This is a genomic window from Amycolatopsis sp. NPDC114503, from assembly GCF_055633655.1.
Genome location: NZ_JBVKDT010000016.1, coordinates 55683 through 169220, shown reverse-complemented (window position 1 = coordinate 169220; position 113538 = coordinate 55683). Strand labels below are relative to the sequence as shown.

General features: G+C 68.3%; 110 protein-coding genes and 4 tRNA genes (2 of these 114 running past the window's edge). 71 read left to right on the top strand and 43 right to left on the bottom strand.

The annotated features are described in order from the left end of the window. Both ACZ7OI_RS43250 and ACZ7OI_RS43245 read left to right on the top strand, forming a co-directional pair. Window positions 1–1003: the 3' portion of an ABC transporter permease gene (locus ACZ7OI_RS43250; protein ID WP_470269902.1), read on the top strand. The gene continues 200 nt to the left of window position 1, outside the view; only the last 1003 of its 1203 coding nucleotides appear in the window; its start codon lies off the left edge, out of view; the stop codon is at window positions 1001–1003. 7 nt (window positions 1004–1010) lie between these two features. Then, window positions 1011–1553, top strand: coding sequence for a DUF5666 domain-containing protein (locus ACZ7OI_RS43245; RefSeq protein ID WP_470269900.1), 543 nt, complete (start codon window positions 1011–1013; stop codon window positions 1551–1553). Here ACZ7OI_RS43245 and ACZ7OI_RS43240 read toward each other — a convergent pair. After that, window positions 1550–2062, bottom strand: a complete 513-nt coding sequence (locus ACZ7OI_RS43240; protein ID WP_470269899.1) for a TspO/MBR family protein — start codon at window positions 2060–2062, stop codon at window positions 1550–1552. The genes ACZ7OI_RS43245 and ACZ7OI_RS43240 overlap by 4 nt on opposite strands. Before the next feature lie 103 nt (window positions 2063–2165). Between ACZ7OI_RS43240 and hemL the strand changes: the two genes are divergently transcribed. From hemL to ACZ7OI_RS43205, 7 genes are all read left to right on the top strand, one after another. After that, window positions 2166–3470, top strand: coding sequence for a glutamate-1-semialdehyde 2,1-aminomutase (hemL, locus tag ACZ7OI_RS43235; RefSeq protein ID WP_470269898.1), 1305 nt, complete (start codon window positions 2166–2168; stop codon window positions 3468–3470). Further along, window positions 3467–4093, top strand: a complete 627-nt coding sequence (locus ACZ7OI_RS43230) for a histidine phosphatase family protein (RefSeq protein WP_470269897.1) — start codon at window positions 3467–3469, stop codon at window positions 4091–4093. The genes hemL and ACZ7OI_RS43230 overlap by 4 nt, the downstream gene beginning before the upstream one ends. Continuing rightward, a complete protein-coding gene (locus tag ACZ7OI_RS43225; protein ID WP_470269896.1) occupies window positions 4090–4671 on the top strand; it encodes a TlpA family protein disulfide reductase in 582 nt (193 codons plus the stop codon). Before ACZ7OI_RS43230 ends, ACZ7OI_RS43225 begins: the two co-directional genes overlap by 4 nt. 259 nt (window positions 4672–4930) lie before the next feature. Continuing rightward, window positions 4931–5704 carry a cytochrome c biogenesis CcdA family protein gene (locus ACZ7OI_RS43220; protein WP_470269895.1) on the top strand — a complete coding sequence of 258 codons (774 nt, stop codon included), beginning with the start codon at window positions 4931–4933 and terminating at the stop codon, window positions 5702–5704. Next, a complete protein-coding gene (gene resB / locus ACZ7OI_RS43215; protein ID WP_470269894.1) occupies window positions 5701–7308 on the top strand; it encodes a cytochrome c biogenesis protein ResB in 1608 nt (535 codons plus the stop codon). Before ACZ7OI_RS43220 ends, resB begins: the two co-directional genes overlap by 4 nt. A gap of 3 nt (window positions 7309–7311) precedes the next feature. Beyond that, the gene (gene ccsB, locus ACZ7OI_RS43210) at window positions 7312–8304 is read left to right on the top strand and encodes a c-type cytochrome biogenesis protein CcsB (RefSeq protein ID WP_470269893.1); all 993 of its coding nucleotides are present in this window, start codon (window positions 7312–7314) and stop codon (window positions 8302–8304) included. 85 nt (window positions 8305–8389) lie between these two features. After that, complete coding sequence (locus ACZ7OI_RS43205) at window positions 8390–9676, top strand: MinD/ParA family ATP-binding protein (RefSeq protein ID WP_470269891.1); 1287 nt, start codon at window positions 8390–8392, stop codon at window positions 9674–9676. A gap of 175 nt (window positions 9677–9851) precedes the next feature. Here the strand turns inward: ACZ7OI_RS43205 and ACZ7OI_RS43200 are convergent, their stop codons facing one another. Both ACZ7OI_RS43200 and ACZ7OI_RS43195 read right to left on the bottom strand, forming a co-directional pair. Continuing rightward, window positions 9852–10034, bottom strand: coding sequence for a hypothetical protein (locus tag ACZ7OI_RS43200; protein WP_470269890.1), 183 nt, complete (start codon window positions 10032–10034; stop codon window positions 9852–9854). A gap of 257 nt (window positions 10035–10291) precedes the next feature. Beyond that, window positions 10292–10504, bottom strand: coding sequence for a BldC family transcriptional regulator (locus ACZ7OI_RS43195; RefSeq protein WP_009072010.1), 213 nt, complete (start codon window positions 10502–10504; stop codon window positions 10292–10294). 362 nt (window positions 10505–10866) lie between these two features. Between ACZ7OI_RS43195 and ACZ7OI_RS43190 the strand changes: the two genes are divergently transcribed. The 3 genes from ACZ7OI_RS43190 to cds1 are packed head-to-tail and all read left to right on the top strand — an operon-like array spanning window position 10867 to window position 12715. After that, complete coding sequence (locus ACZ7OI_RS43190; protein ID WP_470269889.1) at window positions 10867–11340, top strand: Lrp/AsnC family transcriptional regulator; 474 nt, start codon at window positions 10867–10869, stop codon at window positions 11338–11340. Between the two features lie 11 nt (window positions 11341–11351). Beyond that, on the top strand, window positions 11352–11642 hold the full coding sequence (locus ACZ7OI_RS43185) for a DUF4229 domain-containing protein (RefSeq protein ID WP_275294506.1): 291 nt from the start codon (window positions 11352–11354) through the stop codon (window positions 11640–11642). After that, window positions 11639–12715 (top strand): L-cysteine desulfhydrase Cds1, encoded by a 1077-nt coding sequence (gene cds1, locus ACZ7OI_RS43180; protein ID WP_470269888.1) that lies wholly within the window; start codon window positions 11639–11641, stop codon window positions 12713–12715. Before ACZ7OI_RS43185 ends, cds1 begins: the two co-directional genes overlap by 4 nt. On the opposite strand, the gene ACZ7OI_RS43175 is transcribed toward cds1, so the two are convergent. Then, complete coding sequence (locus tag ACZ7OI_RS43175; RefSeq protein WP_470269887.1) at window positions 12693–13340, bottom strand: TetR family transcriptional regulator; 648 nt, start codon at window positions 13338–13340, stop codon at window positions 12693–12695. The genes cds1 and ACZ7OI_RS43175 overlap by 23 nt on opposite strands. 104 nt (window positions 13341–13444) lie before the next feature. Between ACZ7OI_RS43175 and ACZ7OI_RS43170 the strand changes: the two genes are divergently transcribed. Further along, on the top strand, window positions 13445–14884 hold the full coding sequence (locus tag ACZ7OI_RS43170) for an aldehyde dehydrogenase (protein WP_470269886.1): 1440 nt from the start codon (window positions 13445–13447) through the stop codon (window positions 14882–14884). Between the two features lie 88 nt (window positions 14885–14972). Here the strand turns inward: ACZ7OI_RS43170 and ACZ7OI_RS43165 are convergent, their stop codons facing one another. Together ACZ7OI_RS43165 and ACZ7OI_RS43160 are read right to left on the bottom strand one after the other, a co-directional pair. Continuing rightward, window positions 14973–15170: a hypothetical protein gene (locus tag ACZ7OI_RS43165; RefSeq protein ID WP_470269885.1), complete on the bottom strand. Its 198-nt coding sequence runs from the start codon at window positions 15168–15170 to the stop codon at window positions 14973–14975. 49 nt (window positions 15171–15219) lie between these two features. Continuing rightward, window positions 15220–15888 (bottom strand): alpha/beta fold hydrolase, encoded by a 669-nt coding sequence (locus tag ACZ7OI_RS43160; protein ID WP_470269884.1) that lies wholly within the window; start codon window positions 15886–15888, stop codon window positions 15220–15222. Between the two features lie 86 nt (window positions 15889–15974). Between ACZ7OI_RS43160 and ACZ7OI_RS43155 the strand changes: the two genes are divergently transcribed. Further along, entirely contained in the window at window positions 15975–16751 is a 777-nt protein-coding gene (locus tag ACZ7OI_RS43155; protein WP_470269883.1) for a helix-turn-helix transcriptional regulator, read from the top strand. Here ACZ7OI_RS43155 and ACZ7OI_RS43150 read toward each other — a convergent pair. From ACZ7OI_RS43150 to ACZ7OI_RS43140, 3 genes are read right to left on the bottom strand one after another with little or no spacing between them, the layout of a single operon-like run. Further along, the gene (locus ACZ7OI_RS43150) at window positions 16748–17617 is read right to left on the bottom strand and encodes a 1,4-dihydroxy-2-naphthoate polyprenyltransferase (RefSeq protein WP_470269882.1); all 870 of its coding nucleotides are present in this window, start codon (window positions 17615–17617) and stop codon (window positions 16748–16750) included. The two genes, ACZ7OI_RS43155 and ACZ7OI_RS43150, sit on opposite strands and share 4 nt — an antisense overlap. Before the next feature lie 26 nt (window positions 17618–17643). Then, on the bottom strand, window positions 17644–18804 hold the full coding sequence (gene menE / locus ACZ7OI_RS43145) for an o-succinylbenzoate--CoA ligase (protein WP_470269881.1): 1161 nt from the start codon (window positions 18802–18804) through the stop codon (window positions 17644–17646). Between the two features lie 15 nt (window positions 18805–18819). Then, the gene (locus ACZ7OI_RS43140; protein ID WP_470269880.1) at window positions 18820–19743 is read right to left on the bottom strand and encodes a 1,4-dihydroxy-2-naphthoyl-CoA synthase; all 924 of its coding nucleotides are present in this window, start codon (window positions 19741–19743) and stop codon (window positions 18820–18822) included. Window positions 19744–19836: 93 nt separating this feature from the next. Here ACZ7OI_RS43140 and menD point away from each other — a divergent pair, with 93 nt between their 5' ends. From menD to ACZ7OI_RS43115, 5 genes are all read left to right on the top strand, one after another. Then, window positions 19837–21513 (top strand): 2-succinyl-5-enolpyruvyl-6-hydroxy-3-cyclohexene-1-carboxylic-acid synthase, encoded by a 1677-nt coding sequence (gene menD, locus ACZ7OI_RS43135; RefSeq protein WP_101436139.1) that lies wholly within the window; start codon window positions 19837–19839, stop codon window positions 21511–21513. Window positions 21514–21545: 32 nt separating this feature from the next. Continuing rightward, entirely contained in the window at window positions 21546–21890 is a 345-nt protein-coding gene (locus ACZ7OI_RS43130) for a hypothetical protein (protein ID WP_470269879.1), read from the top strand. A 91-nt stretch (window positions 21891–21981) separates the two neighbouring features. Beyond that, the gene (locus ACZ7OI_RS43125) at window positions 21982–23487 is read left to right on the top strand and encodes a M1 family metallopeptidase (protein ID WP_470269878.1); all 1506 of its coding nucleotides are present in this window, start codon (window positions 21982–21984) and stop codon (window positions 23485–23487) included. Between the two features lie 57 nt (window positions 23488–23544). After that, a complete protein-coding gene (locus ACZ7OI_RS43120) occupies window positions 23545–24219 on the top strand; it encodes a hypothetical protein (protein WP_470269876.1) in 675 nt (224 codons plus the stop codon). Window positions 24220–24303: 84 nt separating this feature from the next. Further along, on the top strand, window positions 24304–24687 hold the full coding sequence (locus ACZ7OI_RS43115) for a DUF3592 domain-containing protein (RefSeq protein WP_470269936.1): 384 nt from the start codon (window positions 24304–24306) through the stop codon (window positions 24685–24687). 103 nt (window positions 24688–24790) lie between these two features. On the opposite strand, the gene ACZ7OI_RS43110 is transcribed toward ACZ7OI_RS43115, so the two are convergent. Beyond that, window positions 24791–25630, bottom strand: a complete 840-nt coding sequence (locus ACZ7OI_RS43110) for an inositol monophosphatase family protein (RefSeq protein WP_470229194.1) — start codon at window positions 25628–25630, stop codon at window positions 24791–24793. A 224-nt stretch (window positions 25631–25854) separates the two neighbouring features. Here ACZ7OI_RS43110 and ACZ7OI_RS43105 point away from each other — a divergent pair, with 224 nt between their 5' ends. Beyond that, window positions 25855–26925: a glycosyltransferase family 4 protein gene (locus ACZ7OI_RS43105; protein ID WP_470269875.1), complete on the top strand. Its 1071-nt coding sequence runs from the start codon at window positions 25855–25857 to the stop codon at window positions 26923–26925. A 3-nt stretch (window positions 26926–26928) separates the two neighbouring features. After that, window positions 26929–28032 carry a glycosyltransferase gene (locus ACZ7OI_RS43100; protein ID WP_470269874.1) on the top strand — a complete coding sequence of 368 codons (1104 nt, stop codon included), beginning with the start codon at window positions 26929–26931 and terminating at the stop codon, window positions 28030–28032. 69 nt (window positions 28033–28101) lie between these two features. Here the strand turns inward: ACZ7OI_RS43100 and ACZ7OI_RS43095 are convergent, their stop codons facing one another. Then, a complete protein-coding gene (locus ACZ7OI_RS43095; protein WP_470269873.1) occupies window positions 28102–28560 on the bottom strand; it encodes a MarR family winged helix-turn-helix transcriptional regulator in 459 nt (152 codons plus the stop codon). Window positions 28561–28650: 90 nt separating this feature from the next. On the opposite strand from ACZ7OI_RS43095, the gene ACZ7OI_RS43090 reads away from it, so the two are divergent. The 17 genes from ACZ7OI_RS43090 (at window position 28651) to nuoN (ending at window position 47771) form a co-directional block, all read left to right on the top strand. Beyond that, complete coding sequence (locus ACZ7OI_RS43090) at window positions 28651–29298, top strand: DUF4386 domain-containing protein (RefSeq protein ID WP_470269872.1); 648 nt, start codon at window positions 28651–28653, stop codon at window positions 29296–29298. A 10-nt stretch (window positions 29299–29308) separates the two neighbouring features. Then, entirely contained in the window at window positions 29309–29998 is a 690-nt protein-coding gene (locus ACZ7OI_RS43085) for a demethylmenaquinone methyltransferase (protein ID WP_470269871.1), read from the top strand. Window positions 29999–30008: 10 nt separating this feature from the next. Next, window positions 30009–31304 carry a geranylgeranyl reductase family protein gene (locus ACZ7OI_RS43080; protein WP_470269870.1) on the top strand — a complete coding sequence of 432 codons (1296 nt, stop codon included), beginning with the start codon at window positions 30009–30011 and terminating at the stop codon, window positions 31302–31304. Between the two features lie 705 nt (window positions 31305–32009). Beyond that, window positions 32010–32420 (top strand): NADH-quinone oxidoreductase subunit A, encoded by a 411-nt coding sequence (locus tag ACZ7OI_RS43075; RefSeq protein WP_037818926.1) that lies wholly within the window; start codon window positions 32010–32012, stop codon window positions 32418–32420. Window positions 32421–32424: 4 nt separating this feature from the next. Further along, window positions 32425–32973, top strand: a complete 549-nt coding sequence (locus tag ACZ7OI_RS43070; RefSeq protein WP_009072052.1) for a NuoB/complex I 20 kDa subunit family protein — start codon at window positions 32425–32427, stop codon at window positions 32971–32973. 6 nt (window positions 32974–32979) lie between these two features. Continuing rightward, window positions 32980–33741, top strand: a complete 762-nt coding sequence (locus ACZ7OI_RS43065) for an NADH-quinone oxidoreductase subunit C (protein WP_470269869.1) — start codon at window positions 32980–32982, stop codon at window positions 33739–33741. Further along, the gene (locus tag ACZ7OI_RS43060; protein WP_470269868.1) at window positions 33738–35069 is read left to right on the top strand and encodes an NADH-quinone oxidoreductase subunit D; all 1332 of its coding nucleotides are present in this window, start codon (window positions 33738–33740) and stop codon (window positions 35067–35069) included. The genes ACZ7OI_RS43065 and ACZ7OI_RS43060 overlap by 4 nt, the downstream gene beginning before the upstream one ends. Beyond that, complete coding sequence (gene nuoE / locus ACZ7OI_RS43055; RefSeq protein WP_470269867.1) at window positions 35066–35929, top strand: NADH-quinone oxidoreductase subunit NuoE; 864 nt, start codon at window positions 35066–35068, stop codon at window positions 35927–35929. The genes ACZ7OI_RS43060 and nuoE overlap by 4 nt, the downstream gene beginning before the upstream one ends. Further along, the gene (gene nuoF, locus ACZ7OI_RS43050) at window positions 35929–37209 is read left to right on the top strand and encodes an NADH-quinone oxidoreductase subunit NuoF (protein ID WP_116202057.1); all 1281 of its coding nucleotides are present in this window, start codon (window positions 35929–35931) and stop codon (window positions 37207–37209) included. Before nuoE ends, nuoF begins: the two co-directional genes overlap by 1 nt. After that, complete coding sequence (locus tag ACZ7OI_RS43045) at window positions 37206–39668, top strand: NADH-quinone oxidoreductase subunit G (RefSeq protein WP_470269866.1); 2463 nt, start codon at window positions 37206–37208, stop codon at window positions 39666–39668. The genes nuoF and ACZ7OI_RS43045 overlap by 4 nt, the downstream gene beginning before the upstream one ends. Continuing rightward, entirely contained in the window at window positions 39665–41011 is a 1347-nt protein-coding gene (gene nuoH / locus ACZ7OI_RS43040; RefSeq protein WP_470269865.1) for an NADH-quinone oxidoreductase subunit NuoH, read from the top strand. Before ACZ7OI_RS43045 ends, nuoH begins: the two co-directional genes overlap by 4 nt. Beyond that, a complete protein-coding gene (gene nuoI, locus ACZ7OI_RS43035; RefSeq protein WP_470229205.1) occupies window positions 40998–41543 on the top strand; it encodes an NADH-quinone oxidoreductase subunit NuoI in 546 nt (181 codons plus the stop codon). The genes nuoH and nuoI overlap by 14 nt, the downstream gene beginning before the upstream one ends. Then, the gene (locus ACZ7OI_RS43030; RefSeq protein ID WP_470269864.1) at window positions 41540–42421 is read left to right on the top strand and encodes an NADH-quinone oxidoreductase subunit J; all 882 of its coding nucleotides are present in this window, start codon (window positions 41540–41542) and stop codon (window positions 42419–42421) included. The genes nuoI and ACZ7OI_RS43030 overlap by 4 nt, the downstream gene beginning before the upstream one ends. After that, entirely contained in the window at window positions 42418–42717 is a 300-nt protein-coding gene (gene nuoK / locus ACZ7OI_RS43025; RefSeq protein ID WP_033291119.1) for an NADH-quinone oxidoreductase subunit NuoK, read from the top strand. Before ACZ7OI_RS43030 ends, nuoK begins: the two co-directional genes overlap by 4 nt. A gap of 13 nt (window positions 42718–42730) precedes the next feature. Then, window positions 42731–44638 (top strand): NADH-quinone oxidoreductase subunit L, encoded by a 1908-nt coding sequence (nuoL, locus tag ACZ7OI_RS43020; RefSeq protein ID WP_470269863.1) that lies wholly within the window; start codon window positions 42731–42733, stop codon window positions 44636–44638. Window position 44639: 1 nt separating this feature from the next. Beyond that, the gene (locus ACZ7OI_RS43015) at window positions 44640–46193 is read left to right on the top strand and encodes an NADH-quinone oxidoreductase subunit M (RefSeq protein WP_344288285.1); all 1554 of its coding nucleotides are present in this window, start codon (window positions 44640–44642) and stop codon (window positions 46191–46193) included. A gap of 12 nt (window positions 46194–46205) precedes the next feature. Next, entirely contained in the window at window positions 46206–47771 is a 1566-nt protein-coding gene (gene nuoN / locus ACZ7OI_RS43010) for an NADH-quinone oxidoreductase subunit NuoN (protein WP_470269935.1), read from the top strand. Window positions 47772–48178: 407 nt separating this feature from the next. Here the strand turns inward: nuoN and ACZ7OI_RS43005 are convergent, their stop codons facing one another. Next, window positions 48179–48829 (bottom strand): hypothetical protein, encoded by a 651-nt coding sequence (locus ACZ7OI_RS43005; protein WP_470269862.1) that lies wholly within the window; start codon window positions 48827–48829, stop codon window positions 48179–48181. Window positions 48830–49090: 261 nt separating this feature from the next. Here ACZ7OI_RS43005 and ACZ7OI_RS43000 point away from each other — a divergent pair, with 261 nt between their 5' ends. Together ACZ7OI_RS43000 and ACZ7OI_RS42995 are read left to right on the top strand one after the other, a co-directional pair. Further along, entirely contained in the window at window positions 49091–50128 is a 1038-nt protein-coding gene (locus ACZ7OI_RS43000; RefSeq protein ID WP_470269861.1) for a polyprenyl synthetase family protein, read from the top strand. Window positions 50129–50140: 12 nt separating this feature from the next. Then, a complete protein-coding gene (locus ACZ7OI_RS42995; protein WP_470269860.1) occupies window positions 50141–51595 on the top strand; it encodes a LapA family protein in 1455 nt (484 codons plus the stop codon). Between the two features lie 62 nt (window positions 51596–51657). On the opposite strand, the gene ACZ7OI_RS42990 is transcribed toward ACZ7OI_RS42995, so the two are convergent. The 4 genes from ACZ7OI_RS42990 to ACZ7OI_RS42975 all read right to left on the bottom strand — a co-directional run bounded on the left by ACZ7OI_RS42990 (window position 51658) and on the right by ACZ7OI_RS42975 (window position 56138). Next, on the bottom strand, window positions 51658–52722 hold the full coding sequence (locus ACZ7OI_RS42990; protein WP_470269859.1) for a 2-oxoacid:ferredoxin oxidoreductase subunit beta: 1065 nt from the start codon (window positions 52720–52722) through the stop codon (window positions 51658–51660). Continuing rightward, window positions 52719–54641 carry a 2-oxoacid:acceptor oxidoreductase subunit alpha gene (locus ACZ7OI_RS42985; protein WP_470269858.1) on the bottom strand — a complete coding sequence of 641 codons (1923 nt, stop codon included), beginning with the start codon at window positions 54639–54641 and terminating at the stop codon, window positions 52719–52721. The genes ACZ7OI_RS42990 and ACZ7OI_RS42985 overlap by 4 nt, the downstream gene beginning before the upstream one ends. Before the next feature lie 279 nt (window positions 54642–54920). After that, on the bottom strand, window positions 54921–55682 hold the full coding sequence (locus ACZ7OI_RS42980) for an enoyl-CoA hydratase (RefSeq protein ID WP_470269856.1): 762 nt from the start codon (window positions 55680–55682) through the stop codon (window positions 54921–54923). 12 nt (window positions 55683–55694) lie between these two features. Next, the gene (locus tag ACZ7OI_RS42975) at window positions 55695–56138 is read right to left on the bottom strand and encodes an Lrp/AsnC family transcriptional regulator (RefSeq protein ID WP_037712217.1); all 444 of its coding nucleotides are present in this window, start codon (window positions 56136–56138) and stop codon (window positions 55695–55697) included. A 74-nt stretch (window positions 56139–56212) separates the two neighbouring features. Between ACZ7OI_RS42975 and ddaH the strand changes: the two genes are divergently transcribed. Further along, entirely contained in the window at window positions 56213–57058 is an 846-nt protein-coding gene (ddaH, locus tag ACZ7OI_RS42970; RefSeq protein WP_470269855.1) for a dimethylargininase, read from the top strand. Window positions 57059–57085: 27 nt separating this feature from the next. On the opposite strand, the gene ACZ7OI_RS42965 is transcribed toward ddaH, so the two are convergent. After that, a complete protein-coding gene (locus ACZ7OI_RS42965) occupies window positions 57086–57946 on the bottom strand; it encodes an alpha/beta fold hydrolase (protein ID WP_470269854.1) in 861 nt (286 codons plus the stop codon). 97 nt (window positions 57947–58043) lie between these two features. On the opposite strand from ACZ7OI_RS42965, the gene ACZ7OI_RS42960 reads away from it, so the two are divergent. From ACZ7OI_RS42960 to ACZ7OI_RS42890, 15 genes are all read left to right on the top strand, one after another. Next, window positions 58044–58505 (top strand): CGNR zinc finger domain-containing protein, encoded by a 462-nt coding sequence (locus ACZ7OI_RS42960; protein ID WP_470269853.1) that lies wholly within the window; start codon window positions 58044–58046, stop codon window positions 58503–58505. Between the two features lie 177 nt (window positions 58506–58682). Beyond that, on the top strand, window positions 58683–59315 hold the full coding sequence (locus ACZ7OI_RS42955; RefSeq protein WP_470269852.1) for a polysaccharide deacetylase family protein: 633 nt from the start codon (window positions 58683–58685) through the stop codon (window positions 59313–59315). A gap of 487 nt (window positions 59316–59802) precedes the next feature. Further along, window positions 59803–60501, top strand: coding sequence for a glycoside hydrolase family 75 protein (locus ACZ7OI_RS42950; protein WP_470269850.1), 699 nt, complete (start codon window positions 59803–59805; stop codon window positions 60499–60501). Between the two features lie 220 nt (window positions 60502–60721). After that, the gene (locus tag ACZ7OI_RS42945; RefSeq protein ID WP_470269934.1) at window positions 60722–62056 is read left to right on the top strand and encodes a nucleotide sugar dehydrogenase; all 1335 of its coding nucleotides are present in this window, start codon (window positions 60722–60724) and stop codon (window positions 62054–62056) included. Continuing rightward, on the top strand, window positions 62046–63260 hold the full coding sequence (locus ACZ7OI_RS42940) for a glycosyltransferase family 4 protein (RefSeq protein WP_470269848.1): 1215 nt from the start codon (window positions 62046–62048) through the stop codon (window positions 63258–63260). The genes ACZ7OI_RS42945 and ACZ7OI_RS42940 overlap by 11 nt, the downstream gene beginning before the upstream one ends. A 107-nt stretch (window positions 63261–63367) precedes the next feature. Beyond that, window positions 63368–64711, top strand: coding sequence for a YveK family protein (locus tag ACZ7OI_RS42935; protein WP_470269847.1), 1344 nt, complete (start codon window positions 63368–63370; stop codon window positions 64709–64711). Next, on the top strand, window positions 64708–66294 hold the full coding sequence (locus ACZ7OI_RS42930; RefSeq protein ID WP_470269845.1) for a Wzz/FepE/Etk N-terminal domain-containing protein: 1587 nt from the start codon (window positions 64708–64710) through the stop codon (window positions 66292–66294). The genes ACZ7OI_RS42935 and ACZ7OI_RS42930 overlap by 4 nt, the downstream gene beginning before the upstream one ends. Window positions 66295–66307: 13 nt before the next feature. Continuing rightward, entirely contained in the window at window positions 66308–68212 is a 1905-nt protein-coding gene (gene asnB, locus ACZ7OI_RS42925) for an asparagine synthase (glutamine-hydrolyzing) (RefSeq protein ID WP_470269844.1), read from the top strand. Further along, window positions 68209–70374 (top strand): bi-domain-containing oxidoreductase, encoded by a 2166-nt coding sequence (locus ACZ7OI_RS42920; protein ID WP_470269843.1) that lies wholly within the window; start codon window positions 68209–68211, stop codon window positions 70372–70374. Before asnB ends, ACZ7OI_RS42920 begins: the two co-directional genes overlap by 4 nt. Beyond that, window positions 70374–72254, top strand: coding sequence for an alginate lyase family protein (locus tag ACZ7OI_RS42915; RefSeq protein ID WP_470269842.1), 1881 nt, complete (start codon window positions 70374–70376; stop codon window positions 72252–72254). Before ACZ7OI_RS42920 ends, ACZ7OI_RS42915 begins: the two co-directional genes overlap by 1 nt. Next, on the top strand, window positions 72254–73783 hold the full coding sequence (locus ACZ7OI_RS42910) for a right-handed parallel beta-helix repeat-containing protein (RefSeq protein ID WP_470269841.1): 1530 nt from the start codon (window positions 72254–72256) through the stop codon (window positions 73781–73783). The genes ACZ7OI_RS42915 and ACZ7OI_RS42910 overlap by 1 nt, the downstream gene beginning before the upstream one ends. Window position 73784: 1 nt before the next feature. Next, on the top strand, window positions 73785–74993 hold the full coding sequence (locus ACZ7OI_RS42905) for an O-antigen ligase family protein (protein WP_470269840.1): 1209 nt from the start codon (window positions 73785–73787) through the stop codon (window positions 74991–74993). Continuing rightward, window positions 74990–76159 carry a glycosyltransferase family 4 protein gene (locus ACZ7OI_RS42900; RefSeq protein ID WP_470269839.1) on the top strand — a complete coding sequence of 390 codons (1170 nt, stop codon included), beginning with the start codon at window positions 74990–74992 and terminating at the stop codon, window positions 76157–76159. Before ACZ7OI_RS42905 ends, ACZ7OI_RS42900 begins: the two co-directional genes overlap by 4 nt. Window positions 76160–76167: 8 nt before the next feature. Next, the gene (locus ACZ7OI_RS42895) at window positions 76168–76806 is read left to right on the top strand and encodes a phosphatase PAP2 family protein (protein ID WP_470269838.1); all 639 of its coding nucleotides are present in this window, start codon (window positions 76168–76170) and stop codon (window positions 76804–76806) included. Further along, window positions 76807–77166, top strand: coding sequence for a hypothetical protein (locus tag ACZ7OI_RS42890; protein ID WP_470269837.1), 360 nt, complete (start codon window positions 76807–76809; stop codon window positions 77164–77166). A gap of 117 nt (window positions 77167–77283) precedes the next feature. Here ACZ7OI_RS42890 and ACZ7OI_RS42885 read toward each other — a convergent pair whose 3' ends face one another. From ACZ7OI_RS42885 to ACZ7OI_RS42825, 13 genes are all read right to left on the bottom strand, one after another. Next, window positions 77284–78594 (bottom strand): glutamate-1-semialdehyde 2,1-aminomutase, encoded by a 1311-nt coding sequence (locus ACZ7OI_RS42885; protein ID WP_470269835.1) that lies wholly within the window; start codon window positions 78592–78594, stop codon window positions 77284–77286. Between the two features lie 6 nt (window positions 78595–78600). Next, a complete protein-coding gene (locus ACZ7OI_RS42880) occupies window positions 78601–79140 on the bottom strand; it encodes a dTDP-4-dehydrorhamnose 3,5-epimerase family protein (protein WP_470269834.1) in 540 nt (179 codons plus the stop codon). After that, window positions 79137–80318, bottom strand: a complete 1182-nt coding sequence (locus tag ACZ7OI_RS42875) for a polysaccharide pyruvyl transferase family protein (RefSeq protein WP_470269832.1) — start codon at window positions 80316–80318, stop codon at window positions 79137–79139. Before ACZ7OI_RS42875 ends, ACZ7OI_RS42880 begins: the two co-directional genes overlap by 4 nt. After that, a complete protein-coding gene (locus tag ACZ7OI_RS42870; protein WP_470269831.1) occupies window positions 80315–81268 on the bottom strand; it encodes a glycosyltransferase family 2 protein in 954 nt (317 codons plus the stop codon). Before ACZ7OI_RS42870 ends, ACZ7OI_RS42875 begins: the two co-directional genes overlap by 4 nt. Next, complete coding sequence (locus ACZ7OI_RS42865) at window positions 81265–82557, bottom strand: hypothetical protein (RefSeq protein ID WP_470269933.1); 1293 nt, start codon at window positions 82555–82557, stop codon at window positions 81265–81267. Before ACZ7OI_RS42865 ends, ACZ7OI_RS42870 begins: the two co-directional genes overlap by 4 nt. A 40-nt stretch (window positions 82558–82597) precedes the next feature. After that, window positions 82598–83863 (bottom strand): DUF4910 domain-containing protein, encoded by a 1266-nt coding sequence (locus ACZ7OI_RS42860; RefSeq protein ID WP_470269830.1) that lies wholly within the window; start codon window positions 83861–83863, stop codon window positions 82598–82600. Further along, on the bottom strand, window positions 83863–84885 hold the full coding sequence (locus tag ACZ7OI_RS42855) for an NAD-dependent epimerase/dehydratase family protein (protein WP_470269829.1): 1023 nt from the start codon (window positions 84883–84885) through the stop codon (window positions 83863–83865). Before ACZ7OI_RS42855 ends, ACZ7OI_RS42860 begins: the two co-directional genes overlap by 1 nt. 4 nt (window positions 84886–84889) lie before the next feature. After that, entirely contained in the window at window positions 84890–85567 is a 678-nt protein-coding gene (locus ACZ7OI_RS42850; RefSeq protein ID WP_470269828.1) for a PIG-L deacetylase family protein, read from the bottom strand. Further along, on the bottom strand, window positions 85531–86319 hold the full coding sequence (locus tag ACZ7OI_RS42845; protein WP_470269827.1) for a glycosyltransferase family protein: 789 nt from the start codon (window positions 86317–86319) through the stop codon (window positions 85531–85533). Before ACZ7OI_RS42845 ends, ACZ7OI_RS42850 begins: the two co-directional genes overlap by 37 nt. 1 nt (window position 86320) lies before the next feature. Continuing rightward, window positions 86321–87553: a methyltransferase domain-containing protein gene (locus ACZ7OI_RS42840; RefSeq protein ID WP_470269826.1), complete on the bottom strand. Its 1233-nt coding sequence runs from the start codon at window positions 87551–87553 to the stop codon at window positions 86321–86323. A gap of 266 nt (window positions 87554–87819) precedes the next feature. Continuing rightward, complete coding sequence (locus tag ACZ7OI_RS42835; RefSeq protein WP_470269825.1) at window positions 87820–88692, bottom strand: LLM class F420-dependent oxidoreductase; 873 nt, start codon at window positions 88690–88692, stop codon at window positions 87820–87822. Window positions 88693–88774: 82 nt separating this feature from the next. Then, window positions 88775–89452, bottom strand: coding sequence for an LLM class flavin-dependent oxidoreductase (locus ACZ7OI_RS42830; RefSeq protein WP_470269824.1), 678 nt, complete (start codon window positions 89450–89452; stop codon window positions 88775–88777). A gap of 93 nt (window positions 89453–89545) precedes the next feature. Then, complete coding sequence (locus ACZ7OI_RS42825; RefSeq protein ID WP_470269823.1) at window positions 89546–90508, bottom strand: YncE family protein; 963 nt, start codon at window positions 90506–90508, stop codon at window positions 89546–89548. A 147-nt stretch (window positions 90509–90655) separates the two neighbouring features. Here ACZ7OI_RS42825 and htpX point away from each other — a divergent pair, with 147 nt between their 5' ends. After that, window positions 90656–91507 (top strand): zinc metalloprotease HtpX, encoded by an 852-nt coding sequence (htpX, locus tag ACZ7OI_RS42820; protein WP_344269906.1) that lies wholly within the window; start codon window positions 90656–90658, stop codon window positions 91505–91507. A 281-nt stretch (window positions 91508–91788) separates the two neighbouring features. Here htpX and ACZ7OI_RS42815 read toward each other — a convergent pair whose 3' ends face one another. Both ACZ7OI_RS42815 and ACZ7OI_RS42810 read right to left on the bottom strand, forming a co-directional pair. After that, complete coding sequence (locus ACZ7OI_RS42815; RefSeq protein WP_470269822.1) at window positions 91789–92583, bottom strand: MerR family transcriptional regulator; 795 nt, start codon at window positions 92581–92583, stop codon at window positions 91789–91791. 17 nt (window positions 92584–92600) lie between these two features. Then, the gene (locus tag ACZ7OI_RS42810; RefSeq protein ID WP_470269821.1) at window positions 92601–93089 is read right to left on the bottom strand and encodes a VOC family protein; all 489 of its coding nucleotides are present in this window, start codon (window positions 93087–93089) and stop codon (window positions 92601–92603) included. Between the two features lie 203 nt (window positions 93090–93292). On the opposite strand from ACZ7OI_RS42810, the gene ACZ7OI_RS42805 reads away from it, so the two are divergent. Continuing rightward, the gene (locus ACZ7OI_RS42805; RefSeq protein ID WP_470269820.1) at window positions 93293–93715 is read left to right on the top strand and encodes a hypothetical protein; all 423 of its coding nucleotides are present in this window, start codon (window positions 93293–93295) and stop codon (window positions 93713–93715) included. A gap of 73 nt (window positions 93716–93788) precedes the next feature. Here ACZ7OI_RS42805 and ACZ7OI_RS42800 read toward each other — a convergent pair. Continuing rightward, a tRNA-Tyr gene (locus ACZ7OI_RS42800) sits at window positions 93789–93866 on the bottom strand. A gap of 403 nt (window positions 93867–94269) precedes the next feature. On the opposite strand from ACZ7OI_RS42800, the gene ACZ7OI_RS42795 reads away from it, so the two are divergent. Continuing rightward, window positions 94270–95070: a DNA-processing protein DprA gene (locus tag ACZ7OI_RS42795; protein WP_470269819.1), complete on the top strand. Its 801-nt coding sequence runs from the start codon at window positions 94270–94272 to the stop codon at window positions 95068–95070. After that, the gene (locus tag ACZ7OI_RS42790; protein ID WP_470269818.1) at window positions 95067–95831 is read left to right on the top strand and encodes a hypothetical protein; all 765 of its coding nucleotides are present in this window, start codon (window positions 95067–95069) and stop codon (window positions 95829–95831) included. The genes ACZ7OI_RS42795 and ACZ7OI_RS42790 overlap by 4 nt, the downstream gene beginning before the upstream one ends. A 221-nt stretch (window positions 95832–96052) precedes the next feature. Here ACZ7OI_RS42790 and ACZ7OI_RS42785 read toward each other — a convergent pair whose 3' ends face one another. Continuing rightward, window positions 96053–96391: a hypothetical protein gene (locus ACZ7OI_RS42785; RefSeq protein ID WP_470269817.1), complete on the bottom strand. Its 339-nt coding sequence runs from the start codon at window positions 96389–96391 to the stop codon at window positions 96053–96055. 152 nt (window positions 96392–96543) lie between these two features. On the opposite strand from ACZ7OI_RS42785, the gene ACZ7OI_RS42780 reads away from it, so the two are divergent. Beyond that, window positions 96544–96804 (top strand): hypothetical protein, encoded by a 261-nt coding sequence (locus tag ACZ7OI_RS42780; protein ID WP_470269816.1) that lies wholly within the window; start codon window positions 96544–96546, stop codon window positions 96802–96804. A gap of 147 nt (window positions 96805–96951) precedes the next feature. On the opposite strand, the gene ACZ7OI_RS42775 is transcribed toward ACZ7OI_RS42780, so the two are convergent. Next, a tRNA-Tyr gene (locus ACZ7OI_RS42775) sits at window positions 96952–97033 on the bottom strand. Between the two features lie 118 nt (window positions 97034–97151). Between ACZ7OI_RS42775 and ACZ7OI_RS42770 the strand changes: the two genes are divergently transcribed. Beyond that, complete coding sequence (locus tag ACZ7OI_RS42770) at window positions 97152–97643, top strand: YajQ family cyclic di-GMP-binding protein (protein WP_378301117.1); 492 nt, start codon at window positions 97152–97154, stop codon at window positions 97641–97643. A 363-nt stretch (window positions 97644–98006) separates the two neighbouring features. Here the strand turns inward: ACZ7OI_RS42770 and ACZ7OI_RS42765 are convergent, their stop codons facing one another. Continuing rightward, entirely contained in the window at window positions 98007–98705 is a 699-nt protein-coding gene (locus ACZ7OI_RS42765; RefSeq protein ID WP_470269815.1) for a hypothetical protein, read from the bottom strand. A 199-nt stretch (window positions 98706–98904) separates the two neighbouring features. Between ACZ7OI_RS42765 and ACZ7OI_RS42760 the strand changes: the two genes are divergently transcribed. The 3 genes from ACZ7OI_RS42760 to ACZ7OI_RS42750 all read left to right on the top strand — a co-directional run bounded on the left by ACZ7OI_RS42760 (window position 98905) and on the right by ACZ7OI_RS42750 (window position 101670). Then, window positions 98905–100053 carry a sialidase family protein gene (locus ACZ7OI_RS42760; protein ID WP_470269814.1) on the top strand — a complete coding sequence of 383 codons (1149 nt, stop codon included), beginning with the start codon at window positions 98905–98907 and terminating at the stop codon, window positions 100051–100053. Window positions 100054–100127: 74 nt separating this feature from the next. Next, window positions 100128–101009 (top strand): glucose-1-phosphate thymidylyltransferase RfbA, encoded by an 882-nt coding sequence (gene rfbA / locus ACZ7OI_RS42755; protein ID WP_470269812.1) that lies wholly within the window; start codon window positions 100128–100130, stop codon window positions 101007–101009. 19 nt (window positions 101010–101028) lie between these two features. Then, entirely contained in the window at window positions 101029–101670 is a 642-nt protein-coding gene (locus ACZ7OI_RS42750) for a hypothetical protein (RefSeq protein WP_470269811.1), read from the top strand. A 6-nt stretch (window positions 101671–101676) separates the two neighbouring features. Here the strand turns inward: ACZ7OI_RS42750 and ACZ7OI_RS42745 are convergent, their stop codons facing one another. The 5 genes from ACZ7OI_RS42745 to ACZ7OI_RS42725 all read right to left on the bottom strand — a co-directional run bounded on the left by ACZ7OI_RS42745 (window position 101677) and on the right by ACZ7OI_RS42725 (window position 107642). Next, window positions 101677–102414, bottom strand: coding sequence for an HNH endonuclease (locus tag ACZ7OI_RS42745; RefSeq protein WP_470269810.1), 738 nt, complete (start codon window positions 102412–102414; stop codon window positions 101677–101679). Between the two features lie 101 nt (window positions 102415–102515). Beyond that, on the bottom strand, window positions 102516–104909 hold the full coding sequence (gene lon, locus ACZ7OI_RS42740; RefSeq protein ID WP_470269809.1) for an endopeptidase La: 2394 nt from the start codon (window positions 104907–104909) through the stop codon (window positions 102516–102518). An 86-nt stretch (window positions 104910–104995) separates the two neighbouring features. Further along, window positions 104996–105820, bottom strand: a complete 825-nt coding sequence (locus ACZ7OI_RS42735) for an SAM-dependent methyltransferase (protein WP_470269807.1) — start codon at window positions 105818–105820, stop codon at window positions 104996–104998. Then, window positions 105817–106665 carry an SAM-dependent methyltransferase gene (locus ACZ7OI_RS42730; protein WP_470269806.1) on the bottom strand — a complete coding sequence of 283 codons (849 nt, stop codon included), beginning with the start codon at window positions 106663–106665 and terminating at the stop codon, window positions 105817–105819. The genes ACZ7OI_RS42735 and ACZ7OI_RS42730 overlap by 4 nt, the downstream gene beginning before the upstream one ends. Before the next feature lie 35 nt (window positions 106666–106700). Further along, complete coding sequence (locus tag ACZ7OI_RS42725; protein WP_470269804.1) at window positions 106701–107642, bottom strand: GNAT family N-acetyltransferase; 942 nt, start codon at window positions 107640–107642, stop codon at window positions 106701–106703. Window positions 107643–107891: 249 nt separating this feature from the next. Here ACZ7OI_RS42725 and ACZ7OI_RS42720 point away from each other — a divergent pair, with 249 nt between their 5' ends. From ACZ7OI_RS42720 to ACZ7OI_RS42695, 6 genes are all read left to right on the top strand, one after another. Further along, window positions 107892–110513, top strand: a complete 2622-nt coding sequence (locus ACZ7OI_RS42720; RefSeq protein ID WP_470269803.1) for a putative bifunctional diguanylate cyclase/phosphodiesterase — start codon at window positions 107892–107894, stop codon at window positions 110511–110513. Window positions 110514–110592: 79 nt separating this feature from the next. Further along, window positions 110593–110665 (top strand) — tRNA-Thr (locus tag ACZ7OI_RS42715). Window positions 110666–110824: 159 nt separating this feature from the next. After that, a tRNA-Met gene (locus ACZ7OI_RS42710) sits at window positions 110825–110897 on the top strand. Window positions 110898–110946: 49 nt separating this feature from the next. Then, a complete protein-coding gene (gene rpmG / locus ACZ7OI_RS42705; RefSeq protein WP_005152047.1) occupies window positions 110947–111111 on the top strand; it encodes a 50S ribosomal protein L33 in 165 nt (54 codons plus the stop codon). Window positions 111112–111255: 144 nt separating this feature from the next. Then, entirely contained in the window at window positions 111256–111705 is a 450-nt protein-coding gene (locus tag ACZ7OI_RS42700; RefSeq protein ID WP_344269986.1) for a MaoC family dehydratase N-terminal domain-containing protein, read from the top strand. Beyond that, complete coding sequence (locus ACZ7OI_RS42695; protein ID WP_470269801.1) at window positions 111702–112100, top strand: MaoC family dehydratase; 399 nt, start codon at window positions 111702–111704, stop codon at window positions 112098–112100. Before ACZ7OI_RS42700 ends, ACZ7OI_RS42695 begins: the two co-directional genes overlap by 4 nt. A gap of 177 nt (window positions 112101–112277) precedes the next feature. On the opposite strand, the gene ACZ7OI_RS42690 is transcribed toward ACZ7OI_RS42695, so the two are convergent. Continuing rightward, complete coding sequence (locus ACZ7OI_RS42690) at window positions 112278–113156, bottom strand: SGNH/GDSL hydrolase family protein (protein WP_470269800.1); 879 nt, start codon at window positions 113154–113156, stop codon at window positions 112278–112280. A gap of 80 nt (window positions 113157–113236) precedes the next feature. Then, window positions 113237–113538: the 3' end of a TIGR03619 family F420-dependent LLM class oxidoreductase gene (locus ACZ7OI_RS42685; protein ID WP_470269799.1), read on the bottom strand. The gene runs 601 nt beyond the window's last position; the window shows 302 of its 903 coding nt (coding positions 602–903); its start codon lies off the right edge, out of view — the gene reads right to left on this strand; the stop codon is at window positions 113237–113239.

Sequence of the window (113538 nt, the reverse complement as noted above, 5' to 3'; positions counted from 1 at the left end):
CGGCGGCGGGCAGTCCAGCCAGGTCCGGCCGCTCACCGTGCAGGACGCGCACGCGCTGGTCGACCCGGTCGGCGCGCCGGACGTCAAGGCGGCGGCTCCGGTGGTGAACACCAGTGCGACCGCGACGTACGGGCAGACTTCTTACGACGTGTCGAGCGTCGTCGGCACCGAACCCAGCTACTTCACCACCACGAACCGCCAGATCGCCGACGGCCAGCTGTTCAGCGCCGAAGACGTGACGCAGGCGCGCAAGGTCGTGGTGCTCGGGCCGACGACCGCGCAGTCGATCTTCGGCGAGAGCGAACCGGTCGGCAAGAACGTGCTGATCAACAGCATTCAGTTCACCGTGATCGGCGTGCTGCAGACAAAGGGCAGCACCGGGCTGCAGAACGCCGACGACGTCGCGATCGCCCCGATCAGCGCGGTGCAGAACTCGCTCGCCGGCTACGGCGGCCTGAATCAGATCGCGGTGCAGGCGACCAATGCCGACTCGATCGGGCTGGCGCAAGCCGAGGTCACCGCGATCCTCGATGCCCGGCACGGCATTCAAGCCTCGGCCAATCCGGACTTCCAGATCCAGAACTCCGCGCAATTGCTGCAGACCCGCACGTCGGCGATCCAGACGTTCACCGTGCTGCTCGGCGCGGTCGCGGCGATTTCGCTGCTGGTCGGCGGGATCGGCGTCACGAACATCATGCTCGTCACGGTCACCGAACGGATCCGCGAAATCGGCATCCGCAAGGCGATCGGCGCGCCGCGCTCGGCGATCCTCGGCCAGTTCCTCGCCGAGGCGACCATGCTGAGCCTGTTCGGCGGGTTGCTCGGCGTGCTGATCGGCGTGGTCGGCAGCCGGTTCAGCATCGCGGGCATCCAGCCGGTGGTGGTGCCGTCGTCGATCGCGCTGGCGTTCGCGGTGTCCGCGCTGATCGGGCTTTTCTTCGGCAGTTTCCCGGCGAACCGGGCTTCGCGGCTGCGGCCGATCGACGCCCTCCGGCACGAGTAGGAGCGTCATGTCCGCGTCGACCACCCAGCCCATTCCGACCCCGCCGGAGGAACCCGCCGCGCAGCGTCCGGAAGAACTCATCGCCGAGCCCGCCGTCCAGGGCGACCTCACTGCTGAGCTGCAGCAGGTCGCACGGCCGTTCGGCAAGCCGACGCTCGTGCTGGCCGGGTTGCTCGTGCTGGCACTGGCTTTCGCCGGCGGCGCTTGGACGCACGCGGCGTTCGGCACCTCAAGTGGCTCTTCCGGCGCCCGTACGGCCTCGGGTTCTGGTCCAGGCGCCGGGCAACAGGGGCCCGGTTCCGGCGGACGCACGGCAGGCGGTCGCGGGACGATCGGCACCGTGGAGAAGGTCGACGGCAGCACGGTCACGCTGAAGACCGTGCAGGGCAGCGAAGTCACAGTGTCCACTTCGGACAGTACGACGGTCGGCGTGACCCAGCCCGGCAAGCTCAGCGACCTCAAGCCGGGGCAGACGGTGACCGTGCAAGGCCGCACCGGATCGGACGGTTCGGTGACCGCGCAGGCGATCGTGGCGCAGCCGGGCCGTTAGGGAACGTCGTTGAGCGCGATGATCGCGACGTTCAGCGCGGTCGTGTAGAGCAGCCACGCCAGATACGGCACGAGCAGCAGCGCGGCGATGCGGGAGCGGCGGTAGAAGAGCGCGATCGTCACGATCACGGTGAAATCGAGCAGCACGATGTCGACACACGCGATCTGCGTGGAACCGCCCGCGAAGAACAGCGAGATCCACATCAGGTTGAACAGCAGGCCGATGCCGTACGCGGCGAAGCCCTGGTTCTCGCCGTCGGTGCGCCAATAGGTCCAGCCGGCGAAGGCGAGCACGACGTACAGGACCGTCCACACCGGACTGAACAGGGACGAGGGCGGGGCCCACTCCGGCAGCACGTACCGGTTGTAGGCGTCCGGCGCGGTCGTCGCGGCCAGCGCGCCCACCAGTGCGATGACGCCGACCAGCCCGAAGAACACCGCGAGCATCAGCCACGGATTCCGGCGGTGTGTGGGCGCCGTCACTTCGCCTCCATGGCTCGCCCCGTCCATGCGCGCCCATCCTAAGAGCGGTCGGGCCGATGTGCCGGGTGGCAAACGGGTGGCAGCTTGGGCGCCGCCGACACCCGAACGGAGGATTTGCAAGACTGGAGCGGTGAGCACTGGCACCGAGCAGTCCAAAGCATGGTTCGCACGCGCCAAGGCAGCCGTCCCGGGCGGGGTGAACTCGCCGGTGCGCGCCTTCAACTCGGTCGGCGGCACGCCGCGGTTCATGGTCCGCGGCGAGGGCCCGCATCTGTGGGACGCCGACGGCAACCGCTACGTCGACCTCGTCTCCTCGTGGGGCCCGATGATCCTCGGGCACGCGCACCCGAAGGTGGTCGCCGCCGCGCGGGCGGCCGCGGAGCACGGGCTTTCCTTCGGCACGCCGACGATCGGCGAGGTCGAACTGGCCGAGGAGATCATCGGCCGGGTCGGCCCGGTCGAGCAGGTCCGGCTGGTCAACTCCGGCACCGAAGCCACGATGAGCGCCATCCGGCTGGCTCGCGGTTTCACCGGCCGCGCCAAGATCGTGAAGTTCGCCGGCTGCTACCACGGCCACGTCGACGCGCTGCTCGCCGAAGCGGGCTCCGGTGTCGCGACGCTCGGCCTGCCGACTTCGCCGGGCGTCACCGGCGCGCAGGCCGCGGACACGATTGTCTTGCCGTACAACGATCTTGACGCGCTCCGGAAGTCCTTCGCGGAGAACGAGGGCCAGATCGCCGCGGTGATCACTGAAGCGGCCGCGGGCAACATGGGCGCGGTGCCGCCGGACCCCGGCTTCAACGCCGCACTGCGTGATCTCGCGCACGAAAACGGCGCGCTGCTGATCATGGACGAGGTGATGACCGGCTTCCGCGTTTCGCGCGCTGGCTGGTTCGGCCTCGAAGGCGTGGCCGGCGACCTCTACACGTTCGGCAAGGTGATGTCCGGCGGGCTGCCCGCGGCGGCGTTCGGCGGTCGCGCGGACATCATGGCGAAGCTCGCGCCCGGTGGTCCCGTCTATCAGGCAGGCACGCTGTCCGGAAACCCCGTCGCCGTCGCCGCCGGTCTCACCGCGCTGCGCGAAGCTGACGACGCTGTGTACGCGAAGCTCGACGCCAACGCGAAGCGTCTCGGCGGGCTTTTCGAGAAGGCGCTCAGCGAAGCGGGCGTCACGCACACTGTGCAGTACGCGGGCAACCTCTTGAGCATCTTCTTCACCGACCAGCCCGTACGCACCTACGCGGACGCGCAGGCCTCCGAGACGTGGCGCTTCCCGGCGTTCTTCCACGCGCTGCTCGAAGCGGGCGTGTACCCGCCGCCGAGCGCGTACGAGGTGTACTTCGTGAACGCCGCGATGGACGACGAAGCGTTCGGCGTCATCGAAGCCGCGTTGCCGGCGGCAGCTCGCGCGGCGGCTGAGGCGGTTCGCCCGTGACCACCGTTGTCCACATGCTGCGGCACGGCGAGGTCCACAACCCGGAGAAGATCCTCTACGGGCGGCTGCCGAACTTCCGGCTGTCGGAGCGCGGGCAGCGCCAGGCGCTCACTGTCGCCGAGGCGGTCGCTGGGCACGACCTCGCGTACGTCGTCGCTTCGCCGCTTCAGCGCGCGCAGGAGACCGCGGCGCCCATCGTGGGCGCACACCGTCTCGACATCGCGACGGACGAAGGTCTCATCGAAGCGGCGAACGTCTTCGAGGGTCAGCGCGTGGCCGTGGGCGACGGCGCGCTGCGGCAGCCGAAAGCGTGGCCGCACCTGGTGAATCCCTTTAAGCCGTCGTGGGGCGAGCCGTACGTCGAGATCGCACACCGCATGCTCGGCGCGGTGCACCGTGCGCGTGTAAAGGCCGAAGGGCGCGAAGCGCTGTGCGTGTCGCACCAGCTGCCGATCTGGACGCTTCGCCGCTTCCTCGAAGCGAAGCGGCTGTGGCACGACCCGCGGCAGCGACAGTGCTCGCTCGCGTCGCTCACCAGCCTGGTGTTCGACGGCGAGGAGCTGCTGGAGATCGTCTACAGCGAACCCGCGGGCACCACCGACCCCAAGGTGACCGGCGCATGAAACGGCGGCTGCTCGGGGTGCTGATGGCCGCCGCGCTGGTCGTGACGGGCTGCTCGACCGGCAAGGACGCGGTCGTCTCGGGCGGCACCTTCACCTTTGTCTCGCCCGGCGGCAAGGTCGACATCACCTACCCGCTGAACGAGCGCCAGCAGGCCCCGACGCTGGCCGGCGACGACCTGATGCACGAGGGCAAACAACTCTCGATCGCGGACTTCCCCGGCAAGGCACTGGTGATCAACCTGTGGGGCCAGTGGTGCGGCCCGTGCCGCGCCGAAGCGCCCGAGCTGGAGACCGCGAGCAAGCAGATGGCCCCGCTCGGCGCCCAGGTGATCGGACTCGACGTCCGCGACCCGGCGCGCGACGTGGCACAGGACTTCGTGCGCGACCGCGGCCTGACGTACCCGTCGATCTGGGACCCGTCCGGGCGCGTGCTGCTTCAGCTGGCCGGGTATCCGCGCAACATCATCCCGTCGACGCTGGTGCTCGACAAACAGCACCGGGTGGCGGCGGTTTTCCTGCGGCAGGTGCTGGCCTCGGACCTGGTTCCGGTGGTGCAGCGGCTGAGCGCGGAGAAGTAGCCTCGTGAGTGTTTGTGCCTGTTAGAACCGGCACAAACACTCACAAGACCCGACCGCCTACCTGGCCGCGCCGCAGGTCCTTGCCCGCCCGGCATCGTGCGCCTTTCCGGGGCCTGGACTCGTCGTGAGTGCCGATGCCGGTGAGAACCGGCGTCGCCGCTCACGAGGACAGGACCAAGGTCCCGGCCCCGCTGTGGCGTAGGTCCTGTGAGAAGGCCCCGCCCGCCTCACGTCCAGCTCACTGCCTACTCTCAAGTGCGTGAACTCCGTGTCCGAGCTGGCGCTCTCCGGGCCGCTGCTGCTCGCCGCGGGTGTTGCGCTGCTGGCCGGGGCCATCTCGTTCGCGTCGCCGTGCGTGGTGCCGCTCGTGCCGGGGTACCTCGCCTACCTCGCGGCTCTCGTCGGCGCGGACGCCCCGGCGGTGCGCGACGGCGAGGAGCGCAAGAAAGGCCGCTACGCCGTTCTCGGCGCGGCGGGCCTGTTCGTGCTCGGGTTCACCGTGGTGTTCGTCGCGACCATGGGCACGCTGGTCTGGCTCGCGAACACCTTGCTGGTCAACGAGGATCTGCTGCAGCGCATCGGCGGCATCCTCACCATCCTCATGAGCCTGGTCTTCCTCGGCTGGATCCCGGGGCTGCAGCGCGAGGTCCGCTCGCACCGCGTTCCCGGCGGCGGGCTGTGGGGCGCGCCGGTGCTCGGCGCGGTGTTCGGGCTCGGCTGGACGCCGTGCATCGGGCCGACGCTGTCCGCCGTCACGAGCCTCGCCAGCGCGACCGGCGGGGCCGCGGTCCGCGGGTACGTGCTGGTGCTCGTTTACTGCCTCGGCCTTGGCGTCCCGTTCCTGCTGATCGCGCTCGGCGCCCGCTGGGCCGTGCGCGCCACCGACTGGCTTCGCCGCAACGGCCGCCGCGTGCAGATCTTCGGCGGAGCGTTGCTGATGGTGGTCGGCATCCTGCTGGTCACCGGGCTGTGGGGAGACGTCATGGGCTGGCTGCGCAACTCCGTCGCCTCCGATCTCGAGCTGCCGTTGTGACCACTACCGAAGCGCCCCCGAAGAATCCGAACCCGTCGTACCGGCCGTCTGCGGCTAAGCAGGCGCTGGCTTTCCTGCGCAACACCTGGCGCGGCCTGACGTCCATGCGCACCGCGCTGGTGCTGCTGTTCCTGCTGGCGCTCGCCGCGCTGCCCGGCGCTCTGCTGCCGCAGCGACGGCTGAACGCGCCGAAGGTCGACGAGTACATCAGCGCGCACGGCTGGTGGGGATCGCTGCTCGACAAGCTGGAGTTCTACGACGTCTACTCCAGCGTCTGGTTCTCCGCGATCTACATCCTGCTGATGATCTCGCTGATCGGCTGCCTCACGCCGCGCAGCTTCGAGTACGTCAAGCAGATGCGGGCGAAGCCGGTGCTGACGCCGCGCAACCTCGCGCGCATGCCGCACCACCGGATCGCCCGCACCGCGCGCACGCCGGAGACGATTCGCGAGGACGTGCGCAAGCAGCTGTCCGGCTGGCGGCGCGTCGAGCGCGAGGAGGACGACGGCGGGTTCAGCGTGTCGGCCGAACGCGGCTACCTGCGCGAGACCGGCAACCTGCTCTTCCACTTCGGCATGCTCGGCCTGATCATTTTCTTCGCACTCGGCAAGCTCTTCAGCTACGAGGGCCAGGTCATCGTGCAGGCCAACGGCGGCCAGTTCTGCAACTCGGGGATCTACAACTACGACTCGTTCGAGGCAGGCCTGCGGGTCGACGGTACGAACCTCGACCCGTTCTGCGTGAAGGTCAACGACTTCACCGCCCGCTACACCGCCACCAACCAGGCCGACTACTACCACTCGCACATCGAGTACCAGTCCGGCGAGGACCTGCAGACCGGCACGTGGAAGCCGTACGACCTCGAGGTCAACGAGCCGTTGCGGACCGTCGGCGACCGGGTTTACCTGCTGGGCAACGGCTATTCGCCGCAGTTCACGGTGACCTTCCCGAACGGCGAGAAGCGCACCCAGAACACCCAGTGGATGTTCAGCAACCCGGCGACGATGCTGTCCGAGGGCGCGACGAAGTTCGACCAGCCCGGCGTCACCGACGAGGTTCAGCGGCGCACCAAGCAGCTCGCGATCACCGGCCTCTTCGCGCCGTCGTCGTTCATCCACGGCGGCGTGCTCACCTCGACCGCGCCGCAGCTGAACAACCCGATGGTCGCGGTCGACGTGCTGCGCGGCGACCTCGGTCTCGACGCGGGCCGCGGCCAGTCGGTGTTCTCGGTCGACCAGTCCCGGGTCCAGGACGGCCGGCTCAAGCGGGTCGCCCGCAAGAACCTCGCGGTCGGCCAGGAATTGACGCTCGACGACGGCACGAAGGTCCGGTTCGACGGCGTCAACAAATGGGTCAACCTGCAGATTTCGCACGATCCGACGCAGGGCTACGTGCTCGGCTTCGCCATCGTGATGTTCGCCGGGCTCGGGGCGTCGCTGCTGGTCAAGCGGCGTCGCGTGTGGGTGCGGGTGCGGCCGGGCAAGGACGGGAGCGCGAGTACCGTGATCGAGGTCGCGGGGCTCGCGCGGACGGATCAAGCCGGATACGGCGAGGAATTCCAGCGGATCAGCGAACGGCTGGTCACGGGCCGGAAGGGCAGCTGAGGCATGGAAATCAACGAGACTCTCTCGCAGTACAGCGACCTGCTGTACACGACGACAGTGGCGATTTACGTGCTGGCGCTGCTGTTCACGCTCTTCGAGCAGGCGTTCGGGGCCAAGGGCCGTCTCGCCGCCGAGCGCAGCCGCAAGCGCGTGCTGGTCGGCGCGGGCGGGCCGGAGTCCGACGACGCGAGCATCGAGGACGGCGACGCACCGGTCGAGCCCGAGGGCCCGCGCACGGTCGGCCGCGCCGAGCGGATCGGCCGGATGGGCGCGGCGCTGCTCGTGCTGGGCGCGCTGCTGCAGCTGTCGGCGATCGTGCTGCGCGGACTCGCGGTGCACCGCGCGCCGTGGGGCAACATGTACGAGTACGGCATGGCGGTCACCTTCATCACCGTCGTCGCCTGGCTCGTGGTGATCAAGAAGTTCCCGGTCCGCCACCTCACCGGCTTCCTGCTGCTGCCCGTCGTGATCCTGATGTTCATCAACGGCACGATGCTGTACACGGTGGCCGCGCCGGTCGTGCCCGCGCTGCAGTCGTACTGGCTCGTGATCCACGTGTCCGCCGCGATCATCGGCTCCGGCGTGTTCCTGGTGCCGGGCGTGGCGAGCGTGCTCTACCTCTTCCGCACCGCTCATGACCGCAACCCGGCGAAGTTCTCCAAGTTCGCTCCCAAGCTGCCCGCCGCCGACGTGCTCGACCGCATCGCCTACCGCGCCACCATCGTGGCGTTCCCGATCTTCACTTTCGGCGTGCTGTGCGGCGCGGTGTGGGCCGAAGCCGCGTGGGGCCGGTTCTGGGGCTGGGACCCGAAGGAGACCGTCGCGTTCATCGCGTGGGTCGTTTACGCGGCATACCTGCACTCCCGCGCCACCGCGGGCTGGCGCGGGACGCGCGCCGCGGTGATCAACGTCGTCGGGTTCTCGGTGACGATCTTCAACCTGTTCTTCGTCAACCTGGTTACCGCCGGACTGCATTCCTACGCCGGAGTGAGCTGAGCCGGGGGTCCACCGCCCGGACCGGGCCTCGGGCGACTACCGTCGTCGTCAGGGGCCCTTCGACGTACCCGGGAGGTTGGCAACGGTGACCGGACCCAGTGAAGAGACTGCCGGGGAACAGCAGTCCGAGCAGGCCCAGGAACCGGCTGCCATGTTCTCCGAAGAACGCACGGATTCGACGCCGCACCCCGGCACCGGGCCGTACGACGCGCAGCCGACGCAGGTCGTCGACCCGCCGCCGCAGGGGGCGTATCAGCCGCTGCCGCAGCCGGGCGGCTACCAGGCGCACTACGACCAGAATCTGCCGCCGTTGCAGCCTCCCGCGCAGCAGCCGCCGCAGTACGCCGCTCCGGGCGGGTATCAGCAGCCGCCCGCCGCTCCGGCAGGCACGCCGGTTCCCGCTCCGGGCGCCGTGCCCGCGGCGGCTCCGGGGCTTCCGCAGCCGGCGTCCGGTGCGGACGAGCTGGCCACCGCGCACCTGGTGAAGCAGCAGAAGCGAACGCCGCAGTCAGGCTGGCGCAAGGCGGTGTACCTGGGCACCGGCAAGCTGGTCAACCCGGGGGAGAGCCCCGCGGACACGCGTCGGCGCGAGCTGATCGCGCGGGTCAACCAGCCGCTGCGCGGGTGCTACAAGATCGCGATGCTGAGCCTCAAGGGCGGCGTCGGCAAGACCACGACGACGACCACGCTCGGCGCGACCTTCGCGTCCCTGCGCGGCGACCGCGTGGTGGCGGTGGACGCGAACCCGGACCGCGGGACGCTGTCGCAGAAGATCGCCATCGAGACCACCGCGACCGTGCGGCACCTGCTGCGGGACGCGGACAAGATCACGCGCTACAGCGACGTCCGGTCGTACACGTCGCAGGGGTCGAGCCGGCTGGAAATCCTGGCCAGCGAACAGGATCCGGCGGTGTCGGAGGCGTTCTCCGAGAACGACTACCGGCGCACGGTGAACCTGCTGGAGCACTTCTACAACATCGTGCTCACCGACTGCGGCACCGGTTTGATGCACTCGGCGATGAAGGGCGTCCTCGACGTCGCGGATTCGCTGGTGGTGGTGTCGTCGGGTTCGGTGGACGGGGCGCGCAGTGCGTCCGCGACATTGGACTGGCTGGAGGCGCACGGGTACGGCGACCTGGTGAAACGCTCGGTCGTGGTGATCAACTCGGTGCGCCCGAAGGGGAGTTCGGTCGACCTGGACAAGCTGGCCGCGCATTTCGGTGCGAAGGTGCGCTCGGTGTGCCGGATTCCGTTCGACGCGCATCTGGAGGAAGGCGCGGAGATCGAACTGGAACGGCTCGGCGGGGATACCCGGCTGGCGCTGCTGGAGTTGGCGGCGACCGTCGCAGACGGCTTCGGCGGAAGAGTTTGACCGCTGGGGCTAACTGCCCCGGCAGTATTTGATTGCCCGCTCAGGCTCCGCAACCCACAACCCGAGATCGCGCTGGTTTCTGGACTGAGCGATTCGACGGCCCCCCGGGCCGGCGAATCGGGAGGGAAGAAACCAGCTCCCCGGCGATCTCGGCGCCCCGGCGGAGCCGGGGCAATCAAACACCGTCGTCGGGGCGCTTGCGTTGCTGCTCTTCCGAGAGTTTGCGCAGGAATTCGGGGTCGTCGTCGGGGGCGACGGCCGGGCGGCGTTGCGGGACGCTGATCCGCTGTGCGCCCAGTGCCCGCCACAACAGAACGGCGATGGTGATCGCGCCCACCGCTGCGAGCAAAGGAATCATGCCCGGGTCCTTCCGTGTTGATGGCGCCGACTTCGTCGTCGCGGCGAGATCGCCGGGGAGCCGGTTTCTTCCCTCCCGATTTCGCCGGCCCGGGGGCCGTCGAAATCGCTCAGTCCAGAAACCGGCGCGATCTCGCGCCGTGGTCCCGGGCAAGCTTACGGAACTTCGCCGGACGCGGCGAAGGGTCGTGACCGGCAAGCGATGCGGGAGGCACCCCTTGCCACTCACGACCCTTCGTCGGCTGAGTGACCCGCGGATCAGATCTTGCGGGTCGGTTCGCTGGCGTCCGTGGTGAGTTCGGCCAGCAGGTCGTTCACCTCGGACTCGCGGAACCGGCGGTGTCCGCCCGGCGTCCGGATCGAGCCGATGCGGCCCGCGGTGGCCCAGCGGGTCACGGTCTTCGGGTCCACTCGGAACAGAGCGGCCACCTCACCCGGGGTGAGCAACCGTCCGCCCATGGTTGCGGTCATTTTCCGCCTCCTTAACGCCCAACTTGCTATACCGGGGGCATCGGGCGATTTCGCCCGTCGCGCCCGGGTGGCCAACGCGGCAATCGTGGCACTTCACCCGTCGGGTACTCGAACGGTTGTCCTTGGGTAAAGAGCCCTTAAAGTGCAAAAGGGACATAACTCAGCAGATTCTCAGGATCGCTCAGGGCCCGTTCGCGCCCCGCTGACCAGGCATTTTCCAACAGGTCCGGCCGGGATTCGGGTAAAGATCAGGCAAAGGCCGAGTCTGGGCGGCCACGGGCGCTGAGGTTGCTGTGACGCAGGAGACAATCCGGGGCCTACCGGGATGAGCCGGTCGCGCAGCCGCGCCGCATAATGGGCCGGTGGATCAGCTGGACCGGAAAATCATCGCCGAGCTGCGGGCCAACGGCCGGGCTACCTACGCCGACCTCGGCCGGACGGTGGGGCTCTCCGCGTCGTCGGTGCACGAGCGCGTCGGAAAGCTCGAGGCGGCGGGCGTGATCACCGGGTACCACGCGATGGTCGACCCGAACACGGTCGGCCTCGGCGTCACCGCGCTGGTCGGCATCCATCCCACCGACACCGCCACCGACGAGGACGTCGCCTCCGCGCTCGGCGAATTGCCCGAGGTGGAGAGCTGTTACGCGGTCGCGGGCGACGAGGCCTTCGTAGTAAAGGTGCGGGTTTCGACGGTCGACGAGCTCGAGCTCACCCTCGGCCGGTTGCGCCGCATCCCCGGAGTCGGCCGCACCAATACGACAGTGGTGCTCTCCACCCGGTTCGAGGGCCGCCCCAACAACGCGGGCCTGGACGAAGACTCGGCAAGCGGGGCGTAGCCTGTTTCGGTGTGAGCGAGACACCGGACCACCTTCCCCGTGACCTGACGGTGTACTTGATCGCGCGGTTCGCGCTCGTCGCGGTGGTCGCGGTCGTGCTTTCGCTGGTCGGCGTGCCGCTGCTGGTCTCTTTGCTGATCGGGCTCGTCGTCGGCCTTCCGCTCGGACTGCTGCTCCTGCGCGGCCTGAACCAGCGCGTGACGGCCGGTCTGGCCAAGCGCAACGAATCCCGCGCGCGTGCTCGGGCCCAGCTGCGTTCGCAGCTGCGCGGCGAGACCCCGGCCGACGACTCCGCGGCATGAGCAAACCGCACAGCCGCGCCTGGGTCCGGGAAGCCGTCCGGATCATCGAGGCCGACGCCAACCGCAGCGCCGACACTCACCTGCACGTCTTCCCGCTGCCCCCGGAATGGGGCATCGACCTTTACCTCAAGGACGAGTCGGTGCATCCGACCGGCTCGCTCAAGCATCGGCTCGCGCGGTCGCTGATCCTGTACGGCCTGGTCAACGGGCACATCGGCCCGGACACCGTGCTGGTCGAGGCGTCCAGCGGCTCGACCGCGGTGTCCGAGGCGTACTTCGCGCGGATGCTCGGCCTGCGGTTCGTCACGGTGGTGCCGCGGCGGACCAGCAAGGAAAAGATCGCGCTCATCGAGTTCTACGGCGGCGAGTGCCATTACGTTGACGCGGCGCCGGCGATGTACCCGGAGGCCGAGCGGCTGGCCGCCGAGTGCAACGGGCATTACCTCGACCAGTTCACCTACGCCGAGCGCGCGACGGACTGGCGAGGCAACAACAACATCGCCGAATCGGTGTTCGCGCAGATGCGTGCCGAACGCCATCCGGTGCCGTCGTGGATCGTCGTCGGCGCGGGCACCGGCGGGACGAGCGCGACGTTCGGCCGCTACGTCCGGTACAAGCGGCACACCACGAAGATCTGCGTGGTGGACCCGGAAAACTCGTCGTTTTACGGGGCTTGGGAAACCGGTGCGCCGGACTACGCGACCGGGATGCCGTCGCGGATCGAAGGCATCGGACGGCCGCGCTGCGAACCGTCGTTCGTGCCCGGCGTGATCGACGAGATGTTCCAGGTGCCCGACGCCGGCTCCCTGGCGGCGATCCGGTTGCTGCGCGACCGCACCGGCCACTGGGCGGGCGGTTCGACCGGCACCAACCTGTACGGCGCGTTCCAGCTGATCTCGCGGATGCTGGCGGAAGGCCAAGCGGGTTCGGTGGTGACGCTGCTGTGCGACGGCGGCGAGCGGTACGCGAACACGTACTACTCCGACGAATGGCTTGGCGAGCAGGGGATCGACCTCGCGCCGTACCGGGCGCGCTTCGACGAATTCCTGCTCACTGGCCGGTTCGACGCCTAGCGTCCTGGTAGCCCAGCGTCAGCACGACTATCAGCCGGCGCAACCGGTCCTCGAAGTCGATGCGGGAGCCGGACAGGCGCGGGTCCTCGATGGCTTCCCGGACGGCTTCGTTCGGGTGCGCCAGCGGCCACATTCCCGCGGTGAACATGAAGATCGCGGCCGACAGTTCCTGCGCCGTCTCCGCGGAAAGGCCCGGCAGCGCGGCGCGCAGCAGGTCGGCGGTGCGGGCGTTGTGCTTCGCTGAGCGCAGCTTGTAATCCCGCGCGATCTCCACCGAAACGTTCCGCTCCAGCACGTTCGCCAGCACGCTGATCAGTTCGCACAGCACCGGTCGCGTCGCGAGTGAACGGGCGAGGGTCGCGGCGACCTCCGACAGGTCGCCGTCGAGGGCGAGCGAGTCGAGCCACGCGCCGCGGGCTCGGTCGAGCACCTCCAGGTAGACGGCCTCGCGGGTGGGGAAATAGCGCGCGACGTTCGACGCCGACAGGCCGACTCGGCGGGCCAATTCGCGCATGCTGACCTCGCTGACGGACGACTCCGTCATCAGCTGTTCCGCGACGTCGAGGATCGCCTCGCGGCGGGCTTCGACCTGCTCGGGACTGCGGGCGCGCTGGAACTCTGGCACGCCTCGAAGTGTAACAGGACACTGCTCTCTTGATAAAAGAACAGCGTCCTGTTAACTTGCGAGAGCAAGAGAGCAGTGTTCCGTTAACTCGGCAGGAGATCCCGATGCGCACTTACGACCAGCTCTTCCTCGGCGGCAGCTGGACCGAACCCGCGACGACCGACACCTTCGAAATCCGTTCGCCGCACGACCGTGCGCTGGTGGGCACCGCGCCGAAGGCTTCGGCAGCGGACGTCGACCGCGCGGTGGCGGCAGCCCGGCAGGCGCTCGAACCGTGGGGCAGAACTCCGCTGGCGGAGCGGTTGCGCCTGGTCGAGCGGTTCAACGAACTGCACGCCGCCCGGGCCGACGAGATCGCTGAACTGGTCACCGCGGAGAACGGCTCGCCCAGCTGGTTCACCGGCTGGACGCAGCGCACCCTCCCGGAGCGCACCGCCGCGTGGCTCGAGACCGCGCGCGAGTTCTCCTGGGAAGAGACGCTGACCGACGAGACGGGCAACCGGACGATCGTGCGCGCCGTGCCGGTCGGCGTGGTGGCGGCGGTGATCCCGTGGAACTCGCCGCATTCGGCCGCGCTGGTGAAGCTGATTCCGGCTCTGCTGGCGGGCAATCCGGTGCTGCTGAAGGCCGCGCCGGAAACCCCGCTCGACGCGATGCTGCTGGCGGAGATTTTCGCGGAGGCCGGTTTCCCCGAGGGCGTGGTGAGCGTGTTCGCGGCTGACCGCGAAGTAAGCGAGTACCTGGTGACGCACCCCGGCGTGGACAAGATCTCGTTCACCGGCTCGACAGCGGCCGGGCGGCGGATCGCGTCGCTCGCGGGAGAGCAGTTCAAGCGCGTCGGGCTGGAACTCGGCGGCAAGTCCGCGGCGATCGTGCTCGCGGACGCGGACCCGGAAACCGTCGCCGAGGGGATCCGGAGCGCGACGTTCGCCAACAACGGCGAGATGTGCGTGGCCCACACCCGGGTCTTCGCCGCGCGCGAGCGGTACGCCGAGATCGTGGCCGCGCTCGCGGAAATGGCCGACGAGCTCGTGGTCGGCGATCCCGCGAAGCCGGACACGTTCGTCGGGCCGATCGTGCGCCAAGACCAGTACGAGCGGGTGCTGTCGTATCTGCGGCTAGGCGTCGAGGAGGGCGCGCGGATCGCGGCGGGCGGGGCGGAGCCGGTCGCGAATCCCGAGCTGGCGGACGGGTTTTACGTGCGCCCGACGGTGTTCGCCGACGTCACGAACGACATGCGGATCGCGCGCGAGGAGATCTTCGGACCGGTGCTCGTGGTGATCCCGTTCGACACCGAGGAGGAGGCGATCCGGCTCGCGAACGACTCCGACTACGGCCTCAGCGGCGGCGTGTGGACGGCTGACGTGGCGCACGGCGTCGAGATCGCGCGGGCCGTGCGCACGGGCACGTTCCACGTCAACGGCGCGCCGCGGCACGGGAGCGCGCCGTTCGGCGGGTTCAAGGCGAGCGGGGTCGGCCGGGAGTACGGCTCGCACGGGTTGGCGGAGTTCGTGGAGTGGCAGGCGATCGCGGTGGGGCGCTAGAGCGCCAGGGCGGCCGCGTTCGGCACCGCCCAGGGCGGCATTGCCAAGGCCAGCAACGATCACGCCAGCATCGCCAGGCCAGCACCGATCACGCCAGCGCCGCCCAGGCCAGCGCCGCCCAGGCCAGCGCCGCCCAGGCCAGCGCCGCCCAGGCCAGCGCCGCCCAGGCCAGCATCGCTATGCCGGTGTCGCGCAGGGCCGGGATCAGCTCCCGGCCCTTGCCGCCACCGCCGACGGCCTTGACCGGCTTCAGGCAAATGGCTCGGCGAGTACGGGAACCTGGCACCGCATCCGTCGCGGTTCGACGACTTCCCGCTCCCCGGCCGCTTCGACGGTTAGCTGTCCAGCAGTTTGGCGACAGCTTCGGGGTCTTCGGCCATCGCGTTGTGCGCGGTGGGGAGGTCGTGGACGAGCCACTCCGGGTCGGTTTCGAGCCGGGCACGGAGTTCGGCGAACGGCGTGCCTTCCCATCCGGAGCAGTAGACGAACTCGCGCCGGGGGATCTTGGCGAACTCGCCGGTGAGCCGGACCGTCTGCAGCAGCGAGGCGAGCGGATGGGGACGACGGCGGGAATCCCGGCCGTCACGCTCGGGCGGGCGGACGGCGTAGCCGGTGTCCTCGGCGCCGGCCACGAATGCCTGCCGGTACGCCTCGGTCGTCGATGACCAGCACGAATCGCCGTCGGCGGGCACGTAGGCGTCGAGATGCACGACCCGCGAGACCCGGCCACGGGCCCGGTCGGCAGCGGCGGCGATCACCAACCCGCCGTAGCTGTGGCCGACGAGTGTCGCGTCGGTGACGTGGGCTCGATCGAGAAGCGCCAGCACGTCGTCGGCGTGGGTGTCGAGGTTGGCGCCGGCGACCGTCGCGGCGTCGTCCTCCGGCCGGAGACCGGTCAGGGTCAAGGCGTGCACGGTGTGCCCGGAACGCTCCAGCAGCGGCACTACCTCCTCGAAGACCCAGCCGCCGTGCCAAGCACCGGGGACGAGAACGAACGTCGACATGCATTTCTCCCTTGAACCGCAACGGCTTCTTCGGGAGAAGCTTTTCAAGAACCGACGATGGCTCGTTAACGCTAGAATGCCAACTGATGCCCATTCCCCGCCAACTCGGTACGGCGTCGTACCTGTGGCCCTCCGGCGGCAGGCACCTCTGGCCGTCCGGCGAGACCAGCGAGCTGCAGACGCACGAGCGCGGGCACCTGGTCTATGCGGCGAGCGGCGTCTTGGCGGTGCACACCGAGTACGGCACGTCGCTCGCGCCCGCCACCCGCGTCGCCTGGACGCCCGCCGGGTTCCCGCATTTCCATCGGGCCCACGGCGACACCGACATCCGGATCGTCTTTCTCGCGCCGTCGCTGGCCCAGCTCGTCTCGGACCGGCCGGCGGTGTACCGGACTTCGGGCCTTGCTCGCGAGGTCCTGCTCGCGCTGACCGGGCCCCGCAATTACGAGGGCTCCGGCTACCGCGGCTCCGCGCGTGCTCGTCTCCACCGGGTCCTCGTCGACGAACTCCGCGAAGCGCCCGACCCGCCGCTGCAACTGCCCGCGCCGCGGGACGACCGGCTGCGGGCGATTGCCGAGAGGCTGCACGAGAATCCGGCGGACAACGCCACGCTGGCCGAACTCGGGAGGGCGATCGGAGCCAGTTCGCGCACCCTCAGCAGGCTGTTCCACGACGAACTCGGCATGACCTTCTACGAGTGGCGCACCCAGCTCCGCGTCTACCACGCGCTGGTGCTCCTGGCCGACGGTCACGACACCGTCCGCACCGCTTACGTCTGTGGCTGGGCCAATCCCAGCGGATTCATCGCGGCGTTCACCGCCATCATCGGGACAACGCCGGGGCGCTATCGAAGCGGTCGCTAGAGCGCCAGGGCGACCGCGCTCAGCACCGCCCACGCCAGCATCGCCATGCCGGTGTCGCGCAGGGCCGGGATCAGCTCCCGGCCCTTGCCGCCACCGCCGACGGCCTTGACCGGTTTCAGCAGCAGCGGCGCGGTCACGAAAGTGATGAACAGCAGCGGGTGCCAGATGCCCATCAGCACGGTGAGCGCGTACGGCACCGTCACCAGGGTCAGGTAAAGCTTGCGCGTGCCGCCGTCGCCCATGCGGGTCGCGAGGGTGTGCTTGCCGGACTCGATGTCGGTGGGGATGTCGCGCAGGTTGTTCGCGACCAGCACGGCCATCGAGAACGAGCCGACGGCCACGGCGCAGCCCAGTGCGTCCCAGCTGACCCGGCCGGCCTGGACGTAAACCGTGCCGAGGACTCCGGCCAGGCCGAAGAACACGAAGACCGCGATTTCGCCCAAACCGTAGTAGCCGTAAGGCTTTTTGCCGCCGGTGTAGAACCACGCGCCGAGGATGCACAGCGCGCCCATCGCGAGCAGCCACCAGTAACCGCTCAGCGCGACGAGCGTCAGGCCCAGCACTCCGGCGAGGCCAAGGGAGGTGAGGGCGGCGCGCAGCACGGACTTCGGGTTCGCCGCGCCGGAGCCGACGAGGCGCAGCGGGCCGACGCGGTGTTCGTCGGTGCCGCGGATGCCGTCGGAGTAATCGTTGGCGAAGTTCACGCCGATGATCAGCGACAACGCGACCAGCAGCGCGAGCAGCGAACGCCACCAGGAGAACGCGTCGAGCGCGATCGCCGCTCCGACCCCGGCCACGACCGGCGCGATCGCGTTCGGCAGCGTCCTCGGCCGCGCGCCTTCGATCCACTCACTGACTGTCGCCATGGGGTCCATTCAACGCCATGCGATCTTCACCCGTTCGGTGAACCCGTTCCGCGCGTCCGGAGAGCGGCGGCCACTGCCTGCCGGTCGATCTTTCCCGGGCCGCGCAAGGGCAACGCGTCGGCGAACTCGATGTGTTTCGGCGTGGCAGCGGCCCCTAACTCGGCACGGACGGCGGCCTTCAGGGCAGCCCCGTCCGTCGAACCCGCCACCATCGCGACGACCGCCTCGCCCCACTCCGGATCCGGAATGCCGACGACACAAGCGTCCCGCACTCCGGGCTGGGCGCCGAGAAGCCGTTCGATCGAGGCGGCGGACACCTTGACCCCGCCGGTGTTGATCACGTCGTCCGCGCGCCCGAGCACCTCGACCCGGCCGTCGGGCAGCAGACGGCCGCGATCGGAGGTGCGGAACCGGCCATCCTGGAACGACTCCGCGGTCAGCTCAGGCGCAAGCCGGTAGCCGTGCGACAGCACCGGCCCGGAGATCCACAGCCGCTCGTCGGCGTCGGGCTCCACCCGGACGCCGTCGAGCGGAACGCCGTCGTAGACGCAGCCGCTGGCGGTCTCGCTCATCCCGTACGAGGGAATGATGCGCACGCCTTCCTCAGCCGCCTGCGCCCGCAGCTTCGGCGAGGTGGCGGCGGCGCCCAGGATGATCCCGTCGAACGCCTTCGCTGCGGCCAGGCCGGCGCCGCCGTCGTCGAGAAGCCGGACGAGCTGGGTCGGCACGAGTGCGGTGTAGCGCGGGCCGTTCTCCGCCAGCACGGGCGCGGCCGCGGCGGCGAACTCGTCCGGGCGGAAGCCGACGCCGGTCAGGAACGCCGGTTTCGTGCCTGCCAGCCGCGCCCGGATCAGCACCTGCAGGCCGCCGATGTAGTGCGCGGGCGTGGCGAGCAGCCAGTGTCCGGGACCGCCGAGCCGGGCGTGGGTGGCCGTCGCGGACGCGGTGAGCGCTCGCGGCGACAGCAGCACTCCCTTCGGCGCTCCGGTGGACCCGGACGTGGCGATCACCACGGCGGTGTCCGGCTCGACCGGCTGCTCCGGGGCCATCGCTTCGAGCAGCGCGGGGGCCGACGGATCCGCCGAGTTCAGCGGCAGCACCGCCGGACCGCCGTCGAGTGCGGCCGCGAGGGCCGCGTCGAGGGCGGTCAGCGCGTCGGCGCTGCCGTCGAGCCACACCACATGCACTGGGAACGACCTATCTCAGTAGTAGTACGGGTAGTCGGACCAGTCCGGGTCGCGCTTCTCCAGGAACGCGTCACGGCCTTCGACGGCCTCGTCCTGCATGTACGCCAGCCGGGTGGTTTCTCCGGCGAACAGCTGCTGTCCGACGAGCCCGTCGTCGATCGCGTTGAACGCGTACTTCAGCATCCGCTGCGCGGTCGGCGACTTGCCGACGATCGTCCAGCCCCATTCGAGCGCGACCCGCTCCAGTTCGGCGTGCGGAACGACCTCGTTGACCGCGCCCATCCGGTGCATTTGCTCGGCGGTGTAGTCGCGGCCGAGAAAGAAGATCTCCCGCGCGAACTTCTGCCCGACCTGCCGGGCGAGGCCCGCCGAACCGTAGCCCGCGTCGAACGAGCCGACGTCGGCGTCGGTCTGCTTGAACCGCGCGTGCTCGGCCGAGGCGAGGGTGAGATCGCACACGACGTGCAGCGAATGCCCGCCGCCCGCCGCCCAGCCGGGCACCACGGCTACCACGGGTTTCGGCATAAAACGGATCAACCGCTGCACCTCGAGGATGTGCAGCCGCCCCGCCCGTGCCGGGTCGACCGTGTCCGAGGTCTCCCCGCTCGCGTACTGATACCCGGAGCGTCCGCGAATACGCTGGTCACCGCCGGAGCAGAATGCCCAGCCGCCGTCCTTCGGCGACGGGCCGTTGCCGGTGAGCAGGACGCAGCCGACGTCCGAGCTCATCCGGGCGTGGTCGAGCGCCCGGTAGAGCTCGTCGACGGTGTGCGGGCGGAAGGCGTTGCGGACCTCCGGACGGTCGAAAGCGATCCGGACCACCCGTTTGCCGGAGCGGGCATCTCGCGAACGGTGGTAGGTGATGTCGGTGAAGGAGAACCCTTCGACCTCAGACCAGGCGGCGGGGTCGAACAGCTCGGAAACTCGGGCGTCATCCACGTTTGGGAGAATAGGACCTGTGGACATGATCGCTGAGCCTGATGCCGCCTCCGGAGAAGGTCTCCTCGACGGCGCGCACGCGGAGGTCTGCCGGTGAACCCGTCCACCGCGCAGGCCAGGGTCATCGTCGACGAACTCGTCCGCAACACCGTGTCGCACGTCGTGTTGTGTCCAGGATCTCGCAACGCGCCGCTGTCCATCGCGCTCTACGACGCCGCCGCGTCGGGACGGCTGCAGTTGCACGTCCGCATCGACGAACGCGGCGCGGCGTTCCTCGCGCTGGGCATCGCGGCGCGCACCGGTCGTCCGGCGGCGGTGGTCTGCACCTCCGGCACCGCGGCGGCGAACTTCCACCCGGCCGTGCTGGAGGCCGACCGGGCGGGCGTGCCGCTGATCGTGCTCACCGCCGACCGTCCGCCGGAGCTGCGTTCGGCGGGCGCGAGCCAGGTGATCAACCAGTACGAGCTGTACGGCGATGCGGTCCGCTACTTCGACGAGCTGGCCGTCGCCGAGCGTCGCGCCGGGCAGAACTCCTACTGGCGCAGCCAGATCTGCCGCGCATGGAACGCCGCGTACGGCGAGTGGCGCTGCGGGCCGGTGCACCTGAACATCCCGTTCCGCGAGCCGCTCGTGCCGGATCTCGACGATGACGGCGAGTGGTACGAATCGCTCGAAGGCCGTCCGGACGGCGAACGCTGGACCGAGCTGCCGGACTTCGGCGCGCTGCCCTCGTTCGTGGTGCCCTCGGCGCGGCACGGTCTGGTGATCGCGTGCGACACCGGCGCGCAGGCGGCCAGCGAGTGGGCCGAACAGCACGGCTGGCCGGTGGTTTCGGAGACCGGCGGGCTTGGCCTGTCCGGCGCGACGGCGATGTCGTCCGGCGCTTGGCTGCTGGGCGTCGAGGAATTCATCTCGCGGCACCGTCCCGAGCAGGTGCTGTGCCTCGGCCGTCCGACGGTGTTCCGGCAGGTGCAGAAGGTGCTGTCGGACCCGGAGGTCGAGGTGCTGCTGGTGCGTCCGGATTCGGACTGGCCAGCCCCCGCGCACAACGTCCGCCAGGTCGGCCAGTGGTTCGCCGAGCCGACGAAGCCCGCTGACCCGGAGTGGCTGGCGAGCTGGCAGCGCGCGGACGCCGCGGCCAGCCAAGCGGTTTCGACGGCGCTGGCCGCCGAGCCGTGGCCGAGCGGCGTACGGGTGGCGACGGAGCTGGTCGACGCGCTGCCGGAAGGCGCACTGCTGGTGGTCGGTTCCTCGAACCCGACGCGCGATGTCGCGTTGGCCGGACGGCTGCGCCCGGACGTCCTGGTGCACCGCAACCGCGGCGTCGCCGGGATCGACGGCACGGTGTCGACCGCCATCGGCGCGGCCACCGTGCACCGCGCGCCGTCGTACGCGCTGCTTGGCGATCTGACGTTCTTGCACGACGCGTCCGGCCTGCTCACCGGGCCCGCGGAGCAGCTTCCGGACCTGACGATCGTGGTGCTGAACGACGACGGCGGAGGCATTTTCTCGCTGCTGGAGCAGGGCGCGCCGGAACACTCGGCGAGCTTCGAGCGGGTCTTCGGCACGCCGCACGGCGCGGATTTGGGCGCGCTGTGCGCGGGCTACCGGGTGCCGCACGTCGTGGCCGAGACGGTCGAAGAGTTCCGTGCCGCGTTGCGGCCAGCGCCGGGCCTGCGGGTGGTCGAGGTTCGCGTTGACCGTGCGCAGCACCGGAATCTTCACGCGCGGCTGAAGTCGGCGGTCGCGGAAGCGGTGGGGACGGTTTAACCGGCGGGGGCCGGCGAAAAATGGGGGATTTCTTGACCGAGGCGGACCTGCGGCCGCGAGGCCGGTGGGCCTGGTTCAGCGCGGCGGTGGCGGCACTGGCCCTGATCGGGCTGGTGTGCTCGTATTTCTCGTCGTTCCTGGTGATGGCCAGCGACAACTGCTTCGCCGGGGACAGCAGGGCGATCTGCAGCGCGGCCGGACAGCAGGCGGTCGCCTCGCTGCCGTGGGTCGGCTGGTTCGCGGCGATCGGCGGCTCGTTCGCGATGGCCGGGCTGGCCGTGCGGCGCGGCTGGGGACCGTGGCCGGGGCTGTACGCGGGACCGATCCTGTACGGCATCCCGATCGCCGTCGCGTGGTGGATCGCCGAATCCGGTTGATCTTCCCAGTGGGTAAGAACCCGTCCTTCGGACGTACCTGCCGGGTGCTCACGTGGATACGTTCGGTCGCATTGGCCACCTTGGAGGAACCATGCGATCGAGAACTCGGGCCGGAATCGGGGCGGTTGCGGCTGGAGTCGCGACGGTGCTGCTGGCAGGCACCGCTTCGGCAGTACCGGCACCGGGCGCGCCCGGCGTCGGCGACCCGTACTACCCGAACGCCGGCAACGGCGGCACCGACGTGCAGCACTACGACATCCGCGTGAGCTATCAGCCGGAAACCGACGTCCTGTCGGGCACCACGACGCTGCTGCTCACCGCGACCCAGGACCTGTCGCGGTTCGACCTGGACTTCGCGCTCAAGGCGTCGAAGGTGCTGGTGAACAACCGGCCGGCGCAGTTCGCCAACCAGAACGGCGACGGCGAGCTGGTGATCACCCCGGCGCAGCCGCTGCTCAAGGGCCAGTCCGCGACCGTCGTCGTGAGCTACTCCGACAGCCCGTCGACGGAGAAGGTCGGCGGCCTGAACACGTGGAAGAAGGGCGCTTTCGGGGCGCTCGGCGTCGACGAGCCGCAGAGCGCGCAGTGGTGGTTCCCCTCCAACGACCACCCGACCGACAAAGCGACTTACGACGTGTCGATCGAGGCCCCGGACGGCCTCTCCGCCATCACGAACGGCACGCTCGTGCGCAAGACCAAGAAGCGCGCCGGCTGGACGCGGTGGAACTGGCGCAGCACCAAACCGCAGGCGACCTACCTGACGTCGTTCATCGTCGGCAAGTACGACGTGGTCCAGTCCACCACGCCGGACGGCAAGCCGTTCATCACCGCCTACGGCGCGGATCTCGGCGACTCGCTCGACGCGGCCAAGGCGAGCGTGGAGCGGACGCCGGAGGTCGACGAGTTCCTGGCGTCGCAGTTCGGGCCGTATCCGTTCGAGGCCGAGGGCGGCGTCGTGACCAGCGGGATCACCTTCTCGCTGGAGAACCAGACCCGGCCGACCTACGGCGCGCGCAACTTCGCCGCCGGCGCCAACACCACGCTGATCGCGCACGAGAACGCACACCAGTGGTTCGGCGACAACGTTTCGCTGGGCAAGTGGAGCGACATCTGGCTGAACGAGGGCTTCGCGTCCTACGCCGAGTACCTGTGGACCGAGCACCAAGGCGAGGGCACGACCGCGGAACTCGCGCAGTACGCGTACGACTCCTACGCCGCCGACGACCCGTTCTGGCAGGTCCTGCCGGGCGACCCGGGCGAGCCGAAGCAGTTCGACCGCGCGGTGTACGACCGGGGTGCGATGGCCGTGCAGGCGCTGCGCAAGACGGTCGGCGACGACGCGTTCTTCTCGATCCTCCAGCAGTGGCAGGTGGCGAAGGCGGGCAAGGCGGCGGTGATCCCGGACTTCGTGGCGCTCGCGGAGAAGGTGTCGGGCAAACCGTTGCAGGAGCTGTTCCAGACCTGGCTGTTCACCAAGGGCAAGCCCGCGGTCGGTCCTAATGGGACGGTCACGGCTTTCGCCGCGCACGCGAAGCCGAAGGCGTGGGACCAGATCCAGGCGAACCACCGCGCGCTGGCGGAGGCTGGCGAGCACTGAAATTCGCTTGCTTGGCTGCGGGATCCTGGAGAGTTCCGTTCTCTCAAGGAGGATTCAGTGGCCATGAAAGTGCGGGCGCAGCTCCGCCACGCCCGGCTCGACGGCCGGGAGTGGCGGGTGCTGCGCCCTGATCCTGTTCTGGATACCGCGCTGGTGTTCCAGCTCGATCCGGGCATGGAGATGTCGCACGTGGAGATGTACGTCGACCGCCGCGCGGCGTACCGGATCGGGGTGCTGTGGCTGCTGGCCGCGCGGTCGCGGCACACGATCATCCACCTGCCGTTGCGGTCCGGCCGGATACCCGCTGAACCGGAGTTCTCCGGCCGTCCGCTGGATCTGGTGTTGAGCCAGCACACCGCGCTGCTGCGTCCTTCGCAGTGGCCGCGGTTGCGGGCCGCGCTCGGCCCGACCCGGCCGCATACGGTGCGGGTGCCGGCCGACCGGAGGCCGATCGAATGGCCGGAATGGCCGACGCTGGATCGGCTGCTCGACCGGTTCCACGCCGACACGATGTTCCTGACCGGCAGCGCGGCGGTTTTCCGGTTCACCGCGGAGTTCTTCTTCGACCTGGCGTTCGGTGCACCGGGTTCGGCTCCGGGGGAGGAGACTCCGCACCACGCGTGCTTCGATCTGCATTGGTCGACCGAAATGCTGGTGAACACGTACTGCCTGCACGTGATGTACCGGGCACATTGGCTGCCGAGTGCCGAGCTGGTCGGCGCACCCGACTAAACTCTCGGTGTGGCGGCCAGGAGTGTGAAGGCACGGCGGATCGGGTGGTTCGCCGTGCTGGGCGTAGCTGTGCTGCTCACTGTGATGTGCGTGAGCCTGGTTTTCGCCGCGTTCCGCAACGACAACGCGATCGAATCGCACCTGGGCACCGCGACCGCGACGGTCGAGTCGGTGTCCTTCGACCGCACGATCATCCAGTACCAGACTCCGGACGGCATCGTGCACAGTCCGCCGACCGGGGTGCTGTACCCGTCGGGTCTCGCCGCCGGTCAGCTGGTGGCGATCGAGTACGACGCGACCAATCCGGAGCTGACCCGGGTCGCTGGCCGGACCGCGACGCTGACGCTGCTGCCGGTGGGGATGACGGTGCTCATCACGTGGCTCGTGGCCGGTCCGCTGCTGTGGTGGCTGCGACGGCTGATGAAGCGGGACCGGTCCGCTCCGGAACCGGTGCCCGCGAAGGTGTGAGGTCTCCGTCTCGGCAGGTCCGTGAGGGCCACCTTCAGGGACGCTGATTCCGTGAGGGCCACCTTCACGGACGCTGATTCCCCCAGGGTTCCCCTCACGGACTTCAGGTCCCGACGGTCGCCGTTTCCTGCCACCAGCCGAGCACCTCGTCCGCGACCCCAGGCGCAGCGACCAGCAGCCCGTCCGTAGGCAGCGCAGTGTCCTCGCCGTGCTTGTCCAGCACCACCGCACCCGCCTCGATCGCCATCGCGACCGACCCAGCCACGTCCCATTCGTGGTAGCTGTGCAACACCGCCGCGGCCGCATGCCCCAGCGCGACCTGTGCGATCGACAGCGCCGCCGACCCCAGCACCCGCACCCCCGCGTGCGCGGCCGCCGCTCGTTCGATGAACTCGCCCATCCCCGGCCACGGCCCCTTGCGCGCCAACTCGGTGCAGACGATCGCCCCAGCCGTACCCGAACGGTCCACCAGTTTCAGCGGTTTCCCGTTCGCCCGGGCGCCGCGTCCGCGCGCGGCGGCGTAGATCTGCGCCCGGTACGGATCCGCGACCACACCCACCACCGGACCGCTCGCGTCGACCAGGGCGAGGCTGTATGCGCACCAAGGCACTCCGGCGACGTAGTTCGCGGTGCCGTCCACCGAATCGACCACCCAGCGGTATTCCGCGACGTCCGCGCCGTGGTCGGCGCCGAATTCGTGGCCTACCACCGGGATTCCGGGGAACTCCGCGGTCAGCACGCGGCGGGTGTGCCGTTCCAGGATCCGATCGGTGTCGGTGACCCAGTCGAACGGCGAATCCAGCGTCGCCGGGTGCGCGCCGCGGCCCGCGGTCGCGGTGATCACGTCGGTGGCGTCGTTCGCCAGCCGCCCCGCGACCTCGAGCGCTCGGGAGAGCAGCCCGGGTTCGACGGGCCGCGACGGCCTGGAGGACAAGAGGGTCATGCCTGCTTAGTCTGGGTGTTCCTGGTGTCCGGGACACGACCGGAAGATGACATGTCGTGGCGAATTATTCGACGGTCGGCGCCGGATCGCGGACGCTGCGGAGTGTTTCGCCACCGTTGGCCGGTCGGTTACGCGGGATTGGCCCGCCCTGCCTGCGGTTTTGCGACAGTGACGCCGTGCGAGTCGCCATAGTCACCGAAAGTTTCCTGCCCCAGGTGAACGGCGTGACGAATTCCGTCCTGCGGGTCGTCGAGCACCTGGTCGAATCCGCGCACGACGTGCTGGTCGTCGCGCCGGGGCCGGGGCCGTCGAGTTACCGCGGCGCTCCGGTCGTCCGCATTCCGGCGCTGGATTTCCCCGGCGTGAACTCCCTGCCGATCGGCCTGCCGACGCGCACCGTGCTGACCGCGCTGGCCGATTTCGGCCCGGACGTCGTGCACCTGGCTTCGCCGTTCGTGGTCGGCGCGCGCGGGCTCGCCGCGGCAAGACGGCTGCGGGTGCCGTCGATCGCGGTCTACCAGACTGATATCGCCGGGTTCGCCACGTCGTACGGCTTCGGCATCGGCGCGCGGGCGGCCTGGCGCTGGGTGCGCCGCCTGCACTCCCGGGCCGACCGGACGCTCGCGCCGTCGTCGGACTCGATCGAACAGCTGAAGCTGCACGGCGTTCCGCGCGTGCACCGCTGGGCGCGTGGGGTCGACATCAGCCGGTTCTCCCCGGCGCACGCGGATCCGGCGCTGCGCGCGGAACTCGCGCCGAACGGCGAGCTGCTGGTCGGGTTCGTCGGACGGCTCGCGCCGGAGAAGGAGGTCGACCGGCTGACCGTGCTGGCCGGGATGCCGGGCGTTCGGGTGGTCGTCGTCGGCGACGGGCCGGAGCTGCCGGCGTTGCGGGAACGGTTGCCTGGCGCGGCTTTCCTCGGCGCGAAGTACGGCGACGAGCTGTCGGTCGCGTACGCGAGCCTCGACGTTTTCGTCCACACCGGGCCGCACGAGACGTTCTGCCAGGCGGTGCAGGAGGCGATGGCGTCGGGACTGCCGGTGCTCGCGCCGGACGCGGGCGGGCCGAAGGATCTGGTTTTGCCTGGCCGGACTGGGTATCTGCTGCCCGCTGATCGTGAGTCGTTCGGCCCGGCGCTGGTGTCCAAGGTCGACGACCTGCGGGACGCGGCGTTGCGGGCGCGGCTGGGCGAGAAGGCGCGGAAAGTGGTCCTGGGCCGGACGTGGCCCGCGGTGTGCCGGGAGCTGGTCGGGCACTACGAAGCGGTGCAGGGCCGAGTCGCGCGTGCGGCTTGAGCCATGCACATCGTCCAGCTGGCGAACTTCTACGGACCGCGCTCCGGCGGGTTGCGGACCGCGCTGAACCACCTTGGCGCGGGGTACGTCGCCAGCGGGCATCGGGTGACGCTGGTCGTGCCGGGACGGCGGTACTCGGTGGAAAGCCTGCCGACCGGAGTGTGCCGGTATTCGTTGCCTGCCTTGCAGATTCCGTGCACCGGCGGCTATCGCGCGGTCGATCCGCAGCGGGTGCGGACGGTGTTGCGGCGGCTGGAACCGGATCGGCTGGAGGTGTCCGACCGGCTGACGTTGCGGGGGATGGGCGTCTGGGCCCGGCGGAACGGCGTGCCCAGCATGGTGATCTCGCACGAGCGGCTGGATCGGCTGCTGGAGCAGTTTCTCCTGCCGGAGGCGATGGCCCGGCACGTCGCGGATGTCGCTAACCGGCGGATGGCGGCGTCGTACGACACGGTGGTTTGCACTACGGCGTTCGCGCATGCGGAGTTCGAGCGGATCGCCGCGCCGAATGTCCGGCGGGTGCCGTTGGGGGTGGATCTGGCTACCTTCGCGCCGTCGATGCGTGATTCCGGGTGGCGGTCGGCGTTGGCCGGCGGTGCCGACGCGTTGATTGTCCATTGTGGGCGGTTGTCGCCGGAGAAACACGTTGAGCGGAGCGTGGATACGGTCGCCGAGCTGACTGAATCCGGCGCGCGGGTGCGATTGGTGATCGCGGGCGACGGGCCTCGGCGGCGGGCGTTGGAGCGGCGGGCTCGGGGGTTGCCGGTGACGTTCCTCGGCTTCCTGGCCGGACGGGGCGAGGTGGCTCGGTTGCTGGCCAGCGCGGATGTTTCGCTGGCTCCGGGACCGCATGAGACGTTCGGGCTGGCCGCGTTGGAGGCGCTTGCTTCGGGGACGCCGGTGGTGGTTTCGGCGTCGTCCGCGTTGCGGGAAATCGTGCGGCCGGGTTGTGGTGCGGCGGTGGATGACGACGCGCCAGCTTTTGCCAGCGCGGTGACCGGGTTGCTGGACAGCCCTGAAGAGCTTCGGCGAGCGGCTGCGCGGGCTCGGGCGGAAGAGTTCGCGTGGCCGACCTCGGTGCGGGGGATGCTCGCAGCGCTGGGCTGACGAAGGTCCGTGAAGGGCTCCTTGAGGGAATCTAATTCCCTCAAGGAGCCCTTCACAGACAGCTAGCGGTCAGGTGCGGTAGCCAGGGTGGATGCCGGGCGTGAGGCCGCGGTCCTCGGCGACGCGACCGAGCAATTCGCGCAGCACTGAACGTTCCTCTGTGGACAGTGCAGCCATCATCTCGTCTTCGTGCGCCGCGGCGGCTTTCGCCAGTGCGGCCATCGTTTCTTGGCCTTTGTCGCTGAGGAAAACCGCGTAGAGGCGACGGTCTTGCGGGTTGCGGCGGCGTTCGATCAGGCCCTGCTGCTCCAAGCCGTCGACCAGGGCGACCAGCCGGGTCGGCGGGGTGCCCAGTTCGGCGGCCAGCACCTGCTGGCTCTCGCCGGGGCGGCGCGCGATCGCCCGGAGCAGCCCGGTCTGCGGCGGCGTCAGGCCCAGGTCCGCGACCCGCTCGGTGAACCGCTGGGTCGCGTGGGCGCCCAGCTGGGCCAGCAGGAAGGCACTGCCGAACGTCGGGGGTCCTTGCATGCCCTGAACCGTATCGCTTGACAATCCATTACGCCAGTGTAATCGTTATTATGATGAAACTAATTGAACTGGAGGTTTGCCATGACGACCATGACTAGACGGCAGGGTGGCCCGCCGTTGCTGGCACCGGCGCTGGCGTTCGGGGTGCTGACCATCGCGTCGGCGGTGCTGGGGGCGGCGGGGACGCGGCCGGATTCCAGCGCGGCGGACGTCGCGGCGTATGTCGGCGGCAACCAGGGCGTCGTGCGGCTGCTCGCGTTCGCGGTGTTCGGGGCGTCGGTCCCGCTGGCCGTGTGGGCTGCGACGGCGTACCGCAGACAGCGGCGGCTCGGGGTCGCTGCGCCGGGCGCGGTGATCGGACTCACCGGTGGCGTGCTGTCCGCGGGGGCGCTCGCGATGAGCGGGCTGATCACCTGGACCGCCGCGCAGGCCGGCGACACGCCTGCGGTGGCGCGGGCGCTGACCAGCCTCGCGTTCGCGTCCGGCGGGCCGGGATTCGTGGTGCCGTTGGCATTGCTGATCGCCGGGATCGCGGTGCCCGCGTTGTTCCTCGACCTCTTGCCGCGCTGGCTGTCGGTCGTCGGGCTGGTGGTCGCCGCAGCGGCCGTGCTCGCTTCGCTGTCGTTGCTGACTCCGGCGCTGTATCCGCTGATCCCGGTCGGCCGGTTCGGCGGGCTCGTCTGGCTGATCGCCGCCAGCGTCCTGCTCCCGCGCGACCGCGCGGCACGGACGGACTAATCTCGGACCCATGCCCCGAGCGAGCCTGGACAAGGATCCGCACGAAGTCGCCGCGATGTTCGACGGCGTCGCGTCCGGTTACGACCGGGCGAACTCGTTCATGACGTTCGGGTTCGACCGGCGCTGGCGCACCACCACGGCGCGCGTGCTGGACGCCAAGCCGGGGGAGAAGGTGCTCGACCTGGCGGCGGGCACCGGGGTGTCCACCGTCGAGTACGCGCGCGGCGGAGCCTGGTGCCTCGCCGCCGACTTCTCCGTCGGGATGCTCAAGGCGGGCCTGCACCGGAAGGTGCCGATGGTCGCCGCGGACGCGATGCGCCTGCCGTTCGCCGACGACAGCTTCGACGCCGTCACGATCTCGCTCGCGCTGCGGAACTTCGTCGACACCAAGGGCGCGCTCGCGGAGATCCTGCGCGTGGTCAAACCGGGCGGCCGGCTGGTGATCTGCGAGGTGTCGACGCCCTCGTTCGCCCCGATCCGGTTCGTCTACCGGCGGTTCATCCTCAAACTGCTCACCTGGGTCGGCAGCCGGTCCTCGACCAACCCCGAGGCCTACTCCTACCTGGCCGAATCGATGCTCGCCTGGCCCGATCAGCGCGGGCTCGGCGAGATCATCGCGAGCGCCGGATGGACCGAGGTCGAATGGCTGAACCTCACATTCGGCGTCGTCGCGATCCACCGCGCGCGCAAGCCTGCCTAAACTCGGCGGTATGACGACTTCGCGCCGCCGCAGCCCAGACCACGACGCTGAAGTGATCGTGGTCGGGGCGGGACCGGCTGGTTCGACCGTGGCCACCTACCTCGCTCGGGCTGGGGTGGACGTGCTGTTGCTGGAGAAGACCGTGTTTCCGCGCGAGAAGGTGTGCGGGGACGGGCTTACTCCGCGTGGGGTCAAGCAGTTGATCGACCTTGGGCTCGATACCAGCGAGGAAGCGGGCTGGGTGCGTAGCCGGGGGCTGCGGATTCTTACCGGGGATCTGACGCTGGAGTTCGACTGGCCGGACCTCACCGACTACCCGCCGTACGGGGTGTCCCGGACTCGCCACGACTTCGACGACCTGCTTGCGAAGACCGCGGTTAAGGCTGGTGCGCGGTTGTATGAGCGGACCACGGTGACTGGAGCTATTACCAACGCATCGGGGCGGGTGGTTGGTGTTGAGGCGAAGGTGGGGCCGGAGAAGACTCCCGTCAGTTATCGGGCGCCGTTGGTGCTGGCCTGTGATGGGGTGTCGGCTCGGCTCGCGCTGAGTGTGGGGATCGACAAGAACGAGAAGCGGCCGATGGGGGTCGCGGTTCGGCGGTATTACAAGAGCCCTAAGCATGATGATCCGTTTATCGAGGGTCATCTTGAGCTGTGGGACCGGTCTGATCCGCGTGATCCGAAGCTGTTGCCTGGGTATGGGTGGGCGTTTCCGCTCGGTGACGGGACGGTCAACGTCGGGCTGGGGATGTTGTCTACGTCGGCGTCCTTCCGGAACACCGACTATCGCGCGTTGTTGAGGCAGTGGCTTGACGGGACGCCTGAGGAATGGGGCTACCGCGAGGAAAACGCCATCGGCAAGGTCGGCGGGGCTGGGTTGCCGATGGGGTTCAACCGGACTCCGCATTACCGCGACGGGCTGCTGCTGCTCGGGGATGCCGGGGGGATGGTGAGTCCGTTCAACGGGGAGGGGATTTCGGCGGCGATGGAGTCGGCGCAGCTCGCGGCGGAGGCTGTGGTGCAGGCGTTGGCTCGGCCGGAGGGGCCGTCTCGGGAGCGGGCGTTGGAGGGGTATCCGCGGGCTGTTGGCGAGCTGATGGGCGGGTATTACCGGCTCGGGAATGTGTTCGCGAAGTTGATCGGGAAGCCGAAGATCATGCATGCGGCTACTAAGTACGGGTTGCGGGTTAATCGGCTTCTTCCCTTGGTGTACAAGGGGCTTTCCGGGTGTTACGACGCTCGTGGGGGCGATGGGGTGGATCGGTTGATCTCGGCGTTGGCTCGGGTTACTCCTCGGCCTCGCTGAGCTGCGGCTCGTCGCCTGGCGGCGACATTGCGCGTGGGTGCGTTGCGTGGGGCACCCCGAAGCTTGATTGTGCTGACGGTTCGGGGGTGCTTGTCAAGGCGGGAAAGATGCCTTGACAAGCACCCCCGAACCGCAGGGAGGCTTCGTATCGGGGTGCGGGGGAGGAGCTGGGTGCCTCGCGGTTTGGGTGCGCGGGGTGCGCGGGAGTGGCTGGGGCGACTCGATGGTTGGGGGCGTCGGTTGCGGGGGGTTTTGGGCTGTCGTACGGGATTTCTGGGCTTGTGGTTACCCGGGTGGAGCAATCGGTTGTCCGGCCGGTCAGTGTGATACGTCACAAGATCGAGTCGTCCGGCTCGGTCGGCGCGGTTCTTGAATCGGCCTTTACCGCTGGTCTCGCCATTGCGGGCGGGGGTGGGCCTGGGGAACGGCCGGAGAAAGTTAGGGCCGCCTTAGTCCGCAACCCCTCGGGACAAGAGTGTGACTCACGTCCTACACTCCCCCCATGCTTTGTGAATCGCTTCACAACCGCGACCAGTCGCTTGTGAACTATTTCACAAGCGTGCCGTGGTCCGGACACGGGCCGTAAGGGCGCCCTGACCCTCGGCGGTGTGACCCAGCTCCCTTAGGGTGCGCAACCGAGAACTCGGACCACCACCCGAGAACAACCCGCAGCGGCGCGGAAAGGATGGCGAAGACCCCGTGCTGATGGTGCCCGTGCTGGCGCAGGCCGATCCCGGACCGGCGGCGCCCGGACTGAACGTGTATCTGCCGCTCGTCCTGCTTTTCGTGCTCGCGGCGGGGTTCGCCGTGTTCTCCGTGCTGCTGGGGCCGCTCGTCGGGCCGAAGCGGTACAACCGCGCGAAGACCGCGGCGTACGAGTGCGGCATCGAACCGTCGCCGCAGCCGCTGGTCGGCGGCGGCCGGATGCCGGTGGCCTACTACATCACGGCCATGCTCTTCATCCTGTTCGACATCGAGATGGTGTTCCTCTACCCGTTCGCGGTGAACGCCAACGCACTCGGTGTCTTCGGCCTGGTGGAGATCGTGCTGTTCATCGTGACGGTCGGGTTCGCGTACGCCTACGTGTGGCGGCGCGGCGGCCTGGATTGGAACTGAACCCATGGGCCTGGAAGAAAAACTCCCCAACGGCATCCTGCTGGCCAGCCTCGAGGGACTGGTCAACTGGGCACGCAAGAACTCGCTGTGGCCGGCGACCTTCGGGCTCGCCTGCTGCGCGTTCGAGATGATGTCGGTCGGCGGTTCGCGCTACGACATCGCGCGCTTCGGCATGGAGCGCTTCTCCGCGACGCCGCGGCAGGCCGACTTGATGATCGTGGCCGGCCGGGTGACCCAGAAGATGGCCCCGGTGCTGCGCCAGATCTACGACCAGATGGCCGAGCCCAAGTGGGTTCTCTCGATGGGCGTCTGCGCCTCGTCCGGCGGGATGTTCAACAACTACGCCGTCGTGCAGGGCGTCGACCACATCGTGCCGGTCGACATGTACCTGCCCGGCTGCCCGCCGCGGCCGGAGATGCTGCTCGACGCGATCCTCAAGCTGCACGCCAAGATCCAGGACGAGCCGATCAACGCCCGTCGCGCCGCGATCCGCGCGGCCAGCGGGGCCCGTACCGAGCTGATCCCGTCCTCGATCAAGTACGCGAAGAAGTGAGCACCGGTGCCTGAGAACCCCGAAGAGACTCCCGAAACCGGCGGCCCGCAGTCCAGCGCGGAGCGGCCCGAAGCCGGTCTTGAAGCGCACGGGCCCGGAGCGGCCGAGCCGGTTGTCGCCGGTCGCGAGCGCAAGGGCATGTTCGGTGTCCGCGGCAGCGGGGACACCTCCGGTTACGGCGGCCTGCGGCTGCCCGCGTACAGCCCGCCGCCCGCCGAGCGCCCGTACGGCGGCTGGTTCGACGAGTTCGCCGACGAGTTCATGGCGGCGTTGGCGGACAACAAGATCCCGGCTTCGGCGATCCTCCAGACCACTGTGGACCGCGGCGAGATCACCTTCTACGTCAGCCGCGAGCACCTCGTCGACATCGCGAAGGTGCTGCGCAACGACCCGGGCCTGCGGTTCGAAATGCTGATGGCGGTCACCGGCGTCGACTACGGCGTGGACGTTCCGCAGCGGATGCACACGGTCTACGACTTCCTGTCGATGACCTACCGCCGCCGGATCCGGCTCGAGATCACCATGGACATGGACAACCTGCACGTCCCGTCCCTGGTGCCGGTCTACGCGACGGCGGACTGGCACGAGCGCGAGGCCTACGACATGTTCGGCATCGTCTTCGACGGCCACCCCGGGCTGACCCGCATCTTCATGCCGGACGACTGGGACGGCCACCCCCAGCGCAAGGACTACCCGCTCGGCGGGATCCCGGTCGAATACAAGGGCGCGGAAATCCCGCCGCCGGACCAGCGGAGGTCGTACTCGTGACTATCAACGACGAAACGACGGAAGCCGAGTACGCGGAAGTCCGGGACACCACGGAAGGCCCCGTCTACCACGTCTCCGGCGGGGACTGGGACGAAGTTCTCGGCGACGCCCAGCACGACGACCGCATGGTCATCAACATGGGCCCGCAGCACCCGTCGACGCACGGCGTGCTCCGGCTCGTGCTGGAGCTGGAAGGCGAGACGGTCACGCAGCTGCGCGCGGTCGTCGGCTACCTGCACACCGGCATCGAGAAGAGCGCGGAGTTCCGCAACTGGACCCAGGGCGTCACCTTCGTGACGCGCGCGGACTACCTCGCCCCGCTGTCGAACGAGATGGCCTACTGCCTCGCGGTCGAGAAGCTGCTGGGCATCAAGGCTCCGCCGCGCGCGGAGATCCTGCGGGTGCTTCTCCTCGAACTCAACCGGATCACCTCGCATCTGGTGTTCATCGCGACCGGCGGCATGGATCTCGGCGCCACCACCGCGATGACGCTCGGCTTCCGCGAGCGCGAAGAAGCCATGCACCTGCTGGAGTACTTGACCGGCCTGCGGATGAACCACGCGTTCATCCGTCCCGGCGGGCTCGCCCAGGATCTGCCGGAGGACTGGGCCGAGAAGGTCCTCGACTTCTGCAAGATCATGGACAAGCGGCTTCCGTTGTACGACAAGATGTTCACCGGCCAGCCGATCTGGCGCAACCGGCTCAAGGACGTCGGCGTGCTGCCGCTGGACGCGTGCCTCGAACTCGGCATCACCGGCCCGGTGCTGCGCGCCGCGGGCCTGCCGTGGGACCTGCGCAAGACCGAGCCGTACTCGCGCTACGACGAACTCGAGTTCGACATCCCGACCTCGACCGACGCCGACAGCTGGGCGCGGTATCTGCTGCGGCTGGAGGAAATCCACCAGAGCCTGCGGATCATGAAGCAGGTCGCGAAGATGGCCGAGCCGGGCCCGGTCATGGTGGAGGACAAGAAGATCGCCTGGCCCGCGCAGCTGTCCATCGGCAGCGACGGCATGGGCAACTCGCTCGGCCACGTCAAGAAGATCATGGGCCAGTCGATGGAATCCCTGATCCACCACTTCAAGCTCGTCACCGAGGGCTTCCACGTGCCGCCGGGCCAGGTCTACGCGCCGGTCGAATCGCCGCGCGGCGAGATCGGCGCGCACCTGGTGTCCGACGGCGGCACCCGCCCGCTGCGCGTGCACCTGCGGGAGCCGAGTTTCGTGAACATGCAGGCGATGCCCGCGATGGCCGAGGGCGGCCTGGTCGCCGACCTGGTCGTCGTGATCGCCTCGATCGACCCGGTTCTGGGGGGAGTTGACCGATGACGAACCCGACTGCAGTCCCGGAGCCGGGGCCGCGCGACGCGACGAAGACGTACGCGGCCGCGGGAGCGGACACCGATGTCGCGGCGATCGCGCCCGATCCTTCGCTGGCCGAGGACCTTCTCGCCGACACACCGGCGGCGGACATCTTCGACGCGGACACGCACCGCGAGGCGAAGGAAATCATCGCCCGCTACCCGGTGTCGCGTTCGGCGCTGCTGCCGATGCTGCACCTCGTGCAGTCGGTGCAGGGCTACGTGAGCCAGGAAGGCATCGCCTTCTGCGCACAGCATCTCGACCTCACCGACGCCGAGGTCAGCGCGGTCGCGACGTTCTACACCATGTACAAGCGCCGTCCGTGCGGCGAGCACCTGGTGAGCGTCTGCACCAACACGCTGTGCGCGGCGCTCGGTGGCGACGACATCTACAAGAAGCTCCAGACGCACCTCGGTTCTGACGAAAAGCCGTTGGGGCACGAGGAAACCGCGGGCACGCCGGGTGCGCAGGGCTCGATCACGCTGGAGCACGCGGAATGTCTCGCCGCGTGCGACCTCGGGCCGGTCATCCAGGTCAACTACGAGTACTTCGACAACCAGACGCCGGAGCAGGCGGTCGCCCTCGTGGACGCGTTGCAGGCAGGCAAAAAGCCCGCCCCGACGCGCGGTGCGGCGCTGACCGACTTCAAGGGCGCGGAGCGGCAGCTCGCCGGGTTCTGGCCGGAGGACGAGGCCGCTTACCGCAGTGCCGTGGACGGTCCGTCGCAGGCGGTCGAGACCCTTCGCGGGGCGCAGATCGCCGCGGACCGCGGCTGGTCCGCTCCCGGTGCGCAGGACGTTCCGCTTCCAGAAGTGGAGAAGAAGTAATGGCTGATCCCATCACTCCGGTCCTCACGAAGCGCTGGCTGTCCCCGGAATCCTGGCGCATCGAGACGTACGAGGCGCTCGAGGGCTACACCGCGGCGCGCAAGGCGCTGGCCGCCACGCCCGAGCAGCTCGTGCAGGTGGTCAAGGACTCCGGTCTGCGCGGCCGCGGCGGCGCGGGCTTCCCGGCGGGCGTGAAGTGGTCGTTCATGCCGCCCAACGAGGACAAGCCGCACTACCTGGTGATCAACGCCGACGAGGGCGAACCCGGTACCTGCAAAGACATTCCGCTGATGATGGCGGACCCGCATTCGCTGCTCGAGGGCTGCATCATCGCCTCGTACGCGATGCGGTCGCACCACTGCTTCATCTACGTCCGGGGCGAGGCGCTGCACTGCATCCGCCGGCTCAACGCGGCCGCGCGCGAGGCGTACGCGAAGGGCTACCTCGGCAAGAACATCTTCGGCAGCGGCTGGGACCTCGAGCTGACTGTGCACGCCGGGGCCGGCGCGTACATCTGCGGCGAGGAAACCGCGTTGCTCGACTCGCTCGAAGGCCGCCGCGGCCAGCCCCGGCTCAAGCCGCCGTTCCCCGCCGCTGCCGGTCTGTACGCCGCGCCGACGACGGTGAACAACGTCGAGACCATCGCGAGCGCGTCGTACATCATCAACGCCGGTTCGTCTTGGTTCCGCGAGATGGGCCGCGAGAAGTCGCCCGGTCCGAAGATCTACTCGATCTCCGGTCACGTCGAGAAGCCCGGCCAGTACGAATGCCCGCTCGGCACCACGCTGCGCGAGCTGCTGGAGCTGGCCGGCGGCATGAAGGACGGCATCCCGCTCAAGTTCTGGACGCCGGGCGGTTCGTCGACGCCGATGTTCACCGCCGAGCACCTCGACGTCCCGCTCGACTTCGAGGGCGCGGCCGAGGCCGGTTCGATGCTCGGCACGACCGCGGTGCAGGTCTTCAACGAGACCGTTTCGGTGCCGTGGGCGGTCATGAAGTGGACGCAGTTCTACGAGCACGAGTCCTGCGGCAAGTGCACCCCGTGCCGCGAGGGCACGTACTGGCTGGCGCAGATCCTCGAGCGGATGGTCGAGGGGCACGGCACCGAGGAGGACATCGACACCCTCCTGGACGTGTGCGACAACATCTTCGGCCGCTCGTTCTGCGCGCTCGGCGACGGCGCGGTGTCGCCGATCCAGAGCGGCATCAAGTACTTCCGGGACGAGTTCCTGGCCCTGTGTGAAAGCGCTAAGCGAGAACTGGTGGGAGCGCAGGCATGACGATCGCGCCCGACAAGCCCGAGACGGCTGAAACGCCGGTCCCCGAGGGCTACGTCAAGCTGACCATCGACGGCGAAGAGGTCATCGCGCCCAAGGGCGAGCTGCTGATCCGCACCGCCGAACGGCTCGGCACGAGCATCCCGCGGTTCTGCGACCACCCGCTGCTCGACCCGGCCGGCGCCTGCCGCCAGTGCCTGGTCGAGGTCGAAATGGGCGGTCGTCCGATGCCGAAGCCGCAGGCCTCGTGCACGATGACGGTCGCCGACGGCATGGTGGTGAAAACCCAGCTCACCTCGCCGGTCGCGGACAAGGCGCAGCAGGGTGTGATGGAGCTGCTGCTCATCAACCACCCGCTCGACTGTCCGATCTGCGACAAGGGCGGCGAGTGCCCGCTGCAGAACCAGGCGCTCGCGCACGGCCGCGCGGAATCGCGGTTCGTCGACACGAAGCGCACGTTCCCCAAGCCGCTGCCGATCTCGTCGCAGGTGCTGCTCGACCGGGAACGCTGCGTGCTGTGCCAGCGCTGCACCCGGTTCTCCGAGCAGATCGCCGGCGACCCGTTCATCGCGCTGCTCGAACGCGGCGCACACCAGCAGATCGGCACCGCGGAAACCGCCGACGTGCTGGACCTCGCGTCCCGCACCACCGGCGGCGAGCCCTTCCAGAGCTACTTCTCCGGCAACGTGATCCAGATCTGCCCGGTCGGCGCGCTCACCAGCGCGGCGTACCGGTTCCGGTCGCGGCCGTTCGACCTGGTGTCGGCGCCGAGCGTGTGCGAGCACTGCTCGTCCGGCTGCGCCGAGCGCACCGACTTCCGGCGCGGCAAGGTCCAGCGCAAGCTGGCCGGCGACGACCCGGAGGTGAACGAGGAATGGCTGTGCGACAAGGGCCGTTTCGCGTTCCGCTACGTGCAGGCCGGTGACCGGATCCGCCGTCCGCTCGTCCGCAACGCCAACGGCGAGCTGGAAGAAGCGTCCTGGACCGACGCGCTCCGCGCCGCCTCGTCCGGGCTGCTGAAGGCCCGCGACGGCAAGGGCGCCGCAGTGCTCACCGGCGGACGGCTGACCGTCGAGGACGCCTACGCGTACTCGAAGTTCGCCCGGATCGCCTTGCGCACCAACGACATCGACTTCCGCACCCGCGCGCACTCGGACGAGGAGCTGGCGTTCCTCGGCTCGACGGTCGTGGGCACCACGCCGGAAACCGGCGTGACGTTCAACGAGCTCGAAAACGCCCGCACGGTGCTGTGCGTGGCGTTCGAGCCCGAGGACGAAGCGCCGATCGTGTTCCTGCGGCTGCGCAAGGCGGCCCGCAAGAACCGCACCCGCGTTGTCCACTTGGGACAGTGGACGACCTCCTCGGTGCGCAAGACCTTCGGCGAACTGCTGGCCTGCGTTCCCGGCGGCGAAGCGGCCGCGGTGGACGGCATCGCGCAGCACGCGGCCGACGTCGACGCGGCGCTCAGCGGCGAAGGCGCGGTGATCCTGGTCGGCGAGCGGGCCGCGGAAATCCCCGGGCTGTTCTCCGCGCTGCTGCGGCTCACCGCCCGCACCGGAGCCCGGCTGGCGTGGATCCCGCGCCGCGCGGGCGACCGGGGCGCGCTCGAAACCGGTTGTGTGCCAACGCTTCTCCCGGGCGGCCGCTCGGTCGCCGACGACGCGGCTCGCGCCGAGGTCGGAAAGCAGTGGGGCGCCGAGCTCCCGGCCGAACCGGGCCGCGACGTCACCGGCATCCTTCAGGCCGCTTCGGGCGGACAGCTGGACGCGCTGGTGGTCGGCGGCGTCGACCCCAACGACCTGCCGGACCCGGACCTGGCCCGCCGCGCGCTCGACAACGCCGGGTTCGTGGTCAGTCTCGAATTGCGGGCGGGTGAGGTCACCGAGCGGGCCGACGTGGTCCTGCCGATCGCCCCGGCGGTCGAGAAGTCCGGCAGCTACCTCAACTGGGAGGGCCGCCGCCGCGACTTCGCCGCGACGTTGGAGGGCACCGGCTCCCTGCCCGACGGCCGGGTGCTCGACACCCTGGCCGTCGAGATGGACGCCGACCTGTTCACCCAGACCCCGGCCGCCGCCGCGGGCGACTTCGCGAAGCTCGCGCCGGTCGCTCCCTCGGTGACCGCACCGTCGGTGGCCGCCGCGGCGGCCCCGGTCCCGAACGGCAAGGCAGTGCTCGCCACCTGGCGGCAGCTGATCGACAACGGCTCGCTGCAGGACGACGAACCGCACCTCAAGGGCACCCAGCGGCCGCCGGTCGCGCGGCTTTCGGCGAAGACCGCCGAGGGCTTGGGCGAGACGGTCCGGGTGTCGAACGAGCGCGGGTCGATCACCCTGCCGGTCGAGGTCGCCGACCTGCCGGACGGCGTCGTGTGGCTGCCCGGCAACTCCGACGGCTCGGCCGTCCGCGCCGCACTCGCCGCCGGACACGGCGCGCTCGTGCAGATCTCCGGAGGTGACCAGTGAGCCCGCAGCTCACGCAGTTCCTCGCCGCGTACCCGGACGCCGCGGAACGGGCTCGGCTGATCGCCGACGACCCGTGGTGGCTCGTCCTGATCAAGGCGGTCGTGGTCCTGCTGATCGGGCCGGTCCTGACGATCTTCCTGATCGTGTGGGAGCGCAAGGCGATCGGCCGGATGCAGAACCGGCCCGGCCCCAACCGGGTCGGCCCCGGCGGCTACCTGCAGTCGCTCGCCGACGCGGTCAAGCTCCCGTTCAAGGAGCAGATCATCCCGGACACCGCCGACCGCAAGGTGTACTTCCTCGCGCCGGTGCTGTCCGCGGTCCCCGCGCTGATCGCGCTGTCGGCCATTCCGTTCGGCCCGGTGGTTTCGATCTTCGGGCACCAGACGGTGCTGCAGCTGATGGACCTCCCGGTCGGCGTGCTGGTGATCCTCGCCTGCTCGTCGGTCGGCGTGTACGGCATCGTGCTGGCGGGCTGGGCTTCCGGTTCGCCGTACCCGCTCTTCGGCGGCATGCGCTCGGCGGCGCAGGTGATCTCCTACGAGATCGCGATGGGCCTCTCGATCGTCGCGGTGATCCTGTACTCCGGTTCGCTGCAGACGTCGGAAATCGTGCAGGCGCAGACGCACGGCTGGTACTTCTACATGCTCATCCCGAGCTTCGTGATCTACGTGATCTCGATGGTCGGCGAGACGAACCGCGCTCCGTTCGACCTCCCCGAGGCCGAATCCGAGCTGGTCGGCGGCTTCCACACCGAGTACAGCTCGATGAAGTTCGCGATGTTCTTCCTCGCCGAGTACGTCAACATGGTGATCGTCTCGGCGTTCTGCACCACGCTGTTCCTCGGCGGCTGGCGGTTCCCGTTCGTCGGCGACGATTCGGCGCTGAACCAGAACTGGTGGCCGATCCTCTGGTTCTTCGCCAAGACGTTCCTGCTGCTGTTCGGCTTCATCTGGCTGCGCGGCACGCTGCCCCGCCTGCGCTACGACCAGTTCATGCGGCTGGGCTGGAAGGTCCTGGTGCCGGTCAACCTGGTGTGGATCGTGGTCGTGGTCGCGATCAAGACGATCCAGTGGAGCTGGCCGCAGATCCTCGTCGGCGTCGGCATCGTGCTGGTGGTGCTCGTGCTGCTGAGCCTCGCGCTGCCGGACAAGAAGGTGCCCGAATCGGATTACGTGGACCTGGCCGGAAGCGGCTACCCGCTGCCGCCGCTGGACCTGCGGGTCCCGGACGCGACGCCGCGGCAGAAGGCGCTGGCCAAGGCGGAGGCGAAGGCCGCGCGGCGCAAGCCGGCTGGCGTCACCGCGGCGGCCGCACAGGAAGGAACAGAAGATGGCGGCAACTGACTTCCTCAATCCCATCAAGGGATTCGGCGTCACCTTCGGGATGATGTTCAAGAAGGTCGCGACCGAGGAGTACCCCGAGGCCGGCGCTCCGGCCGCGCCGCGCTACCACGGCCGCCACCAGCTCAACCGGCATCCGGACGGGCTGGAGAAGTGCGTCGGCTGCGAGCTGTGCGCGTGGGCGTGCCCGGCGGACGCGATCTTCGTCGAGGGCGGCAACAACACCGACGAAGAGCGGTACTCGCCGGGCGAGCGCTACGGCGCGGACTACCAGATCAACTACCTGCGCTGCATCGGCTGCGGCCTGTGCATCGAGGCCTGTCCGACCCGGTCGCTCACCATGACCAACTTCTACGAGATGGCCGACGACGACCGGCAGCGGCTCATCTACACCAAGGAAGACCTGCTCGCTCCGCTGCTGCCGGGCATGGAGCAGCCGCCGCACCCGATGCGGCTCGGCGACAACGAGCAGGACTACTACGTGAACGGTCCCGAGCTGGCCGCGAACGCGCAGCAGCAGGAGGCGAAGAAGTGATCGCCGCCCTTCTCGCGCAGGCCCCGGCGGCCAGTGTCGACGCTTCCGTGACGACCGGCGAGGCCATCGCGTTCTGGATCCTCGGCCCGCTCTCGCTGCTGGGCGCGCTCGGGATGATCTTCTCCCGCAACGCCGTGCACTCGGCGCTGTGGCTGGTGCTCACGATGCTGACGCTGGGCGCGCTGTACATGACGCAGTCCGCGCCGTTCCTCGGGTTCACCCAGATCATCGTCTACACCGGCGCGATCATGATGCTGTTCCTGTTCGTGCTGATGCTGGTCGGCCGGGACAGCTCGGACTCGGTGGTCGAGGTGCTGCGCGGGCAGCGGCTCGCCGCGGGGGTGCTCGGCATCGGGCTCGCCGCCCTGATCGCCGCGGGCGTGTTCCGCGCGATGGTGAACGTGACCCCGGCCAAGCCGCTCGACCCGTACCAGCAGACCGGCGGCGGCCCCGGCGGCCTCGGACGGCTGATCTTCACCCAGTACCTGTTCCCGTTCGAGCTCACCTCGGCGCTGCTGATCACCGCCGCGCTCGGCGCGATGGTGCTGGCCTTCACCGGCCGGAACGCCAAGGGCGGCAAGCCTTCCCAGCGCGAACTGGTCAAGATGCGCTTCCGCGGCGAGCACGACCGCCCGTCGCCGCTGCCCGGCCCCGGCGTGTTCGCCACCGCCAGCTCGGTCTCGACCCCGGCGCTGCTGCCGGACGGTTCGGTCGCGCCGGAGTCGCTGTCGGAGATCATCGAGTCCACCTCGGCGATCCGGCTCATGCGCGAGCGCAAGCTCATCGCGGACGAGGGCCCCAAGCCCGACGCGCACGCACTGGTCGGCGGCGCCGAAAAGGCTGAGCCGGCCGAGGAAGAAGAAGGGGAAGGAAAGTGACCCCGAGCTACTACCTGCTGCTGTCCGCGCTGCTGTTCTGCATCGGCGCGGTGGGCGTGCTGGTCCGCCGCAACGCGATCGTCGTGTTCATGTGCATCGAGCTGATGCTGAACGCGGTGAACCTGACCCTGGTCACCTTCGCCCGCATCAACGGCGGGCTGCACGGCCAGGTGATGGCGTTCTTCGTGATGGTGGTCGCGGCCGCCGAGGTCGTGGTGGGGCTGGCGATCATCATGGCGATCTTCCGCACCCGCCGCTCGGCCTCGGTCGACGACACGAACCTGCTGAAGTACTGAGGGAGACGACCGAGTGACCGCATCATCGTGGCTGCTGGTGGCCCTTCCCGCCCTCGGCGCCCTGGTTCTGCTGCTATCCGGAAAACGCGCGAAGGCGTGGGGGCACCTGCTCGGCTGTGCCACCGTCACGCTCGCCTTCGTGTACGCCGTGATCCTGTTCTTCTCCACCAACAGCCACTCCACTGTGGACACCAAGCTGTTCTCGTGGATCCCGGTCGGGCAGCTGCAAGTGGACTTCGGGCTGCGGATCGACGCGCTGTCGCTGACGTTCGTGCTGCTGATCACCGGCGTCGGCATGCTGATCCACTTCTATTCGATCGGCTACATGGCCGACGACGAGGGCCGGTACCGCTTCTTCGCGTACCTGAACCTCTTCGTCGCCTCGATGCTGATCCTGGTGCTGGGCAACAGCTTCGTGACGCTGTACCTCGGCTGGGAGGGCGTGGGTCTCGCCTCGTACCTGCTGATCGGCTGGTATCAGAACCGCCCGTCCGCGGCGACCGCGGCGAAGAAGGCGTTCCTGATGAACCGCGTCGGCGACGTCGGGCTCGCGCTGGCGATCTTCCTGATGTTCAAGTACGTCGGGTCGACCGGCTACGCGCAGGTCTTCGAGGGCGTCGCGCAGGGCAAGATCCCGCCGGGCGCGATCACCGCCATCGCGATCCTGCTGCTGCTGGGCGCCTGCGGTAAGTCCGGCCAGTTCCCGCTGCAGGCGTGGCTGCCGGACGCGATGGAGGGCCCGACCCCGGTGTCGGCGCTCATCCACGCGGCAACGATGGTCACCGCGGGCGTGTACCTGGTGGCCCGCTCCAACGTCATCTTCACCGCGACGCCGGACGGCCGGCTGGTGGTCACGCTCGTCGGCGCGGTCACGCTGCTGCTCGGGTGCGTCGTCGGCTGTGCTTACGACGACATCAAGAAGGTGCTCGCGTACTCGACGGTCAGCCAGATCGGCTACATGATGCTGGCGGTCGGCCTCGGGCCGGGCATCTACGCGCTGGGCATCATGCACCTGGTGGCGCACGGCTTCTTCAAGGCCGGGCTGTTCCTCGGGGCCGGTTCGGTCATGCACGGCATGAACGACGAGGTCGACATGCGCAAGTTCGGCGGCCTCGCCAAGAAGATGCCGATCACCTTCGTCACCTTCGGCCTCGGCTACCTGGCGATCATCGGCTTCCCGTTCCTCACCGGGTACTACACGAAGGACGCCATCATCGAGGCGGCGTTCGGCCAGGAAGGCTGGCGCGGCTGGGCTTTCGGCCTCGCGACGGTGATCGGCGCCGGGCTCACCGCGTTCTACATGACGCGGCTGATGATGATGACCTTCTTCGGCAAGCAGCGCTGGAAGGACATCAAGAGCAGCGACGGACGCGACTTCCACCCGCACGAGTCCAAGCCGATCATGTGGGTCCCGATGGCGATCCTGGCCGTCGGCTCGGTCGGCGCCGGTGCGTTCTTCGCGCTGGGCAACCGATTCGTCGACTGGCTGGCCCCGGTGGTCGGCGAGCACGCGGAAGCCGAGCACACCCCGATTCCTTCGTGGACGGTCCCGGTGCTCACACTGGTGCTGGCCGCGCTCGGCGTGCTGCTGGCGGTCTGGCTGTTCCGCCCGTCGCGCGACGTTCCGGTCGAACGCCCGGAGCGGGTGGCCTGGCCGGTCCGCGCGGCGCGCAAGGACCTGTACGGCAACGCCCTCAACGAAACCCTGGTCGCCCGTCCGGGCACCTGGCTGGCGCGGGCGCTGGTGTACGTGGACAACCGCGGCGTGGACGGCGCGGTGAACGGCCTCGCCGCGGCACTCGGCGGCGGGTCCGGGCGGCTGCGCCGGATGCAGACCGGATTCGTGCGGTCGTACGCGTTGTCCATGCTCGGCGGCACGTTCCTGCTTCTCGCGGCCCTTCTGCTGGTGAGGTTCTCCTGACATGACTTGGCTTCTGGCGCTCATCCTGCTGCCGCTGGCCGGCTCGCTGGTGCTGGCGTTCCTCAAGGGGAACGACCGGGCCGCGGTCGCCACGGCGCTCGCCGTGTCCATTGTGGAGTTCCTGCTGATCATCCCGTTCTGGGCGAGCTACTCGCCTTCGGGCGAGCGCATCCAGCAGGCCACGACGATGGACTGGATCCCGAGCTTCGGCATCCACATCTCGTTCGGCACCGACGGCATCTCGCTCATCATGATCGCGGTGATCGCGCTGCTGGTGCCGATCGTCGTCGGCGCGCTCGGGCTCACCGACAAACTGCCCGCGGGCCGCAGCGCGGGCGGGTTCCTGTCGCTGATCCTGCTGCAGGAGGCGATCACGATCGGCGTCTTCGCGGCGACCGACGTGTTCCTCTTCTACGTGCTGTTCGAGATCATGCTGATCCCGATGTACTTCCTGATCGGCGGCTACGGCGGCGCGAACCGGCAGTACGCGGCGGTGAAGTTCTTCCTGTACTCGTTCCTCGGCGGCCTGATCATGCTGGCCTCGGCGATCGGGGCGTACTCGCTGGCCTCGGACAAGCTCGGCGGCAAGGGCACGTTCGACTGGGCCACGCTGGTGACGGTGGTGCGCGACGCGCCGACCGGCACGCAGATCTGGCTGTTCCTCGGCTTCTTCCTCGCGTTCGCGATCAAGGCGCCGCTGGTCCCGTTCCACACCTGGCTGCCGGACGCCGCCGGCCAGGCTCCGATCGGCGTCGCGGTGCTGCTGGTCGGCGTGCTGGACAAGGTCGGCACGTTCGGCTTCCTGCGGTACTGCCTGCCGATGTTCCCGGAAGGGAGCAAGGCGCTCGCTCCGCTGGTGCTGATCCTGTCGGTGATCGGCGTGCTGTACGGCTCGATCCTCGCGGCCGGTCAGCGGGACATGAAGCGGTTCATCGCCTACGTGTCGATCGCCCACTTCGGGTTCATCGCGCTGGGCATCTTCACCTTCAACGAGCAGGCGATGGTCGGCTCGGTGTCGTACATGCTGAACCACAGCCTGTCGACCGGGATGCTGATCGTGGTGATCGGCCTGATCGTGATGCGCGGCGGGTCGAGCAAGATCTCGGACTACGGCGGCATGGCGAAGGTGACCCCGCTGCTCGGCGGAATGCTGTTGCTGGCCGGGCTTTCCGCGCTGTCGCTGCCTGGTACCAACTCGTTCGTCAGCGAGTTCCTCGTGCTGCTGGGGTCCTTTGTGGACCAGCCGGTGTACACGATCCTCGCGACCGTGGGCATGGTGCTCGCCGCGGCTTACGTGCTGTGGCTGTACCAGCGGATCATGCAGGGTCCGGTTCGCGGCGACGCTCTCGTGGGCGTCGGCGGCGGGCCGGGCACCGCGATCGCACCGGAACTCGGTGCGCGCAAGGCAATCACGGACCTGGGCAAACGCGAGATCGCGATCCTCGCGCCCATGGTCATCCTGATCATCGGACTGGGTTTCTACCCCAAGCCGATGCTCGACACGATCACCCCGTCGGTGCAGGCGACGCTGTCTGCCGTGCAGGGAGGCAAGTAAACCGTGCTCGACATGTTCCTGGCGCAGGCGCCGGCAGCGCCACTGGAAGTGCCTTCGGTCGATTACGCGGCCGTGCTGCCGATGCTGATCGTCTTCGGCGTCGCGTGCATCGGCGTGCTGGTGGAAGCGTTCGCGCCGAAGGCGACGCGGTGGGGGATCCAGGTCACGATCTCCCTCGTCGCGATCATCGCCGCAGGGGTTTCGCTGATCCTCTACGCGACCGGTTCCACGTCGACGAAGGCTGGCACGACCACCTTCTCCGGCGCGATCTCGGTGGACCGGCCGTCGCTGTTCCTGTGGGGCACGTTGCTGCTGCTCGGGATTGGCGCGGTGTTCCTCATCGCGGATCGCAAGGTCGAGCCTGGCGGCGCGTTCGTGGCTCAGGCGGCGATTCGGCCGGGGACCGTGCAGGACCGGGCGCAGGCTGCGACCACGTCGCAGACTGAGGTCTTTCCGCTGACGCTCTTCGCGCTCGGCGGGATGATGACGTTCTGCGCGGCGAACGATCTGTTGACGATGTTCATCGCGTTGGAAGTGCTTTCGCTGCCGCTGTATCTGATGTGCGGGTTGGCGCGGCGGCGTCGGCTGATCTCGCAGGAAGCTGCGGTCAAGTACTTCCTGCTGGGTGCGTTCTCGTCGGCGTTCTTCCTGTACGGGCTGGCGTTGCTGTACGGGTACGCGGACTCGGTGAAGCTGGCTGACATCGCGCACGCGGCGGCTGGGTCGGATCGGTCGGACACGTTGTTGTTCGCTGGTCTTGGCTTGCTCGTGGTGGGTCTGCTGTTCAAGGGGTCGGTGGGGCCGTTCCACACTTGGACGCCGGACGTCTACCAGGGTGCGCCTACTCCGGTGACCGGGTTTATGGCTGCCTGTACGAAGGTTGCCGCGTTCGGGGCCATCTTGCGGGTGCTCAGCGTCGGGTTTTCCTCGACCAGCTGGGAATGGCGCGGGGTCATGTGGGCGGTGGCGATTATTTCGATGGCGCTCGGGGCGATTCTTGGTCTGACGCAGACGGATGTTAAGCGGATGATCGCTTACTCGTCGGTGGCGCACGCTGGGTTCTTGTTGGTGGGTGCGATCGCGATGACTGAGGATGGGTTGTCGGGCACGCTGTTCTATCTGCTGGCGTATGGGTTTACTACGTTGGCCGCGTTTGGCGTGGTTTCGCTGGTTCGGGATTCCAGCGGGGAGGCTACGCATCTTTCCGCTTGGGCTGGGTTGGCCAAGCGGTCGCCGTTGCTGGCGGGGGTGTTTACGTTCCTGTTGCTGGCGTTGGCCGGGATTCCGTTGACTAGCGGGTTTGTCGGGAAGTTCGTGGTGTTTTCGGCGGCGTTGTCGGATGGGATGGCGCCGTTGGTGGTTGTCGCGCTGGTGTTTAGTGCGGTGGCCGCGTTCTTCTATCTGCGGGTCATTGTGTTGATGTACTTCTCGGAGCCTGCTGCGGATGGGCCTACGGTGAGTGTGCCGGGTGGGTTTACTGCTGCGGCTATTGCGTTGGGTGTTGTGGTTACGTTGGTGCTTGGGGTTTTGCCTGCGTTTGCGTTGGATTGGGCTGGGGCTGGGGGGTTTGCTTCCTGAGTCCTTCGTGGCGGCTCGTCGCCTGGCGGCGACATTGCGCCTCGTTTCTTGGGCGGGCACCCCGAAGCTGATTGTGACGACGGACGGCGGGTGCTTGTCAAGGCGGGAAAGATGCCTTGACAAGCACCCGCCGTCCGCGTTTTTGGCTTCGTATCGGGGTGCGGGGGAGTGTGGCTGCGCTTAGTGGGTTGGGTGCGCGGGCTGCGGTTGGTTGGTGGGGCGCGGGGCTTGGGTGGCTGGTGGGTTTGGTGCGCGGGCTGCGGTTTAGGGGGTGGCGGCTAGCGCCCCAATGTGGCATTGGATGCGTTGCGGCGGCGGTTCGGTGAGTGGGCAGCCCGCATTCCCGGTCGCTGGTCGTGAGGGGAACCCTGAAGGAATCTGATTCCCTTGGGGTTCCCCTCACGTACTTAAGGCGTGGGAGCGCAGGCGGTGTGGCCGACAGTGACCGATCCTGAAGCGCCGGAGGCGGGGGCGAAGTCGATGCGCAGCATCGTCAGGGCCATGCTTCCGTCGCCGGGCAGCGTTTGGATGTTGAAGACCGCGTTCGCCAGTACCGTGCCGTCCGATTTCGTCAGCGGCTTCGTGTAGTTCGGGGGGATCGGTGACGGCAGGCCGCTGATTCCGGTGAGACCGCTCAGGGTCCAGGTGGCGTTGGTTCCGCTCTGCGTTGCCTTGCAGGTCACCGTGTACGACGAGATGCGGATGCGTTTGCCGCCTGTGCTCACCAGGGCCGAGAGTTCGAAGTTGTTCCCGGTTGCGGTCGACGTGGTGGTGGTGACGTCGTTCGCCGGGTCCGTTACCTCCGTGGTGCACGAGGACGTACCGCCGCCGAAGCGGATTCCGGGTTGGGACACTGCCGTTGCGGAGCCGCTCGTCGGGCCCTCTACGGCGCACGGGGCCTGGGTGGGCACCGAAATCGTGGTTCCGGACTTCGTGAAGTTCGCGTTGCCGATGTCGGCGATTCCGGCAGGGCTGTCCGCGCTGGCGGTTCCGGCGGCGGCGAGCAAGCCGGCGGTGGCCAGTGCTGCTCCGGCCAGTGCGGCGCGCTTGATGATCATGGTTGTCTCCTCAGCTGCTGATGCTCCCTCCCAGGACTATCCGCAGGTCCGAATCGCCCGTTGCGTCCTCAGGCTGCGATCACCCGTCCGGGAGCGCGGATCAACCCGTTCGTGGCCTGGCGCGCACCCGGGGCGGCAGTGTCGCGTTCGTCACCGTTTCCGCAGGACAGCGGGTAAAGGCAGGCTGCGGGGCAACCACTACCCTGAAGGGGGTAACCGACTGGCGAAGAAGCGCCACGAGAGAGCGGAGCCGACGTGTCTGTGTCTTCACCACCTCCGGGGGCGGCCCGGGATGGCGCTGTCGAGGACCTGCGCGCGACCGTCGGGCTGCAGATCCAGGACGAGCCTTTGCTGCGCGCCCTCGCGGGCGGGCTGGCGGACGTCGAGACGATGCTGCGGGACGTCGTGAAGAGCGACGTGCCTGCCGTGCACGACGCCGCGTTGCACCTGGTCGAAGCGGGGGGCAAACGTTTTCGTCCGCTGTTCACGCTGCTGTCCGCGCAGTTCGGGCCGAAGCAGGGCGAGCAGGTGCTGATCGCGGCTGCCGCGGTCGAGCTGGTGCACTTGGCGACGCTGTATCACGACGACGTCATGGACGAGGCGACCATGCGCCGCGGCGCGGAGAGCGTCAACTCGCGCTGGGACAACACCGTCGCGATCCTCACCGGCGACTACCTCTTCGCGCACGCTTCGCGGCTCGTCGCCGACCTCGGCACGGACGCCGCGCGGATCATCGCCGAGACGTTCGGCGAGCTGGTCAGCGGGCAGATGCGCGAGACCGTGGGCCCTGGTCCCGGCGACGATCCGGTCGAGCACTACCTGACCGTGATCGCGCAGAAGACCGGTTCGCTGATCGCGACGTCGGGACGCTTCGGCGGCATGATGTCCGGCGCGGCCGAGGAGCACATCCAGGCGCTGCGCCGCTTCGGCGACATCATCGGCGCGGCCTTCCAGATCTCCGACGACGTCATCGACATCGCGTCGCCGTCGGTCGAGCTCGGCAAGGCGCAGGGCACTGACCTGCGGGAAGGCGTTCGCACGCTGCCGATGCTGTACGCGCTGGCCGACCCGGACACCGAACCGCGGCTCGTCGAGCTGCTCGCCGGCCCGATCACCGACGACGCCCTGGTGGCCGAGGCGCTCGAGCTGCTGCGCCGTTCCAGCGGCCTCGAACGCGCGCGGGAAACCCTTTCCGACTACGCTTCCCGAGCACGTGCCGAGCTCGCCTCGCTGCCCGCTTCCCCTGCGCGCGACGCTTGCGAGTCGGTCGCCGACTACCTGGTCGCGCGAACGTTCTAAAAGGGGCGGAAGATGTCCATTTTCGGGCAGGTGTGGCTCTGGAGCCTGCTGGCCTTCATCGTCGGCGCTGTCATCGCCTGGCTGGTGCTGGCGCGTCCGGCACGCAAGCGGGTACGCGAACTGGAAGCGGAACTGGCGAGCGCGCACGCCGACACGGCACGCGCCGCGGCCAGCACGCCCGCGCGCACCGCGGTGCTGCCGCCCGCGGAGGACTGGACCAGAGACCGCCGCGAGCACGCTCCGACGGAAGTCATCCAGGCGACGAGCGCTTTCGAGCCGGAAGCCGAGTACGACGCGGAATACCGCACGGCTCCGGAACCGGCGGCTCCGGTCGCCGCGGAGCCCGCGGCCTCTGTGGACTCTCCGGATCTCGCGGAGGACGACGTCGACGAGGCGTTCGCTCAGGCTGAGGCTCGCGAACACCAAGCGGCGAACGGTCTTTTCGACAGCGCGCCGGTCGAGAGCGCTCCGGAGAACTCCGGTTCGGCCTACCGCGCCGCGGCCACCGAGTACCTGCAGCCGGTCGACCGCGACACCGGTTCGCACCGCATCGCCGAGCCTGCCGAGGACCACGACAGCGGTTACCACCGCATCGCGGAACCGGCGGACGCGCACGAAAGCGGTTACCACCGCATTCCGGACCCGGCGGACGCGCACGACAGCGGCTACCACCGCATTCCGGACCCGGCCGAGGTTCCGGTGGCGGACTATCCCGCAGCGGACAGTCCCGCTGAGCAGGAGCAGGGCCATCATCTGACCGAACCGGCGGACGGTCTGTCCTCTTTGGAGCGTCGACTCGACCCGACTCCGTTGGACAGCACCGCTTCGGACCCCGAGCCGGTCTCGCTGTTCCGCCCGGGCCCGGGCCGCGCGCCCGAGCCGGAGCCGGCCTGGTTCAACCAGCCGGACGCGCCGCAGCGGTCGGCGTTCGAGGAACCCGCCGAACCAGTCGAATCGACCGTCGGTCACCTCGAAGAGGATTCGACGACCGATCATCTGATCCCGAACGCCGAGCCGGTCGCGGAGTCCACAGAGGACACTGCGGGCAACCAAGGCTTGCCGAAGCGGCAGCGCCGCGAATCCCCGCGCGGCGGTTTCGACGCACCGCAACCGATCCAGCCGTCGATGCGCCCGGTGGAGCGCCGCGAACCGGATCTCGCCGGTGGGCACAGCGGTTCGCTGTTCGAGCCGTCCGTGCAGCCGAACCAGGCCGCGATGGCCGCGCCGGAGCCGCCGCCCGCGAGGCAGACTGCTGACGACGCGGTGCCGCCGGGGCCGTTCGGTCCGGGTTCGGCGATGCCGCGTCCGGGCGGTGGCCGTCCGGCGGACGGTTTCACGGTGAAGGCGAGTGTGACGGCGTTGCGGTATTGCGGTGAGGATTCGCCGCAGTTCCCGAAGATGGTCGCCGAGGTGTGGTTCCGCAGCGCGGCTGACGCTGAGCGGGTCGGGTTCCGTCCCTTGCATTGAGTCCACATAAGACAGAGGCCGCCCTTCCCGAATCGGGAGTGGCGGCCTCTGTCGTAAGTGGACTAAGCGACGGTCCAGGTGTCCTTGCCCCGCAACAACCCCTGCAGGTCCGGCTTCCGGGCCTCGCGCGCCTGTTCGACCTGGGCGCGCGCGGCGTCGTCGTACGTGGGACGTTCGACCTGGCGCAGGATGCCCATCGGGACGTGGTTCAGGTTCTGGTCGCCGAGGCGGGAAAGCGCGAAGGCGTACGACGTGTCGGCGATCGACGGGTCGTGCACCACCAGGTTTTCCTCGCCGATCTCCGCGACCTTGCCGACGTCCAAACCGCCCCAGTCGCCGCGGCGGACGCCGAACTCGCTTTCCGGGCCGAAGCGGATCGGTTCGCCCGCGCGCAGCGGGATCAGCCGGGAGGCGGCTTCGTCCTTGTCCTTCAAGACATCGAACGCACCGTCGTTGAAGATCGGGCAGTTCTGGTAGATCTCCACCAGCGCCGAACCGCGGTGTTTCGCCGCTGCTTCAAGGACTTCGGTCAAGCCCTTGCGGTCGGAGTCCATCGCGCGGCCGACGAACGACGCCTCCGCGCCGATCGCCAGCGACAGCGGGTTGAACGGCGTGTCCAGCGAACCCATCGGCGTCGACTTCGTGACCATGCCCTGGCCGGACGTCGGCGAGTACTGGCCCTTGGTCAGGCCGTAGACCCGGTTGTTGAACAGCAGGATCTTGATGTTCACGTTGCGCCGCAACGCATGAATGAGGTGGTTGCCGCCGATGGACAGCGCGTCGCCGTCGCCGGTGACGACCCACACCGACAGGTCCGGGCGCGTGGTGGCGAGCCCGGTCGCGATCGACGGCGCGCGGCCGTGGATCGAGTGCATGCCGTAAGTGTTGAGGTAGTACGGGAAACGCGACGAGCAGCCGATGCCCGAGATGAAGACGATGTTCTCGCGCTTGAGTCCGAGCGTCGGCAGGAACGACTGCACGGCGTTGAGCACCACGTAGTCGCCGCAGCCGGGACACCAGCGCACTTCCTGGTCGGACTTGTAGTCCTTGGCCTTCTGCGGTTCGTCGGTGGTCGGCACCAGGTCGATGCCGCCCAATTGCGGCAGCCCGAGATCGATGGCGGTCACTTGACGCCCTCCGGAACGAGGTTGGCGATGATGTCGGAGAACACGTTCTGCAGTTCCTCGGCCTTGAACGGCAGGCCGGCGACCTTCGTGTACGAGTGGACGTCCACCAGGAACTTCGCCCGCAGCAGCAGCGAGAGCTGGCCGAGGTTCATCTCCGGGACCACGACCCGGTCGTAGCGGGCGAGCACCTCGCCGAGGTTGTGCGGCAACGGGTTCAGGTGCCGCAGATGCGCCTGCGCGATCGGCATCCCGAGCTTGCGCACGCGGCGGCAGGCCGCGCCGATCGGGCCGTAGGACGAACCCCAGCCCAGCGCGAGCACGCGCGCCTCGCCGGACGGGTCGTCGACCTCCAGGTCCGGCACGTCGATGCCGTCGATTTTCGCCTGGCGCAGCCGCACCATCTTGTCGTGGTTGTCCGGGTCGTAGGAGATGTGGCCGGTGCCGTCGGCCTTCTCCAGCCCGCCGATGCGGTGCTGCAGACCGGGAGTGCCCGGGATCGCCCACGCCCGCGCGAGCGTCTCCGGGTCGCGCACGTACGGCCAGAACTCGCCGGATCCGTTGTCGGAGTTGGGTTCCGACGCGAATTCCACGCGCAGGTCCGGCAGGTCCCCGACATTCGGGACCAGCCACGGCTCGGACCCGTTGGCGATCGCGCCGTCGGACAGCAGCAGCACCGGCGTGCGGTACTTCAGCGCGATCCGGGTGGCCTCGATCGCCGCGTCGAAACAGTCGGCGGGCGAAAGCGGCGCGATGATCGGCACCGGCGATTCGCCGTTGCGGCCGAACATCGCCTGCAGCAGGTCGGCCTGCTCGGTCTTGGTCGGAAGACCGGTGGACGGCCCGCCGCGCTGCACGTCGATGATCACCAGCGGCAGTTCGGTCATCACGCCGAGGCCGATGGTCTCCGACTTCAGCGCGACGCCCGGCCCGGACGTGGACGTGATGCCCAGCGCCCCGCCGTAGGACGCGCCGAGCGCGGCTCCGATGCCGGCGATCTCGTCCTCGGCCTGGAAGGTGATGATGCCGTAGTTCTTGTGCTTGGACAGTTCGTGCAGGACGTCCGAGGCCGGGGTGATCGGGTACGTGCCGAGCAGGATCTGCAGCCCGGACTGCTGTCCGGCGGCCACGATCCCGTACGCCAGCGCGGTGTTCCCGGTGATCTGCCGGTAGGTGCCCTTGTCCAGCTTCGCGGGCGCGACCTCGAAGGTGGTCGCGAACGATTCAGTGGTCTCGCCGTAGTTCCAGCCTGCCCGGAAGGCAAGGATGTTCGCCTCGGCGATGTCCGGCTTCTTCGCGAACTTCTCGCGCAGGAACCGCTCGGTGCCCTCGGTCGGCCGGTGGTACATCCACGACAGCAGGCCGAGCGCGAACATGTTCTTGCAGCGTTCGGCGTCCTTCTTGCCGAGGCCGGTGTCGGCGAGCGCGCCCTGGGTCAGGGTCGACATGGCGACCCGGTGCACCTGGAACGGCGACAGCGAATCGTCCTCGAGCGGGTCGGTGTCGTAGCCGACCTTCACCAGGTTCCGCTTGGAGAACTCGTCGGTGTTGAGGATGATCGTCCCGCCGTGCGGGACGTCGCGCACGTTCGCCTTGAGCGCGGCGGGGTTCATCGCGACGAGGACGTCCGGCCGGTCGCCCGGCGTGAGGATGTCGTAGTCGGCGAAGTGCACCTGAAAGGACGAGACGCCGGGGATGGTGCCCTGTGGCGCCCGGATCTCGGCCGGGAAGTTCGGCATGGTCGACAGGTCGTTCCCGAACGCCGCCGCCTCCGAGGTGAACCGGTCGCCGGTCAGCTGCATCCCGTCGCCCGAGTCGCCGGCAAACCGGATGACCACCCGGTCCAGCTTGTTCACCTCGGTGGACCGGGACGCGGTCAGCGCGCCGTTCCCGGCCGCGCTGCCGTTCGCACTGGTGCTCATGGGTCAGGGAATCCCTCTCTCCCGGCGTGCTGCGGGCCAGGGTCGGCTCCCCGGGGAGCCCGCCGAGGCCTGTTTCCGAGGTTACTCGCCACACGTCTGGCCGCGGTCGGAGTGCGGTCAAGTGTGGGGTACCCAGGCCCACCGGGGTGTCCTCGATCGTAGGGCGAATGGGGCCGCCGTCCGGAGTGACGCGCGTCTCTTGCCGCCCGTGCGGCACTGACCAGCAGTTTGCTCCAGGTTGAGGGTTCCCGGGATGTGGGAATTTGTGCGCGGTCCGGCTCAGCGGCCGCTGATGCGCGCCTTCATCGCGGCCAACCGCTCGGCGAATGCCGGTGCGGCCAGCGATTCCAACTGTGGAACGAGTTCGGCGTCGACCGCCGCGGCGTGTTCGGTCAGGCCGCTCGTCTGCCGCATAGTCCGCTTGGTGGACAGCACGACCTCGCGCGGCGCGGCGACCGTCGGGGCGGCGAGGTCGCGGGCGGCCTGGACCAATGCGTCGTGGTCACCATCCACAAAGCGCAGTGCGAACCCGACCCGTACTGCGGATTCCGCGGTAATGGTTTCGCCGAACAGCGCCATCGCGGACGCCTGCTGCGGACCGAGGATTCGTTGCGACATCCAGGTCATGCCGCCGCCGGGGTGCAGGCCCAGTTCGAGGAACCGCGGGATGAATTTGGCGTGCGGTCCTACGAGGCGGACGTCGGCGGCCAGCGCGAGGTTCAGACCAGCGCCGACGGCGGCCCCGCCGACCGCGGCGATCGTCGGCAGACTGCAACCGGCGACAGCGAGAAACCCCGCGTACACCGAGCGCAGCCCTTCGGCGTCGGCTTTGCCGAGCGCGGTGAGGTCCGCGCCCGCGCAGAACGCCGGCGGTGCGCCGGTAACGATCACGGCGTGCACGTTCTCGTCGGCTTCGGCGCGCGCGACCGCTGCGGCCAGCTCGGCGGAGAGGTCGAGGGTCAGCGCGTTGCGGCTCTTCGGGGCGTCGACGGTGAGCAGCGCGACGCCCTGGTCGTGCTCGCTGTGAATGCGGTCGGTCATCGCCCGAGCATCTCAGGAGGGCGTCGGTGGGCGCTCCAGCAGCCGGGACAACACGACCGTCGACACTGTCCGGTCGATGATTTCCAGTCCGCGCAGCCGTTCCAGCGCGGTCTCGAGGTGGTGGATGTCGGCAGCGCGCAGGTGCACGATCGCATCCGCCGCGCCGGACACCGTGTACGCGGCGACGACCTCGGTCAGCGGTTCGAGCCGGGCCCGGATCCGGCCGGGCGTGACGTTGCCCTGGCAGTGCACCTCGACGAACGCCTCGGTGCCCCAGCCGAGCGCCTCCGGGTCGACGACCGCGGTGAACCCGCGCAGCACGCCCGTTTCCAGCAGCCGGTCCACGCGCCGTTTCACCGCCGGGGCGGACAGCCCGACCACCTTGCCGATCTCCGCGTAGCTGGAGCGGGCATTGGCCACCAGGCAGGAAACGATTCGCTGGTCGATGGTGTTCACACGCAATGTTTAGCACGCAGGTGCGCAGTGAACAGCGATTGATTGCGAGATTAGGTCCACCTTAGCCTGGTTGCATGCAGGGAGAGGTTGTGCCGCCGCGGGTGCCCACACCCCGCCGTTACCTGATGTGCCCGCCGCGTTATTTCGCCGTCGACTACGCGATCAACCCCTGGATGGACCCCTCCAAGCCGGTCAGCGCGGACGTCGCCGTCGCGCAGTGGACCGAGCTGCGCGACACCTATCGCCGCCTCGGCCACACCGTCGAGGAGATCGACCCGCAACCCGGCCTTCCGGACATGGTGTTCGCGGCCAACTCCGGCACCGTCGTGGACGGGCGCGTGCTCGGCTCGCGGTTCCGCGCCCCGCAGCGCACCGCCGAGGCGGAGCACTTCCGCCGCTGGTTCCTCGAACACGGCTACCGCGACCTGACCATGCCGGAGAAGATCAACGAGGCCGAGGGCGATTTCGCCTGGACCGGAAAGCTGCTGCTGGCCGGCACCGGCTTCCGCACCGACCCGGCCGCGCACGCCGAGGCGCAGGAAGTGCTCGGCGTCCCGGTGGTGTCGCTACAGCTGATCGACCCGCGCTACTACCACCTGGACACCGCGCTGTTCGTGCTGGCCGAGGCGACGGACGCGGCGACCGCGCAGGTCGTCTACTACCCGGAGGCGTTCTCGCCGGGCTCGCAGCGGGTGTTGCGGCGGATGTTCCCGGACGCTGTGCTCGCTACTGCGGCTGACGCTGAGTGCTTCGGGTTGAACGGGGTGTCCGACGGGCGCAACGTGGTGTTGCCGGTCGAGGCGACGGAACTTGGTGCTCGGCTGGCCGAGCGGGGTTACGAGCCGGTGTATGTGGATATTTCGGAGCTGCGGAAGGCCGGTGGCGGGCCGAAGTGCTGCACGCTGGAGATCCGCAAGTAGGTCAGCGCGGGTAGTCGGAGCAGAGGGCTACCTCAAGACCCGGCCGAGGAAGCCGCGCAGGTAGCCCGCGACGACGTCGAGGTGGCTTTCCAGCAGGAAGTGTCCGCCGTCGATCAGGTGTACCTCGGCGTCCTTGGCGTCGCGGGCGAAGGCTTCCGCGCCGGCCGGGGCGAAGATCTCGTCGTTGCGGCCCCAGACGGCGAGCACCGGTACGTCGTGGGTGCGCAGGAATTCGTGCAGCCGCGGGTAAAGCGGGCGGTTGTGCTGGTAGTCGCGGAACAGCGCGAGCTGGATTTCGTCGTTGCCGGGGCGGGAAACCCGGGCGTGGTCGTGCTCCCAGGTGTCCGGGCTGACCAGGCTCGGGTCGGGGACGCCGTGCAGGTACTGCCAGCGGATGGCGTCGTAGCTCAACGCGGTGCGGACGGCCGGTTCGGTCTCCGGGCCCGGGTTCGCGCCGTAGGCCCAGAGGCCGGCCCAGAACGAGTCGACGAAGCCTTCCTCGTAACCGTTGCCGTTCTGCGTGACGATCGCGGAGATCCGCTCGGGGTGTTTGAGCGCGAGCCGCCAGGCGATCGGGGCGCCGTAGTCCTGGACGTAAACCGCGTAGCGGTCCAGGCCGAGCTGGTCGAGCAGGCCGGAGGTGAGGTCGGCGAGGGCGTCGAAGGTGTAGTCGAACTCGCCGGCCGAGGGGGCGGCGGAGTGGCCGAAGCCGAGGTGGTCCGGCGCGATCACGCGGTAGCGGTCGGCCAGCAGCGGGATGAGGTTCCGGAACATGAACGAGCTGGTCGGATACCCGTGCAGCAGGACGATCGCGGGCGCGTCGGCGGGACCGGCCTCGCGGTAGAAGAGGTCGTGGCCGTCGACGGCGGCCGTCCGGTGCTGGATCATGGCTAACCCCTTTGAGGTTTTAATCTGGTTAGGTGTTCGCCATGGAAGCATGGTCGAGCTAACCTGTCAAAGGGTTCAGTCTGGTTAGGGAGCTTCCATGGACGTGCTTGACCTGCTCAACAGCAGGCCGCTGGTCAACGGCGAGGAACAGGACGCGCTCGACCGGCAGTGGGCGCGGGGGCACGGCGGCGACGGGAGCGGCGCGGAGCTGGAGCTGTTGCGTCAGGCGCGGGATCTTCTGCGCGACGTCGTGCGCGGGGACAGCTCGCCGGATGTGTTGCGTCCGCTGCTCGACGGGGTGCGGCAGGTGCCGGAGGTTTCCGCGGACGGCTTGAGCTGGTCGGTTGAGGCGCCGTCGCACGCCCGGCTGGCGGTTGGGGCGGTTCTGGATTGGGCGGCGATCGAGAAGGATCTTCCGGGGCGGTTGCGGGCTTGCGCCAATGACGAGTGTCAGCTCTTTCTGCTCGACCGCAGCCGGGCCAACCGCGCGCGCTGGTGCTCGATGGCGGCCTGCGGCAACCGGGAGAAGGCCCGGCGCCACTACCACCGTAATCATTGAATCTTCACCCAAACGTGTGAAGCTGAAGGCTGTCTACAAGTGTGGACATATTCCGATTTTCCTGCGGAAGTGTTTTCTCCACGGTGGAAGTGCGTTGTTGACCATGGGATCAGTGCCGGTAACTACTCCGTTTGCGAATCCGATTAATCGGGTACGGTACGTCAGACGGGAGGCGCAATGATCACCTTTGCGGTGCACGGCATTGGCAAACCCCAGCGAGCGCTCGATCCGGGAGAGGACGAGCGGTGGATCACCGTGGAGCAGTTCGACGCGCTCCTGGACGTCGTCTCGGGGACCGATGCACAGCTCACCTTCGACGACGGGAACTCGTCGGATGTCGAGATCGCACTGCCGCGGCTGGTCGAGCGCGGGCTTTATGCCGAGTTCTTCCCGCTGGCCGGCCGGGTCGGCGAGCGCGGGTACATCGACCGCGACGGGCTGCGGCAGCTGGTGGACGCGGGGATGCACGTCGGATCGCACGGCTGGGACCGGCTGGACTGGCGGCGGCTGGACGGTTCGTTCGCGGTGCGCCGGGAACTGGACGAGGCGCCGCGGTTGCTGGAGCAGCTGAGCGGCACCCCGGTGCGGCGGTTTTCGCTGCCGGAGGGGCGCTTTGACCGGCGAGTGCTGACACATCTGCGCGAGGCCGGGGCGACCCGGGTGTACGCGAACGTCGGCGGGGTTCGCGGGGCGGCGCTGGTGCGGTCGCGGACGGAGATCCGGTCGGACCTGAACCCCCGCTGGGCGGAAGCGGTGAGCCGGCGACCGCGTCGATTCCCGGCACGCTGGGCGTCTCGGCCCGGTCGGTAGCTTGCGGCTAGGTGCGTGAAGGGGCCTTTCACGCACTTGGGCTTCATCGAGGGGCTCTTCCGGGGCGGGCTCCATCGAGGGCCTTCAGGGGCGGGGGCTCCGTCGAGGGGTCTTTCGTGGACGTGGCTTCTTCGCGGGCTTGGATTCGAGGGGTCCTTCGCAGGCGTGGGTTCCTCGAGAGTCTTCCGCGAGCCTGGATTCCATCGAGGTGCCCTTCGCAGACGCGGGCTCCATCGAAGGGCTTTCGCGAGCCTGGATTCCATCGAGAGACCCGTCACGGGCGTGGGCTCCATCGAGGGGCCTTTCGCGGGCCTGGATTCCCTCAAGGAGTCCTTCACAGACCCTGCTCCCTCCGCAGCCCCTTCACGGACTGCTCGGTTCGGCGGGAAAAAACACCCTCTTTTGGCGGGTTGTGACCGCATCCGTTCGGCGGCATCCTGAGCGCGCGCCGCCGTAAGGAAAGTTTCCTAATAAACAGGGAGCGTCGATGCGGAAACTCGTCCTGCTCGCGATTCTGGCGATAGCCGCCGCCGTCCTGCCCACCGCGCTCGCCTCCGCGGCGACCCCAGCCGCAAACCCGGCCTCGGAGGCAGTCCAGGCGGGCCCGACCGCCGACCAGATCCTCGCCAAGGTCGCCTCCTGCAAGCAGATCTCCAGCGGCAAATACAAAACCGACGAAGACTCCGGCAGTGCGACCGTCCCGGTGTGCGACGCGGGCAAGGCGGTCTTCTGGAAAGCCGACATGGACATCGACTGCGACGGTCAGCGCACCACCGAGTGCAACGAGAACACCGACTGCTGCTTCCTGTCCGACACCGCTTTCCCGCAATCCGACGGCAAACCGCTCAATGCCGCCAAACTTCCCTACATCGTGGTCCCGTCTTCGAGCAGTATCTGGAACTACGAAAACTCCGGTCTCCGCGGCGGCGGTTCCTGCGCGGTGATCTACAACGGCAAGGTCGAGTACGCGGTCATCGGAGACACCGGGCCGAACAAGATCATCGGCGAAGCGTCCTACGCGACGGCCAAGGATCTCGGCATCAATCCGGACCCGAAGAACGGCGGGGTCGACTCCGGCGTCACCTACGTGTGCTTCAAGAACTCGGCGGTGAACCCGATCGAGGATCACTCCGCGGCGACGAGCACGGGTGAAAAGCTGGCCTCCGCGTTCGTCGGCGGAAACTGAATTTTTCGAAGCTTCGGAAGGCATTCACTGCCCTTTCCGGACAACCGTGGGCAAATTCCCCTGCCGGTACGGCCGGATGGGGTAACCACCGGTCCGGTGGGCGGCGCAAGGCGGGAATCGCTGCGGGGACAGGGGTTCCCGCCTTGTTATGCGGAACCGGTAACGAAGCCCGTCCGCGCTCCGACCAATGAGCAGCGAACGGTCGGGCGGAGGTTCCGTGGTGAAGATCAGCGTCTTCGGGCTGGGGTACGTCGGGTGCGTGTCCGCGGCTTGCCTGGCGGGACAAGGGCACGAGGTCGTCGGAGTAGACGTCAATCCGGCGAAAGTGGACCTGGTGACGGCCGGCAAGGCGCCGGTGGTCGAGGAACGGATCGGGGAGCTGACCGCGGAGGTGGTCGCCTCCGGGGCTTTGCGGGCGAGCACCGAGGTGACCGAAGCGATCCTCGCGACGGACGTTTCCCTGGTGTGCGTCGGTACGCCGTCCGCGCCCAACGGGAGCCTTTCCACCGAGTATCTGCAGCGGGTCGCCGAAGAGATCGGCGAGGCGTTAAAAGAACGAAAAGCTTTGGGGAACAACGAGGTTCGGCACACGGTCGTGTTCCGGAGCACGATGTTGCCGGGCACCTGTCTCGGGCTGCTCGTGCCGATCTTGGAAAAGCACAGCGGCGGTACCGCAGGCGTCGACTTCGGCGTCGCGGTGAACCCGGAATTCCTTCGCGAGGGCACCAGTGTCCGGGACTTCTTCCAGCCGCCGAAAACGGTGATCGGTGAGTTTGATCCCGCCAGCGGCGACGTCGTGGCGAAACTCTACGAGGGACTGCCCGGCGACGTCTTCCGCGTGCCGATCCCGGTCGCGGAGATGACGAAGTACGCGGACAACGCTTTCCACGGCGTGAAGATCGGTTTCGCGAACGAACTCGGCGCGATCTGCCGTGCGCTCGGGCTCGATTCGCATCAGGTGATGGATGTGTTCCTGGCCGACCGCAAGCTCAACATCAGCCCGGCGTACCTGCGGCCCGGGTTCGCCTTCGGCGGCTCGTGCCTGCCGAAGGATCTGCGCGGACTGGTCTACGCCGCGCGGCAGGCGGACGTCTCGGTGCCGTTGCTCGCGCACGTGCTGCCGTCGAACTCCGAACATCTGCACCGGGCGTTCGAATTGGTCGCGCGGACCGGGAAGCGCAAGATCGGGCTGTTCGGGCTTTCCTTCAAGCCGGGCACCGACGATCTGCGCGAGAGCCCGCTGGTCGAACTCGCGGAACGCTTGCTCGGCAAGGGATACGACCTCAAGATCCACGACGCCAACGTCAGCCTGTCGCGGCTGATGGGGGCCAACCGCGAGTACATCGAAAGCCGGCTGCCGCACCTCGGGCAGCTGCTGGCCGGGTCGGTGCAGGAGGTGCTCGACCACGCCGAGGTGTGCTTGATCGGCACCTCGGACCCGGAGGTGCTGGCCGCCCTGCCGCACGGCAGCGGGCCGGTGCTGGTCGATCTGGTCCGCGTCCCGGACGCCGCCGTGCGCCGGGCGGAAGAGGGGTACGTCGGCCTTGCCTGGTGAGGGCTTTTCCGAAAACGAAATCCTGCGGAACCGGATCGCGCTGATTCTCGTCGAGAATCTGTCGGTGCCGTTCGACCGGCGGGTATGGCAGGAATGCCAGACGCTGCGCGACGCCGGGATGACGGTGCACGTGATCTGCCCGCAGGGCACGAAACGGGACACCGAGGCCGAAGTCGTGCTCGACGGCGTGCACATCCACCGCTACCCGCTGCAGGCGGCGACCGGCGGTCCCGCCGGGTACGCGCGCGAGTACGGATCCGCGCTGTGGCACACGTTCCGGCTCGCGCGCAAGATCGGCCGGGTCGACGTCGTGCACGCCTGCAACCCGCCGGATCTGCTGTTCCTCGTCGCCCGGATGTTGCGAAGACGTGGCGCGAAGTTCATTTTCGATCAGCACGACCTGGTGCCGGAACTGTATTTGTCGCGCTTCGACCGCGGGCAGGATTTCCTTTACCGCGGCGTTTGTGCGTTGGAACGCTCCACCTATCGCGCGGCGGACGTCGTGCTGTCCACCAACGAGAGCTACCGCCAGGTCGCGCGGATCCGCGGCGGCAAGCGGCCCGAGGACGTGTTCGTGGTCCGCAGCGCGCCGGTCGTGGAGCGGTTCCATGAGGTGCCGGTGGAGCCGGAACTCAAGCGCGGCAAGCCGAATCTGCTGTGCTACCTCGGCGTGATGGGCCCGCAGGACGGCGTGGACTACGCCCTGCGCGCCCTCGCCTCCCTGCGCGACGAGGTGGGCCGCGACGACTGGCACGCGGTGTTCGTCGGCGCTGGCGACACGTTCGACGAAATGGTCGCGTTGTCGCATCAGCTCGGATTGTCCGGACAGGTGGAATTCACCGGCCGGGTGTCCGACGAGGATCTGCTGCGGTATTTGTCCGCGGCCGACGTGTGCCTTTCGCCGGATCCGCTCAACCCGCTCAACGACGTGTCGACGATGAACAAGGTCATGGAATACATGGCCATGGGCAAACCGATGGTGTCGTTCGAGCTGCGCGAGGCGCGGGTGTCCGCGGGCGAGGCGGCGCTTTACGCCCCGGCCAACGACATCGCGGAGTTCGCGAAGCTCGTCTCCGTGCTCCTGGACGACCCGGAGCAGCGGGAACGCATGGGACAGCTCGGCAAGCAGCGCGTGCGCGGACCGCTCGCCTGGGGCAATTCCCAGGCGGCGTTGATCAAGGCGTACGAGCGTGCGCTGGGTTGAGCCGGGTCGCGTTTCGAACAAGGTTCGGCCGGATGGTGTAACCAACCGGTGCGGTGCCGCGACGGGGTCAATGACCCGTGCGTCGGCCCGTGAGGGGAGACCTGGTTTTGAGTGACGAAACAGTACGCCTCTCTGTCGTGGGGAAGGTGGTGCGCCGACGCTGGCGAGCGCTGTTGCTGCTCGCGGTCGTCGGCGCGGGTGTGGGGGCCGGGGCTTCCGTGGTGCTGTCGCCGGGGTACGAGGCGCAGGCCAGCGTGTTGCTGCAGGGACCTAGGCAGCCGGACGAACTGCTGACCGAGGCGCAGGTGGCGACGAGTTCGGTGGTGCTCGACCGGGCGTCCGCGGCGCTGGGGCTCGGAATTCGCGGGACGGATTTGCAGAAATCGGTCGCCGCGTCGGTGGCGCAGGGCAATGTCGTGACGATTACCGCGAAAGGCTCCACTCCGGAGCGCTCGCAGCAGCTGGCCGACCAGGTCGCGGGCGAGTTCGTGAAGTATTCGACGCAATTGCTCGGAAATTCCGCGGACCAGGCCGCGCAACTCGCGCAACAGCAGAAGGAATCGCTGCGGCAGCAGATCGCGCAGACCAACCAGCGGATCCTCGACCTGTCGAAGTCCGTGGCGAACGGCGACACCGTCGAGGGCGTGCAGGCGCGCACGACGCTGCAGGGGTTGCGGACGGCGCTGGAGCAGGCGGTCAACAACCTCAACGCGGCTGACGCGGCGACCGGCGCGGGCAACATGGTCGTGCTCGGCCCGTCCGAACGGCCGTCCTCGCCGTCCGCGCCGACGTTCCCGCAGCTGACGGTCGGCGGCGCGGTGCTGTTCTTCGTGATCGGGATCCTGGCTTACCTGTTCGGCGCGAGGACCGACCGGAGGCCGCGCAGCGAAAGCGAAATCGGCGCCGCGCTGGGTGCTCCGGTGCTGGCGAGCATCGACACCCCGGCGGTCTCGGACGCACCGGCGAAATGGTGGCGGAAGGCCGTCGGGAACGAGCGGCCGTGGAACCTGCCCGAGGTGGCGTCGTCGGCCGATGACGCGGCACGGGAGGTGCGGTACCGCCGCGTGCTCGCGCGGCTGGGCGCGGATCGCGACGGAGTGTTGCGGCTGCTCGTCCTGGTTCCGCGCGGGGACGCCTCGGCACGGAACGTCGCGGAGCAGTTCGCCGGCACGGCTCGTGGCGAGCGCATCCGCGTCGAGGTGACGGTGACCGAAATCGAGGTGGTACCCGGGGCGCAGCCGATCGTGCCGGACGGAACGGCAGGGGTGCTCGTGGTGGTCTCGCTCGGCACGCGCAACGCGTGGGAACTGGTTTCGATTGCGGAGGCTTGCGCGGACTCGGGGCACGAAATTCTCGGCGCCGTGCTGGCTAGGGAAGTGCACGTCGCCGGCGGACCGAAGCAAAAGCCGGCCGCCAAGCAGCGCACCGACGAGCTGGCGGGTGCGCGATGAGCGCCGGGCAGGTCCAGCCGCTGGTCGATCTTCAACGGCTGGTGGTCGCGCTGCGGCGCAAGCGGCGGTTCTGGCTGACGACCGCGCTGGCCGGGTTGGTCCTCGGCTGTGCGGTGGCGATCTTTCTGCCCGCGCCGCCCACTGCGGTCACGAAGATCATGGTGATCCACCCGGACGACTCGCCGACCGACAGCGGCACGCTGATGCGCACCGACGTCGCCGTGCTTTCGACGACGAACATGGCGGCGGCCGCGCTGAAACGGATCAACAACACCGAGTCTCCGTCGGATTTCCTGAAGGACTACGCCGGGCTCGGTCTCACCAACAACGTCATGCAGGTGACGGTCAAAGGCAAGACCAAGGACGACGCGGTCGCGAAGGCGAAAGCGCTCGCGGACGCGTTCATCGCCGACCACACGGCACGCACCCAAGCCGCCGCGAACGGGCGCTCGAAAGCGTTGCTGCAGCAGCGGGATCAGTCGCAGGCGCAACTGGCCGACATCGACAACCAGGCCGCGACCGAGGTCGCGAAGGGCCGTAACTCCAACGCTGGTGCGCTGGAGCAGCTGTATACGCAGCGCGCGAACCTGGTGTCGAAGATCGCCGATCTGCAGAACCAGGCGCAGCAGGCCGGGATCGGGTCGCCGGAGGTCATCGCCGGGACGCAGATCGTGGACGCGCCGGCGGTTCAGCCGGTGTCGAAGCTGAAGACCTACGGCACGGACGGCGGCGTCGGGCTGGCCTTGGGCCTCGCGCTCGGGCTCGCTTTCGCCGCGGTGTCCGCGTTGGTCCGGGACCGGCCGGTGTTGCGCCGCGAAATTTCGCAGCACCTCGGGGCTTCGGTGATCGCGCAGGTCGGGGTGAAGCCGATCGGCCCGGCGAAGTTGTGGCGGCGGTCGAAGGCCGTTACCGAGTCCAGCCGGGTCGCGCTCACGCTTGCGCGGGCCGCGCGGGAGGACCGGGCTTCGTTGTCGCTGCTGGAGGTCGGCGCGGCTACGACCGCGGCGGAGCTGGCGGTGGAACTCGGCCGTTCGCTGGCCGAGGACGGACCGGTGGTGCTCGTGGACGACCTGCCGGGCAAGGAAGTGTCGCGGCTGCCGGTGGAGGGGAACGTCCAGGTCGTCGAGGCTGGCGACCCGGCGGTGGCGCGGGCGGTGCGCCGGGTCGGGGTCGGTACGGCCTCGCCGGGAACGGCGTGGACCGATCTGTCGGCGCTTGGCGCGGAGGCCGTGCTCGTAGTGCGCGCCGGGTTCGCGAACTCGCAGTGGCTGCACACCGTCGCGCGGCAGCTCGCCGACTGCGGCGTGCCGATTCTCGGTGTGGTGCTGGTCGATCCGGATCCGAAGGACCGCACCGACGGCACGCTCTGGGACGGGCTGCACACGGCGTTGCGCGGGCGGGCGGCCGTGGTCGCGAAGAAACAGGCCGATGTCGTCGAACTGGAACTGCGCGACGAAACCAAGCCGATCGAGTGGCCGGTGAAGCCCGAACGCAGGCGCCGTCCGCTCGACCGGACCCGTCCGCCGTCGCCGGTGGACCCGGACGCGCCGACGAGACGGCTCAAACCCGTACAGGAAAGCTAGGGGGACGAAGCGCATGTGCGGCATCGCGGGCGCGTACAGCTGGCCGGACGGCGGCCCGCTCACCGACCGGCTCACCCAGTGCCTCGCGCACCGGGGTCCGGACGGCGACGGCCGCTACGACCACCGGAACGTCCACTTAGGACATCGGCGGTTGTCCATCGTGGACCTTTCGGAAACCGGCGCGCAGCCGATGACGGCCGAGGGCCTCGCCCTGACCTACAACGGCGAGCTGTACAACGCGCCGGAGCTGCGGGCCGAACTCGAAGCCGCCGGGGTCCGGTTTCGCGGCACCTCCGACACCGAGGTGCTGCTGCGGGCCTGGCGGGAGTGGGGAACGGACTGCCTGCCGCGGCTGCGCGGGATGTTCGCCTTCGCGGTATACGACGAACGCACTGGTGAGCTGGTGCTCGTGCGGGACCAGTTGGGCATCAAGCCGCTGTTCTTCGTGCGTCGCGGGGGCGGAGTGGTGTTCGCGTCGGAGCTGAAGGCGCTGGCTCGCGAACTCGGTGACACATTGCACGTGGACCAGGCCGCGATGATCGCTTCGCTGCTGTACTACTGGGTCCCGGACAGCCGGTGTGCTTACCGCGAGGCGGAGAAACTGTCGCCGGGCACTTGGCTGCGGTTCCGGCCGGACGGCAGCACGGACACCGGTACTTACTGGTCGCTTCGTCAGGTCGCCGAGGAAGGCGCGGCGTATCACGGCGAGGTCGACCTGCACGCGGTCGTCGAGGATTCCACCCGCAAGCATCTGCTGTCCGACGTCCCGGTGGCGACCTTCCTCTCCGGCGGCCTCGACTCCAGCTACCTCACCGCGCTGGCCGCGCGCGAGCAGCCGGGGATTTCGGCTTACACGATCGGTTTCCGTCCGGAGGACGCGAAATTCGAGGCAATGCCGGACGACCTGCGTTACGCCCGCATCGTCGCCCGCCAGTTCGGCGTGGACCTGCACGAGATCGAGATCGCGCCGGACGTCCAGGATCTGCTGCCGCGGATGACGCATTACCTGGACGAACCGATCGGCGACCCGGCTGCGATCAACTCGTACCTGATCTGCTCGGCGGCGCGCGAGGCCGGCGTGAAGGTGCTGCTTTCCGGAATGGGCGCGGACGAACTGTTCGCCGGGTATCGCAAGCATTTGGCGAACCTGCTGGCGTTGCGGTACCGGCGGGTGCCCGGCGTGGCGCGGCGGGCGATCGGGGCGGCGGTCGACCGGCTGCCGGTCGCGTCCTCCACGCGCGGCTATCGGTCGGTGCGGTTCGCGAAGCGGTTTCTGTCCTTTGCGGACCTTCCGGAGGAACCGGCGTTCCGGCGCAGCTACACCATGTACGACCGGGCTGAGCTGCTCGACCTGGTTTCGCCGGATCTCCAGTCCGAAGTGGACGATGTGCTCACCGAGCACGCCGATATCTACTACGACACGAAGCTGACCGACCAGGTCAACCGAATGTGCCTGGCCGACGCGCGAATGTTCTTGCCGGGCTTGAATCTCGCTTACACCGACCGGTCCACTATGGCCGCTTCCACCGAGGTGCGAACGCCCTTTGTGGACATCGAGGTCGTCCGGGCGGCGTTCCGGGTGCCCGGCCGGGAGAAGATCGCCGGACGCCAAGGCAAGGTGGCGTTGAAGAAAGCGGCCACGGCGATCCTGCCCGACGAAATCGTGTACCGGCCGAAGGGCCTGTTCAGCGCGCCGCTGCGGGCGTGGATGAGCCGGGACCTCGCGCCGCTGGTGCGGGAGGTCATCGAGGACGGCGTGCTGGTCGAGTCCGGTTTCCTGCAGCGCGACGCCCTGCGCAAGCTGGTGGCCGAGGACGCCGCCGGGCGCGAGGACCGCGCGAAACATCTTTGGCACGTGCTGACCCTCGAGTACTGGTACCGCGGGGCCCTCCGCGGAGAGCGGCTAGGAGTCCAGTGAAACAGGTAGTGCAGAACTACAAGAGCGGCGAACTGGCCCTGCTCGACGTCCCGGTGCCGGCGTGCAAACCGGGCGGCGTGCTGGTGCGCAGCCAGTACTCGCTGATCTCGACCGGCACCGAGATGATGAAGGTGTCCGAGGCGGGGATGTCGCTGCTGGGCAAGGCCCGTTCGCGGCCCGACCAGGTCGCGAAGGTCATGCAGAGCGTCGCGACGAACGGTCTCGCCGCGACCTATCGCAAGGTGTCCGGGAAGCTTGATTCCTATACGCCGCTGGGCTATTCGCTGTGCGGCGTGGTCGAGCAGGTCGGTGAGGGCATCGATGACGTCGTGGTCGGCGATCTCGTGGCGTGCGCGGGGAACGAGCACGCGCTGCACAGCGAGCTGAACTGGGTGCCGAAGAACCTTTACGCGAAGGTCCCGACCGGGCTTTCGCCGCGGCAGGCGGCGTTCGCGACGGTCGGCGCGATCGCGATGCAGGGTGTCCGGCGCGGCGAACCGCAGCTCGGCGACCTCACGCTGGTGATCGGGCTCGGCCTGATCGGACAGCTGGTGGTGCAGTTGCTGGTGGCGGCCGGTGCGCGCGTTGTCGGCGTGGACCCGGACGCGCAGCGCTGCGAAATCGCGCGCGAGCTGGGCGCGCTCGCCTGCGGACATCCGGCGTCCGGCGAGATCGACCAGGCGGTGGCCGAGTTGTCCGGTGGGCATGGCGTGGATCAGGTGTATCTCGCCGCGGGCGGGGCGTCGAACGATCCGGTGGAGCTGGCCGCGCGGCTCGCGCGCGACCGCGGCCGGGTGGTGGACATCGGCAAGATCTCGCTGAACCTGCCGTGGAACGCTTACTACGAAAAGGAACTCGACGTCCGGTTCTCCCGCTCCTACGGGCCCGGCCGCTACGACCCGGCCTACGAGCTGGAAGGCCGCGACTACCCGATCGGCTATGTGCGCTGGACGGAACGCCGCAACCTCGAATGCTTCCTTGACCTGGCCGCGCGGGGCAAGCTCGACGTTTCGCCGCTGATCAGCCATACCGCGGACTTCGAGGCGGCGGTCGAGACCTACCGGGCGCTCAACGAGGGCGAGCTGAAAGCGGTCGCGGTGCTGTTCCGCTACCCGGATGCGCCGCCCGCCGAGGACGACAGCGTGGTGTCCGCGGTCCCGGCCGTAGCAGCGGTGGAAACCCGGCCGAACCCGTTGCGGGACTTGCGGATCGGGTTCATCGGCGCGGGCAACTACGCGTCGTCGATGATCCTGCCGCACCTGGCCGGGGACGAACGCGTGCTGCTCACCGACGTCGTCACCACGTCCGCGCTCTCCGGAGCCAACGCGAAGCGCAAGTTCGGCTTCGTCTCGGCCAGCACCGACGTGGACGCATTGCTGGAGGACGACCAGGTCAGCACGGTCTTCGTGGTGACCCGGCACAGCTCGCACGCCGAGCTGACCCGGCGGGCGCTGCTGGCGGGCAAGGCGGTCTTCGTGGAGAAGCCGCTCGCGTTGTCGGAGAAGGAATTGCGCGGCGTCGTGGACGCGGTGACGGAATCGGGAAACAACCGGCTGCAGGTCGGGTTCAACCGCCGGTTCGCGCCGCTGCTGGTCGAGGCGAAAAACCAGTTCGGCCCGCGCGTCGGCCCGGCTTCGGTGCGGTATCTGGTCAACGCGGGCCGCCTCGACGCGAACAGCTGGTACAACCAGGCTGATTCCGAGGGCAGCCGGTTCGTCGGCGAGGGCGGGCACTTTATCGACACGGTCAGCTGGTTCCTCGGCAGCGACCCGGTTTCGGTCTACGCCACCGGCACTCCCGGCAACCACGACCTGCAGGTGCTGCTGCGCTACGCCGACGGCTCGACGGCGTCGATCAGCTACATCACCAGCGGCAGCACGGCGTTTCCCAAGGAAACGCTGGAGGTGCTCGCCGACGGCAAGGTGCTGAAATTCGACGATTTCGTCCGCGCCTCGGTGTTCGGGCGCAAGCGCTGGACCAGTTCGCGGCTGCCGAAGGCCCGCGACAAGGGCCAGCAGGCCGAGCTGGACGCGTTCATCACCGCGTTGAAGACCGGCGTCGCGATGCCGATCAGCCTCGACTCGCTCGTGTCGACCACCCTGGCGACGCTGGCCGTGCACCGCAGCCTCGAAACCGGCGCGCCGGTGCGGTTGGAGCAGTGATGGATCCGTCCTGGTATCTGCGCCGGCTGTCCGCGATGGGACCGGCGGAGATCGTCGGCCGGGTCGGCGACGTCGTGCGCAAGCAGCGATGGCGCGGCGAATCCCAGCGGCAGCCGACCTGGGCGGCGACCCGGACGTTCCCGGCCTGGCCCGCCGAGCCCGAGGTACCCGCGACCGGGAGGGAAAGGCTGATCGCGGCGGCGGATCGGCTGATGGACGGGCACGCCGAGTACTTCGGCGTCGCGCGGGACGATTTGGTCGCGCCGGACTGGGCGTTCGATCCGAAGACCGGCCGTCGCGCGCCGGGGGACCGGTACTCCTTCGACATCCCGTACCGCGACGAGAACGCGATCGGCGACATCAAGCAGATCTGGGAACCCTCGCGGCACCAGCACCTGACCGTGCTGGCCGCGGCGTACCGGGCGACCGGCGACGACCGTTACGCACACCGCGTGGCCGACCACCTGAAGTCGTGGTGGGCGGCCAATCCGCCGATGCGCGGCGTGCACTGGCTGAGCGGGATCGAGCTGGGGATCCGGCTGCTGTCCTGGGTGTGGGTGCGCCGGTTGCTGGACGGCTGGTCCGGCGCGCCGGGGCTGTTCGAGGACAATCCCGTGGCGCTGCGGCAGATCTGGCATCACCAGCGGTGGCTGGCGGCGTTCCCGAGCCGGGGTACTTCGGCCAACAACCACGTGCTCGCCGAGACGGCCGGACAACTGGCGGCGTCGTGCGCGTTCGACTGGTTCCCGGAGTCGGCTCGGTGGGGAAGCGACGCGGCCCGCTCGTTCGACTCGCATCTGCGGGCCAACACCTTCACCTCCGGCCTGAACCGCGAGCTGGCCACGGAGTACCACGGTCTCGTGCTGGAGCTGGGTCTCGCCGCCGCGCTGGAGGCCGGGCCACGGCTGCCGCGCTCGACCTGGCTCGAACTGCGGGCGATGTGCGACGCGCTCGCGGCCATTGTGGACTGTGCCGGACGCCCGCCGCGCCAAGGCGACGCCGACGACGGCTACGGCCTGGTCGTGGACGGACCGGAGACGGACCGCTGGCATTCCCTGCTGGCCTCCGGCGACGCCCTGTTCGGCCGCGCGGAATGGTGGCCGAAGCTGCCCGCCGACGACGTGCGCACGGCATTGTTCACGGCGTTGCGTTCCCGAGTGCCGCACCTCGACAACGCCCGCGAGCGCCCGGTTTTCTCCGACGCGGGCATGACCATCCTGCGCAGCGACAACGGCCCGGAGATCTGGTGTCGATGCGACAGCGGTCCGCACGGCTTCCTCGCCATCGCCGCGCACGCGCACGCCGACGCGTTGTCCATTGAGGTCCGGCACGACGGCGTCGACATCCTCGCTGATCCGGGAACGTACTGCTACCACGGCGAACCCGAGTGGCGTGCGTACTTCCGTTCCACGCTCGGCCACAACACGCTGCAGCTCGGCGGCGTCGACCAGTCGACCTCCGGCGGCCCGTTCCTGTGGACCCGGCACGCCAACTCGGGCACCCTCGCCGCGACGCCCACCCAATGGCAGGCCGAGCACGACGGTTACGCCCCGGCACTGCATCGCCGTACCGTCGAGCTGGCCGGCCGGACGCTGACCGTGGTCGACGAGGTGACCGGCGGCGGTCCCGCCAAACTCGCCTTCCACCTCGGCCCGCTGCTGGCCGTCGAGCTGGAGGGAAACACCGCGCAGCTCGCCTGGCCCGGCCGTACCGCGACGCTGGAACTTCCGCCGCAGCTCGCCTGGACCGCGCACCGAGGCGAGGTGAATCCGCCGCTGGGCTGGTACTCGCCCGGCTTCGGCCGTCGCGAACCCGCCACGACGCTCGTCGGCTCCGGCCGGGTCACCGGGCCGCTGACCACCGTGCTCCGCCTGCCCTGATGTCGAGAGGATCCACCGTGCGAAGGATTTTGGCGCCGCTGCTGGGAGCGTTGCTCCCGCTCGCCCTGGCTTCGTGCAGTTCGTCCGGAGCCGCGCCCGCTCCGGTCGCCGGATCGACTTCGCCGCAGGGTCCGGTCGCCGCGGTCTGCGATCACGCGCGGCCGGGTCCGGCGACCGCGCCCGCCGGCGCCGTCCAGGTGGATCCGGCAGTGGTGGACGACCTGTCGGCCAAGACGAAGAACTCCCCGGCGGGCACCACGTTCTGGCTCGCGCCCGGCACGCACCGGCTCACGGACGACGAGTACGCCCAGGTCCAGCCGAAGGACGGCGACGTCTACCTCGGCGCTCCCGGCGCGGTGTTCGACGGGGGCAAGCACAACCGGTACGCCTTCGCCGGTCCAGGCAAGGACGTCCGGCTCGAATCGTTCACTGTGCAGGGCTTTAAAGCGCCGCGCGACGAGGGTGTGGTCAACCACGATTCGGGCCAGGGCTGGGTCATCCAGCACCTGACCGTGCAGGACAACGACGGGGCCGGGCTGATGGCCGGGCCGAGGCAGCAGGTGCTCGACAGCTGCCTGCGGCGCAACGGCCAGTACGGCATGAACGCCTACTCCGGCAACGCCGTGGTGACCGGGCTCGTGCTGCGCGGCACCGAGATCACCGGCAACAACACCGGGAACTGGGAGACCAAGGTCTCGGGGTGCGGCTGCACCGGCGGCATGAAGTTCTGGGCGGTGGACGGCGCGGACGTCGTCGGCAACTGGGTGCACGACAACCGCGGCACCGGGCTGTGGGCCGACACGAACAACAACGATTTCCTGATCGAGGGCAACCTGATCGAGAACAACGACAGCGCCGCGATCATTTACGAAACCAGCTACAACGCGATCATCCGCAACAACACGATCCGCCGCAACAACCTGCTCGACGGCCGCGCGCACGCCGACCGCGGCGATCCGTTCCCGGCCGCGACGATATATATTTCCGAGTCCGGCGGCGAACCGCGGCTGAAGGCCCGGACGAGCAATCTCGAAATCTCCGGAAACATGCTTCAGGACAACTGGAACGGCATCATCCTGTGGGAGAACGCCGACCGGTTCTGCAACAGCCCGGCCAACACCTCCAGCGGCTCGTGCACGAAGCTCGTGCCGAACGTCTCGACCTGTTCCGCGCCGGCGATCTCGCAGAAACCGCTGTACAGCGACTGTCGGTGGAAGACGCAGCGGGTCGTGGTGGAGCACAACCAGTTCACACTCAACTCGAAGGCGCTCGGCTGCGAGGAGGTGTGCGGCCGGATGGGCGTGCTGTCGAATTTCGGCAGCTACCCGAACTGGTCGCCGTACCAGGGCGCGGTGATCCAGCAGGCGATCACGTTCCAGCAGGACAATTCCTGGCACGACAATGCTTACGCGGGGCCGTGGACGTTCGTCGCCAAGGAAATGAGCAACATCGTCGGCATCGGCGAATGGCAGAGCGCGCCGTATCACCAGGACGCGAATTCGAGCTACCAGCCCAAGGGAGGCGGCTGACATGGCCGAACTGACCGCCACGCTGCCCGCCGAAACGAAATCGGTGCCGAAAGCGGTCGGCGCGGCCTGGGCGTTGCTCATCCTCAACACCCTCGGCTCGACCGGCGCGCAGACGGTGATCCCGTTGCCGCGCACGGTGATCCAGCTGGTCACCATGGGCGCGCTGATGACCGCGTTCCTGCTCGCCCTGGTGCTGAACCTGCGGATCAGGATCAAGCCGAGCGCGTACCTGCTGCTCCTGACCTTCCTGCTGCTCACGAGCATCGTGGCCAGCGTCCACCTGGAATCCGGGTACGGCTCGCTGTTCCGGTGCTTCCGGTTCACGGTGTTCGTCGCGACGCTCTGGTTGCTCAGCGGCTGGTGGGACGGGTCGTTCGCGTTCGTGCGGGCGCACATCCGGATGTTCGGCGCGGTGCTGCTGTCGGTCGTGCTCGGCCTGGCGATCGCCCCGGGCAAGGCGATGCCGGACATCTACGGCGGCCGGCTTTCCGGCGCGGTGTGGCCGCTGACGCCGCCGCAGGTCGGGCAGTACGCGGCGGTCATCGCCGGGCTCGCGGTGCTGATGTGGCTCGGCAAACGGACGGACGCCAAGAGCGCGTTGCTCGTCGTCGTGCCGTCGCTCGGGCTGCTGCTGCTCACGCACACCCGCACCGCGACGCTCGGGCTCGTCGCCGGGCTGATCGTCGCGCTGCTGTCGATGGGGCTGGTCAGCGCGCGGGCGCGCAAAGTGTTCGCCTGGATCGTGCTCGTGGCCGGTTTCGCCGCGGTGGTGCTGGGCGGCCTGCTGCAGGCGTGGTTCCTGCGCGGGCAGAGCACCGACGATTTCTCCAGCCTGACCGGCCGCGCGAAGGTGTGGGACGCGCTGCTGTCCGCGCCGCGGACCGGATTCGAGTACATCTTCGGCGTCGGCCTCACCGACAAGTCCTACGACGGCCTGCCGATCGACAACAGCTGGCTCGCGATCTACCACGAGCAGGGCTTAGTCGGGATCGGGATCGTCGCCGCGATGCTGCTCGTGCTGGTCGCGATCGCGGTGCTGCGGCCGCCGTCGGTGGCTCGGGCGAGCGCGATTTTCCTGATCGCTTACGTCATTTCCGCGTCCTACACCGAAGCCGGGCTCGGCGACGCGTCGCCGTATCTGCTGCATTTGGCGGTGGCCGCGTCCTTGCTGGCCGCGGGCGAGGCTCCAGCGAGGGAGAAGCTGGCGTGAAGGTTCTGGTGGTGCACAACCGCTATCGGTCGGAGCAGCCGAGCGGCGAGAACAACGTGGTCGACGCCGAGGTCGCGCTGCTGTCCTCGGCCGGGATCGACGTCCAGCGGTTCGAGCGGCACAGCGACGACATCGCTTCGATGCCGTTGGCGCGCAAGGCGTTGGTGCCTCTGCAGGTGCCGTGGAACCGCTCGTCGCGGACGGAGCTGCGGGCGTGGCTGCACAGGGAGCGGCCGGACGTCGTGCACGTCCACAACACCTTCCCGCTGCTGTCCCCGTCGGTGCTGGCCGCGTGCGCCGACGCGCGCGTGCCGGTGGTCGCGACGCTGCACAACTACGGCCTCGTCTGCCCGCCCGGCACGCTCTACCGCGACGGCCGGATCTGCACCGACTGCGTCGGCGGCCTGCCCGTCCCCGCGGTCCGGCACGGCTGTTACCGCGATTCGGCCGCCGCGACCGTGCCGATGGCGGTGAACCTGATGGTCAACCGGGACCGCTGGCGGACCGGCGTGACCCGGTTCTTCTGCATCTCGGACGCGCAGCGCCGGCTTCTCGTGAACGCGGGACTGCCGGCCGCGCGGATGACCGTGAAGCACAACTTCGTCCCGGACGAGGGGCGGCGGCGCGTCGGCGACGGCGAGCACCTCCTGTTTCTCGGACGGCTCACCGAGGAGAAAGGCGTCCCGCTGCTCAAAGCGGCGTGGGAGCAGTACTCCGGCAAACTCCCGTTGCTGATCGCCGGGACCGGCCCGCTGTCCGACGACGTCGCGGCGTGGGCTGCTGGGCGGGACAACGTGTCGTACGTCGGCCTCCAGGACCGGGCTTCGTGCCAGGAACTGATCGCCCGAGCGGCGGCGGTCGTGGTGCCCTCGACGTGGCTGGAGGCGTTCGGGCTCGTGGTCGTGGAGGCGATGGCCGCGGGGGTGCCGACGGTCGCGCCCGCGCACGGGGCATTTGAAGAGCTGGTCACCGACGGTGTCACCGGCTTGCTGCACCCTCCCGGCGACGCGGCGGCGCTCGCTTCTTCGCTCCTTGAAGTTGCCGACACCGAGCTGAACCGGAAGATGGGCGAGGCCGCGCGGCAACGGTACGACGCGGACTTCACCCCGGAAGTCGGGCTGAAACGGCTGCTCGACGGCTACGAGGAAGCGATCGCCGCGGTATGAAGGAAGTTGTGCGCGACCGACTGAAGACCTCGCCCCGAGCGCTTCCGGTCGTTCTGCGCACGCCATCGCTGGTCCTGGCCGTGCTCGGGCTCCTGACATTGATCGCGCTGGGCATCCGCTTCGCCGGACACTCGGCGCCGAGCGCGTTCGACGCCCCGCTCCTGCCCGGCCCGGACCTCATCCCCGACCCATGGTGGTACTTCGCGACGGCGATCGACTTCTGCGGCGAACCACTGGGCGCGGTGCTGATCCTGCTCCTGGTAATCGGCGGCTGTCTGCTGACACACCGGCCTCGAACGGCGGTGTTGGCGGTGGTCGGCTGCAGTCTCACGGTCGTGGTGACCTCGGTGCTGAAGCCGTTGACCGGGCGGACTATCCATGGCAGCTATCTGTCGTTTCCCAGCGGTCACACTGCTTTCGCGACTGCCTTGGCGCTGACTGGCGCTTACGTGCTGGCTGGACGGTTGAGTCGGTTTGCCGCGGTGGCGTGGATGCTGGGGCTTGCGTTGGTGGCTGGTTTCCTGATGGCGTGGGCGGAGGTTGGGCTGGGGGCGCATTACCCGACCGACACGATCGGTGGCTTCGGTGTGGCGCTGGCGGTCGTGCCGGTCACGGGGTACTGGGTGGACCGGGTCGCGGACCGGTAGATGCCTGCCGAAAGCAATGCACAACCTCCTGCTTCCGCCGCACTGCTGGCGATAGCGAAGAGGCTGGCTGCCGCAAATAATGAGAACAACCCTGCCGGAATTGAATATGTTAAAACGGACCGCACGTCGCTCGCGCCCATTGACGGAACTCAGCCCAAGACTAACGACCCGGTTTATCTGATTCAGATGACGGGGGAGTTTGTCGGATATGCCGCGAAGATTCCCAGGGGAAGCAAGGCGCCTAGAGGGAACGTGCTGACGGTCACCGTCGACGCGAACTCGGGACAGATGCTGGGTTGGTCGATCCTGCTGGAGCCGCACGACCTCGCGAAGCTGGGTGAGGTGTCGCCGTTGCGATAGCCCATTAACCGTCGCAGCTGCTGCCAGCAGCGCGGGCGACGGTGGGCGGTCTGTGAGGGGAACCCTGAGGGAACTAGATTCCCCCAGGGTTCCCCTCACGGACTCTGTCCAAGACCGCTAAGCCTTCCGCCGAAACACCGGCTTCACCGGCCGCCCGCCCAGCCACGGCGACGGATCCCCCTCCTCCAGCGCCTTCCGGTACACCACGCACGCCGAAGCGACCGCCTCCACCGTCCGGTCGATGTCCTCCTCCGTCATCGCCGCACTGACCACAAAGGACGGACCCAGGATCCCGTTCTCCAACAGGCACCGCATAAACAGCGTCCGATACTCCTGCGACGGCTGGCCATCCGCGTCGAGGGTCGCGAACACCAGATTGCTGTACCGCCCCCGCACCAGCACTTGCTCGCCGACCCCGTGCGCGACCGCCACTTCGGTCACGCCGGCGGCCAGCCGAGCCCCGAGCGCGTGCAGTCGAGCCGTCACGTCCTCCGCGGCGTAGGCCTCCATCACCGCCATCGCCGCGGCCAGCGACGAGGTCTCCGCGCCGTGCGTCGTCGACAGCAGGAACACCCGCTCGCGCGAATCGCGCAGGCCGCCCAGTTCCATCAAGTCCCGCCGACCGGCCAGCGCGGAGACCGCGAAGCCGTTGCCGAGCGCTTTGCCGAACGTCGAGAGATCCGGCGTCACGCCGTACAACCCCTGCGCGCCGTGCTCGGAATACCGGAAGCCGGTGATCATCTCGTCGAAAATCACCAGCGCGCCGTGCCGATGCGCGAGGTCGAGCAGTCCGGCGAGATAGCCGTCCGGCGGGTCCACTCCCTTGGTGGGCTCCAGGATCAGGCACGCCACCTGCCCGCTGAACTGGCGCAGCATCTGCTCGGTCGCCGGAAGATCGCCGTACGGGAAGGGCACGGTCATCGCCATCGTCGCGGCCGGGATTCCGGCCGACATCGGGGTCGTGCCGATGAACCAGTCGTCGGTGGAGAAGAACGCGTGGTCGGCGCATTGGGCGACCAGCGGCCGTCCGGTCGCGGCGCGGGCGAGCCGGACGGCGGCGGTCGTCGCGTCGGAGCCGTTCTTCGCGAACTTCACCATGTCCGCGGTCGGCACCGTCGCCAGGAACTGCTCCGCCGCTTCAAGCTCCACAATGGACGGACGGACGAAGTTGTTGCCCCGCTCCAACACGTCGCGCACGGCGGCGGTCACGCGTGGATGGGCGTGGCCGAGGCTGACCGCGCGCAGGCCGGAGCCGTACTCGAGATAGCGGTTGCCGTCGACGTCCCAGACGTACGCGCCGCGGCCGTGCGAGATGACCGGTGCGAGATGTTCGGGGTATTGATCCTCGCCTTTGGCGTAGGTGTGCGCACCGCCGGGGATAGCGCGATGCAGGCGTTCGTTCGCGATTCGGGAGAGTAGCAGGTCCATGACGGGTCACCTCAAGGCATCGGCCAGCGAAGGGGCCGAAGCGTCGCGTTCGGACAGCAATGCCGCGGGCAGCGGCCACGGGATGGCGAGCTCCGGGTCGTCGTGCGCGATGGCGACGTCCTCGGACGGGTCGTGCGCGCGGTCGATCCGGTACGACACGTCGGCGACGTCGCTCAGCGCCTGGAAACCGTGTGCGCATCCGGCCGGGATGTAGATGCTCTCCTGGGTGTCGCCGGAGAGATGAAACGTTTCCATGGAAAGGAAAGTCGGCGAGTCCCGTCGCAGGTCGACCACGACGTCGAACACCTCGCCGAACGAACAGCGCACCAGTTTCGCCTCGCCGGCCCCGGACCGCAGGTGCATCCCGCGCACCACGCCGCGCACCGAGCGGGACACGCTGTCCTGCGCGAACCCGTCCGGATCGATGCCGACCGACCGGGCGACCCCGGCGTCGAAGGTCCGCGAGAAGAAGCCGCGATCGTCTCGGTGCGGCGTCGGCTGGAACAGCCACACGCCGGAAATCGACGGCACGGGAACGGCTTTCACGACACCTCCGCGGGAATGAGCGACCTCGACAACAGGGCGAACTGGTCCTTCAACTGCTGAGCGCATTCCTCGTTGCGGGCGGCGAGTTCCGCCTTGAGCTCCGGTGCTCGCCGCTGCAATTCCTCGAACTGCTCGATCAGCCGCGGCACGTCGACCGCCCGGGCCTCCTGGCAGAACTCGCCGAGTCCCATTTCGGCCATCAGCACGTCGTTCTTCTTCGCGTATCCGATCGCGACCGTCGGCTTCCCGACCTTCAACGCGCACAACACATTGTGGTACCGGGTGCCCACGACCGTGCCCACCTCGGCCATCGCGCGCATCAGCTCGTCCAGCGTGCCGGGGACGGCCGCGGACAGCAGCGGCGAGTCGACCGTTTCGACGATCTCATCCACCACTTCGAGGTCGATCCGGTCGCCGATGAAGAGCCGGACCGGACGCTCCTGGCGGAGGAGATACCGCACGAACTCGGTCATCGCGTCCACGTAAGCCCGGTAGATCTCGTCGCCGCGCGCACGATCGTCGTTGCCGCCGTAGTACGCCATCACCCCGACACCGACCGCCCGCGGATCCTCGATCGCGGCAGGAGTCGGCAAGGCGAAGGCGAGATCGGGATAAACGCGATCAGCAATGACCCGCACCCCCATGTCCGCCATCGCCGAACGCGACAGTTCATCGCGGAAGGACCGATACGTCGCGAGCTGGGTCGCGTACCGCACCAGAAACCGCGTCGCCGGCACTCGAATCCGGTCGGCCCCCACGCTTACCAGTGCCACCTTCGTGCGCCCCAGCCGCCCGCACAGCGAAAGCAGGAAGAGCGCGTACGGAAATCCCCACGGCCGCAACGGAAGCGTCGCCTCCAGCACGCCCATTCCGGGAACGATCACCACGTTCTGCCGCCGAACCCACCAGGCCGTACGGAAAACGTCGATGACCTTCCCGAAAGCTTTGGTCGCGATCGACCGCAGCCCGGACGCGTGCCGGTATTCGCCGCTGTACCAGTTCAACCGCACCGCGGGGATCCCGTATCGCGCACGGATGGTGTCCGCCCCACCGCAGAACGCGGACACCTTCGCGTACGGATGTTCAACCCGCAGAAAGGCGAGTACCGCCTCCAGCGAGCCGTCATTGCCGAGGTTGCCTGAACCGAGCAGTCCGAAGACCCCGACCCGAACAGTCACGGCACCCGCCGTTCGCGTCCGGCGACCACGCGGTCGACAGTGAGGTCGAGTTCGGCCGCGTGCACCGGAGCCCGGTCCTCGACGCGCTCCCCGCCTCCGCCGGGCCGGGCCCTGCTGGCGAACCATTCCACCAACGCGAGGTAGCAGGCGCGACGCTCGCCGGACGGCAGCGGCGCGGACCGGATTCCGTGCACGAAACCCCAGATGTACTCGGCGAGCAGCCGCGCGGTCGGGTTCAAGATCGCGTTGCCGCGCTTCGGATCGAGGTTCGCGCACCGGGAGCGTTTGCTCGGGTTCGCGCGTTCCGCCCGGTCCGGATGGTCGCGGCGGAAGTACAGCAGCTCAGGCACCTGATAGAACGGGCCGTGCAGGGCGATTTCGGCCACGTAGGTGCGGTCCGCGTGGTGGTAGCTGTTCATCGGAGTGACCCGACGCAGCACCGCTGTGCGCATCACACCGTAGAAATCGTCGCCGCCGGGCTCGAACAGCAGGCTCTTGAACCGCACCGACGGTCGCGGCGCGTCAGTCTGGTGCCGGTAGTCCAGCGGCACCGTCACCGCGCCGTGCTCGTCGATGATCGCCTGGTGCGAGTGCGCGAGGATCATCTCCGGCCGCGCGTCGAGCGCTTCGACGCACTTCGCCAGCAGCTCCCGGCCGTAGAGATCGTCGTGCGAGGCCCACTTGAACAGCTCGCCGCGAGCCTGGTCGAGCAGGATGTTGTGGTTCGGGGTCGCGCCGATGTTGCGCGGCTGGCGCAGATACCGGATCCGCGAGTCCTCCCGCGCGTACTTCCGGGCGATTTCTTCCGTGCCGTCTTGCGACGCGTTGTCGGAGATGATCAGTTCGAAGTCCTCGTAGGTCTGCCCGAGCAGCGCGTCGAGTGCTTCGCTGAGGAATTCCTCTCCGTTGTAGACGGGCAGACCGATGGTCAGCCGGGGCACCGTGCTCATGCCGGTTTCATCTCCTCGGAAGCCGAATGGAGTTCTGCTTGGCTGAAAGAACCTGACGCGGCGGGAAACTCGGGCACCGCCGCGAAGTGGTCGCGAAGCGCGCTGCGCAGCTGCCACCACCACACGGCCGAACCAGTGAGCGTGGCGGCCGCGACGCCCCACTCCGAGCCGGCCGCACCGCCGAGCACGGCCCCGACCAAGCCGAACACGACGTAGCACGCGGACGCGATCAGCTGGGACCGCAAGCTCCGCCGCGCCATCCCGAGCGCGCGAAGCCCGGCCGTCGCACCGGTGGTGAAGCTCGCGCCGACGACCGCCATCGTGACCGCCGGGACCAGCAGCGACGAGCTGTCCCACAGCGAACCGAGCACGAACCGGCCGGCGTCTTCGGGAACGAAGAACCACAGTCCGAGTCCCCAGATCAGGGCAGCTGCCGCCTGCGCGGCGCCGAGCGCCACGCAGAAATGCCACAGCCGATGCGGCGACTGCCGGAGCACCCGCGCCCCCTCGGCGACAGTGACGAGGGAAAGTCCCATGAGCAGCGCGAGAAACGGTCCGAGCAGCTGCTCCGCGCCGCGCACCGTGCCGACCGCCGCCAGCCCGGAAATCGCGCCCAGCCCGTACGCCCGCAGCTGCGACGAACCGCTGTTGCTGACGTTCTCCACGAGGTACCGCACGCCCAGGTCCCGATGGTCCCGCAGCCACGCGCGCACCCCGCCGAGCCGCGGCAGCACGCTCGTCTGGACCCAGCCGAACGCGGCCGCGACCCCGGCGGAACAGCCCCAGGCCAGCAGGAACGCGACCACAGTGTCGTAACGTGCGGCCAAAACCAGCGCCGGGAACAACGCGACGGCCTGGATTCCGTCGTTGAGGAACGCCTTGTGCCCGGTGCCCTGCGCGAAGAACCCGAACCGCCAGGCGTCCTGCACGAGCAGGAACGGCAATACCACCCCGAGCGCGACGAACGCGGCCCCGAGCGAACCGCCGACCACCAGTCCAAAAAGGACACTGACCAGTCCGGAAGCGACCCCCACGACGAGAGCGGTCCCGACCGCCTGGCCCACCGCGGTCCGCCAGCTCGCCCTGCCGACGCCGGAGAAGCGCACCATCAGCGGGTCGGTGGCGATCCCGCGCGAGATGTTGAGAATGACGCCGTAGGTCACCCACGCGATGCTGAACAGGCCGAACGCCGTCGCGCCGAGCGAGCGCGCGACGTACAGGCCGACCACGAAGTTGGTCAGGCTCGAAACGGCCTGGTCTCCGAGGCCCCAGCTGAGCCGTCCCGCCATCGCGCGGACGGCTCGCGAACGCAGGATCGACGGCACGGCCTCACTCCTTCAGCAGTCCGGCGGCCTGAAGGGCATCAGCCGCCGTGGCTACGGCGCCGAACGGCAGGTCCGCCCGTTCGGCGATGTCGAGGAGGCTGTGGTCGCCGTCGGAGAGGCTGAGCACCCACAGCATGGCCAGCTGGGCTTCCTTCGCGTCGCTGCGCCCGCCGAGCGAGTCGTACAGCCCGCGCTTGCCCAGCTGCGGTTCGCCGTACGGGCTGAGGTTCACGTAGCGCCGGTTGCGGTCCAGCACGGAAAACGCCGTCCGCAGGGTGTCGAGGGTGTCGGCCATCGAGTCCGGGTCGACGAAGGACGCGTTGTCCGCCGAGGTGTGGTACTCCGGGTAGCCCGCGTACGGCGTACGCGTGAGGGAGCCGACGCCGAGGTTGAAGCCGGGGGAGCAGAACTGGCGCTCGTCGTAGCCGTACGGCGAGAAATCGCGGATCTCGTGCGGTTTGTCCTTGAGGATGTGCGCGAAGACGCGGTCGATGTCGGCGTCCCCGCGCCGGCTGCGCTTGTAGGTCAGCGAACCCCGGTCGCCCGCGCAGGCCAGCACGACGCCGTGCTTGACCTGTTCGATGCGCTCGGAATTGCGGGCCAGCCAGGTGATCGCGCCGATCGTGCCGGGCATGAAGAGAAAACGGTAGGTGTAGTAAGGCTTTTCCCCGGCCAGCGCCTGCGCGAGCGCGACGGCGACCGCGATGCCGGCGAGATTGTCGTTGGCCAGCGACGGATGGCAGAGGTGGCACGAGACGAGCACCTCGTCGGCCACCTCGCCCGGCACGACGTGCTCGGCGTAGGTGAGATGGCCGTCGGCGAGCGTCGAGTCGATTTTGACGTGGTAATCGCCGTCGGGCAGCGTGTCGAGAACGTCCTGCGCGAGGCAGAAACCCCAGGTGGGGGAGTAGTAACTGGTGCGGTACGGGATCAACGACGGCTGCTCCGGCAACGTGTGCAGGTGCGTGCGCAGTTCGGCGAGGCTGACGACCCGGTCGACCGGGACGCTGTAGCCGACCACGTGCAGGTTCGACTTCCGGAAGTCGATCACCCGCCTGCCGGAGGAATCCGCGACGAAAGCGTCGCGGATGTTCCACTCCGCGGGCACGGTCCAGTCCAGCACCTCGGTGCCGCTGGGCACCTCGTACCGGTCGAGCGGGAGGTGCTCGCCGATGACGGCAAGAGTCTGGCGTACGCCGTCGCCGGTGATGCTCCGGCAGAACGGGTACAACCGTTCCACCAGAGCGTGCATCTCGGGCCCCGTGCGCATCAGGCGTGCCGCAGGGTGGCGTCGACCGCGCCGGCGGACTGCCGGTCGCTCAACCAGTTCAGCCGGGTGAAGCGGCGCTCGAACTGCTCCTTGGTCAGGCTGTTGCGGCGGTAGGCGTCGAACAGTTGCAGCGCACCGTCTTTCACGCCCCACTTGCAGTCGAAGAACGGGACTGCGTCGCGGAACCGCGAGAAATCGACGCGGTACGAACGCGGGTCGGCCCCGGCCTCGCCGGTGATCCGCAGCTTGGCGCCGGGAACCACCGCGACGACCTCTTCGGCGATCTCGGCGACCGTCACGTTGTTGCGTTCGGTGCCGATGTTGAACGCCTTGTTGTGCACGGCTTCGCGCGGCGCTTCGAGGGCGGCGGTGAAGGCGTGGGCGATGTCGTCGGCGTGCACCAGTGGTCGCCACGGCGTGCCGTCGGAGAGCACGAGGACCTCGCCGGACAGGTAAGCGTGGCCGACCAGGTTGTTCAGCACGATGTCGGCGCGCAGCCGCGGCGAGAAGCCGAACGCGGTGGCGTTGCGCATGTATACCGGGCTGAAGTGGTCGTCGGCGAGGTCCGAAACCTCGGCCTCCACACGGACCTTCGACTCCGCGTACGGCGTGGCCGGCCGAAGCGGCGCGTTCTCGTCGACGAGACCGCTGTTGCCCGAAGCGCCGTAGACGGAGCAGGTCGAGGCGTAAAGGAACCGGGAGACCCCAGCGTCCTTCGCGAGTTTCGCGAGCTTGACCGACGCGTGGTGGTTGATGTCGTAGGTCAGTTCGGGAGCGAGCGAGCCGAGCGGGTCGTTGGACAGCGCGGCGAGGTGGATCACCGCGTCGAAACCCTGCAGATGCTCGGCTTTCACGTCCCGCAGGTCGACGGCCAGCCCGACCGGATCGTGCGGGGCCGGGCCGAGCACACAAGCGGCGAACAAGCCCGAGTCGAGGCCGATGACCTCGTGTCCCGCCGCGGCGAGCACCGGTGCCATCACCGTGCCCAGATATCCCGTGTGCCCCGTGAGCAGCACGCGCATGCCTTCAGCCCCTTAGGTCGATGACGAGTTTGTTCGCCTCGAACGCCTCGGCATAGCGTTCTTGGCATTCGATTCCGCGAATCCGCGCGAGGCCGAGGAAAGCCTCGCGGTCGTACCACGGCCGGTGCTGCTGAGAGCCGTAATGCTCGTGCAGCAGTTCGATCTTGCGCTGCATGACGTCGTCCGACAGCGGCGCGTAGGCGGGCAGTCGTCCGAGGTCCCCGTCCCATTTGACGATCTCGTAGCCCAGCGTCAGATGGCCGCGGAACACCGTGGGCACGAGCTGGGCGAGCCCGCGGTGGTCCTGGTGCGCGTCGATGGTCCGGGGCGCGAACACGACGTCCGGATCGGTGCGGCGGCGGAGGTCTTCCAGCGCGTTCTTGGCTTCCTCCCAGTGCGAGGGGAGGCGACCGTCGGGCAGCTTGAGCACCGTGACGTTCAGCTCGGCACCCGGGCAGAACCCGGCCAGCGCGGCGCGTTCCTCTGTCTCGCGGTCGGTGCCGCCGCCGGACAGCACCAGCGCGTCGACCTGAAGCCCGGGACGCGTGCCGCAGATCTCGAGGAGCGTGCCGCCTGCCCCGATGGCGATGTCGTCGCAATGCGCGCCGAGCACGACGATGCTCTTCAGCTCGGCGCCGAGGCGGATCACGAGAGCACCTTTTCGTTTTCCCACAACGCCCATGGCCGGTCGCCGTGGGTGTAAGCGGCGTCGAGCGCGTAGCGTTCCTTGACCGTGTCGGTCGGCTTCCAGAACCCGCGATAGGGGTACGCGAGCAGCCGGCCGCGCTTGGCGAGTTCGCCGCAGCCGTCGGCGACCAGGTCGCCGTTCTCCGGGATGTGGTCGAAAATCTCCTGCCGCAGCACGAAATAGCCGCCGTTCTCCCACAGCGGGAGTTCGCTGACCGGCGTGATCGCGCCGATCAGGCCGCCCTCGTCCATCTCGACGCAGTGGAACGACGACTGCGGCGGCACGACGAGCATCGACGCGCCCGCATCGGTGTTCCGGAACCGCTCGACGATGTTGTCCAGCGGCGCGTCGGTGAGCACGTCGGCGTAGTTGGCGAGGAACATCTCGTCGCCGTCGAGGTGGTCGCGCACCCGGCGGAGCCGTTCGCCGATCGGCGATTCGATGCCGGTCTGCACGAAGGAGATCGTCCAGTCGGCGATGTCGGTGGACAGCAGTTCCGGCTTCCCGCCGCGCAGCACGAAATCGTTGGACGTCGTTTCCTGGTAGTGCAGGAAGAAGTCCTTGATGTGGTGCGCGCCGTAGCCGAGGCACAGCACGAACTCGGTGTGCCCGAAATGCGCGTAGTAGCGCATCACGTGCCAGATCAGCGGCCGGGGACCGACCATCGCCATCGGCTTGGGCACGTCGGATGCCTCGCTGCTGCGCATCCGCATTCCGTAGCCGCCGCAGAACAGAACGACCTTCACTTCACGTCACCTCGACGATTTCCAGGCGCGGAATCGGGAAGACGAGCTTGCCGCCCCACGCGCCGACGTAGGAGAGCTGCTCGGTCAGTTCGTCCCGCAGGTTCCAGGGCAGGACGAGCACGTAGTCCGGCCGGTCGGCCGCGATCCGGTCCGGTTCCACGACCGGGATCCGGGTGCCCGGCGTGAACCGGCCGTGCTTGTACGGGTTGCGGTCCACCGTGTAGGCCAGCAGGTCCGGGCGGATGCCGCAGTGGTTCAGCAGAGTGTTGCCCTTGCCGGGCGCGCCGTATCCGACAGTCGTTTTCCCGGCTTTCCGGGCGGCGAGGAGAAATTCGAGCAATTCGAGCCGGACGCGGGTGACCCGGTCGGCGAATTCGGTGTACCCGGACAGCTCGTGCAGCCCGGCGGCCTTCTCCCGGGCCAGCACGTCGGTCATCCGGGCGCTCGGCTCCCCGGCGGACTCCGCGGGCCGCGCCCAGAGCCGGATCGAGCCGCCGTGCGTGGGCAGAAGCTCGACGTCGACCACGGTCAGTCCGCCGCCCGCCAGCGCCCGCCGAGCGGATTCGACGGTGTAGTACTGGAAATGCTCGTGGTAGATCGTGTCGTACTGGTTCTTTTCGATCAGCGTGAGCAGATGCTGCACCTCGATCGACACCCAGCCGTCGTTCGCGACGAGCGCGCGCAGTCCGTGGGTGAACCCCCGGATGTCCGGAATGTGCGCGTAAACGTTGTTCGCCACGACCAGGTCGGCCGGACCGTGTTCGGCGCGCACCTCCCGGCCGGTGTCCTCGGAGAGGAACGCGGTGTGCGTCGGCACCCCGGCCTCGCGCGCGGCTTGCCCGACGTTGACCGAGGGTTCCACGCCGAGGCAACGGATTCCGCGTTCCACGACGTGCTTCAGGAGGTATCCGTCGTTGCTGGCGACTTCCACGACGAAAGACCGGTCGGTCAGCCCGAGCCGCTCGACCGCGGCGTCGGTGAACCGCTTCGCGTGTTCCACCCACGAGGTGGAAAAAGACGAGAAATACGCGTAATCGGTGAAAGTGTCGGCCGGATCGAGCAGCGGCGGGAGCTGCGCGAGCCAGCATTCCGTGCACACTTCGAGATGCAGCGGGAAAGTCGGTTCGGGCTCGGCCAGCTGCGCGGCGGTCAGGAACCGCTCGCACGGCGGGGTCGCGCCGAGGTCGACCACGCTGGCGGTTCTTTCCGAACCGCAGAGTCGACATGTGGTCATGTACCAGGCTCCTCCGGTCGCGACGCGATCTGCGTAGGGCAGGTCGATCCGCACCCGGCCGCCGTTACAGTGCGCCGGGAAGCTCACCGGAGTCGATTCGGAACCGAGACCAAAGTTTCTCGGCAGCCGGTGCGGTGCCAAAGTCGCACACTGGTCGAGGAGCCTGGAAAAAGACTTATGACGGCGGCGAAATGCCGCGAGGTGCTGCGACGAACGGGTGGCGGCCCGGTGCCGGATGGCGCAGCCGTCACCCGTTCGTCAGCGGATCACAGCTTTTCGGCCGCGGGGATCACTTCGGTGGCGAACCGTTCGAGCACCGCCGGGTCGGGAACGCCTTCCGCCCAGCCGGTCGCGACGCTGAAGCCGAGTTCCGACAGCCGGCCCAGTTCATCCAGCAGTTGCCCGGTTTTCTCGCCGTTTTCACCGGTATCGAGCCGCAGCGAGGCGGTTTTCGTGATCTCGGAGTAGTCGCGGCCGACGTCTTCGCAGTGCTGCTTCAGGACTTCCAGTTTGCGCGGAAGATCCGCGTTGGGCAGCAAATTGCAGATGTCGCCGTACTGCGCGACGAACCGCAACGTCTTCTTCTCGCCGCTGCCCCCGATCATGATCGGCGGGTGCGGACGCTGGATCGGCGGCGGGCTGTTCAGCAGCCGTTCGGCGCTGACGTGCGTGCCGGCAAAGGGTTCGTCGCCTTCGGCCCACATCTGGCGGACATACCGGAGCGCGTCCTCGAGCTGTTCGAACCGCTCCTTCATCGGCGGGAACCGGAACCCGAGCGCGCGGGACTCCTCCTCGTTCCAGCCCGCCCCGATGCCGAGGATCGCCCGCCCGCCGGACAGCACGTCGAGCGTCGTCGCGGATTTCGCGAGCAGCCCGGGGTGCCGGTAAATGACCCCCGTGACGAGAGTGAGCAGTTTGACCCGTTCGGTGTGCGCGGCCAGGAAGCCGAGCGTGGTCCAGGCTTCCAGCATCTCGTGCTCGGGCGGGCCGTAGCCGGAAATCTGGAAGAAATGGTCCATCACCGACAGGTATTCGAACCCGGCCTCGTCCGCGGTACGGGCCACCCGCGCCAGGTCCGCGCCGAGCGCCGCCGGGCCGTTCGGCCAGGTCTGCTGAGCGAGATGCAACCCGAGTTTCATGCCAACTCCTTAACCGCCGGAATGATGTCTTGCGCGAAAATCTCGATCCTCTTTCGGTCGGGCCCGCCGGGAAGCGGACCGATCACGGCCTGCACGCCGAGCCGGCGCAACCTGCGCGCCTCGGCGAGAAATTCGCCGGTTTTCTCCCCGGACGGGCCGATGTCCAGGTAGTGGTAAACGGTCTTGGTGATCTCGGCGTAGTCGCGGCCCTCGGTTTCGCAGTGCCGCTTGAGCACGTCGAGCTTGCGTTCGAGGTCCGGCCCGTTGCCGAGGTTGCAGAAGTCGCCGTACTCTGTTTGATTGCCCCGGCTTCGCCGGGGCGCCGAGATCGCCGGGAAGCTGGTTTCTTCCCTCCCGATTCGCCGGCCCGGGGGGCCGTCGAATCGCTCAGTCCAGAAACCAGCGCGATCTCGGGTTGTGGTTCCGAAGTGGACGGAAACGGAAAACCGAGCCCGCGGGCTTCTTCCTCGTTCCACCCGGCCCCGATGCCGAGCATGGCCCGCCCGCCGGACAGCACGTCGAGCGTGGTGACCGCCTTCGCGAGCAGGCCGGGATGCCGGTAAATCGCGCCAGTGACGTAGGTGAACAGCTTCGCGCGCAGGGTGTGCGCGGCGAAATAGCCGAGGGTGGTGTACGCCTCAAGCATCGGGCGATCGCTCGGCCCGACGCTGGGAATCTGGAAGAAATGGTCCATCACCGCGAGATAGGCGAACCCGGCGTCGTCCGCCGCCCGCGCCGCTTCGGCCAGCTCCCCGCGCAACGCGGCAGTCCCTCCCGGCAGGGTGAAGTCGGGGACCTGGAGACCAAGTTCCATACCGGACACCGTATACCTGGAGTAACTTCATGTGTGCGGTCAGAAATCGCGCACGACGGTGATCGTGCCGTGCAGCGGATCGGTCACGTACACCGTGCGCGTGCGCTGATCCACCGCCACGTCGCCCGGGTTCACGCCCAAGCCAAGCTCGCCGGTAAGGGTTTCCGTTCGTCCGTCCACACGAGACAGTCCATTCTGCCCGCCGTTGGTGTACACGACGTCGCTGGCCTGATGCACCGCGAGCGACGACGCCTCGCTGCGCAGCAGCACGGTCTTGACCTGCGCCCTGGCCGATCCGTCCACAATGGACATGTGATGGATCGCCGAATTCGCCACGAACACCGAGCCGCTCAGCTCGTGGACGCCGATCCCGGTCGGGGAGGCGCCCACCGAAACGCTCGCGGTGAACGCTCCCTGGTCGAGGTCGCAGATCTCGACCGAGTTCGTCGTCGGGCTGGTGCAGTACGCGCGCCGGCGGCCGCGGTCCAGCGCGATCCCGGCGAGGCCCGGCTTCGGTGCGGGCAGCAGCTCCTGCTGAGTGAGACTGATGCTGTCGAGCACCGCGAACGTGCCGGTCTTGCCGCTCACCGCGTACACGAGGTTGGCCTGCGGATCGATCGCGACCGCCGACGCGCCCGCCCCGGCGCCGACGACGCTCAGCAGCCGATGCGTCTGGCTGTCGAAGGCGAGCACCGTGCCGCCCGGCGGATTGGCGACGTAGATCCGGTCGGTGTCCACCGCGACGTCGCTCGGCTCCCCGCCGACCGCCAGCGCGGACACCACCCGCCCCGCGTCCGGATCGAGCACGAGAACCGTGCCGGACGCCTGGTCGGCCGCGTAAACGAGCCCGGTGACCGGACTCACCGCGATCGCCGAAAGCGTCCCGCCGACCTGCACCGTGCTGACTCGCCCGGCCGCCGCCGCGCTGCCGCCGAGCATCACCGCCGCACCCGCGCTGACCAGCGTAAACAGTCCTCGCCGGGAGAAGGGGGAACCGTGCATCGCTCACCTGCCCCGGTCGGTTGGGTTGCTCGCTGACCCTAACTCGGACAAGGATCGGGCGAAGGAACTTCGGGTCCCCCGATCGCGTTGTTTCCAGTGAGTAACCCACCTTGCGGCACCTGCCAGAGCGGACGGAGGCGAGCGCGCGTGCACAAGCACCACAACGGGCTGAAGACGGCGATGCTGCTCGGTCTGCTCTCCGCGATCATCGTCGGGATCAGCGGATTGTTCGGCCGAGGGGCCCTGGTGATCGGCCTGATCGTGGCGTTGGGGATGAACGCCTACGCCTACTTCAACTCCGAGAAAATGGCCCTGCGCGCGATGCACGCGCGGCCGGTGTCGGAGGTCGAGCAGCCCGCGATGTACCGGATCGTGCGAGAACTGGCGACGTCCGCGCGGCAGCCGATGCCGTCGCTGTACGTGAGCCCGACTGCCGCGCCGAACGCCTTCGCGACTGGGCGCAATCCGCAGCATGCCGCTGTGTGCTGCACGACGGGGATCTTGGAGTTGCTCGACGAGCGCGAGTTGCGGGCGGTGCTCGGGCATGAGCTGTCGCACGTGTACAACCGGGACATTTTGATCTCTTGTGTTGCGGGGGCGCTGGCCAGTGTGGTCAGTGTGCTGGCGAATATCGCGTTCTTCTTCGGGGGGAACGATCGCGAGGGCAACCCGTTCATGTCGCTGCTGCTGGTCCTGATCGGGCCGATCGCGGCTGGCGTGGTGAAGATGGCGGTGAGCCGGTCTCGGGAGTATCAGGCGGATGCTTCGGGGGCGGAGTTGACTGGGGATCCGTTGGCGTTGGCGTCGGCGTTGCGGAAGTTGGAGCGGGGGACTCGGGCTGCGCCGTTGGCTCCGGAGCCCGCGGTGGTGTCGCAGTCGCATTTGATGATCGCGAATCCGTTCCGGCCAGGGGCTGGGTTGAGCCGGATGTTTTCTACGCATCCGCCGATTGAGGATCGGATTCGGCGGTTGGAGGAGATGGCTCGGCGGGGGCGGTGAGGTTCGTCGGGGCTCGTCTAGGGGGCTCGTCGCCTGGCGGCGACATTGCGCCCGATCGCTTGCGTGGGGCACCCCGAAGCTTGATTGTGCTGACGGTTCGGGGGTGCTTGTCAAGGCGGGAAAGATGCCTTGACAAGCACCCCCGAACCGCAGGGAGGCTTCGTATCGGGGTGCGGGGGAGGGGCTGGGTGCCTCGCGGTTTGGGTGCGCGGGGGAGGGGCTGGGTGCCTCGATAGTGAGTGCATCGGCCGCGAGTTGCTGGGTGGGCTGGTGCGGGGTGGTTACTCCCAGACGGCTGTTGTTGGGTCTACTCCGTGTGCGAGTGCGTTGGCGAAGATCACGTCTCGTAGCCAGCTTGCGAGTCCGGGTGCCAGTGCGTCGTAGTGCTCTGTGTATCCGGGCTCTTCCACGAATTTCCGTCCGATGCAGACTTGCATCGAATGCGTGCAGTCGAAGTACCGTGACAGGGTTGCTCGATGCCGTTCTGCGAGGGTGTTCGCCTCTGCTGACCCGGGTTCGACTCCGGCTCGCCGTGCTGTGGCCAGGTCTGCGTGGAGCGTTTCGTGCTCGGCCGCGGCTTCCTGCCAGTCCTGCGGGGTCAGGTCGGTGGTCCGCTCGCGGTACTCCGCCCACTGCTTCGTGTCGCCCCAGCGCTCCGCGGCCTCGTCGACCCACTCCGGGTTCCAATCGGACCCGAAGATCTCGACCTGTTCCTCGGCCGTCAGCTGCATCCCACCGCGGGTGGCCGCCGCCATGCGGTCGACTGCGGACACCATGTGTTCCAGCCGCTCGATCCGCTCCCGCAGTTCGCGGCGCTGGCGGGTCAGGTGGGCGTGCGCGTCGGCGGTCGGGTCGTCGATGAGGCGGCCGATTTCCGACAGGGGGAAGCCGAGTTCGCGGTAGACGAGTACCCGGTGCAGCCGCGCGATGTCCTCGGCGGAGTACACCCGGTAGCCGGCACTGGTGCGCCCGCTTGGGCGCACCAGGCCGACCGCGTCCCAGTGATGCAGCGTTTTGACGCTCACGCCGATGAGCGTCGCCGTGCGTCCGACAGTGAGGCCGTCTTGCTCGATCACGACCTCAGTGTCGCAGCTCACGACCGTGGGACGTCGATCCCCGAGGCCCGCAGCTCGTCCGCCAGATTGCTGTTCGGGTCGATCGGCTGCGCCGCGGTCATGATGACGTTCGTGCCCTCCGGCGTGACGACCGTCAACTCCCGCGAGTTCCACGGCATCAGCTCCGGTCCGCTCGTGCAGCCCGGCGTGATTTCCTCGCACCGCTTGGCGATTTCGTCGAGTTCGCTGAGCACGCAGGAGAAACTGATGCTGACCTCGGACTTGCCGGCAGGTGTCCCCGGCTTGAGCAGCACATCCTGAAACGCCCAGCGCCGCAGATGCACGAGCTGTCCGGGAAGGGTGAACAGGTTGTCGAAGCCGAGCCCGCGAAGCCAGAAGTCCGTGGAGGCTTCGAGGTCGGCGGTGGGCACGTTGGGAAACATCGGCATCCCGTAGAAGCCGAGATAGTTGCCCGGAGACACCGCGTCGAAGGCGGGCATCGGAACCGGGCCGCGAAATTCGTTCATGCCGGAGAGCGTGCAGCCTCCTGCCGCAGGAGGGTCAAGCCCGGATCCCGGCGCGCCTCCGTAGCGGCCGAGCCGGTTTCTCCGACATAGGTGCAGAGCCTTCGACGACTGCCAGAGCATTTCGGCTTCGACGTCGCCAGGCAAGGAGGGTCACCATGACTCGAGCTATCAGGCTGAGGACGACCATTCTCTCCGGAGCGTCGGTGTCCGCCCTGCTCGCCGGATGCGGCGGCGGTCAGCCCGGCGACGGAAACTCCGCCGGAGGTTCGGTGGACTTCGTCCAGTACCAGACGGACGCGGGGTCCGGCTCGCCGCCGGGACTCTCGTTCAGTCTGCTGTGGACCTTCGACCCGGAAACCATGCAACTCTCGCCCAGTGACTGCACGGCGGCCCAGGGTGACGAAACCCGCCTGGAAACCGACACGGCCACGTGGCCCGATGTCCTGAAGCAACCTATGGACAGCGCCGAGACGAACTTCCGCGCAGCGATAGCCGCCTGCTCGTCTGGCGACTTCACGTCGATGACGAGCGCCATCAACCAGGGCAAGGACGGCCTGGCAGCCACCCGGGATGCGTTTGGTGCGCATTGCAAGCCGACGAGCGACGCGACCAAGTTCGCCTGCTAGGGCTGAGTGCGTCCGTCAGTCCGGGTAATGCAAAAGCACCCAGTGACCTGGTCGGTCCCGGGTGCTCTGGGTGTGGCAGGTGAGGGATTCGAACCCCCGAAGGCTGAGCCGTCTGATTTACAGTCAGATGGGAAGATAGGTTCTGACCTGCACGTTTGCCGCGACTGTGGCGGGGCGTGGGGCGGATGTGGGGCGTGAACGTAGCGGGGCTAAGAAGTGCCTGCCTACGCACACCGTGCCCCCGGAGCATGCTGCACCCAAGCACCCTTGTTCGGCCGGACGCGTTTTACGCCACTCGATCAGGCCTGATACGCCACCGGATTGAGTTAAAAGCACTGGTCAGAACCACTATGGCGTTAGTGTGTCGTACACATGTTCGATGATGCGTCCAGCTGTCGGCAAGACGGAAAGTCGATACACTTCGAACCACAGTCCGAAAGGGTCACAACGTGGAGCGGTCCGAGCACGTAGCGCTAGTAGCGCTGCTTCAATCGAGGCCAGAAGGGCTCACCTGGTCCCAGATCACTGCCGAGGTGGTGTCAAGGAGCAGTGCTGTGGACACGTGGCGTGAGCACATGCCGAGCACGCTCTTCGAGGACTCCGCCGAGCATTCGGCGCTCGCGGCGGCAAGTCGCGACCTGGACGCCTGGGCTGCTCAAGACTTTGACTTCCTGTCGATCCTTGATGACGACTACCCGGCTCGACTTCGAGGTATCCACCAGGCGCCGCCTGTGCTCTTCTGGCGGGGGCGACTGCTGGCGAACGACCCCGCTGTGTCAGTCGTCGGTTCGCGGAATGCCTCAGAACGTGGGCTGGCGGTCTCTGCCGAGATTGCGCGCGCCCTTGTGTCAGAGGGCGTGACGGCGGTGGCTGGTCTTGCGGCAGGGATCGATGCGGCTGTGCATCGCGCAGCGCTAGACGTCGAGGGCAGGACCGTCGCAGTCATTGGCACAGGCATTAGCAAGTACTATCCAGCCGCCAATCGGAAGCTCCAAGACGAAGTTGCCGAAAAAGGTCTGCTGTTGTCACAGTTCTGGCCCGACGCTCCACCGCAGCGACACAACTTTCTCATGCGGAATGCAACAATGTCCGGCTATGGGCTTGCGACGATTGTGGTCGAGGCGGGAGAGACTAGTGGCACTAGAAGTCAAGCGAGAATGGCGGTTGAGCACGGTCGTGCTGTCATTCTGACTGAATCTGTCTTAGACAACAACGAATGGGCGAAGAAGCTTCGCGGTCGCCCTGGAGTGCACTGTGTTGCCAGCTTGGGGGAGACAATGGATGTAGTTCGGCGTGTGATCAGTGAGCGACGTGAGGCGGTCGCTGCCCTGGGCAAGCTGCAGCCCGCACTATGACCGAGGATGACGACCCGGCGCTGTCGGTACGGAGCACGTTAATCAATGCGGCCGGAGGCTACCTTCGCAACACGTTGCGAATCCCGGGTGTTACCTGTTCCGTCTGTTGTACGCCGGTTTCGTCGCAGTATGAGAAGTGCTATAGCTGCAATAATCATTCTTTTCAATCTCCGGCCATGAAAACAGCCGACTATGTCGGAATTTTGACCTATGCGGTCAAGGATGCACAGTCCGGCTATTTCATCTATGGCTACAAGGCGCCGCAGCCGATTCAAGAGCATCACACGATCATGACGTGTCTGGTAATTCTTGGCATCTACTATCATATTCAATGTATTGGGAAAATCGCGGGTCGGCCGGTGACGCACTGGGCCACTGTGCCATCTCTTCCGCCAAAGCCCGGGGAGCATCCGCTGCATTCCATTGTTCAACCTCTTCTGAGTGAAATACCTGAGGTAGTTTTGACCTCGAACGCCAATTCAACGGATAGGCGCGCTTTCCGGTATGGCAACTTCACGGCGACGTCCAGGATGCCGCCAGGTGGCCACGTTCTGCTAATTGACGACACCTGGGTCAGTGGCGGGCATGTTCAGTCCGCCAACCTTGCATTGCGGCAAGCGGGAGCTTCAATTGTTTCGATTATTTCCGGAACGCGTTATATGAATCCGAAGTACGTCGAAACGGCGAACTTCGTTCGCGCCCATTTGAATCGAGACTACGATCCAATGGTGTGCCCGTGGACGACTGGCGTTTGCCCGTGACACCTGGCCGTCGATTCGGGTGAACTTAGCTAGGCAATAGGATTGTCCTGCATGACTTCTTCGACTTTATGCATACTGTAGATTACGGCATCTACTCCGCGGGATGCAAACGCATGCGCCTTTCCTGGCTTATTTGCAAGGCCAATCACGGGCACGCTGACGGTGTGCGCCATCTCAATGTCAGTCAGTGAGTCGCCGATAAAGAGTGTTTCATTGGCGTTCTAGGAGGTTCCGGAAAGGACGGCATGGAATGGATATGGGTTTGGTTTCATCAGATCAGGGCGCGCGAATTCTCGGCCAACGACTGCCTTGATTTTGGCGAGGGACATTTCCTTCTTCATGTAGTGCACGATCGCCTGGTGGGAGTTATTGCTCAGAATTCCGACTTCTCTTCCTGAGGCTGCAGTCGCGGAAATCGACTCCAAGCCGCCGGGAGTCGCGATTGCCTTGTCGACTGCCTTGAGTTCAGCCGCGATGAGGTCTCGCTCGACGGCCTCCACCACGTCGGAACCGTCTTTCGCTGCTGCTTGCAGGATGACCAGTGGGTCGTCCGTGTCCACCTTCCTGAGCAAATGACGTCCAAGCCATCGGGCGAAAGGTGCCTTGCTCGCCAGAGCTGACGGCCATCCTTCATGACCACCTGTCCCGGTTCGGCACTGCGCCGGACGGCCGACTCTTCCGCGGTGCCCGGGACGGCGGCCGAGTCGGCAGCATGGTCTACGGCCGGGTCTGGGCCGCCGCACGAGCACGCGCCTTTACCGCTGAGGTGGCCGCAGGGCCGCTCGCAAAGCGTCCGTATGACCTCCGCCACGCCGCAGTGTCCACATGGCTCGACGGGGGAGTGGAGCCGACGCGCGTGGCGAAGTGGGCGGGGCACAGCCTTTCGGTGCTGCTGCGGGTCTACGCGAAGTGCCTGGACGGCGGCGAGCAGACCGCGCGGGACCGCGTCGCAAAGGCGCTCGGCGGCTCCTGAGTCCCCGCGGCCACGGTGCGGCCAAAACCGTGGGGCGCATGTGGGGCGAACAGCCGGAAACGGCTGCACATGCCTGCACACAACCGCACAACACAAAACCACCCCCGTGACCGGTTCGTGCTGGTCACGGGGGTGGTTTTGCTGGTGTGGCAGGTGAGGGATTCGAACCCCCGAAGGCTGAGCCGTCTGATTTACAGTCAGATCCCTTTGGCCGCTTGGGTAACCTGCCATGGCCGGGCGAACCGGCCGGGAAGAAGGATACCCAACGCTCCGGACGGGCGGTCAACCGGGATGCCCCGGCGCTACGCTGGGGGTCCCTGACGAGCTGAGACAAGGTGTGAGGACACGTGGCGGATCCCTCTTTCGACGTGGTGAGCAAGGTCGACCGCCAGGAGGTGGACAACGCGCTGAACCAGGCAAGCAAGGAGCTGGGCACGCGGTTCGACTTCCGCGGCACCGGAACCGGCATCAGCTGGTCCGGTGAGGAAGCCATCGCGATCGAGTCGGAGACCGAAGAGCGCGCCCTCGCGGCGGTGGAGGTCTTCAAGGAGAAGCTGATCAAGCGGAACATCTCGCTGAAGGCCTTCGAGGCAGGCGAGCCCGCGATCTCCGGAAAAATTTACAAGGTCAGCGGCAAGATCCTGCAGGGCATCGCGTCGGACAAGGCGAAGCAGATCGCGAAGTTCATTCGCGACGAGGGGCCGAAGGGCGTACAGGCCCAGATCCAGGGCGACCAGCTGCGGGTGTCGGGCAAGAAGAAGGACCAGCTGCAGGAGGTGATCTCGTTGCTGAAGGGCAAGGACTTCGAGATCGCTCTGCAGTTCACCAACTATCGGTGAGGTGTGGGGTTGACCTGCGGGTATCCGGTTCGGGTGCCCGTGGGTACAACCCCAGCACAACCGAACGCGGAGTCCGGAAGGGCCCGTGTCCGGCCCATAGTCGGCCGGAAGGCGCCGCCTTGACATGACGTGATCGGGCGCCAGGTCGACGAGATGGCGGAGAGGCCGCCCGCATAAATAGAATCCCGGAAACGGTATTAAACCGCTTCCGGGGGAAGTCTGGGCGGGATTCGAGCCGCGACCAACCCTGGCGCAAATCCGCTATATGCACGAATTAGCAACAATCAACAATGAGTGCAAAACTCAGCTTAGAGAGTTGCGCCACGACGTTCGCCCAGTTTGGGTGCAGTTCCCCAACCACTGTCACGAAGCCGTGAAAGTCCAATCCCCGTCGTAGGCCTCCACCGCCACGAACGCCTGCCCATGCAACGGAAACTCCCCGTCATACGGAATGAGCTGATTCACCACCAGGTCGCGCTTTCCGTCGCACAAAGTCCAAACTCCGGTGTGCCCCCGCGAGTTCGTCGTGAACTTCCCGCGGGTCATGCCGGGCGGAATCGCCAATACCGCGTCGCCGTGTGCGCTGTGCGGTTTGCCCGGTTCGACGCTCGGCAAGCCGTGGTAGTCGGTGATCGTCGCGGTCCAGGCGGCGTCCGCGGTGATGTCCAGTTTGTGCACCCATTTGCCGCCGAGGGAGACGTTGAACCAGGCTGTCCCGTGGTAGGGGTCGCTGGCGTTGACCAGCAGACTCTCCGTGCCGTCCGTCTTCACAGCGATGTGCCCGTCGCATTTCGGGCAGTCGAACTTGAGGAAGCCCGCGACCCCGGAAGGCCAGGTCAGCGGCACTGTCGCGTTGCCCTTGCCCTGATGGGTCTCGGTGGGAGCCTCGACGAACCGGGGCTCCTCCAGCTCCGGCGGCGGGAGCACCGGCGCGGGGACGTGGCTGGGCTCGTCCGGCAGCTGGCGCGCGATCGCCCCGACGCCGGACGGCTGAATCGAGCACGACGCGGTGATCGCCACCGCCGCGCAGGCAGCGGCGAGGCGACCGGCAGTGCGGCGCATGGTTCCCCCTAGCGTGCCCCGACGGGGCCTACGGATGATCTTTCGTCACGCTCCGCCCGGTCGTTACGCGGCGGGTGCCCCTGAACAGCCCAGCGAACGCCTCGAAGGGGTGGACTAATGCGGGTGACCAGGCGAAATCGATGGTGGCGAGGCGACCACGTGGTGTAATCGCCCGTCTGGTCGTGAGAGGAGTTTCCGAATGCGCCGCTGGACTCCCGTCCTTGCTTTCCTTACCTCGTTGGCGGTCCTCGTGACCGTGCTCGCGCCGGTCGCGGAGGCAGCGGGCAAGAAGTTGCTCGTACCCGGTTTCGGCTCGTACCCGCGGCTGGTGCGGCTGGAGTACTCGCCGTTCGGTCGCGGAAACATCATCGCGGCGCTGACCAGCGAGGACGGCAACGGCCGGTTCGCGCCGATCCTCGAGAGCACCGACGAGGGCGAGACCTTCCACCGGATCAGCGAGATCCGCGACCCCGACGCCAAGTTCGGCCAATGCTGCGGAACCCTCTACGAACTCCCGCAGCGGGTCGGCCGGCTGCGCGCGGGCACGCTGCTCTGGGCGGCGACCTATCGGCAGGATTCCGGTCCGCAGCGCCGGATGGGGATCAAGGTGTGGGCCAGCCGCGACGGCGGGCGCAACTGGCGGTACCTGTCCGAAGCCGCGCTTTCGCACAACCACGACGGCATCTGGGAACCCGAGTTCGCCGTGGACGCCGGCGGCACGCTCTGGCTCCACTACGCCGACGAGACGCAAGCGCCGAAGTACGGCCAGGTGCTCAACCGCGTCGCCTCGACCGACGGGATCAACTGGGGAACCAAACAGCTCACGATGGCCATCGGGCCGTCCCGGGTCCGGCCGGGCATGCCGAACATCCGCAGGCTGCCCGACGGCCGGTACTGGTTCGGCTACGAGATCTGCAACTACCGCGACCGCTACTGCGACCCGTATTACAAAATCTCCGCCGACGGCGCGAACTGGGGCGACCCGTCCGACCCCGGCACCCGCGTGAACACCGCGAACGGCAACTACTTCCAGCACGCCCAGACCACCACCCTGTTCCCCGGCGGCCCGAACGGCGTGCGGCTGGTGATGGTCGGCCAGATCTACACGAGGGCCGACGGCACCCCGGTGCCCGGAAACGGCCAGACACTGCTGGCCAACGACAACTTCGGCGCGGGCAACTGGTACGAATTCCCCGCGCCGGTGCACATCACCGGCATCTACAACAACTACTGCCCCAACTATTCGTCCACTGTGCTGCCGGTCGACGGCGGGAAGAACGTGCTGGAGATCGCCACCGAGTACGCGCACGGCTGCCAGGCGTATTTCGGCAAGGGGCCGGCGTCCTGAGTTGAGGGAAGCCTCAGACGGCCACGATGCTCACTCGGTACGGTGAACACCACCACCGCACGTGAGGAGGGGCTGTGAAGGGCATCGTGCTCGCCGGGGGCAGCGGAACCCGTCTGCATCCGATCACGCAGGCCGTGTCGAAGCAGCTGCTGCCGGTCTACGACAAACCGATGATCTACTACCCGATCTCGGTGCTGATGCTGGCCGGGATCCGGGAGATCCTGATCATCTCGACGCCGGCGGACCTGCCGAACTTCCGCCGCCTGCTCGGCGACGGCAGCCAGTTCGGCCTGTCCTTCTCGTTCGCGGAACAGCCGAGCCCGAATGGTCTCGCCGAAGCGTTCGTGATCGGCGCGGACTTCGTCGGCGACGATTCGGTCGCGCTGGTGCTCGGCGACAACATCTTCTACGGCCAAGGTTTCTCCACGACCCTGCGCACCGCCGCGACCGACCTCGACGGCTGCGTCCTGTTCGGCTACCAGGTGAAGGACCCCGAGCGCTACGGCGTCGGCGAGGTCGACGAGAACGGCACCCTGCTGTCCATTGAGGAGAAGCCGGAGAAACCGCGGTCGAACAACGCGATCACCGGACTGTACTTCTACGACAACGAGGTTGTCGACATCTCCCGCAACCTGAAGCCCTCGGCGCGCGGTGAGCTGGAAATCACCGACGTCAACCTCTCCTACCTGCACCGCGACCGCGCCAAGCTGATCGAACTGAGCCGCGGTTTCGCGTGGCTCGACACCGGCACACACGATTCGCTGCTGGAGGCCGGGCAGTTCGTGCAGGTGCTGGAACACCGGACCGGCGTGCGGATCGCGTGCCTGGAAGAGGTCGCGCTGAAGATGGGCTTCATCAGCGCGGACGAATGTCATGCGCTGGGCACCAAGCTGGCCAAATCGGGGTATGGCGAGTACGTGATGAACGTGGCCCTGCTCGCGGGGGCGCAAGGCTGATTCCTTCCGGAGGGGGATTGTGAGCTACGACCTGGGGGTCTGGGCTGGGGATGTCGATGATCCGCGAGCCCGCTACGCGAGCCTTTGCGAAGGTCCCGCCGACTCGTCGCTTGAGGCGTTCTACCGCGACCTGACCGCGAAATACCCGGAACTGCACGAGGCCGAGGATCCGGAAGCATCCCCGTGGAACGCGGCGATCGAGCGCTCTGGTGACGGTGCGGTGCTGGTGATGCAGCACTCGCGCGCGGTCGCGGTGACGCGCGTTGTCCTTGACCTGGCTCGAAAGCACGACCTGACGGTGTTCAATCCGCAGACTGGCGAGGTGCATCGGCCGAACGTCCTGGACCTGACCATGTGCGACGGCTCCCGCGTGGAAAACCCGGACGCGGCGGGGATCAAGGCGGCGTTGGGGCGGTTGTCGGCGAAGAATTGGTACGCCGTCTTGGGACGCGGCGATCATTATGTCCAAATTGGACAGGGAAAGTTCGCTGCGGCTCCGAAGGGGAAGTTCGCGCTGGAGCGCCGGGACGGGTCGCCGGAGCGGCATTACCGCACGGAGGCCGGGAGCCTGGCGGAGGTGGTGACAGCGTTTACCGGCTTCGCGGCGGAGGATCCGTCGTGGGTGGAAGGCTTCGAGTGGGAGAAGGTCGACTTCTCCTGACTGCCGCTAGCCGTTCTCCCGGACCAAGTCTTGAAGTTCTTCGACGGAGAGCCACGGCTTGGCCCGATGGATCATCCGGTGGCAGTTCGAGCAGAGCACTGCCAAGTGTTCCAGCTTCGTCTTGGTTCGCCCGGACTCGCTTAGCGGCGTGCGGTGGTGACATTCGGCGAAGTCCCGGCCGCGTTCGCCGTAGGCCTTCTCGAAGTCGAACTCGCACGCTTCGCACGCCACGCGTCCGTGCGTGTTCCGGGCTTGTTCGATCTTTTTCGCGCGCAGCTTTGGGTTCCGCTCCCGGATCAGGTGCCTTCGTTCAAGGATTCCGCCCTCTTCAGCCGACTCGTCGTCGACGAGGTCCAGGTCTGGTGGCAACTGGTGTTGCACCTCTGGCGAAAACTCCACGGCATCGGTGATGGCCTTTGCCCGGGCGAGCATGCCGGGCTCGTCGGCGAGGAAATCCCGGACGACGTCGAGGTCAGTTTTGCTGCCCCTGGTCTGCGCACCCCGGTAGTCCGGATGACGGGTGGCCAGGTCTGTTGTTTTCCGGGCGACGCCGTTGGGGTTCCGGAACTTTTCTCCCCGCAACTCCACCGGGTAGATCGGGAGGTGCTGCAGCAGCTTGGACAGTTCAATCACTTTGGAGTCGTTCGACCGCAGCTCGTGCCAGCCATTTTCCACCACGAGAGCGCAAGCGAGGGTCGACTCGTCCCTCGTCCAGTCCAGTCGTTTGGTCTTCTCCTCCGCCATGGCAGCACCGTAGCGCGCACCCCCGACAAAAACCCCGCAACAAAGCAAAGGCCCCGCCCCTCCCGAACCCGGAAAGGACGAGGCCCCGCCTCACCCGAAGATCAAGCCGCCTGCCGAACCTCCGAAGACGCTGGCGTCAACGCCAACTCCAGCACCTCCCGCACGTTAGCCACCGCGTGCACCTCTAGCTGCGACAACACCTCCGCGGGCACGTCATCCAGATCCGGCTCGTTCCGCTGCGGGATGATCACCGTCTTCATCCCCGCCCGGTGCGCGGCCAGCAGCTTCTGCTTCACCCCGCCGATCGGCAGCACCCGCCCGGTCAGCGAAACCTCACCGGTCATCGCCACATCAGCCCGGACCACCCGGCCCGACAGCAGCGAAGCCAGCGCGGTCGTCATCGTGACACCCGCCGACGGGCCGTCCTTCGGCACCGCGCCCGCCGGGACGTGCACGTGGATTCCCCGCTCTCGCAGGTCTCCCACCGGCAGTTCCAGCTCCGCACCGTGCGAGCGCAGGTACGACAGCGCGATCTGCACCGACTCCTTCATCACGTCACCCAGCTGCCCGGTCAGCTGCAGGCCCGAAGCCCCGCTCTCCGGATCGGCCAGCGACGCCTCGATGTACAGCACGTCCCCGCCGGCACCGGTAACGGCCAACCCTGTTGCCACGCCTGGCAAAGACGTCCGCTGGGTAGCCGTCGGCAGCGATGATTCCGGCACGTGCCGCGGGCGGCCGAGGTAGGTTTCCAGGTCCGCGGCGGACACCGACAGCGGCAGCGAGACCGAATCCAAAGCCACCTTCGTCGCGATCTTCCGCAGCACCTTCGCGATTGTCCGGTTCGCGTCGCGCACCCCGGCTTCGCGGGTGTACTCGGCGGCGATCCGGCTGAACGCGTCGTCGGTCAGCACCACGTCGCCGGACGCCAGACCGGCTCGCTCAAGTTCGCGCGGCAGCAGGTGATCCCGCGCGATGGTGACCTTTTCGTGCTCGGTGTAGCCGTCCAGCGTCACCAGCTCCATCCGGTCCAGCAGCGGGCCGGGGATGGTCTCCAGCGCGTTGGCCGTGGCCAGGAAGACCACATCGGACAGATCCAGCTCGACCTCGAGGTAGTGGTCGCGGAACGTGTGGTTCTGTTCCGGGTCCAGCACTTCGAGCAGCGCGGCCGTCGGGTCGCCGCGGTAGTCCGCTCCGACCTTGTCGATCTCGTCGAGCAGCACCACCGGGTTCATCGAGCCGGCTTCCTTGATGGCCCGCACGATCCGGCCCGGCAGCGCGCCGACGTACGTGCGCCGGTGGCCGCGGATTTCCGCCTCGTCCCGGATGCCGCCCAGCGCGACGCGCACGAACTTCCGTCCCATCGCCTTCGCCACAGACTCGCCCAACGACGTCTTGCCGACCCCGGGAGGCCCGGCGAGCGCGAGCACCGCGCCGGAACGCCGTCCGCCGACCGGGCCGAGGCCCGATTCCGCGCGACGCTTGCGCACGGCCAAGTACTCGATGATCCGTTCCTTGACGTCGTCCAGGCCCGCGTGGTCCGCGTCGAGCACGGCCCGCGCGGCGGCGATGTCGTAGACGTCCTCGGTGCGCTCATTCCACGGCAGCTCCAGCACAGTGTCGAGCCAGGTCCGGATCCAGCCGCCTTCCGGCGACTGCTCGGACGTCCGCTCCAGCTTGTCGACCTCGGCCAGCGCGGCCTTGCGCACCTCGTCCGGCAGGTCGGCGGCTTCCACCCGGGCGCGGTAGTCGTCGTCGGCGGCAGTGCCGTCGAGTTCGCCCAGTTCCTTGCGGATCGCTTCGAGCTGGCGGCGCAGCAGGAATTCCTTCTGCTGCTTCTCCATCCCGTCGGCGACGTCCTTGCGGATGGTCTCGGTGACCTCCAGCTCGGCCAGGTACTCCCGGCTCCACTCGAGGGCCTTCTCCAGCCGGACGCTCACGTCGAGCGCGCTCAGCAGCTCCAGCTTCTGGTCAGTCGACAGGTACGGCGCGTTGCCGGCCAGGTCGGCGATCGCGGACGGCTCCTCGACCTGCTGGACGGCGTCGATCATCTGCCAGCCGCCGCGTTGCTGCAGCACGGAGATGACTACGGCCTTGTACTCCGCGGCGAGCTGCGCGGTGCGGTCGTCGGAAGTTTCGTCGGCGGGGTCGGCGTGCACCCAGCGGGCCGCGCCGGGGCCGTCGGCGATCCGGCCGACGGAGGCGCGCGAGGTACCGCGGAGCAGCACGGCGGTCTTGCCGCCGGGAACGCGGCCGATCCGTTCGACGGTCGCGACGGTGCCCAGTTCGGCGTACTCGCCGTGCACGCGCGGGACGATCAGGACTTCGGCCTTGCTCGCCGCGCCCGAGCGGATCCCGGGGAACGAAGGGGTCTTGGCCTGTGCGGACTCCACTGCGGCCCGGGTCTCTGCGTCGCCGAGGTCGAGCGGGACCACCATGCCCGGCAGCACGACGTCGTCATCGAGCGGGAGGACGGGCAGGAGGCGGGGGTCGGTCATGTGCACTCCTCGAATAGTTGAGTCTGAGGTGCTCAACTCTCCGAAGGGCGGGTTTGTTTCCCAGAGAGTGTTCGCTGGGAGAGAAGTCAGGGCTTGACCGCGACGGCGCCCCAGCCGAACGGCCGGACCTCCGCGGCGAACTCCGACACCGGCTCGTCCGGCCGCCAGTCCGGCAGCGCGCTCATCCCCGGCTCCAGCAGCGGCCAGCCGCCGAAGAACGGCAGGATCTCCTCCTCCGAGCGCAGGTACGCCGGGTTCGACGTGTCCCGGTACGCGTCGACGAACGCGCGGACCTCGGCGGCCCGCTCCGGCGGCGCGTCGTCCCGGCAGGTGGCGTGCGTGACGGCCAGCCACGAGCCGGACGCGAGCTGGTCGCGATAGGTCGCGACCAGCTCGTCAGGCCGGTCGCCGGGGCCGAGGAAGTGCAGGACGGTGATCATCAGCAGGCACACCGGCTGCGACCAGTCGATCAGCTCCTGGGTGACCTCGTCGGCGAAGATCGCATCCGGGTCGCGGATGTCGCGCTCCACGATTCCGGCCCATTCGGTCGCGTCCTCGTCTTCGAGGATCACCCGCGAATGCGCCGCGGCGACCGGTTCGTAGTCGACGTACACGACCCTCGCCGGCAGCTGCTCGCGGACGATCTCGTGCACGTTGCCCGCGGTCGGCACGCCGGATCCGAGATCGACGAACTGCCGGATCCCCGCGTCCAGCGCGGCCCGGACGACCCGGTTCATGAACGCACGGTTCTCCCGCGACATCGGCCGGATCAGCGGCCACACCTTCTCGACGCGGCGGCCGAATTCCCGGTCCACCGCCCAGTTCTGGGTGCCGCCGAGGTACCAGTCGTAGATCCGCGCGGCGGACGGCTTGTCGACGTCGACGCCCTGCGGCGCGTCCGGCGCGGTCACGGCTTGCGCGCCACAGCGCACCAGGCGAACGGGCGCGCCTCCGCCTCGACGGCGTTCAGCTCGCGCTCCGGGCGCCAGTCCGGCAGATGCGTGATCCCCGGCTCCAGCAGCGGCCAGCCGCCGAAGAACGGCTCGATCTCCTCGCGGTCGCGCAGCCACATCGGATTGCTCGTCTTGCGGTACTGCTCGACGAACCAGCGCAGCCCCTCCAGTGCGGGACCGCTGCCGTCGCCCTCGCTCATCTGCGAGATCGCCAGCCAGCTGCCGGACACGAGCTTGTCCCGATAGGCGCGCACGATGGCGTCCGGATCGTCGTCCGGGCCGACGAAGTGCAGCACCGCCATCAGCATCACGCAGACCGGCTTGTCGAAATCGATCAGCTCGCGGGTGCGCGGGTCGCTCAGCACGGCCCTGGGGTCGCGCATGTCGGCCTGGACGATGCCGGCCCAGTCGGTGGCCGCCTCGTCCTCGAGAATCAGCGTCGCGTGCGCCACGGCCACCGGCTCGTAGTCGACGTAAACCACGGTGGCCTCGTCGTCGTCGCCGAGCGCGGCCTCGACCACCTCGTGCACGTTGCCCGCGGTCGGCACGCCGGAGCCGAGGTCGAGGAACTGGCGGATGCCGGCGTCCAGCGCGGCCCGCACCACGCGGTTCATGAACTCGCGGTTCTGCTTCGCGCCTGGCCGGGCGAGCGACCACATCTTTTCGACCTTGCGGCCGAATTCCCGGTCCACCGCCCAGTTCTGCTTGCCGCCCAGGTACCAGTCGTAAACCCGCGCGGCCGAGGGTTTCTCGACATCGACGCCTTCCGGCGCTTTCGGTGCAGCGTCGGGTTTTTCGGTCACTGGGACTCCCCTCGAATGGCCTGGCAACCGCCAGACTAGCGAGAACGCACGGCGGGCCGGCGCTGCCAGCCAGTCCACAACGGCCGGTAACCCTGCGCGTACCAGAACGGCGTCGACCGCGGATTCGCCACGGCGTGGTGCAGCAGCACGACATCCGCGCCCGCCTCGTCGAAGACTTGGTGCGCGTGCGCGGCCAGCGCGGTGCCGACACCGGACGACCGAGCCGTCTCGGACACCGCCAGCGACGACAGATAACCCACCCGCGAAGCGGCGACCCGGTGCCGGATCCAGCCGGTCTCGTCGGGCATCTGCAGCACGACCATGCCGAGCGGCTGGCCGTACAGCTCCGCGATCCACACCTGCGGCTCGGGCCGTTCGAGGTGGTGCATCAGTTCCTTGGTGATCAGTTCCTCGACGCCGGGACGGAGCGTGATCCGGCCGAACTGCGCGTCGTACCGCTGCAATTCCAGCTGCAGCGCGACCGCGGTGGACAGGTCGTCCGGCGTCGCGTGCCGGATGCAGACGCCCGGCGTCGCGTCGGGTCCGGCGGCCATCCGCTGTGCCGGGCGGACCGCGAGCACGCCCACCGGGGCGAAGCCGTGCCGGAGGAGTTCGGTGGCCCCCGCGGTGTCGCGGCTGGGCCGGGAGAGCACCGCGGCGCACTCCGTATCCCCCACTCGGGCGAGGGACCCCAGGTGTTCATCCCATCGAGTGAGCAAAGCGTCGAGTCCGGCGGCCGGATCGGGACCGGCGAGCTGGACCTCCAGCCGGTGCTCGACGAGCGCCCGCCACATCGAGCGCGGGCTGTCCGGGCCGAGTCCGGTACAGGTCGTCAGACCGGCCGCGGTGGTGTCGCCGACCTCGGCGGAAAGCAGAGCGGAATCCCCTCCGACCTCGAAAGGGAGCGGCGCGGGAAGCAGCGCGTCCACCGTGGCGATGCGCGCCGCATGGCCAGTGGCTGTCACGTCGTTGTGCATGCCGCCATTGTCCGCCGACCGGGCCGGAAAAGACCCCCAGAACACTCCCCGGCTCGGGGGTTCCGGGGCGAACCGGGAGTTTCACTCCTTGGTCCACGCAGGTCAGAGAAGAACGCCCATTGTTAACCCTGGGGTGATCTCCTACTGTCTCGAAAGGGACGCCGGTACGCCCTACGGGGTAAGGTGGCGCCCTCGCCCACACCTGACGTCACGGACGAGCGCGACCGGGCAGCCGGGAAGGAAGGTCGGATGCCGGACAGCAACGCCCATCCCGGAACCGCGCCGGAGGCGATGGGCTCGGGAGGTGCTGGCTCCGCGCCGGCCGAAGGCCGCACCGACGAGAGCCGCTTCCGCGTTTACACCTTCTTCGTGCTGGGCCTCGGCCTGCTCGCGGCCTTCGCCGTCGGTGCCTGGCTGCCGTTCCACGGCTCGGCCAAGCTCTGGTGGATCGGCCCGGTGCTCGCGGTCGCGTTCCTGCTCGCCGAGCAGCTCGGCATCAACGTCGACGTCCGCAGCGGCATTTCGTGGACCATCTCATTCACCGAGATTCCGCTGGTAATCGGTTTCTTCGTCGCCCCGTTCGAAGTGGTGCTCGCCGCGCATCTCGTGGCGGGCATCGGCACGCTGCTGGCCCGCAAGGTCGCCGGCCGGGTCCTCTACAACGCGGGCGCGTTCCTGCTCGAAATCACCGGCGCGTTCGCGGTCGCCGGGCTCGTGCACCTGGCCATGGGCGGCGGGCCGACCATGCCGTGGGTCGCCGCGCTCGCCGGCACGCTCACCGCGCCGCTGGTCAGCACGCTGCTCGCGCTGGCCGCCGTGCGCGTGCTGCGCCGCCGGATGCGCGTGAGCACCGCGATCCGGCTGACCGGCCGCATCCTCGTGGTCGGGTTCGTCAACGCCTCGGTCGGCCTCACCGGCTACCTCGTCATCGCGAGCACCCCGCAGGCCTGGCCGCTGGTGCTGGCGGTGTTCCTCGGCCTGACCGCGCTGTACTGGGCTTACTCCGATCTGCTTCGCGAGCAGCGGGACATGGAAGCGCTTTCCGACGTCAGCCTGATGGTCGCGCGGTCCGGCCAGCAGGCGGCGGCTCGTCCGGCGAGCCGCGCCGAGGAACTGGTGGGCGGTGTCGACGTGCGCGAATGGGCCACGATCGCCGAGCGGATCAAGGACCAGCTCGCCGCCGGACGCGTCGTGCTCCGGCTGCGGCTCGAGGCCGACGATCCGATGCGCGTCGTGGTCGCGGGCAACGAACTTCCGCCGTCGGACCCGGCCAACGACGACCCGCTGCTGCGCCTTCCCGGCGCGCACGTCCGGCACTTCCGGATCACCGAGGCCAACCCGGACGTCCGCGCGGCGCTGCTGGAACGCAGTGCGCAGGAAGCGCTCGTGGTGCCGTTGCGCAGTGCGAACCGGCTGCTCGGCGTTGTCGAAGCGCACGACCGGCTGTCGCGCTGGCGCGGCTTCGGCAAGTACGACGTCCAGCTGCTCGGCACGATGGCCAGCCACCTCGCGACGTCGCTCGACAACCGGCGGCTGCTCGCCACGCTCCGCCACGACGCTTACCATGACCCGCTCACCGGGCACCTGAATCGGCCGGGTTTCCAGCAGGTCTCGCGGGATCCGCTGCGCGAATCGGCGGAGGTCGTGGTGCTGCGGATCGACCTCGACGTCTTCTCCACGGTGAGCGACGCGCTCGGCTACTCGTGGGCGGACCGGATGGTCGTCGCCGCCGGCACCCGCATCCGCGGCGCACTCGGCCCGGACGTCCCGCTCGCCCGGCTCGAAGGCGCGTCCTTCGCCGCGCTGCTCGTGGACTGCACGATCGAAGACGCACACCGCGCCGCCGAACGGTTGCGGGTGCAGCTGTCCGAGCCGTATCCGGTGGACCGGCTTTCGGTCGAGGCCAACGCGATGATCGGCTACGCCAGTTCCGTGGACGACGCCGGTGACGTCGACGTCGACGGCCTGCTGCAGCGCGCCGACGTCGCCGTCCGCGCCACCCGCGGCGGCGAGGAAGTGCGCGGCTACGTGCCGAGCATGGGACAGATCTTCCTGCGCCGCTTCCAGATGGTCACGCAGTTCCGGCAATCGCTGGAAGACGGCCACGTTTCCGTGCATTACCAGCCGAAGGTGACGCTGCCGAACCGTCAGGTGCAAGGCGTCGAGGCACTCGTGCGCTGGGTGCACCCGGAGTTCGGCAGGCTCGGCCCGGACGAGTTCGTGCCCGCGATCGAGGCGGCCGGCCTGATCGGCGTGCTGACGTCGTTCGTGCTGGAGGAGTCGCTCAAGCGCGTGCGCAAGTGGCTCGACGAGGGCCTGCGCATCTCCGCGGCGGTGAACCTCTCGGTGCGGAACCTGTCCGACGACGACTTCCCGGCGAAGGTCCAGCGCGAACTGGAACGCTTCGACGTGCCGCCGGAACTGCTGACGTTCGAGCTGACCGAATCCGGCGTGATGTCGGACCCGCAGAAGGCGCTGCCGATCCTGCGCGAGCTGCATTCGCTGGGCATCGTGCTGGCGGTGGACGACTTCGGCACCGGTTACTCGTCGCTCGCGTACCTGCGCCAGCTGCCGGTGGACCAGGTCAAGATCGACAAGAGCTTCGTGCTCGGCATGGGCACGGATCTCGGCGACCTCGCGGTGGTGCGGTCGATCGTCGAGCTCGGGCACTCGCTGGGCCTGACGGTCGTGGCGGAAGGCGTCGAGGAGGACGTGGCGCGCGATCAGCTCGAGGCGATGGGATGTGACGTCGCACAGGGTTATCTGATCTCGCGTCCGCTGCCGGAGGACCGTCTGGAGGCATGGCTGCAGGCCCGCACGGCGCGCTCGCCCGGGCGGCATTCGGAGACCGTGCTGACCCTGCTGACCTGAGGTTTTGCGGTTAACCGACCCCGGTTGCAGGTGTCCTCCGGACGGGTTGCTAATCTTTCCAAGTCCTCGCGAGAGGCAGGCCCCTTTAGCTCAGTCGGCAGAGCGTCTCCATGGTAAGGAGAAGGTCTACGGTTCGATTCCGTAAAGGGGCTCGCGAGTAGGCGAGCTATGTCTGCGGAAAACGCAGACGTGGCTCGCTTCGCGGCGTCCATCTGGGGGTCGAACCCCCAGACCCCCGCCAGGGGGCAAGCCCCCTGGACCCCCAGTCCGGGTCACGTTGTGCCGGGCGGGTCGGGGTGGGTGTCACGCAGGGCGGTGTAGCTCAGTTGGCAGAGCAAGCGGCTCATAATCGCTGTGTCGCCGGTTCAAGTCCGGCCACCGCTACGCGGTAACGACGGGGCTGGCCCCCGGATCTGAGAGAGAAGGAAACGCTGTGGCTGCCACCGACGTGCGACCCAAGATCACGCTGGCGTGCGAGGAGTGCAAGCACCGCAACTACATCACCAAGAAGAACCGGCGCAACAACCCGGATCGCCTGGAGATGAAGAAGTTCTGCCCGAACTGCGGTACGCACCGGACTCACAAAGAGACCCGCTGACGCAGGCGGTCTTTTACCAGCTTCGAAAAGCCGCCTCGGCATCGCGCCGGGGCGGCTTTTCGCTGTCTGCTGACCGGTCGCTGCCTACTGGCCAGTTCTGGCACCCGCGCGGGACGGCGCCGCGGTTCGGTTAGCCTTCTTCGCGTGCCTTTGGACCAGTCGTTCACCGGGCGGGAGTACCCGTCGGACAGCAAGTACTTCGTAAGCCGGGAGAAGATCCGCGAGTTCGCCGACGCGATCGGGGACCCGAACCCGGTGTACCGCGACCCGGAGGCGGCCCGCGCGGCCGGCCACCCGGACGTGCTCGCGCCGCCCACCTTCCTCACCATCCTCAACCTGCCGAAGATCAACGGCATCGTGACCGACCCCGCGCTCGGCCTCGACTACTCCCGGATGGTCCACGGCGACCAGGGCTTCCGCTACGAACGCCCGGTGCACGCCGGCGACGAGCTGGAGATCTCGGCCAAGATCGAAGCGATCATGGCGAGGGCGGGCAACGACTTCATCAACCTCCGCGCGGAAATCACCGACGCGGACGGCAAACTCGTGTGCACGACGCGGGCCCAGCTCGTGGTTCGGGGGGCGGAAGCGTGAACATCGGCGACGAACTGCCTCCGCTGGAGGTCCGCATCACCCGCGACCAGCTGGTCCGCTACGCGGGCGCCTCGCTCGACTTCAACCCGATCCACTGGAACGAGAACTTCGCGACCAAGGTCGGCCTCCCGGACGTGATCGCGCACGGCATGCTCACCATGGCCCTGTCCGGCCGCATCGTCACCGACTGGCTCGGCGACCCGGCCCGCCTCGTGGACTTCAGCACGCGCTTCACCCGCCCGGTCGTGGTGCCGGACAACGACGACGGCGCGCTGGTCGAGGTGACCGGGAAGGTCGGAGCCCTGACGGACGAGGGCCTGGCCCGGATCGACCTGACGGTGAAGTTCGAGGGCAAGACCGTGCTGGGGAAACCGCAGGCTCTCGTCCGCCCCTGACCGCGGCTTCAAGTCCGTGAGGGCCACCTTGAGGGAATCAGAGTCCCTCAAGGTGGCCCTCACGGACTTCCGGCCGATACGGAAGCCGTGCAGCCTGTCTCGCCCAGGAGTCGAGGCGCACACGCAGCGGGCATCGCGACGCCGACCCCGCCGCACGCCGCGCCGATCGGGGCAGCGTCAGTGCACCCCCAGCACCGACTCCACCACTCCGGCCATCCCGGCCTCGCCCCGCGCATTCGGGTGCAAAGCCGCGGCGGAGGACGTCGGGACCACCCCCTCGACCCACTTCACATCCGAATTCGCGCAGACGTCATGCCCCTTGCTCGGCTCGGCCGTGTCCGCGAAACCGGCGTCGTGGGACTTGGCCTGGTCGGACAAGGCGTCGTTGAGCTTCCCGAGCGCGTCCCGCAGATACGCCACATCGCCGGAGCCCAGCGGAAGGACCGGCCAGCAGCCGTCGCCATCCGGGAGGACCGTCGGGTAGCCGACGACCACCACCCGCGCCTTAGGGGCCTTCTTGTGGATCTGATCGAGCGCGGTGCCGACCTTCTTCGCGGTGTCGCTGATGCGGTCGGACAGCTGGTCCTTGCCGCCCGCGGTCAGCCGGTCTTTGCACGGCGAGGCACTTTCGTGGGCGGTCACACAGGTCTGCGCCAGTGAGATGAAGCCCACATCGTTGCCGCCGATGCCAAGGGTGACCAGCGTCGTGTCCGCGGTGACCGAATCGAACTGCGGCGGGTTCGAGCCATTGCGCGTCGACTGGGTGTCGGACAGGTCGTCCGTCGTCGCGCCGCTGCAGCTGACGTCCACGAACTTCGCCGGCTTCAGCTTCGCGGACACCAGGTGCGGATAGTTGTTGTCCGAGCGCGCGCAGCCGGCAGGCGACCCCGACTGCTTCCCGGTGCGCGGCGCCGAGGTATACGAGTCGCCGAGTGCGACGTACCGGCCGCTGCCGCCGCCGGTGTCCGCGCCGGACGGCGGTGCGGTCGACGAGTCGTGCTTCGACTTGTAGTAGCCGACGGCCAGCAACGCCCCCACGACAACGAGGACGAGCAACCCGCATCCACCGCTCTTGTTAGCCCCCACTCGACCGTTCTACCGGTCCCGCCCCGCGCCGACGACCCGCTTACGGGTGATCACGCAAAGACAGCACCGTGCAGCTCGCCGGCCAGCTCCAGCGCGTGCGGGACGGTTTCGGCCACATAGTGCAGATCGACCAGCGCTTCGGTGATGCCGTCGGCTTCGGCGGCCTTCAGCTGAGCTGCGACTTCCTCGACGGTCGCGACCTTCGACCCCGGCGTCGGGTTGATCCGCAGCACCCGGCGCAGCGACTCCGGATCCCGCCCCGCCTTCTCCGCGGATTCGACGACCACCGCCCACTTCTCGCGCAGCATCGGGATCGGGAGCCCGGCCGGCAGCCAGCCGTCGGCGATCCGGC

Coding starts and splice junctions, on each gene's coding strand:
- ACZ7OI_RS43245 (WP_470269900.1), top strand. CDS start 1,011: ATGTCCGCGTCGACCACCCAGCCCATTCCGACCCCGCCGGAGGAACCC.
- ACZ7OI_RS43240 (WP_470269899.1), bottom strand. CDS start 2,062: ATGGACGGGGCGAGCCATGGAGGCGAAGTGACGGCGCCCACACACCGC.
- ACZ7OI_RS43225 (WP_470269896.1), top strand. CDS start 4,090: ATGAAACGGCGGCTGCTCGGGGTGCTGATGGCCGCCGCGCTGGTCGTG.
- ccsB (WP_470269893.1), top strand. CDS start 7,312: ATGGAAATCAACGAGACTCTCTCGCAGTACAGCGACCTGCTGTACACG.
- ACZ7OI_RS43200 (WP_470269890.1), bottom strand. CDS start 10,034: ATGATTCCTTTGCTCGCAGCGGTGGGCGCGATCACCATCGCCGTTCTG.
- ACZ7OI_RS43195 (WP_009072010.1), bottom strand. CDS start 10,504: ATGACCGCAACCATGGGCGGACGGTTGCTCACCCCGGGTGAGGTGGCC.
- cds1 (WP_470269888.1), top strand. CDS start 11,639: ATGAGCAAACCGCACAGCCGCGCCTGGGTCCGGGAAGCCGTCCGGATC.
- ACZ7OI_RS43170 (WP_470269886.1), top strand. CDS start 13,445: ATGCGCACTTACGACCAGCTCTTCCTCGGCGGCAGCTGGACCGAACCC.
- ACZ7OI_RS43160 (WP_470269884.1), bottom strand. CDS start 15,888: ATGTCGACGTTCGTTCTCGTCCCCGGTGCTTGGCACGGCGGCTGGGTC.
- ACZ7OI_RS43155 (WP_470269883.1), top strand. CDS start 15,975: ATGCCCATTCCCCGCCAACTCGGTACGGCGTCGTACCTGTGGCCCTCC.
- ACZ7OI_RS43150 (WP_470269882.1), bottom strand. CDS start 17,617: ATGGCGACAGTCAGTGAGTGGATCGAAGGCGCGCGGCCGAGGACGCTG.
- ACZ7OI_RS43125 (WP_470269878.1), top strand. CDS start 21,982: ATGCGATCGAGAACTCGGGCCGGAATCGGGGCGGTTGCGGCTGGAGTC.
- ACZ7OI_RS43115 (WP_470269936.1), top strand. CDS start 24,304: ATGTGCGTGAGCCTGGTTTTCGCCGCGTTCCGCAACGACAACGCGATC.
- ACZ7OI_RS43110 (WP_470229194.1), bottom strand. CDS start 25,630: ATGACCCTCTTGTCCTCCAGGCCGTCGCGGCCCGTCGAACCCGGGCTG.
- ACZ7OI_RS43100 (WP_470269874.1), top strand. CDS start 26,929: ATGCACATCGTCCAGCTGGCGAACTTCTACGGACCGCGCTCCGGCGGG.
- ACZ7OI_RS43095 (WP_470269873.1), bottom strand. CDS start 28,560: ATGCAAGGACCCCCGACGTTCGGCAGTGCCTTCCTGCTGGCCCAGCTG.
- ACZ7OI_RS43090 (WP_470269872.1), top strand. CDS start 28,651: ATGACTAGACGGCAGGGTGGCCCGCCGTTGCTGGCACCGGCGCTGGCG.
- ACZ7OI_RS43085 (WP_470269871.1), top strand. CDS start 29,309: ATGCCCCGAGCGAGCCTGGACAAGGATCCGCACGAAGTCGCCGCGATG.
- ACZ7OI_RS43080 (WP_470269870.1), top strand. CDS start 30,009: ATGACGACTTCGCGCCGCCGCAGCCCAGACCACGACGCTGAAGTGATC.
- ACZ7OI_RS43075 (WP_037818926.1), top strand. CDS start 32,010: ATGGTGCCCGTGCTGGCGCAGGCCGATCCCGGACCGGCGGCGCCCGGA.
- ACZ7OI_RS43070 (WP_009072052.1), top strand. CDS start 32,425: ATGGGCCTGGAAGAAAAACTCCCCAACGGCATCCTGCTGGCCAGCCTC.
- nuoE (WP_470269867.1), top strand. CDS start 35,066: ATGACGAACCCGACTGCAGTCCCGGAGCCGGGGCCGCGCGACGCGACG.
- nuoF (WP_116202057.1), top strand. CDS start 35,929: ATGGCTGATCCCATCACTCCGGTCCTCACGAAGCGCTGGCTGTCCCCG.
- ACZ7OI_RS43045 (WP_470269866.1), top strand. CDS start 37,206: ATGACGATCGCGCCCGACAAGCCCGAGACGGCTGAAACGCCGGTCCCC.
- nuoI (WP_470229205.1), top strand. CDS start 40,998: ATGGCGGCAACTGACTTCCTCAATCCCATCAAGGGATTCGGCGTCACC.
- ACZ7OI_RS43015 (WP_344288285.1), top strand. CDS start 44,640: ATGACTTGGCTTCTGGCGCTCATCCTGCTGCCGCTGGCCGGCTCGCTG.
- nuoN (WP_470269935.1), top strand. CDS start 46,206: ATGTTCCTGGCGCAGGCGCCGGCAGCGCCACTGGAAGTGCCTTCGGTC.
- ACZ7OI_RS43005 (WP_470269862.1), bottom strand. CDS start 48,829: ATGATCATCAAGCGCGCCGCACTGGCCGGAGCAGCACTGGCCACCGCC.
- ACZ7OI_RS42995 (WP_470269860.1), top strand. CDS start 50,141: ATGTCCATTTTCGGGCAGGTGTGGCTCTGGAGCCTGCTGGCCTTCATC.
- ACZ7OI_RS42985 (WP_470269858.1), bottom strand. CDS start 54,641: ATGAGCACCAGTGCGAACGGCAGCGCGGCCGGGAACGGCGCGCTGACC.
- ACZ7OI_RS42980 (WP_470269856.1), bottom strand. CDS start 55,682: ATGACCGACCGCATTCACAGCGAGCACGACCAGGGCGTCGCGCTGCTC.
- ddaH (WP_470269855.1), top strand. CDS start 56,213: ATGCAGGGAGAGGTTGTGCCGCCGCGGGTGCCCACACCCCGCCGTTAC.
- ACZ7OI_RS42965 (WP_470269854.1), bottom strand. CDS start 57,946: ATGATCCAGCACCGGACGGCCGCCGTCGACGGCCACGACCTCTTCTAC.
- ACZ7OI_RS42960 (WP_470269853.1), top strand. CDS start 58,044: ATGGACGTGCTTGACCTGCTCAACAGCAGGCCGCTGGTCAACGGCGAG.
- ACZ7OI_RS42955 (WP_470269852.1), top strand. CDS start 58,683: ATGATCACCTTTGCGGTGCACGGCATTGGCAAACCCCAGCGAGCGCTC.
- ACZ7OI_RS42950 (WP_470269850.1), top strand. CDS start 59,803: ATGCGGAAACTCGTCCTGCTCGCGATTCTGGCGATAGCCGCCGCCGTC.
- ACZ7OI_RS42930 (WP_470269845.1), top strand. CDS start 64,708: ATGAGCGCCGGGCAGGTCCAGCCGCTGGTCGATCTTCAACGGCTGGTG.
- asnB (WP_470269844.1), top strand. CDS start 66,308: ATGTGCGGCATCGCGGGCGCGTACAGCTGGCCGGACGGCGGCCCGCTC.
- ACZ7OI_RS42915 (WP_470269842.1), top strand. CDS start 70,374: ATGGATCCGTCCTGGTATCTGCGCCGGCTGTCCGCGATGGGACCGGCG.
- ACZ7OI_RS42910 (WP_470269841.1), top strand. CDS start 72,254: ATGTCGAGAGGATCCACCGTGCGAAGGATTTTGGCGCCGCTGCTGGGA.
- ACZ7OI_RS42905 (WP_470269840.1), top strand. CDS start 73,785: ATGGCCGAACTGACCGCCACGCTGCCCGCCGAAACGAAATCGGTGCCG.
- ACZ7OI_RS42890 (WP_470269837.1), top strand. CDS start 76,807: ATGCCTGCCGAAAGCAATGCACAACCTCCTGCTTCCGCCGCACTGCTG.
- ACZ7OI_RS42885 (WP_470269835.1), bottom strand. CDS start 78,594: ATGGACCTGCTACTCTCCCGAATCGCGAACGAACGCCTGCATCGCGCT.
- ACZ7OI_RS42870 (WP_470269831.1), bottom strand. CDS start 81,268: ATGAGCACGGTGCCCCGGCTGACCATCGGTCTGCCCGTCTACAACGGA.
- ACZ7OI_RS42865 (WP_470269933.1), bottom strand. CDS start 82,557: ATGGCGGGACGGCTCAGCTGGGGCCTCGGAGACCAGGCCGTTTCGAGC.
- ACZ7OI_RS42860 (WP_470269830.1), bottom strand. CDS start 83,863: ATGCGCACGGGGCCCGAGATGCACGCTCTGGTGGAACGGTTGTACCCG.
- ACZ7OI_RS42855 (WP_470269829.1), bottom strand. CDS start 84,885: ATGCGCGTGCTGCTCACGGGGCACACGGGATATCTGGGCACGGTGATG.
- ACZ7OI_RS42850 (WP_470269828.1), bottom strand. CDS start 85,567: ATGGGCGTTGTGGGAAAACGAAAAGGTGCTCTCGTGATCCGCCTCGGC.
- ACZ7OI_RS42840 (WP_470269826.1), bottom strand. CDS start 87,553: ATGACCACATGTCGACTCTGCGGTTCGGAAAGAACCGCCAGCGTGGTC.
- ACZ7OI_RS42835 (WP_470269825.1), bottom strand. CDS start 88,692: ATGAAACTCGGGTTGCATCTCGCTCAGCAGACCTGGCCGAACGGCCCG.
- ACZ7OI_RS42825 (WP_470269823.1), bottom strand. CDS start 90,508: ATGCACGGTTCCCCCTTCTCCCGGCGAGGACTGTTTACGCTGGTCAGC.
- ACZ7OI_RS42810 (WP_470269821.1), bottom strand. CDS start 93,089: ATGAACGAATTTCGCGGCCCGGTTCCGATGCCCGCCTTCGACGCGGTG.
- ACZ7OI_RS42790 (WP_470269818.1), top strand. CDS start 95,067: ATGACCGAGGATGACGACCCGGCGCTGTCGGTACGGAGCACGTTAATC.
- ACZ7OI_RS42780 (WP_470269816.1), top strand. CDS start 96,544: ATGGTCTACGGCCGGGTCTGGGCCGCCGCACGAGCACGCGCCTTTACC.
- ACZ7OI_RS42765 (WP_470269815.1), bottom strand. CDS start 98,705: ATGCGCCGCACTGCCGGTCGCCTCGCCGCTGCCTGCGCGGCGGTGGCG.
- ACZ7OI_RS42760 (WP_470269814.1), top strand. CDS start 98,905: ATGCGCCGCTGGACTCCCGTCCTTGCTTTCCTTACCTCGTTGGCGGTC.
- ACZ7OI_RS42745 (WP_470269810.1), bottom strand. CDS start 102,414: ATGGCGGAGGAGAAGACCAAACGACTGGACTGGACGAGGGACGAGTCG.
- lon (WP_470269809.1), bottom strand. CDS start 104,909: ATGACCGACCCCCGCCTCCTGCCCGTCCTCCCGCTCGATGACGACGTC.
- ACZ7OI_RS42725 (WP_470269804.1), bottom strand. CDS start 107,642: ATGCACAACGACGTGACAGCCACTGGCCATGCGGCGCGCATCGCCACG.
- ACZ7OI_RS42720 (WP_470269803.1), top strand. CDS start 107,892: ATGCCGGACAGCAACGCCCATCCCGGAACCGCGCCGGAGGCGATGGGC.